The following is a 115,343-nucleotide window of genomic DNA, read 5'->3' on the forward strand; positions in this document are numbered from 1 at the left end:
GCCGCCGGGGCGGGGCGGGGCTTCGCCGCTCGTCCGCACCGCGCCGGCCGGCCGCGCGCTGCGCATCTGGCGGCCGCTGGTCGCCGACGCCCCCGACGAGGCCCCGAGGATCGCCGCCTCCGCGGATACCCGGTCGCTCCCGAACCGGTCGCGCGACCTTGCAGACGACGGAGGCCGTCGCGGCGGGGCTCGGTCCCTCCGCCACCGATCTCGCCGCCGTGCCGGTGCTCGACGGCTGGGGATGCGACCTCATCGCGACGATGGTTCTTAGCGGTCGGGTCTCCGGACACCCGAACTTCGCCGAGATCCACGGCGTGCGGACGAGCGAGGCGTTCCTGACGGACCGCCGAACGTGGGCCCGCACGCTTTCGCGGTGGCCCGTTTCGCGCCCGCCCGCCGGCGCCCCTCCGGCCGCCCTGCAGTAGCTCCCCCGGCCGCCGGCCCCAGACCTTCCGCCCCCCCATCGAGCCGACGTCGGTGCACGGCACCGACGGCAGGAGACGTGCGCATGCGCCTCTGGATCCTCTCCGACCTCCACCGCGGGTTCGCCGTCCTCCGGACGCCGCCGGTCGTCCCCGAGGCCGACGTCGCCGTGGTGGCGGGCGACGTCGGCGAGGGCGTCGGGGCCTCGCTCGCCTGGCTGGCCGAGTTCATCCGCCCGCACATGCGGGTGGTGTTCGTCGCCGGCAACCATGAGTTCTATGGCGAATGCCACCCTGACGGGCTGGCCCGCGGCCGGGCGGCGGCAGCCGGCCTCGGCATCGACTTCCTGGAGGACGAGGTCACGTGGGTCGGCGACGTCGCCTTCGCCGGATGCACCCTCTGGACCGACTACAGGCTCGATGGCGACGAGCGCGAGGCCGCGTCCATGGCCGATGCCCGACGGATGCTCGCCGACCACCGCCTGATCGATCGGGCGCGCAAGCCTGGGCGCGAGCCCTTTCTCCCCGGGGACGCCGCCGCGATCCACCGCGCGAGCCGCATCCGGCTGGAGGCGCTCGCCCACGAGCGGGCCTGGACAGGCGCGCGGGCGCGCGTCGTCGTCACCCATCATGCCCCCAGCGCCGCCTCGCTCGACCCGGCCTTCGCGGACAAGCCGCTCAATCCCGCGTTCGGCTCGCGCCTCGACGGCCTGATCACGCGGCTCGGGGCCGAGTTGTGGGTGCACGGGCACGTCCACGCGAGCCGCGACCATCGCGTCGGCCGCACGCGCATCGTCTGCAATCCCAGGGGCTACGGCTGCGAGAACCCGCGCTTCGATCCGGGGCTCGTCATCGACCCGACCGCCTGAACGGCACCCGGAACCCGAATCCGCCCCCCGATGGAGGATCACCATGGATGCCGTGTCCCCTGCGATCGCGCGGGCGATCGTCCTGCGTCAGCTGCCGCGCGCGCTGCGCGCCGCCCTGGATCCCGACGCCGCGAACGGCGCGCTGCCCGCGCAGCTCGCCGCCGACGCCGAGGCGGCGCTGCCGGGCCTCGGGCCCCTCGTCGCCGCCTGGATCCGCGACAACGTCGGGGATTGCGCGGGGCTGACATCCTGGCTCGGCGACGGCGTGTCCGAACGGCCGGCGGCGAACGACGACCCGGCGGGCGGCGGCCTGGCCGCCCTCGACCGGGCGGCCTCCGCCCGGGACGACGACACCCTTCGCGAGATCGCGGACGCCCTCGTCCTGCTCGGGGCCTACGGACGCCTCGCGCCGCTCGCCGGGCGCGCCTCCGCCGCGACATGGCCGTATCTCGACCGGATGCCGGAGGCCTGGGAATGGCTCCACCAGCTCGGGCTCGCATCGGCCGATGCTTCGCCGGGCGACGGATTCATGCGACCGCCCTGGCCCGATCTCGACGCGTTCGGGCTTCCCGCACCGCGACCCGATATCGAGGACGCCGCAGGGTGCGCGTGGCGCACGGCCATCGACGCCGCGTTCGCCGACCTGCGCCGCGACGCCCGCCTGCTCGCCGTCGGCCTTTCGGCCATCGCCGGCGGGTGCCCGTCGCGGGCCTGGCACCTGGATACGCTCGCCCAGGCCGCGATCGCCGTCGGGCGGTCGGTCGCCGAGCCCCTGACGCTCTCCGCCGCGCGGGACGCCCGCCGGTCGGCCGAAATCGAGGTCCGGTCCGAGATCGAGGACCTGCGCGCGATCGTGCGGCGGCTCGAGGCCCCGCAGCCCGGGTCCGAGCCGGAGCCCGAGGCGGCCCCGACCCCGCCCGGCCACGTCCTCGTGTGCCCGGCTCTCCCGGCGACGGGACCAGGCAAGGGCAAGGACCTCGCCCGAGGCTACGAGCACGCGATCGGGAAGCCGCTGCCGCTCGTCCCCACCCCGGACATGGCTGAGGCCCGCCGGGTCCTGACCGCCGAGTTCCCCTACGCGGCCGGCCCGGTCGACGCGGTCCTGGGAGCGTTCTCCATACGGCCGCACATCCACTCGGAGCCTCTGATCATCGTGGGTCCGCCCGGGGCCGGGAAGTCCCGTTTCGTGCGCCGGCTCGGCGATGCGCTCGGCGTCGGCGTGTACAGGGTCGATGGCTCCAACGACGCCGGCGGCGCCTTCGGCGGGACCGAGCGGCGGTGGTACTCGTCCGAGCCGTGCCGGCCGTTCATGGCGATCGCCCGCCACCGGCAGGCCAACCCGATCGTGATGGTGGACGAGGTCGACAAGGCGGCGACCCGCACGGACCATGGGAGGCTTTGGGATTCGATGCTCCAGGCACTCGATCCGGAGAACGCCGCCCGCTTCCCGGATCCCAGCCTGCAGGTCGAGCTCGACATCTCGTGGGCGAGCGTGATCTGCACGGCCAACCAGCCCGCCGTGCTGCCCGGCGCGTTGCTGGACCGCATGCGGATCGTCCGCTTTCCCGAGCCCGGGGCCGAGCACCTCGACGCGCTCCTGCCCGGCGTCATTGCCGGGATCGCGCGCGAGTCGGGGCTCGATCCGAGGTTCCACGGGCCCCTGGACGGCATCGAGCGGGCGGCCGTGCGCCTGCGGTGGCGCGGAGGCTCCGTGCGTCGGTTGCGCCGCGCCGTGGAGGCGATCCTGCGCGTCCGCGACCGGACCCTGGCCGGGAGGTCGCAATGAACCTTCGGCTTGACCTTCCCAGGCCCGGCATCCCGCACCCGTCGGGCGCGGGACGGCGGTGGCTCGCGCCGGGCCTGCTCGCCGATGTCCTCGCGTCCGCCCAAGCCCAATCGGACGACCGCCGGCGGGCGCGCCGCGCGTTCTGGGTCCTGTCCGACCTGCGGCTGGACCTGGATCCCCGCTACGCACTGCCGGATCCGCCGCCCGACTTCGATGCGGTCCTGGTGGCCGGCAACGTCGCGCCGGGGCTGTCGGCGTCCCTCCGCGGGCTCGACGCGGTCCTCGGGGGGCGCCAAGGCGACAAACCGGTCTTCGTCGTCCCTGGCTGCGTGGAGTATCGCTCCGACGTCCCGCTGGTCGAGGCGCTCGCGAGGGGCCGCGACCTCGCGGCCGAGCTCGGCTTCGTCCTGCTGTCGGACGACGCCGTCCGGTTCGGTCCGCCCCACGGCGACGGGACGGTCGTGATCGGTGCGACGCTCTGGACCGACTGGTCGCTCGGCGCCTCGCGCGAGGTCCCGAGCGCGCGGATCCTGGCCCGCACGGCCTGGGACGAGGCGCGGCTCGTTTTCCTGCGCCGGGAACGGCCGCTGACGCCGCTCGATTCGCTGGCGATGCATGCGCGTTCCCGGGCGTACATCGAGGATGCCCTGACGAGCGTGATCATCCGGTCGCTCGATCTCGGCGGGGGCCCCAACGCCTGCGTCGACTGCGCCCTGCCCGGCGACGTGGCGGTGGTCCTGACTTGCCATGCGCCGACGCCGCGCTCCCTGCCGGCCGATTGGGAGGGTTGGGACGCGGCCCCGTGGGTGGCGGCGTCCCGCGCCTCCGAGGCTTCCGCGTCCATGGAGGCATGGGGCGCGCCCCGGCTCTGGGTGCACGGCCACGTGCCCCGCGCGGCCGACCATGTCGTCGGCCGGACCCGCGTCGTCGCCAATCCCCGGGTCGGCGAGCGCGGCTACGACGCCTTCGACCCGACCCGCGTCGTCAACGTCTGAGCGGTCGACCACCGACCGCACCTTGCCGCCATCGCCACACCCTCGAAACCTCGACCTCGGAGATCGCATGCGAACGCCCCCGATCCGCCGCGACACGCGCCGCGAGCGCACGCATCCGACGCGCCGGACCCGCGCGTGTCCCCTCCCGCTCTGGCGAACCCGGGGTCCGTCCGCCATCACCGCCGCGGAGGTGAGGGTGCTCGCGGACGCGATCTCCGCGACGGCGATCCTGCACGAGCCGCGCTGGCCCGCCGCGCGGGCGGGCGATTCCGCCGCGGCCGCCGCCGTGGCGATCGACAGGATCCACCGGCAGGGGCCGGAGGGACCGCTCGCCGACCTGGTCATGGGTAACCTGGTCGTCCTCGCGCGCCGGGACGGCGACGCCACGGCGCGCGTGATCCTGGCGCACGCCCTGAGGTCCCTCGCCCGCCGATACCCCGGGCGAACCGACCTGCATCGGATCGCGGACGGGTGGGCCGGCCGCCATGGGGGCGCGTGTCGCCGCGTCGCTTCCGGGGGACGCCGGTGACGGCGCGCGCGGGCAGGACCCGCGGCGGACCGCGCGACGGGCGAGGCGGCGTCGGGACCGGCGGCGCGGCCAGGGAATTCCTTGCGGCGCTCGCGGCGGGGTCGGACATGGATCTCGGGGACGCCGTCGATGCCATCCTGGTCGGGCCGGCCGCGTTGCGCGCGGACATCGCCGGTGCGGCCGTCGCCCTCGGCTGCGCCGCCGACGCCATAGGCGGCCCCGACGCGCTCCCGCGCTCGGGTCCGGCGATCCTGGTCATCACGGTCCCGTCGGCGAATTGGGTCGGCCCGGTCGCGGAGGTCGCGCGAGCCAGCCTGCCCCGGTCCGGCTCCAAGGGGATCCGCGGGCGCGGCGGCAGGAACAGGGCGGAGGGGGCGGTCCTCGTCGTGGAGGGCGACGGCACCACCGCGACGCGCGCGCCCGGCCGAAGCGACGAGGAGTTGGCCGAGGCCCTGCACCTCGCCCGCATCGTGGTCGGGATCTCCCAGGACCCGGGCCGTCTGCTCCCTGCCAACCTCATGCGGGCGGCCGATCTGTCGATCAGCGTCGGACCGCTCGATGCCGCCGGCATCGGGACCGTCGTGGAAGCCGTGACCGGCGTCGCCCCGATCGCCCGCCTGCCGGATGGGCTCGCCGCGCAGTGCGACCCGGACGACCTTGCGCTCGCCGTCCATGCCGCACGTGGCGCCGACCCGTCCATCGCCCATCTGGCGGCGATCCTAGCGCGGAAGGCGAGTGCGGCTAGCGACGGGCCGCGCCTGGAGGATCTCCACGGCCTCGGTGCGGCGCGGGAGTGGGGCCTGGCGCTCGTCGACGACCTGCGCGCGTGGAGGGACGGCGGTCCAGGGGCCCCGCGCTGGTCCGACCTGGAGTCGTCCATCCTCCTGTCGGGCCCCCCCGGCGTCGGCAAGACGATCTTCGCCGCGGCCCTCGCCCGCAGCGCTGGCCTGCCGTTCCTGGCCGGGTCGCTCGGCCAGTGGCAGTCGGCGCGCGACGGCCACCTCGGCCACACGCTGGGCGCGATGCGGACGTTTTTCGAGCGGGCGCGCCGCTCGCCGTGCGTCGTCCTGATCGACGAGATGGACAGCTTCGGTGACAGGACTTTATTCCCAGAAAATCACAGGAATTACAGCGTTCAGATCGTGAACGCCCTGTTGGAGCATCTCGACGGCTCCGTTTCCCGCGAGGGCGTCGTCGTCGTCGGGGCGACCAACGACCCGGATCGGATCGACCCGGCGATCCGGCGTTCCGGCAGGCTGGACCGCCACGTCCGTATCGGGATCCCGGACGCGGGGGACATCGCGCGCATCCTGCGGCACCACCTCGGGGACGACCTACCGGATGCCAGCCTCGGGCCCCTGGCAGCGCGCCTCGTGGGCATGAGCGGGGCCGATGTCGCCGCGCTGGTGCGCCGGGCCCGGGGCATCGCGCGGCGAACGGGGCGTTCCCTGACCGTCGGCGACCTGGACGCCGCGGCGGACGAGGCGCGGCCGTCTCTGCCCGACCACGCGCGTGGCCGCGTCGCGGTCCACGAGGCGGGCCACGTGCTGGCGGCGGCGTCGGCCGGCCACGCCGGCCCGATGGCCGCGTCGATCGACGCCGACGGGGGCACGGCGTGGATCTCGTTCGGCGAACGGCTCGGTCTCGCAAACGAGGAGTCGCTCGACGGTTGCCTAACGATCATGCTCGCGGGTCGGGCGGCCGAGGAGGTCGTGCTCGGCGACGTCACCGCCGGTTCGGCGGAGGACCTCGCCGCGGCCACTCGGCTGGCCGTCCTGATGGAGACCCGGCTGGGGTTCTCGCGAGCCACTCCCCTCTTGGCGTTCGGAGGGGACGGCGCACCCGACCTCGCGCGCCTACCCTGGGCGGCGGGCGCGGTGCATCGCCGCCTGTCGATCGCCTACGAGGTCGCGCTGGACCTGATGCGTGTCCATCGCGTCGCCCTCGAACGGCTGTCCGAAGCGCTTCGAGGGAAGGGCCATCTCGGCGATGCGGAGATCCGCGGGTTGCTCGCAGCGCCGAGGAAACGGAAGGAGCGTGCCAAGCGCCCGCACCGACCGCTCAGCTACCCGGATCGTCCGGGCCCCGCGCGACGGGTGCCGTGACGCCCTGGCGCAGTCGCGACGCGCGGCGAACCCGCTGAAGGGCTCCGGGACCTGTGGACAAGGGGAGAAACGACCGCCGTCCGCCGCGTCGGGTTCCGGCTTCCGTTCCTGGCGCGCCCCGGCATTTCGGATCGTCCCGACGTCCGTCGGCAGCTGCCGGAAGGCGTATCCGGCCTGGCACGCATGACTTCTTCGGGGCGCCGGCGGAACGAGCGCTCAAACCCTCCGGCGCAAGATCCGGCCTTCCTATATTTTTCTCAAGGTCGACTCAAATTTATGCTATTCCGGCTGCAAGATCTGCTCTGTCTCCTCAATATAAACCATTGGACCACAATGGATTCTAGCTTACCCGATGATGAAACCGGGATCTTATCCGCGCAATTTTAACGAGTCGCTTTCGAATTGATGCCCCTTGCCGACACGGGGCATCGGCCCTTGCGCTGAAACGGGGTGCGGGTCGCCTTTCCCGAAGCTATTATTCGGTTATTCTAGTAATATAGAACATTGGGCGGGAGACCTACGGATGGACCGGATCGCTTTCTTTTCCGATGACGGCTCGGCGGCTGTCTGTGCCCGCATGGTCTCCGACGGCCTCGCCCGGTTGGAGACACCCGTGACGCTGGCCCTCCAGCCGCATCTCGCGCAGGAGGCGGCGGGGACCGGGTTGCCGCCCGGGATCTCGATCGTCGCATTCGCCGGGCGGTCGAACGGGTTCGACGTCGAGCAGGCGCTGCGCACGGCATCTCGCTCCGGGGGCACCGTCGCGGCGGCGCTGCCGCTGAGCCGGGTGGACGACAACGTCGTGAGAGGCCAGTTCGACGCCGTCATCACCGTCGGTGCTTCCCCGGCCGCGGCCGCCCGGGCCATGCGCGCGGCTCGCTACGACGCGGGTTCCGACGGATCCGCGCGTGCCGGATCGCACGGTAGGGTGCCCGCGTGGTTCCTCGCCTGCTCCGACCAAGCCATTCTCGCGACGAAGGCGCGGCTATCGGCCATCGACGGCCCGGCGTTGCCGCTCGCGACGCGTACGCTGCCCGCCGTCCTGCCGCGAGCGCTGGTCGCCGGCCGCGGATATCGCGATGGGCAGGTTCCGGACGGCGTCGCCGGCGGAACGGCCGTGCTCCTGGCGGCGCTGTCCCTGGCCGTCGCGGCCGATCCCTGGGTCAAGCGGCTCGACGCCGCCGGCTTGGCCAGCTTGATGTCAGCCCGGACGTTGCCGGCGGAACGGGCCCTGTCCGACAGGCTCGTGGGGCTGGCGAACGCCTACGAGAGCCTCCTCGGGACCGCGGGCGCCGACTGGAGTGGGGATGACCTCGCCGTCTCGCCGTCCCGCCCGCGCGACCGTCGCGCCCCGGCCGCACGGGCCGTTCCCGTCGACCGGACCTCCGCGGCCCTCCCCGCGCGTCGCGCGTATCGGGCCTGACGGCTTGCGCCGCAGGGGCCAGCCGGGCCCTGGCGCGAGCGTGCCGACGCTGCGCCCACGGACGACGATCACGATCCGACCGATCGCGGCATGCCCGGCCGCGACGGTCGACGGATGACGCGGGCGTAGGAAACCCCCATGAGCATCAATGGATCGGCGGCCGACAGGGCGTCCGCCGCGCCTCCAAGCGGGCCGGACGCGGATGCCGGTCGGGCCGGGCGGGACCGGCGTCGCCTCGGTGCGCCGGCGCGCGCCCGGCGATCGTCCCATCGGGCATCCCGGCGCCGCGCCGTGAGCAGGCTGGGGGCGCCGGAAGAGTCCCGCGAGGCTCGGGACGAACTCGCCCCGGCATTCGAGGACGGGCTCGACACGGCCTTCGACGAGGTTGGCGAACCGTACGACCACGTCGATGGCCTATCCCGGTGGATGCGCCTCGGCCGCGCGCTTCCGGGGCACCATGACGGCTGACCGGAGGTGGTGACCGGGTCAGGCGAGTTCCAGGCGGCCGGATCGCCGCGACTTCACCGAGGCACGCCCCCGCGCGGCGGGAATCGAGCAGCGTCCGGCATCGCGGCCGGGACGACGGGAGGACCCCCTATGCAGACGCGCTTCGCCTTCACGCAGGCAGCCCCGCCCCGGATGGGGACCGTTCGCGCAGCGACGCGCCGCACTCGGGCGGCGCCGGTCGCGGGCACCGGGACACCTCGATCCCCGCATGACGCCCTCCTCGTCCTCGACGTCGAAACGGTGCCGGACGCCGCCCTCGTTCCGGCCGATTGGCCGGCGGACCGCTTCCCCAAGAACGCCTGGCACCGCATCGTCGCGGTGTCGTTCGTCACCGCCGACATCCTGCACGGCCCGGACGGACGCGAGGGGTACGTCATGACGGCCTGCCGCAGCGGCGGCGGACCCGACTGGGACGAGGGCCGCCTCCTCGGCGCGTTCTGGAGGTTCTTCGAGACCGGACGCTACCGGGTGGTCACCTGGAACGGGCGCGCCTTCGACATGCCGACGATCCTGGCGCGCTCCATGATTCACGGCGTCGATGCCTCCGCCTGGTTCTGCCGCGGAAGCAAGTGGGAAGGCTACCGGCACCGCTTCGCCATCGACTGGCACACCGATCTCATGGATGCGATGTCCGAGCATGGCGCGGCCCACCGCATGACCCTGGCGGAGGCCGCGGCGACGATCGGCCTGCCGGGCAAGCTCGGCGAACATGGGTCGAACGTCGCGGCCCTGGTGGAGGCGGGCGAGCTCGATCGCGTGCGCGGCTACTGCGAGACGGACTGCCTCAACACCTTCGTCCTGTACCTGCGGTGGGCTCACCTCACCGGGCGCTCGGACGCCGCCTCGCATGACCATGCGATCCTGAGCCTGACGGGCCACCTCGCAAGCGCGCGCGCGGAGCGCCCCCATCTCGGCCGCTTCCTGGACGCTTGGCGCGAGGCCGCCCACCGGGGGATGACGCTGCAGGCCCCGCGGACATCCGGGACGCCCGACCGCTGAGGCATCGGCGGCGAGCTGTCCGCTCGCTCGATGCCGAGGCCATCGCAAGGCCGGTTCGGGTTCCCGTACCACGATCCATGCGCCTGCCTCGTACCGTCGAACGGCCGCGACGGCGAGCGCACGGGCTCGAGGCGGCCATCCGGAGGCGCGTGCACGGATCCGAAGGATGGAGCCTCCAGGCCTCCCTTCGACGCCCGCCCCCGACCACGTCGCGATAGCCGGCATGCAACGAAATCTTCGGGTTGCCGCGCCTTCCTATGGGGGCGGCAACCCGGGATCAACCACCGTACCGCGAAGGGAATGCCATGCCGCGCCAGGCCGATCCGAGGAAGGCGTATCTCGAACTGCACGGTGCCGGCTGGCGCGTGGTCGTGTTCGTTCCGGCGGCTGTCCGCAGGACGGTCGGCGCGACGAAGCTGGTGCACAACCTGGGAACGGACAGCCTGCGTGAGGCCAACGTCCTGAAGAGGCCGCACGTGGAGCGGTTCAAGCGGCGGATCGCCGATGCCCTCGCCAACGTCGGCAAGCCCTCGCAGGACGACCTGCAACTCGCCGTCGAGTACTCCCGGATCGCGAAGGATCTCGATCGGGACGGCACGGCGGAGGAGAAGGATGATTTCGAACGTGCCGTGTACGAGCGGCACGCCGAGATCCGGTGGAAGGATGCGCGCTGGGTCCCGGTCGTCGATCCCGACATGGGGCCGACCGAGGTCGAGGAAGCCCTGCCCGAGCAGACCGAGAAGGCGAGGCTCTTCTCCGCCGTTGCCTATGGGCGGGTCACGCCGATCGACCTGAGGCATGGCGAGTACCTCAAGACCCTCGACGTCAAGGACCGCACGCTGGCCGACGACGCGCGGGCCCTGCGGATGCTCAAGGACTGGTGCAAGCGCACCGAGACGCCGCCCACGCTCCAGGCGATCGACATCGGCGCGGCCCACGCGTTCGTGGACGACCTCGTCGCGAACTCGGGCCTCGACCGCGTGACGTGCAAGAAGTACGTCGGCCGGCTCGCAGGATACTGGCAATGGATGGCCCCGCGCCTGCCGGCGGCGGCCGAGCGGAACGTCTTCGCGGGGATCGTCATCCGCAAGCGGAAGGCCAAGGCCGAGACGAAGGAGCGTCCCTTCACCGACCGGGAGGTCGTGGCCCTTCTGCGCGGGCCGGCCAAGCCGCACATGCTGGACCTGATGCTGATCGGCGCGTTGACGGGCGCGCGCCTCGACGCGATCGTCGACCTCAAGGTTTCCGACACGGAGCTCGATTGTTTCCTGTTCAAGGCGCAGAAGCGCGAGACGCACGCCCGCTACGTGCCCATCCACCCCGCCCTTCGGGAAGTCGTCGCGAACCGACGTGCCGGCAAGGACGCCACCGCCGACCTCTTCCCGGAATGGCCCCCGATCAAGAAGGTCGGCTCCATGCGGGAGCGCAGCTTCAAGACGTCGAACCATTTCACCGCCTATCGCCGCGCCGTGGGCGTCGACGAGCAGGTGGCCGGAAAGAGGCGATCGCTCGTGAATTTCCACTCGTTCCGACGCTGGTTCATCTCCCGCATGGAACAGGCCGAGGTGCCCGAGGCCATGATCGCGGCGATCGTCGGCCATAAGCGGGGATCCATCACCCTCGACGTCTACAGCGAGGGCCCGAGGATGCAGGCGGCCAGACGGGCGATCGGGCGCATCGAACTCCCGCCCCTCGACGGCCGTCCGATCGAGGAAGATCCGGTTCTCAAGGTCCGGGGGTAGCGCGCCTCGTCCGGCCGACCGACCATCCCCGCGCGGACACGTCGGAAAGGGCCCCGGTCCCGTCCCGCGAGCGGGTTCCGATGGACCGCCTCGCGTCCCGGGTTCCGGCCGATCGTGGGCCGACGTTCCCGCGTCGAGGCGCGCCGCGACGATCGCCACGCCGCATCCCGCCCGTGCGGCCTGGACGGGAGGGATCCTCTTCCGGATGCGGCTCAGGCGTTGACGACGATCTGCCAGACCGCACCGGCCAAGGTTCGTTCCGGTCTAGCGTCCCCGGACACGTCCACCCCGACGAACTCCCGCTTGGTCTGCAGCACCAGTCCGACCGGTTCGCCGTCGGACGAGAACGCTTCCCAGGCGCGCCGGACGCCCGTCGGACGGCGTTCGTCGGCGTTTAGGACCGGGTGCTTGGCCCACCGTCGGATCGGATCGAGGATAACCCGCGTCTCCGTACCGTCGGTATCGCACGCGTCGTAGTGGTCCGGTGCGACCGCGAGGACCCAAACGGCTTCGTCGCGCGGCAGGTCTGGACCGGACGGGCTCGCCGTTCCCGCAGGCACGATGCATCTGGGCGGCTTGATGCCCCTGGGGCGTCCCGCCAGGGAGCGGAGGGTGACGGAGGTTGCCGCGGCGCCGCCCTCGGGCCATGGGCCTGCGCGCTCCGGCTCCGACCGCGGCGATCCCGGGGTACGGGGCGCGGGAACCGCGGCCGCCCCGCTCGACCCGGACGTGCGGGAGAGGGCTTCGACCAGCTCAGCGAACCCGACGCCATGGGTCCGTCCGATGGCTCGCAAGGCGTCCCCGCTGCGGACGCGAGCCTTGGCCAAATCGAGTGTCTCGAAGCGATCCGGCCAAGGAGGCCCATGATCCTCTCCACAAGCCATGTTCCATCTTCCCTTCTTCGCGGCCATTCGCGGGAACGAGCGATGCTGACGATCAGGGACATGAGAATCCAGGCGAGAGCGACGTCTTGATTAACGCCGACGGGGTGCCCGTGGACCCACCCCGCAGCCCGACCTTCATCCCGTGACCCGATCCATGAAGCGCCGCGGGACAGTAAAGGCCTCGTTCCCTGGCCGGAAGGGGCCTGCCTCGCGGCACACAGGCGATCCGGCCCCGGCGCCGCCGAGATCCGTGGGGTGGGCGCGGGATGCGGCCCACGATCGCCCGAGGTCGCATGGCGCGGGCCGGTGAATGGACGACGCAAGTCGCGCCCCGCGACGCGCTCGGCACGACGGCCGGCCTCGCTTGCGGAGGATGTTTCACCGTGGCGGTGCCGATCGTATGAATGTATGGGCGCGGGCGACCCATTGCGTCGCGTCGATGGTTGTCCCCGGGGGATCGCGCGAGCCGTATGATGCCCGAGGCAGGCCGGCGACCATCGGTCAGGCATGCGGGGCAAACCGTGAAGTTCAAGGAGTTTCCGTGACGGAAATCGATGACCCGGGTCGCTTCGCTGCCCTGCCCGACCAACAACGGCGGGCGATCGTCGATTGGCTGCGTGCTAACTATCTCGCCGCCTCGCCGCCCCAGGGCCTTTCGGCCTACGAGCTGAAACATGTCTTCGAGAGGAGCCTGGACGGCTTCTACACCGACAACGGTACCTTCAAGGGTGCGATGGCCGCCGCGGGCTTCACGCGCGCCTGCCCTCCCGGCGACCGGAACTGGACCTTCCATGTCGAGCGCCGCGACTCGCGGCCGCCGCCGAGCGAGGCCTCGTTCGTGGCGTGGCTGTTCGCCCAGGGCGAGCGTGCGGATCCGGTCGGGGACGTCGCCCGCGATGCCCTGGTCGATCGAAGCTTCCCGACCCAAGCGACGGACCCAGGAGAGGTCGAGGACTATCTGGTCCGCAAAGGCGCCACGGATGATTGGAGGCGATCTCTGGCCCGCGCGATCTCCGAATGGCGCCGGGCCTGAACCTTCATCGTCCGACCCCGCGTTGGCGCCACCGATGGGGGAGGCGAAGGCGCGGCGATAGCGGTGGCGCCCGGGTGTGGGCGCCACGGCCAGGACGGCCCAGTGCGCGCCCTGGCCCGTAGCCTCCGAAACGCGCGTGCGTTCCTGCCGGTGAACGCGTCGACCTCGATCACCACCGGTGCGGGGGCGGGTGAAGACCGATCGGCCGACGCGATCGCCCACGCTCACGATGAGCGGGCTTGCGCGGCCACCCGCAGGGTTGCGTGTGGCCCAGGCTCCGACAGATCCGGCGGATCGGACGCCCCCCTCGGCGAGCGCGCGGATGGCCGCGTCCGCCTCCCCTCAGGAAACCCCGTGCCGGATGCGCTGGTCGCGGCGAGCCTCGCCGGATCGAACGTGGCTGCGCCGACGATCTGCGAACCTGACGCATCGAGCTGCACACAGCGTCGAGGAAGCCATGGCTGGCATTCTCCATCAGATGCCATCGGTCGACGACCTGGATGGCCGGCGGCAGAGCGTGAGCGACGGCCTCACCATAGGCGCCACGATCGCGGGCGACGATCTGGATTGAGGCGTTCGCCTTCAGCCAGATCCGCGCGGTGGCCTGCTCACGGTCCGGCAGGCGCGCCACGATGCGACGGCGTTCGAGATCGCAGACGAGGGTGCCGTAGCGGCGGTTGCGTTGCCACGCGATGTCGTCGATACCGACAATGCCGAGTGGATCGGACCTTGTGGTCGCCCTGCGGCGAATGACGCGCGGGCCGGTAGGTGCGCCTGTGGTTCACCTCCCAGCCCTCGCGCCGCAACGGGATGTGCAGCCGACGGTAGCCGTAACGTACCCGTGCGGCAGCGTGCTCCCTTCAGCCGCATGCGCAGCGCCACCGGCGGGTCGGCACGCTTCCTGTAACGCTGGGACGAGCGGCCGAAGCCGGCGGTTTGGCAGGCCCGACGCTCGCCGACGTCATGGGCCACCTGCAGGTGACCGGCGACCTTCGACGCGGAATATATGTCCGGCCACATGGGCACCACCATGGGCGCAAACCTGTATCACACCGACGGCGACTTTGCGCTGAGGATCTCGGAGATTCTGTTTGGAGGAGAGCGAGCCGGCCGGGTCGGCGCCACCGTCGACGAAAGGCATCTGCAAGCCGCCGACTTCGAGATCATCGATGCCAGCAACGCCGCAACCGGCTTCGTCAAACACGCCCCCCATACAAACGCATCCAAGGTCGTCTGCGACATCCGCGAGCTGCTTCGGGGAAAGCCGCCGAACAGCCGCGGGCTCAGCGCCAGTCCAATCCACAAATTCTGGATCATAGACGCAGAATAGCTCTTTGTGCGCCACCTTGTCCGGTGCGGCCGGGGATCCCTCCTGCTCTCGCGCGAGGGGGCCATGATCCCCCCGGCGATGGGATCGGTCTACCGGGTCGGGCGACGGCTGGAGGGGCCGGCGCTGAACGGGGTGGCCCGCCCGCCGCCGGTACCGATCTGAACCGCGGTTCAATCCGTCGAAGGCGTCACGGGAGATCGTCCGGCCGCTCGCGCACCTGTGCCTGCGCCAGTTCGACCAGCTCGGCCATGCTCCTACGTAGTCCGACCTCGAAGGCGTCCGACAGCTTTCTGACCGACAAGCCGACAATGAGCCTCGGCGCACCCAATCGGGTCTCGTAGAACCTGCCTCCTTTTAGAGAAGGTGACCAAGCGAGACGAGTCCAACACCTCCCTGCAACAGCCGTGAACGCGCCCTGCTCCATCAGCCGACGCCACGTAAACAGCTGGTTGGCGTTCAGCCAATGGCGGCGGGCGACGAGCGAGACGGACTGGCTGGGCAGGTAGCTCTCCTCGACGAGGCGTACCTTCTCCTGCGTCGTCCAGGGCCGCCGAGGCTGGACGGAGGTGATCACCTCGACGCGTTCGGCGCGGGGCGGGTCGTCAGAACTCACCATACGATCGGTCATAGGCACACACGTCCACAAGCGTGAGCCCCTGTCCGGTCATTTCGGGGGCTACTTCGGATCCACGCTCAAGATCGTGGTCCTGGCAGATCCGAAAGAACGTCATCTGGTCCCGCTCAAAATTCTTTAAAATTGCCAATCCATAGGATGATAGAGCGGGGCCTTGCTGCTCTCATAGTATAATATTCTTGCTGTTCCAGGTGCCTTGCATTTCTGCGAACTGATCCCTTAAGCGAGGCCGTCTTCTTCCTATGCTAGGCCGCCATGACGCTCACCAGACGCAGCACTCTGAAGGCCGGCGCGCTGGTGGGGGCCGGAACCATCCTCGGACCGGTGATGAAAGGTCGGGCAGAGGGGCGAGCCACGCCTTTGCATCTGCGGGTCGGGCTGATCCCGATCCTCGCCGCCGCCCCGATCTATGTCGCCGAACGGGAAGGGTGGCTGAAAGAGGCCGACCTCGCCCTGAGCGTTACGACCTTCGAGTCGGGTCCCCACGCGATCCAGGCACTCGCTTCCGGAACGCTGGACGTCTACGTCGCCGGCGTGGCGCCCCTCATCGTTGCCCGGGCGCGCGGCCTCGACCTCAAGATCGTTGCCGCAACCGCCGTCGAGGAGAACGTGTTCGTGGCCGGCCCTCGGCTCGCCCGCCTGGCCGAACCCGGCCTCCCAACCGCGGAAGTCTTCCGGCGCTTCCGGACAGCGGGCGGTGCGCCGGCGCGTCTGGCCACGCAGCCCCTGGGCTCGGTGCCGAACACGACCTTGCAGCATTGGCTCTGGGAGGTGGTCAAGGCAGATCCCAAAGACGTGGCGATCGTGTCGATGGGGATCGATGCGACCCAGCAGGCTATCCTCGCCGGCGCGGTCGAGGGTGGGACCTTGCGCGAGCCGGCGGTGGCGATCGTCACCGGGCGTAACCCCGAGATCCGCCTGATGGCTCTCGGCGGCGCGATGTTCCCCAACCAGCCTGGCACCGTCGTCGCCTTCACGCAGGCGTTCCTCGCTCGGGAGCCCGAGGCCGCGCAGGCGCTCGTCACCGGGATCGTGCGGGCCGTGGACCTGATCGGTCGCGATCCCGAGCGCGCCGCGCCGATCGTCGAGGGCGCTCTCGGAAGGGGGCTCGTCGACCGCGCGACCATCCTTCGCGCACTCGCCTCGCCCGCGACCCGCTTCGCCGCCGATCCGCGCTCCATCGTCGAGGCGACGGGGGCCATGCAGCGCTACCAAGTGAAGATCGGCGCCCTCGACCGCGACGTGCCCCTCGACGGCCTGTTCGAGCCGCGCCTCTACGAGCGCGCGGTGGCGAGCCGGTGAGGTCCGGTCCCGCCGCGGCCCTGCTGCCGCTCGCCGGGCTCGTCGCCTTCTTCGCGCTCTGGGAGGCGTTGCCGCTGACGGGCCTCGTCAATCCGGCTTTCCTGCCCCCGCCCTCGGCCCTGCCGACCGCCTTCCTGCGGGAACTGCGCTCCGGCCAGTGGCTCGCCGCCGTGAGCGGAAGCCTCGGCCACTACGTGCTCGGCCTCGGCCTCGGCGTCGCCTTAGGGATTGCGGCCGGCACCCTGACCGGTCTGTTCCGGACGGCCGAGGGGTTGAGCGCCTGGGTGGTTCGGGTGCTGCGCCCCGTGCCTGGCCTCGCATGGGTGCCCTTCGCCATCATCTGGTTCGGGGTGAGCCCAGCGGCCGCCGTGTTCATCATCTCGGTCGGCGTGTTCTGGATCGTCTACTTCGCGAGCCACGGGGCGATTCGCGGGGTCGACCGCGACCTCCTCGAACTGGCCGAGGCCTTCGGCTTCCGCTCGGCTCCGGAGCGCCTGATCAAAGTGGTCTGGCCAGCCGCGACACCGGGGATCCTGGTCGGCGTGCGCACCGCCCTCGGCCAAGCCTGGATGGCGGTCGTGGCGGCCGAGATCTTCGGCGTGTCAGGGCTCGGCCAGCGGATGATGCAGGCCTCGACCTTGCTCGCGACCGACATCGTCGTCGTCTACATGCTCACCATGGCGCTCCTCTACGGTCTGATCGACGCCGCCTTCACCAACCTCCAGGGACGGTTGCTGCAATGGCGGGCCTGATCGGCATCCGGGGCCTCGCGCTCACCTTCGCGCGCGACGGCATCCAGACCCGGGTGCTGGAGGATCTCGACCTCGACATCGCGTCGGGCGAGTTCCTGGCGATCGTCGGCGCTTCAGGCGTAGGAAAGTCGACGCTCCTGCGTGTCATCGCCGGCCTCGTGCGCCCGAGTACGGGCACGGTGGCGGTGAGCGCGCCGTCGCCGGGGCGCCGGTCCGTGGCGCTCGTCTTCCAGGACGCACGCCTGCTCCCCTGGCGCCGCATCCTCGACAACGTCGCCTTTGGTCTGGAGAAGCTCAAGATCCCGCGAGCGCAGCAGCAGCGGCGGGCGGCGGCCGCACTCGCGCGGGTCGGCCTCGCCAACCTCGCTAAGCGATGGCCGTTCCAGCTCTCCGGCGGCCAGCGTCAGCGGGTGGCACTGGCTCGGGCGCTGGCGGTCGAGCCGCACGTGCTCCTCATGGACGAGCCGTTCTCGGCACTCGACGCCTTGACCCGAGAGGGCCTGCAGGACGAACTCATCCGCCTGTGCCGCGCCAGCGGTCAAACCGTGCTGTTCGTGACCCACGACATCGAGGAGGCGGTCTACCTCGCCGACCGCGTCGTGGTGCTGGCCGGAGCGCCGGGCCGGATCCGAGCCACGCACGCCATCACACTCCGCCACCCGCGCGACCGTATGGCGCCGGCCCTCCAGGAGACCGCCCGGCGGATCCGCCAGGATTTGAGCATTCCGGAGCACGCCGCGGCCTGATGCCAGTTCGCTTCGTACCGGATGCTCCACCGAACGACGCCCGCCATCCATTGAGCGTCGCCGTGAAGCCGACCCAGATCACCGACACGTTATTCGCAGCTGGCCGGACGAGACTGTCCGGAATCGCGGCACCCGCCGAGAGCGGAGCGGTGATGCGGGCGGTTTCGGCAAGGAGATATCCATGACGGTGACCCTGGCGCAGCCGCCCCTGCGCGCCACGAGCCGCAGCACGGCGGAGGCCGAGGTCTGGGCGGAGCTGCGCGCCGAGGCCGAGGCGGCCCTGATCGAGGAGCCGCTCTATGCCGGGATCATCCAGGCGACGATCCTCGACCAGCGCTCGCTGGCCCAGGCCCTCGCCTACCGCCTCGCCCACCGGCTCGGGGACGGCGACCTCGCCCGCCTGTCGATGCGCGACCTGTGCCTCTCGGCCTTCGAGGCGGACCCGCAGGCCGGCGCCCACGCGGTGCGCGACCTCGTGGCGATCCGCGAGCGCGACCCGACCTGCCGCCGCTACCTCGACCCGTTCCTGTTCTACAAGGGGCTGGCGGCGCTGGAGGCCTACCGGGTCGGCCACTGGCTCTGGCACCAGGGCCGGGCGACCCTGGCGCTGCACGTCCAGAGCCGGATCTCCGAGGTGTTCGGCTGCGACATCCACCCGGCGGCCCGGATCGGCTCGGGGGTGTTCATCGACCACGCCACCGGCGTGGTGATCGGCGAGACCACGGTGATCGCCGACGACGTCTCGATCCTCCAGTCGGTGACGCTCGGCGGCAACGGCAAGGAGAGCGGTGACCGGCATCCCAAGATCGAGCGCGGGGTGCTGCTCAGCGTCGGCGCCAAGGTGCTGGGCAACATCCGCGTCGGGGCGGGCGCCAAGGTCGCCGCCGCCGCGGTGGTGCTGCAGGACGTGCCGCCCCACACGACCGTGGCGGGCGTGCCGGCCCGGGTCGTCTCGCGCCTGCCCGTCGGCGAGGAGCCGGCGCTCAGCATGGACCAGTCCTTCGGCTACGGCGACGGGATCTGAGACCCGCCGAAAAATTCTTCCCTTGAAACAAAGTCGTCCGGTCGCCGTCGCGTAGGCCGAATTGACAAAATTAAATTCTCTGATCTCGCCTTAGACAAGCATGATGTCCTATGCGTTGTGCATACTTGAGGATCGCCTTCCAAAAATGCTCGAAAAATAAGGAGATCATTTTGTTGACCAACCGCCGAATCGGACTTTATCCAGATCCTGCCGGAGCGGAAATGCATTGAGGCCGGCTGTGCGGCGGACAAAGATCGTCCGACCGCCGGGAGAGACCTGATTCATCTGGCGATGATGCGGCCTCGACAGGCTGTTGTCGTCATCAAGTCTTGATCGAGACGTTTTGTGCTCGTCCCGCACAGGCTGCGGGACGAAAAGCCGCCGCGCGGATCGATGCGGCGCGCCTGCAACCCTGACTGGAGTGAGGACGAACGATGAGCGGACCGGGTCTGAGCGTGAGCGCCACGGCGGCACGCAATCTTGCGACGGCGACCGTCACCTCGGTCCAGAACGCGGCCAACACGCCGCGCTGGCTCCTGCGGCTCCTGCCCTTCGTGGACGTGGCGGGCGGGGTCTACCGCGTCAACCGCCGTGCCGTCGTGCTGGCCAAGCCCGGCCGGATCGATCTCGCCGCCGAGGACAAGAGCCGGGTGGTCCGCCCGTCCTCCCTGCGCGCCGTGCCGCTGTTCAGCCGGCTGGGCGATGCCGAGCTCGCCACCCTCGCCGGCAAGTTCACGGAGAGCCGGCATCAGGCCGGCGAGGTGATCCACGAGGAGGGTTCCGCGGGCCGCAGCCTCACGGTCGTGGCCGACGGCACGGTCGAGCTGACCCTGTCGGGCCCCTACAAGGGCCGCCTGCGCCAGGGCCTGGCCACGAAGGGCGACTATTTCGGCGATGCCGGTCTGGCCGGTGAGAGCGCGCCCGCCCCGGCCGTGAAGGCCCTGTCGGCCGTGACCCTCCTGACCCTCGACGCCGCCGCGGTGGAGAGCGAGGAGATCCGCGCCAAGATCGCGCAGTACCGCGAGGAGCGCGACCGCCTCAAAGGCCACACCAATTCCTACGGCGAGCAGGGGATCGAGCTGCTGGCTGTCCATACCGGCGAGCCGCGCCTGCCCACGACCTTCGTCGATTACGAGGTCGATCCGCGCGAGTACCACCTCTCGACCATCCAGACGATCCTCAACACCCACACGCGGGTGACCGATCTCTATTCCAACGAGATCGACCAGCTCCGCGAGCAGATCCGCCTCACGGTCGACGCCGTGAAGGAGCGCGAGGAATGGGAGCTGCTGAACAATTCGCAGTTCGGCCTGCTCCACGAGGTCGGCCCGCGCCAGCGCATCCCCACCCGCGGCGGCCCGCCCACCCCGGACGATCTCGACGAGCTGCTGACCCTGGTCTGGAAGAAGCCCGCCTTCTTCGTGGCCCATCCCCGCGCCATCGCGGCCTTCGGCCGGGAGGCGACCCGCCGCGGCGTGCCGCCGGTCGTCGTCCACCTGTTCGGCGCCCCGTTCATCACCTGGCGCGGCGTTCCGCTGGTGCCGAGCGACAAGCTGCCGATCGACCTCGACCCGGTGACCGGGGCCGAGACCACCTCGATCCTGCTGCTGCGCGTCGGCGAGGGCGAGCAGGGCGTGGTCGGCCTGCAGAAGTCGGGCGTGACCGGCGAGATCGAGCCCGGCCTGTCGGTGCGCTACATGGGCACCAACGACCACTCGATCGCCTCGCACCTCGTGACCCGCTACTTCTCGGCCGCCGTGCTGGTCGAGGACGCGATCGCCCGCCTCGATAACGTGCTGCTGGGCAACTACCATGACTACGCCTGAGGCACGCGCCCTCGGGCTGCCCGGGGCGAGCCCGGGCGAGCTGGCCCACGCGGATCTCGTCGGGCGCCTCGCCCGGGAGATCTACGGGCAGGGGCAGGCCGCGAGCCAGCCCTCCGCCCCCGCGATCCCGGCCGGCCCCCAGGCGCCTCAGGCGCTGGACGGCCTGCCGCAGGGCTTCGGCGGCGCCCCGCTGCCGGGCGCCTCGGCGGGAACCCCCTCGGCTCCGGCCGGGGGGCTTCCCGCGGGCTTCCAGCCCGAGGTCTCAGGCCTCGGCGCGCGCTCCTTCGGGGCGCCGCCGATCGGCCTGCCGGGCCTCTCCGGCCCGACCGTGCCGAACCTCGCACCCGCAACCCCGGCCTTCGCCGATGTTGGGGCGATCCCGCCGGTCCACCCGGCGAGCCCGCGCCCCGTCCTGCCGGACTTCTCCTTCGCGGGCGCCCCGGCGCTGGCGGCCGCCCTGCCCGGCGGTCCGGAGCTGCACCGGCAGATCGCCGCGGACCATCCCCGCGCCAACGCCTTCGCGCACGCGCTCGCCCCGCACCTCGTGCCGGCCGACCCGTCGAAGGCCGGCCGCGACGAGGCGCAGGAGCGCTTCGCGCGGACCGGCCGGCTGTCCCGGGCACCCGAGGCGCCGCCTTCCGACTACTACTTCCTGAACCTCGGCCCCGGGCCGGCCCGCAGGGCGCCGGCGAGCCCCCGGGTGGAGCCGGCCCGCTACCCGGGCCCGGCGCCGCGCCTGGCGGCACAGGGATCGAGCCCGGTGGCGGCGCCCTTCGACGTGGAGCATGTCCGCCGCGATTTCCCGGCCCTGCACCAGAGCGTCAACGGCCACCCGCTGGTCTGGCTCGACAACGCCGCCACCACCCACAAGCCGCAGGCGGTGATCGACGCGACCTCGGAGTTCTACGGGCGGCACAACTCGAACATCCACCGGGCCGCCCACACCCTGGCGGCGCGCTCCACCGACCTGTTCGAGGGCGGCCGCGAGGCGGTGCGCCGCTTCCTCAACGCCCCGTCGAAGGACGACATCGTCTTCCTGCGCGGCACCACGGAGGCGATCAACCTCGTGGCGAATTCCTACGGCCGGGCCAATGTCGGCCCGGGCGACGAGATCATCGTCTCGACCATCGAGCACCACGCCAACATCGTGCCCTGGCAGCTGCTGGCGCAGCAGACCGGGGCGACGCTCCGGGTGATCCCGGTCAACGACCGGGGCGAGATCATCTTCGAGCAGTACGCGGCGCTGCTGTCGGGCCGTACGAAGATCGTCTCGGTGACGCAGGTGGCCAACGCGCTCGGCACCGTGAACCCGGTGCGGGAGATCATCCAGCTCGCCCACGCCTACGGGGTGCCGGTGCTGGTCGACGCGGCGCAATCCTCGCCGCACATGCCGCTGGACGTGCAGTCCCTCGACGCCGACTTCCTGGTCTTCTCCGGCCACAAGGTGTTCGGCCCGACGGGCATCGGCGCGCTCTACGGCAAGACCCACCTGCTGGAGGCGATGCCGCCCTGGCAGGGCGGCGGCCACATGATCGAGGACGTCACCTTCGCGAAGACCGTCTACAAGGGCGCGCCCGAGAAGTTCGAGGCGGGCACGCCCGACATCGCCGGGGCGGTCGGGCTCGGGGCGGCGCTCGACTACCTCGCGGGCATCGGCATGCAGGCGATCGCCGCCTACGAGCACGACCTCCTGGACTACGCGCAGGGCGGGCTCGCCGACGTGAAGGGCCTGCGCCTGATCGGCACCGCCCGGGAGAAGGCCAGCGTGATGTCCTTCGTGATCGAGGGGCAGACGAACGAGGCGGTCGCCCACCACCTCGATGCCCACGGCATCGCGGTGCGCTCGGGCCACCACTGCGCCCTGCCGGCCCTGCGCCGGTTCGGGGTCGACCAGTCGGTCCGGGCCTCGCTCGCCTTCTACAACACCCGCGCGGATGTCGACGCCTTCCTGAGGGCACTGCACACCCTGCCGCGACATTGAGCCGAGGGCGCCGGCCGCGAGCCGGCGCCCGCCAGCCGCACCGGCGGAAGGACGGGCTTAAAGGCCGCACGCGCAGACGTTTCGGTCAGGTCCGCGGAGGCGTCCAGACGGCGTCGCGGATCTGAATGGCGCGGGGGATGAGCCCAAGGCGGTGGAAGCGGTCCGCCGTTGCCTGCTGGCTCGACAGAATCGCGTCGGAGAGCGGACGGACCGCGAACTGCGTGCGGTCGGCCGCGACCTTCTGGATTGGGTAGGGGATACCGGTTACGGAAGCTAGCGCTTGCGCCACCTCATCGCGATGTTTGTCGGCCCAGGCCGCCGACTCGGCCAAGGCCGACAGGGTGCTCGCGATGACGCCTGGATGCCTGTCCGCGAAGGTTCTGTTGGCAAGGAAGTAGGCCGAAACGTCAAGGGTACCGCCGGAGGTGGCGAGGATGCGCGTTCTGTTTCGCGCCTGCGCTACGGCAAAGTATGGATCCCAGATCGCCCAGGCGTCGACGCTGTCGTTGGCGAAGGCCGAGCCGGCATCGGCTGGCGTCAGGTAGGCGGGCGTAATGTCCGAGAAGCCGAGGCCGGCCTTCTCCAGCGCGGCGACGAGAAGGTTGTGCGCGCTCGTACCCCTCCCGACTGCGACATTGCGGCCCTTCAGATCGGCCACCGAATGGATCGGCGAATCCTCTTTGACCAGGATCGCCTCGCCGTCGCCGGACGGCGCGGCGGCGCTGACATAGACGAGGTTTCCGCCCGCCGCCTGCGAGAAGATCGGCGGGGCGTCGCCGGTATAGCCGAAGTCGATGCTGCCCGCGTTGAGCGCTTCGAGCAGCGGCGGCCCGGCCTGGAACTCGACCCACTGGACCTTGGTGCCCTCCGCCGCCAAACGCTTCTCGATCGCTCCCTGTTGGCGCGCAACGACGATGAGGCCGATCTTCTGGTAGCCGATCCGGAACTCCTTCGGCGGAGCCTCCGCCGCGGTCGCACCGGTAACGGCGGCGAGCGCGCTCCCGAGGGCGAGAAGCAAGGCCGGGATATGGCGTCTGGTCATGGTCATGCAACGAACTCCTTCCAGGGCGTCCCGACGCGCGTCTTGGTCAGCGGTGGCGGGAAACGACCGCTCGTGCCCGTCAGCCACGAACGCTCCGAAACGTGTCGACGAAGCTTGGGTTGGTCGGGATAACCAAGCTGAAACGCACCTCTGAGCCGACCCGCCATTTCATCCCCCTGCCGAAACGCTAAGAGACGACGTAGCCGCTGACGATCCGCAGGCCGACGTCCCGACCGGCCGTCAGGCGTACGTCGTCGGGCGCCTCGATGACGACCGTCTGTTCTCCGGGCCGGTCGATCTCGATGCGTTGTCGGCCTTGGGTACGGTAGGAGGATCTCACCGTACCGTGCAGGTGAGCGGATTCGGGGTCGGCAAACTGCAATTGCCAGGGCCGCGCGTACAGCTTGACCGGCCCGGCAGCTCCCGCGGGCGCCCGTATCGGCGTGTCGCGGTCGTTCACGAGCAAGCGACCGCCGACTGCGATCGCCTCGACCTCGATCGTATCACCCAGGAACTTCAGCACCGTCGCGGAGGCGGGACGTTCCTGTACCTCGTCCGGCGTGCCGACCTGCTCCAGGCGCCCCCTGCCCAGCACGGCGACGCGGTCGGAGAGTTCCAGAGCCTCGTCCTGGTCGTGCGTCACGAAGATCGTGGTCTGCCCGGTGCGTTCATGGATCTCGCGCAGCCAACGGCGCAGTTCCTTGCGAACTTGCGCGTCGAGGGCGCCGAAGGGTTCGTCGAGCAGCAGCACCTGGGGTTCGACGGCGAGGGCGCGGGCGAGCGCGATGCGCTGGCGCTGACCGCCGGAGAGCTGCGAGGGGTAGCGGTCGGCGAAGCCCGACAGCTTGATCAGATCGAGGAGGTTGCCGACCCGCCGCTTGATCTCCGTGACGGGCGGCCGCTCGGACCGCTTCCGCGCGTTCAGGCCGTAGGCGATGTTGTCCGCGACGGTCATGTGCTTGAACAGGGCATAGTGCTGGAACACGAATCCGACGGCCCGTTGCTGCACCGGCAGGTGTGTCGCGTCGTCCTCGCCGAAGATGATGCGACCCGCATCCGGCTTGTCGAGACCGGCGATGATGCGCAGCAGCGTCGTCTTGCCCGAGCCCGAGGGCCCGAGCAGAGCCAACAGCTCACCCGCTCGGATGTCGAGCGTGAGGTCCTGCAGGACGGCGGCCGTATCGAAGGTCTTGGAGACGGCCTCGATCCGGATGGCGGCGGCCCTGCCGATCGGGTCAGTGGCGGCGTGCGCCCGCCGCGATATCGTCGGCGTAGCGCCATTCCAGGACGGACTTGACGACGAGGGTGACGAGGGCGAGTCCGGCGAGGAGAGTGGCGACGGCGAAAGAGGCAACGAAGTTGTACTCATTGTACAGGATCTCCACCTGAAGCGGGACAGTATTGGTGAGGCCGCGAATGTGTCCGGACACCACCGAGACGGCGCCGAACTCGCCCATGGCGCGCGCGTTGCAGAGCAGGACCGCGTAGAGCAGCCCCCAGCGGATGTTCGGCAGGGTCACGGTCCGAAAGGTGTGCCAGCCGGTCGCGCCGAGCGTCAGCGCCGCCTCCTCCTCGGCCGTACCCTGTTCCTGCATCAACGGGATCAGCTGTCGAGCGACGAAGGGAAAGGTGACGAAGATCGTGGCGAGGACGATGCCCGGAACCGCGAAGATAATCTGGATGTCGTGTTCGATCAGCCATGGGCCGAACACACCCCGCGAACCGAAGACGAGGACGTAGATCAAACCTGAGACGACGGGAGACACCGAGAACGGCAGATCAATCAGCGTGACGAGCAAGTCCCTGCCCCAGAACTTGAACTTCGCGATGGCCCAGGCCGCGGTCACTCCGAAAACGAGGTTGAACGGTACGGCGATCGCCGCCGTCAGCAACGTCAGTCGGATCGCGGCATGGGCGTCGGGCTCCGCGAAGGCGGCGAAGTAGGCGCCCCCACCTTTGGCGAAAGCCTGGGCGAAGACGCTGATGAGAGGGAGCAGGAGGAACAGAGCTAGGAAGACGATCGCGATCGCGATCAGCAGGCCACGCACTCCGGCGCTTTCCCCGACGACGGATTTTGGGCGGCCGATCCCCGATACGGCGATAGGCGAGAAGATCTCAGACATACCCGAACCGCCTCCGGCTCCAGCCTTGGATGAGGTTGATTGCGAGCAGCGTCAGGAACGAGATCCCGAGCATGATCGCCGCGATGGCGCAGGCTCCCGCGTAGTCGAACTCGGAGAGCTTGATGACGATCAGGAGCGGCGCGATCTCCGACACGTAGGGCAGGTTGCCGGCGATGAAGATGATCGAGCCGTACTCGCCGACGCCCCGGGCGAAGGCGAGCGCGAAGCCGGTGAGCACCGCCGGGATCAGCGGCGGCAGCACCACCTTGGTGAGCGTAGCGATGCGCCCCGCCCCGAGAATCGCGGAGGCCTCCTCGATCTCCTTGTCGATCTCGGCGATCAGCGGCTGCACGGTCCGCACCGCGAAGGGCAAGCCGATGAACACCATGGCGATGAAGATGCCGATCGGCGTGTAGGCAACCTCGATGCCGAACTTGCTCAGTTGTTCGCCGACGAGGCCGTTCGGTGCGTAGAGCGAGGCCAGCGCGATGCCGGCGACCGCGGTCGGTAGGGCGAAGGGCAGATCGACCGCGGCATCGATGATCCGCCGTCCGGGAAACTCGTAACGGGTGAGCACCCAGGCGATGACGCTGCCGAAAACCGACGATGTCAGTGCGGCGAGGAGCGATACGCCGAAGCTGACCCTCAACGCGCTCGCGACCCGCGGATCGGTTGCGACCGCCCAGATGCCGGAGGGGCCGAGCCCCGAGGCGCGTACCACGAGTGTCGCGAGCGGCAGGAGCACGATCAGGGAAAGGCAGGTCACCGCGTAGCCCAGCGTGAGGCCGAAGCCCGGGATCACGCTGGGTTGGCGCAGGGGCCGCCTCCAGAAGGGAGCGGAGCCAGTCATCGCCGTCTCAATGGCTGGCTTTGCCGAGCTGATCAAACAGCCCGCCATTGTCGAAATTCTTCTTCTGGATGTCGTCCCAGCCGCCTTGATAGTCCTCGATCTTGAAAAGCTTTATCTCGGGCAGCAGCGCGAGATCCTCTTTCTTGGCGGCTTCTCGCTTGATCGGCCGATAGTGATGCTTGGCGAAGATTGCCTGCGCCTGGTCCGTGTAGAGGAATTGGAGATAGGCCTCGGCCTGCTTGCGGTTGCCCTTCTTGTCGACGTTAGCGTCGACCAGCGCGACCGGCGGCTCGGCATAGATCGAGGTCGGAGGAACCACGATGTCGAACTTGTCCCGTCCGAACTCGTCGAAGACGAGGAAGGCCTCGTTCTCCCAGGTCGGCAGCACGTCGCCGAGGCCGCGCTGGGCGAAGGTCACCGTCGAGCCGCGAGCCCCGGTGTCGAGCACCGGCACGTTCTTGTAGACCTGGCCCACGAAAGCATTGGCCTTCGCGGCATCCTTGCCATTCTGCTCGTAGGCGTAACCCCATGCGGCGAGGAAATTCCAGCGCCCGCCGGCGGAGGTCTTCGGGTTCGGGGTGATCACCTTCACGTCGGGCTTGATCAGATCGGCCCAATCCTTGACGCCCTTCGGGTTACCCTTGCGGACGAGGAACACCACCGTTGAGGTGTAGGGTAGTGCCTCGTTCGGAAGCTTGGTCCGCCAATCCGGCGCGATCTTGTTCGAAAGCCGGGCGATGGCATCGATGTCCGACGGGATACCGAGGGTCACCACGTCGGCAGGGATGCCGTCGATGACCGTGCGCGCCTGCGCGCCGGAACCGCCATGGGCAGCGCGCACCTTGATGGCCTCGCCGGTCTTCGCCTTCCAATCGGCCGCGAAAGCGGCGTTGATGTCCTTGTAGAGCTCGCGCGTCGGGTCGTAGGAGACATTGAGTAGTTCGGTCTCGGCCGAGAACGACGGTGACGCGCACATCGCCGAAAGAGTCAGCGTGGTTAAGGCAGCACGCAAGGCACGTTGGATATATGCACGCATTTCTGCCAATTTTTCTCTCCTACCAAATAAAAATATTTTCGCCGCAGACACTAAGTCTGATGTCGTCGCAGCTTAAGGCCAGCGAGTAACAGGATTTTATTCGAGCGCGAGATTAGTCAATAGCAAATACGCATATCTGCTGTGATTTAGAAGATATCATCACCAGATCCGGAGATTCAGAATAAATCTGATCGTCGACTGAGCCAAATTTGATAAATTTATTCAATCGTTTTTATGCAGGCCAATAGAAGGATTTTCTCGCGAATTTTTAGGGTCTCGCATTGCAAAAGCGCAGGGAATAGAATCAAAAAAGGCCACACCTTGTGAGTGTGGCCCGGGTTGGCCAGTGGTCTCAGAGCCCGTCTGAACTAAGGATCTGAGGCGGGGTTGGGTGGCCGGGATGGCGATGATTCCAGGAGGGTGCTGAAGCCTGACCTGGAAGCGCCATGTGGATCCCGACCACCCGGCGGCAGCATAGCCGCGCGGGCCTTCGCTATGAAACCGACCTGACCGATGCCGAGTGGGCGGTGATCGCGCCTTTGATACCGAGGCCTGAGCCGCGCGGACGACCTTTGATCTGGATGCTCCGGGAGATTCTGAACGCCATCTTCTACGTCCTGCGCGGCGGCATCGCATGGTGGGTGATCCCCAAGGATCTGCCGCCGCGTTCGACCACGTTCGGCTACTTCAGCCGCCGTCGCGACACAGGGCTGCTCGTCGGGATTAACCACCACCTCGTCATGGCCGATCGCGAGCGTGTCGGGTGGGAAGCCTCGCCGTCTGCAGCAGCGCTCGACAGCCGGACCGTCAAAACGATGGAGAACGGCGGGCCGCGCGGCTGCGACGCTGGCAGAAAAATCAAAGGTCGCAATCGCCAAGCGTTGGTCGACACGGACGGGCGTGCGCTCGTCCTCGATCCGCAGCCTGCCGACGTGCAGGACCGGGACGGAGCCGTTCCGGTGCTACGCCTGTCGCGCCGGACCTTCCCGTTCATCACCAAGGTCTTCGCCGACGCCGGCTATGCCGGCGACAAGCCGGCGAGCGCGACGATCATCGCCGTCGGGATCGTGCGCAAGCCGCCGGATCAGGTTGGCTTTGCTGTTCATCCACGCCGGTGGATCGTTGAGAGGTTCTTCGCCTGGATCAGCCGCAACCGACGCCTCTGGAAGGATCCGGAAACGACCCTCCCCTCCGCACGAGCCTTCCTCTGCGCCGCAGCCGTCACGATCCTCGTCCGACGCCTCGCCCGATCTGCCTGTCTTGTCGAACGGACTGTTAGCAAGGAAACCTTCATCGCCGCTGACTGGGATGTCGTCGGACGCAAGGTCGCCAAGGGGCAGTTGCTCGGCGACATCCACGAGACGGCCCGCAGCTCGATCGGCCCGTCGGTGCCGCCTGATGCTCCAGCGGTAAGCATGTTCCGGCTCGTCAACGGCGAGAGGCGATCCACCGGCGTGACGCCATCGAGGCCATGGCCGACGCTCTCCTGACGGACCGCCCCGACCACAAGCTGGTGCGCCGGATCCCCGGCATCGGCCCGATCAACGCCCTGACCATCCTGGACGAGGCGGGCGACCTGCGCCGCTTCAGCCATCATCGGCAGTTCCTGAAGTTCCACGGCCTCGATCCGGCTACCCGGCAGTCCGGTGCCTTGCGCGGCCAGACCAAGCTGTCGAAGTACGGCAACGCCCAGCTCCGGCTGGAGCGACGCGGATGCGACCCATTCCACGCACCCGCGAACGCTGCGCCAAGCACCGAACACCGACGCAGGATATTGCATCCCGGCGCGAGAAGCATCAAACACACGCCAGATTTTCGGACCGTTCGGTGCGCTGCCCTCCGGCGATGCGCCCCGAAGAGTCGGCAGTTCGGCGCCGTCCGGGATCGTCCAGACAACGGGAAGACGTGATGAAGACGCGCGCCGCGGTCGCGTGGGAGGCGAAGAAGCCTCTCACGATCGAGACCATCGACATCGAAGGGCCGAAGGCCGGCGAGGTTCTCGTCGAGCTGATGGCCACCGGCATCTGCCACACCGATGCCTACACCCTCTCGGGCCTCGATTCCGAGGGTAAGTTCCCGGCGATCCTCGGCCACGAGGGCGCGGGCATCGTCCGCGAGGTCGGCGCCGGCGTCACCACCCTGAAGCCGGGCGACCACGTCATCCCGCTCTACACGCCGGAATGCCGCAACTGTAAGTCCTGCCTGTCCCAGCGCACCAACCTGTGCACCGCGATCCGCGCGACCCAGGGCCAGGGCGTGATGCCGGACGGCACGAGCCGCTTCTCCTGCGTCTCCACCGGCGGTAGCCCAGGCGGATCGAACACCGTCTTCCACTACATGGGCTGCTCGACCTTCTCGAACTTCACGGTCCTGCCGGCGATCGCGCTGGCCAAGATCCGTGAGGACGCCCCCTTCGACAAGATCTGCTACATCGGCTGCGGCGTGACCACGGGCATCGGCGCGGTGATCTACACCGCCAAGGTCTGGCCCGGCGCCAACGTGGTGGTGTTCGGTCTCGGCGGCATCGGACTCAACGTGCTCCAGGCCGCCCGGATGGTCGGCGCCGACAAGATCATCGGCGTCGACATCAACCCGGAGAAGCAGGCCATGGCCCGCAAGTTCGGGATGACCCACTTCATCAATCCGAACGAGGTCGGCATCGACAAGGTGGTCCAGGCCATCGTCGATCTGACCGGCGGCGGCGCCGATTTCTCGTTCGACTGCACCGGCAACGTCCACGTGATGCGCCAGGCCCTCGAATGCTGCCATCGCGGCTGGGGCGAGTCGATCGTGATCGGCGTGGCGGAGGCCGGCCGCGAGATCTCGACCCGTCCATTCCAGCTCGTCACCGGCCGGGTCTGGCGGGGCTCGGCGTTCGGCGGTGCCCGCGGCCGGACGGACGTGCCGAAGATCGTCGATTGGTACATGGAGGGTAAGATCAACATCGACGATCTGATCACCCACACCATGCCGCTGGACGAGATCAATCACGGTTTCGACCTGATGCACGAGGGCAAGTCGATCCGTTCGGTCGTGATCTACTAAAGCAAGTTCAATCCGGGGCTTCTCCCTTGTTTCGGGTCGGAAGCTCCGGTGGCCGAGCGAGTCGTCCCGTTTCATGTGACCCGAGAGGTCCGTACGTCCCCAGATTCCCCGAGCCCCAACCACCGAAGCCCTACCCCCAAGCTTCCAAGCCCTCAGCCTCGAAGCCCCTGCACGCCATTCGGCCCTGCATCGAGGCTTTCGCTTCCCGGACAGGAACTCACAGTCGATGGAAACCGTCTCGAAGGCCCGCGCCCACGGCGGCACGCAGGGCGTCTACAAGCACGATGCGCAGACCACGGGATGCCCGATGACCTTCGCGGTGTTCGTGCCGCCGCAGGCGGAGAACGGCCCGGTCCCGGTGCTGTGGTACCTGTCCGGGCTCACCTGCACGCACGCCAACGTCATGGACAAGGGCGAGTACCGCGCGGCCGCCGCCGATCACGGCGTGATCGTCGTGGCGCCGGATACGAGCCCGCGCGGCCCCGGCATCCCCGACGAGGAAGGCAATTGGCAGTTCGGCTCCGGCGCCGGCTTCTACCTGGACGCAACGCAGGCGCCCTACGACCGGAACTACCGGATGTGGAGCTATATCACGGAGGAGCTGCCGGCGCTCATCGCGGCGAATTTCCCGGCCGATCTGTCGCGGCAGGGCATCTTCGGCCATTCCATGGGCGGCCACGGAGCCCTGACCATCGCGCTGACCTACCCGGAGCGCTTCAAGTCGTGCTCGGCCTTCGCGCCGATCGCCCAGCCTTCCACGGCCGGCTGGTCGAAGCCCGCCTTCGAGAAGTATCTGGGGTCCGATCCAGCCGCCTGGCGCGCCCACGACGCCACCGCGCTGATCGAGGACGGCAAGCGCTTCCCTGAATTCCTGGTGGATCAGGGCACCGCCGACAGCTTCCTTCAGGACGGCCTGCGCCCCTGGCTTCTGGAAGAGGCCTGCAAGAAGGCCGGCATCGCCCTGACCCTCAACATGCGCGAGGGCTACGACCACTCCTACTTCTTCATCTCGACCTTCATGGCCGACCACATCGCCTGGGCCGCCGCGCGGCTGAAGTGACATCGTCAGAGCGCGCCGCACATAGTCGGGGGGAGTGCCTGCCCAACGCTGTGTGGATGACGCCACCGATGGCGCGCCTGCAAGCGCGATCGATTTCGCCGCCGCGATACGCCGCGCGGCGGCCACCCCGACACGCGGATGGTGCAGGGACAGCCGAGGGCATTCCCGTCCGGCAGGATACGAAGCTGTGCCACGCGTGGATGCACGGAAAATCGCAGACGCCGGCGAGGCGATCGCGCATCCGAGCTTGAGACCGATGGGGGCGCCCCCGCGAGCGCGCTCACGCATCATGGACTTTTCGCGTCCGGACATCTGCAAGGCCGAGATTGAGACGTCGCTGGGCGAGCACATGCCGTTCGCCCAGATGGCTCTCGGCATCGATGAGCTTCACCGTCGCGACCACGAGCAAACGGATGCGTCGTGAACGGGCATCGTGACGCGACGACGATGGAGACATGGCCCAGGGCCGTGACGTCGTCGCCGGGCGCATGCGTCATGGCCCCGATCGATGCACGGTGCCTGCGATATCGCTCAAACCGCCATGAGCGACATGGGCCGTACATCAATGCAGCGGTGCCGAACGCGCAGCCACTCGGCCGGATTGACGTTCGGGCTCCAGCCCGTGCGCCATGCTGAACGACGCATGTCTCTCCATCAGGTCGGCAGCGAGGCACGCGGCCGCGCGTAACCGCGGCGCCGCCCCGCCGGTGATCTTCCATGCCACCTGGGCCAGCTGCGCGGCCTCCCCAACCCGCGCCGCAGCGAGCAGGCAAACCAATTGCTCCTCCGCGGGAGTTAACCGGCAGCAGCTCGCCGGCATGAACGACCAATCCTCCGGTCGGTCGGCACGGATCGCACGCATGACGCCCGTCATTGCGGCAACGAAAACTGTCCCATCCGCGGCCCCGAGCGCGCGCTCGGCGATGTCATGGGCGGCTTCCCAGCACGTAACGTCGCCGGTCATGTAGCCAGACGCCACGAAGCGCACGAGCGAGAGCGCGAGGATCGAGATGTCGTCGATGCAGGCGTCGCGAACAAGCATAGCCCGATCTTTGAGGACTTGGCACACGGTGGACTCCGGAATGGATTGGTATGGCGAGAGGGGGCGAACGGGCGGTCGCCCCATGGCGAGGCCGATAGAAACGGGGTCTGCGACGGCCGCACCGTCCGCAAGGTCGAGCATCGGCCGCACGGAGTGATGCGTCGCGATCCGGCGGTTGATCCAGTCCGCCCCGAAGCCGAGCGACGGGTCGATGAGGAGCAGGCTCATGCAGGCCGCGCCACGAACGGTTCTTTCTCCTGTGTCGGTGTCGAGGCGGTCGGATCGGGTCGCATCACCATCATCGCGACCACCGAACGGGTCGTCGACCCGTCATCTCGCTGCCGGGGCTTGCGCGATCGCATGGACATGGTCGGAAGTCGCGGCGGTAGCCCCCCAAGTCTGCACATGGGGCGATCCCAGCTCAAGCATCCCGCGTGGCCAAGATGAACCACAAGGGCTGGAGAGCACCGCGGTCATGGTCGCGTGACCGTTCGGCCCACCTGCCTGTGACGCGAAGTCGCCCTGGCGACGCAGGTTGCGGAGCCAAATCCGATGAGGTGCTCTGGCTTGATGGACCAAAGGAAATCCGCTCGATCTCAGAACGGCATCGACGACGTCGTCCGAACACGGCCGTGGGGTCCGTGGCGGCATCGGCAGTCGAGGCTGGATCCTGCCCACCTGAATGCAAGGACGATCGTATTTGTCAATGGCCAAGCGGTCGATTTGGAAAGGATAATATGTACTACAAAGACGCCTTACAATTAGAGTAGTTGCAGTTTTCTGTTCGGTTTAACGCGGCCCGCTCTGAACCGCCGAGTATACTTTCATCATTTCGACCGGAAGGATGGCCAGCGCGCTCGCCCCGGCACACGCCGAACGCGCGGGCCGGCGACGCCGGACGCTCGCGTTTCTCCGGGCGAAGCATCCGAGCAGCTTCACGACGACCCATCCCCGACGCGACATTGGGAATCGACCATCCGTTCTCCAACGGGATCGGCACGTCACGGATGATCAGGCGAGCAGTTCGTCCGATACCAAATGGCCCATCCCGCCCGGATCACATCATACCTGCGACGTCCATCGTCCCGTGAGCGGCTGATGCCATTGCAACAGGCTCGAGGCTCCAATCCTTGTCTGTTATGCGCAGGCTCATTCCTTGCCATGAGCTCTGCGCACCAGGCACTGGGACCATGCCCTGACGGAGTGACTTCTGCCATATAGGCACTTACACTACATTAAAACCGGGGGATGCAATGGCTTATAGGATTTCGTTTCAGAATGATGGCCGCGAAGTGTACTTGAAGGCTTGGCCCATCGATCTCGTGGCGGCCATCGCCTACGCGAAAGCGCAACTTCCGATCCAACGGATCCGTCATGGGGCACGTTCCGTGTGCGTGACCTGCGACCGGACCGGGGAATTGGTATTCAGCCTGGTTGGGCGACCAGACGCGGCCAGCACCTGAATAGGCATCAAGCCGCCACATGGCAGGGGCGGTGGTCCGAAATCCGGGTGATCCTTGGGTGCGGTCGGTAAGACGCCGAAGCTATCTGTCCTTGCCCCGGAGCCGCCCGACTGAACCTGGGCCGTACGGCCCGGGGCGCAAGCCCTGAACGGGCGGCATCCATCGGACCAATACCGCGCGGTCGAACCCGGCCCTCAGCGCCGCACTCCCCGGCTCCGACAGCGCAGGAGTGATGGTCGTCACCAGCCTCTGGTCGACAGGCCAAGACTAAAGGTGGGGGACTGAAGACGCCTCGAAGTCGTCGGAAAAGGCCGCCAGAATCTCGCGCTCCACGTGACGCGCGACCTGAACTCTCGACCGCGTGCACCTCCCTTGGATTAAAAGACATGTCCACGTTTCCAGGATGGAAGCCTGTAGCCATCCGGGATCCGCCTCCGATCGCGCGCCCATCTGCAAGGCGAGATGTCGGCGGCGCATATCCGAGCTGAGACATGATTCGAGCCACGCCAGGGAAAGATCCGAACCGTCGAGTTGCCGCTGCAGGCGCAAAGCCTCGTCGCGAGCGCACACCTGCGTTGCCATCCAGCGCCGTTGACCCTCCGGGAGGCGTCGCACGGCCTTCAGGCACTCTCGAAGATACCAGCAGCGCCACCTCATCGTCAGCCACGACAACACGACGCTTCCCCCCAAATGCCCCGTCGCCGACGACGGACCCGATCCGCTCTGGCCGCGGGCGGCCCGGGACCAAGATGCCGCGATCGACCGACGTTCGACCCTTGACCCCATGCTGCAATCCCTAGGCGCCAGGCTCGATGGCTGCGAGCGAGCTTTCGATGACCTGTCGAGCCTGGGTTTCGGCCGCGTTCGAGGTACGGGTCGATTCCGATCGGGGCGCGGGAATCGACACGCCCGCTTGCGCCGGTTCGACGGCATGGCCAACGTACCATTCCTCCCGATACGCGGGCGCCGACTCGATATGAGACTGGAGCCCCAGAACGTTCAAGCCGAAGCTGAAGGCTTGGTTGATGTGATGCTCGTTTCTCGCCAGCCTGGGCGTGATCCGCCTCGGCGATGATCGTTCAGCGGGAAGGCCGCGCAAGCTCCTTTAGGTTTCACCATACCCGAACCCGCCATGAGACCTCACGCCTGGCTGTAAAGCGTCGGCCGCGTGACGTTGGGGATTTCCGCGCGCGACGAAAATCAGCGAGATGCGCGTCATGCCCCCTCCGTTCGTCCGAGCCTCGACAGCCGTCGGACAGTCCCCTTGAAGATCAGGCCGGCGACGACGATCGTCGTGGCTCCGGTAAATACTGGAACTACGAGGAAGCTCCATCCCGCGCCGGCTAGGAGCACCACGATCGGATCGGCCCCGGCCGGCGGATGCACGGTCCCCGTCAACAGCATGGCGGTGATCGCCAAACCAACGCCGACTCCGAAAGCCAGCGGCGTGGCGCCCAAGGCGGCAAACACCAGAAGACCCATGAGCGTCGAGATGAGATGGCCGCCGATGACGTTGCGCGGCTGGGCGAGCGGGCTTTGCGGCAGGCCGAACACGAGCACGCAGCTTGCCCCGAACGGAGCGATCAGCAGGACCGCCTCGAACCTCGCCGTCAGTTCGGCGAGCATGGTGACGACGCAAGTGCCGCCCAAGCCCGCAAGGAGGCTGGAGCTCAGCTTGTTTGCCGCCATCGAACCCACCGGACGCCGGTGCAAGTCCGTCGCCGGCGTTGCCGCGCCTCCGGATCGATCGTTCATGATGGCCCAGGGATCTGGTTGAGGAGTCGATGCTTGCCCGGGCGACGCTGGGTCGCCCGGGCCCCGTAGCTTCTCAGAGCTTTGCCATCCGCTCCTTGCCGTCATCGCTCACGCTGTAGGAGCGGGCGCCGACGCCGGCGAGCTTGCCGCCCTGAACGATCAGGTACTCGTCGCGGATGGGACGGCCCTCGAAGTAGCATTCGAGGATCTCGCGCGTGCCGGCCGCGTAGCGCGCCTGGGCCGAGAGCGAGGTCCCGGAGATGTGCGGCGTCATGCCGTGATGCGGCATCGTCCGCCAGGGATGGTCCTTCGGCGCCGGCTGCGGGAACCAGACGTCGCCGGCGTAGCCCGCGAGCTGGCCGGCTTCGAGGGCCCGCACGATCGCGTCGGTGACCGCGAGCTTGCCGCGGGCGGTGTTGACGAGGTAGGCGCCGCGCTTGAACAGCTTCAGCGTCTCGTCGTTGATCATGCCCTCCGTCTCCGGATGCAGCGGGCAGTTCAAGGTCACGACGTCGCAGACGCCGTACATGTCCTCGCGGCTGGCGTGCCAGGTCAGGCCAAGTTCCTCTTCAACACTTTCCGGCAGGCGGTGACGGTCGGTGTAGTGCAGGTGCATGTCGAACGGCTTGAGGCGCTTGAGCACCGCGAGGCCGATGCGGCCGGCGGCGACCGTGCCGACATGCATGCCCTCGACATCGTAGGAGCGGGCGACGCAGTCGGCGATGTTCCAGCCGCCCTTCACGACCCACTGGTAGGAGGGGATGTAGTTGCGGACCAGTCCGAGGATCATCATCACCACGTGCTCGGCGACGCTGATCGAGTTGCAGAAGGTCACCTCCGCGACCGTGATGTCGTGCGCGTTCGCGCCATCGAGGTCGGTGTGGTCGGATCCGATGCCGGCGGTGACGATGAGCTTCAGGTTCTTCGCCTTGGCGATGCGCGCCTTCGTCATGTATGCCGGCCAGAACGGCTGGGAGATCACGATCTCGGCGTCGTGCAGATGCTGATCGAGGACGGAATCCGCACCCTCCTTCGAGGACGTCACGACCAGTTCGTGGCCGAGCCCTTCGAGGTAGGGACGCAGACCGAGCTCACCCGAGACGCTGCCGAGCAAGTGGCCGGGCTGGAAGTCGATGGCCTTCGGGGTCGGCAGGGCCTGGCCGTCGGAGTAGCGCTCGATCTTCGGCAGGTCGTCGCGCGCGTAGGATTTCGGCATTCCATCGACGGGATCGTCGTAGAGGACGAGAACGATCTTGGCCATGAGGCTTCCCTTTGTTCGCTGACAAAGGGGACGACGACCGGCAATGCAGCTGGCGGGCTGACTTAAGAATACTTTTATGCCAGACGTTTCCCCGTGCGCCTTCCAAGAACTGTCCATGTCTCGGTCGAAGCGGCACGGCGACAACCTCCATCCCAGGGCTGAATAGGGCAAATTGATTTTCTAAATGGCCTGATCGACGGCATCGATCAAAGATCGCCCCCGTGGATCGAGATCGATCGCCTTCTCGCGAATCCCGAGCGATTCACATGCGAAACCCGAGCGATTGACATGGGTCGGAAGACGGCGCCCGCGAGTAGCCCGGCGCGCCGGGACGTGCCACATGAACTTCGAGCGTTCATGACGAACGGACGTGTGGCCTACCGCGGTGCGTTTCGGCAGGGTCAAAATCGGGCTGGATCGGTGGTGTGCGCGCTACCGTTAGGGACGCGGCGGCGCGGCGGGGCGACCGCTCGGGAGCGGGGCTCCGGCAATGCCCCGACTTCGGCCCGGTTCTTCCCTCGTCGTGCGCCGAGACCTCGCGGCGGCGGTGCCGGAAGAGTTGGCGTCTCTCAGCTCCAACCCAGTGGACGAGGGCTATAAATGCCCTCGTGAGAAATGCTCGATCGCCCTGCCAAGGCGGCGCGACTTCATCGGCGACCCGGATAATCCGTGGGGGTGGCTGGCACATCGGCGTCTTGGCACCATAAATGCCTGTGCACCACGCATCCTGGGCTCCACCGCCACGTTGCCGTGAGCACCGGTCGCGGACGTCGCAGCCCTCCGAGGGGAGCCGAGCGACTGGGCCCAATCCGGCTGCTTCCGGACCTTACATCTCGGTCGATCGCCACACCTGATCCGCTTCGAGGCCGACAACGACGAAGGGCATTCTTGAACTGGCGTGCCCGCTATACGGCTGACCGAAACTTGCCGACCTACCAGGGCAGCAGACGACCCCGAGAGGCGATCGTGCCTACGCAGGCGATCCTTTCCCGTATGGTCTCGGCCATAGGTCACTCGCCGCGTTATCTTGATAAATGCGGTGGTTCGTCGAGAGTTGACGCAAACCGCCAGCACCGCGATCACCTTCGCCGCCGTACGCGGCCCGCGACCGGCCGGCATGCCTATTGACTTACGGCGCGGCCGAGTTCGCCGGCCTATCGAGCAGGCGGGGTGGTTGCGAGCTGGATGCCGACGAACTTCGGGTGGAACGATCGACGGCGGCCGGCGCTCCGAATGACGCCTGAACTCGAGGACGCGTGTTCGGATATACAGAGACGCCTGTCAGTTCGCCTCGTACCGCCGGGGATACCGAACCAACCCGGCGCCCGAAGCAGCGGCAGTCCGCGGACGATCGGAATCTTGAGGCGATCAGACGCGAACGGCGAGCATGGCGCCGGGCGTCGGCATTCTCCGGGGTGGCCGTCGGATCGTCGGCTGTCCTTCGCCCCTGAGTTGGGAGCGTACCGACCTATTAGGATGGCAGACCGTATCGGTGTATCTCGCGGCTCGGCCAACAGGACGGCCGTGGCTCGGGAGTTCGGACTATGTCGGAGATGCAGTTCGGGGATCCGGCCGATGCGCTCGCCCCCGACAAGAACGAAGCTCGTCCGGTACGATCGGATACTCCTTCGAAAGATCGCCCCGCGGAGACGACCGAAGGACCTGACAAGCCGGCTCCCGCGGCGAGGTCGACGAACCCTTTCGAGGGGTTCGGATCGTTCTCCGGATGATCCACGCGGCGTCCGTACCCACTGCCCCGCGCCCGATCCCTTCCCGTCGCTGCGATGGCTTCACCCGCGCGGCGGGATGCCGAGCCGATTACGGGGCGGCGCCCGGGACGCAGCGCCCGGCTCGAAGCGCCCTCATGGATCCCGCGACACCAGGGAGTATCCCGGCAGCGACGTATAGTCGTCGAAATTCTCGCACAACACCTCAACCAGCTTCGCTATACGCGCGATACGGTGCTTCTGCGAAGAATATATTATGAATACTGGAACCGAGGTTGAGCGCCATTCAGGAAGCAGCGACAACAGGGCCCCGGACTCCACCTCGTATCGCACGAAGAAATCGGGCAGGTACGAGACACCCATTCCTTCCACGCAAAAATATTTTGACATCCAGTAGTCGTTCACAGAAAATTTTGCATTTGGTATACAAACCTGCTTCTTTTTATTGCGCTCCACCGACCACATCTCGGAGCAGCCGTTCCGGGTGTATATGATACCAGAATGGCGCTCGATGTCGCCGATGCCATCCACCTTCGGCGCTCCAGACAGGTATGACGGGCTGGCATACAGGCCATACGAGAATTCGCCGAGCTTCCGCCGCATCAAGGGAGAATCCGGCGGCTGGCCGACGAACAACAAGCAATCGAACTCGACCTGTCCGGTCACGATCTTGTCGACCGAACAGAGCTGGATGTCGATCTGCACGTCAGGGTGAATGCGGGAGAAATGAAGCGAGGCAGCCCCAATCACGGAAGTCCCGAATTCAGAAGTGGCCGCCAGCCTGATCGTCCCGCCCACAGCGGAATGTGCCCACTGCGCCGCATTGGCAGCGTTCTCGCAGCTATCAAAAATCGACGAGCACAGGTCGAGGTATTTCTTCCCGGCATCCGTAAGCTCCAAACCTTTTGTCTTACGGATAAATAGCTGCACGCGTAGGGCGTCTTCCAATTTCCTCAGATGGTGACTGAGGCTCGCCTTTGGAACATTGTACATGTTCGAGGCACGCGATAGGCTTCCCGCTCGCGCGACGCGCACGAATGAGCTGATGTCCTTCAACTCGTAATCGTAGTTCATGGTCGTTCCAAATTGGAGACACCCAGTTCCGTCTCGTTGCCTAGCGCCGTGACGGGGGCGACCATACGGTCGGCGTATGCGCAATCGTGGCTAGATCCGCTCGAAAGAAGTTTAGACCTGGAAAGAATCGAAATGACAGAAAAAAATTTGGGAGGATGGTCACCGGTCGGCATGAGCAACGCCTTGTCCGTGAGGGGCGTGCTTCGCGTCGTAGTTGACGGAATGGACCTGGCGGTCTGGCGGGGCGACGACGGGAAAACGAGAGCTTGGGAGAACCGATGCCCTCATCGAGGCATGCGTCTTTCCTATGGCTTCGTGCGGGGGAACCGGCTGACTTGCCTTTACCATGGGTGGGGTTACGACGGAGACGGGGCCTGCGTTTCCATACCAGCTCACCCGACCCTGACCCCGCCTAAGACGATCAAGGTCGCTCGCTATGCATGCGTAGAGGCGGCCGGCTTGGTTTGGGTGGCGGCTGAAGGTGCGAACGACCCATTGCGGGCTCCCGACGGTCGCTGGCTCCCGGCGCAGACGATCGACTTGGACCTGACGCTGGCCGACGCTCGCGCCGCGGTCGCGGCGGCGGCCGTCGAAGCCCAGGCAGCGGATTCCGCATACGCTGGATCCGGCATCGAGACGTCGGACGACAGTCCCTTGGTCACGTTCGTCGACGCGCGATCGGGCAGCCGGGTACTCTGCGCCCTGCAAGCGGTGGCCGACGATCGGACCGCTCTGCACGTCTTGGTCGACGCCTCGGCCGGGGACGTCAAAGCCATGCAGCGGGCCTATGCCGAGTGGGGGCGCAGGATCCGTCGGAACCAAGGTCGGGCATCTTTGCCGGCTTTCGTCCCCCCCGCCGGTACGGTAGCTCCCACCTCATACCTAGCCTGACGTGGGCGACAGGCACTCGCTCTACCTACGAACCTAGAAGACCAACAGGAGGAAGACGCCATGTGCGATGATCAATTCACGCGCTCATATTGGTATGCCGTCGCCCGCATAGAGGACCTACCTGAGGGCCGGCCGCGCGCGACGAAGCTCCTCGACGTCGACATCGACCTCCTCCGCACCCAGGGTCAAGCGACCGCGACGACCCGGCCTTCCGACGGTCAGGCGATCCACCTGCCCACCAAGGAGCAATACGGTCACGTCTGGACAACGCTCAGCGAGAGCCCGCGCGACCTTTACGCGATGCCCGAGTTCGAAGAACCCGGCCGCCGACTGGTGACCGCCGGGGCCATCACGGTCTCCTGTTCGGGACTTCGTGTCGTTGAGAACTTCCTCGACATGGCGCACTTCCCGTTCGTGCACACCGGCATCCTCGGCGAGGAGCCGCACACCGACGTTGCCGCCTACGACGTGGAGTTGCGTGAGGACGTCGATGAGGTCTGGGCGACGAAATGCGAGTTCTATCAACCGAAGGCCGCGGCCGCTGCCGAGGGTGGGCAGCTGACGCGGTACATGTATCGCGTCGCCCAGCCATTCAGCACAGTGCTCTACAAGACCTGCCCAATTCGGGAGGGGGCATGGGACCTCATCGGTCTGTTCATACAGCCCAAGACACAGACAGAATGCGACGTACACTCATTCGTTCTGGTATTCGATGACTCAAATTCGGACAACGCGCTTCTCCAGTTCCAGCAGATGATCTTCATGCAGGACCGGATGATCTTGGAGAATCAGGTCCCCTCGCTCCTGCCGCTCGACCCGAGGCTCGAGCTACCCACACGGGCCGACGCAAGCTCAATCGCCTATCGGCGGTGGCTGAAGGCTCACGGCCAGACCTACGGCGTCCTCCCGCAGGCGTGAAGAGTGGACGCGCACGATGAAACTGTACGACTACGTGCTGTCGAGCGACTGCTATAAGGTCAGGCTGCTCGCCGGATGCCTTGGGATCGAGTTGCAGACGATCCCCGTGAACGTCTTCCCCGGCGAGGAACATCGGTCGCCCGAATTCCTGGCCGTCAGCCCCCTCGGCAAGATTCCTGTCCTATCCGATGGAGGGGTCGTGCTTCAGGACGCCCATGCCATTCTCGTCTACCTGGCGAAACGGCAAGGCGACGCTGGTGCAGCTTGGTATCCGGATGCGGATGCCGCTTCGTGCGCTGCGGTGCAGCAATGGCTCACCTTCGCGACCGAGCTCGACGGGACGATCGGCGCGGCGCGCCAGCACAGCATGCTGGGCAAGCCGCTGGATGTCGACCGGGCCCGCTCGGGGGCCCGGGAGCAGATCACGGCCCTCGACGACCACCTGACCGATCGCGAGTTCGACGGATCCGCCTGGATCGTCGGGAACTCGCCAACCATCGCCGACGTGGCGGTCTTCGCGCAGGTGGCGGTTGCAGGGGACGGTGCCATCGACCTGACCCCCTACAAGGCGGTCGGACGTTGGCTGAAGACGATGGTGTCGGTGCCAGGCTTCTCTCCCATGCCTGGCATCAGCGCCATTAGGTAGCCAATCGAACGCGGGCGGATACCGTTACGGTCGCCGCCCGCGTCCCCATTTTCGCTCAGCCGGGGCTGGCTAGAACGTGGGGGTAGGGCCAGTCGTCGACGTTTCCCAAACGACGGACGATCTCGCTGCGAACAGCGGGCCGAGGAACCTTTGATGCCGGACATGATGAATATCCTGACCACCCGCCAGGGCCACCCGGTCCGCGACAACCAGAGCACCCGCACGGTCGGTGAGCGCGGTCCCGCGACGCTCGAGAACTACCAGTTCATCGAGAAGATCACCCACTTCGACCGCGAGCGCATCCCGGAGCGCGTCGTCCACGCCCGCGGCGCCGGCGCCCACGGCTGGTTCGAGGCCTACGGCAAGATCGGCGACGAGCCGGCCTCCAAGTACACCCGCGCCCGCGTGCTGAACGAGACCGGCGTGAAGACGCCGATGTTCGTGCGCTTCTCGACGGTCGCCGGCGCCAAGGAGAGCCCGGAGACGGAGCGGGACCCGCGCGGCTTCGCGGTCAAGTTCAAGACCGTCGACGGCAACTGGGACCTCGTGGGCAACAACCTCAAGGTCTTCTTCATCCGCGACGCGATCAAGTTCCCCGACATGATCCACGCGTTCAAGCCGGATCCGGTGACGAACCGCCAGGAGGCGTGGCGCTTCTTCGACTTCGTGGCCCAGCACCCCGAAGCCATCCACATGGTGACGCACCTGAAGTCGCCGTGGGGCATCCCGGCCAACTACCGCGAGATGGAAGGCTCGGGCGTCAACACCTACAAGCTGGTCAACGACCAGGGTGAGGCCGTGCTCTGCAAGTTCCACTGGGAGCCGAAGCAGGGCGTGCGCAACCTGACCTCGGCGCAGGCGGCCGAGATCCAGGGCAAGGATGTCGGCCACGCGACCCGCGACCTGTACGACAACATCAAGGCTGGCAATTTCCCCGAGTGGGAGTTCTGCGTCCAGATCATGCCGGACGGCCCGAACGACCACCTGTCGTTCGACCCGCTGGACGACACGAAGCTGTGGCCGGTGGACCGGTTCCCGCTGCTGCCGGTGGGTCGCATGGTACTCGACCGCGTGCCGGACAACTTCTTCGCCGAGGTCGAGCAGTCGGCCTTCGGCACGGGTGTGCTGGTCGACGGCATCGACTTCTCGGACGACAAGATGCTCCAGGGTCGGACGCTGTCCTACTCGGACACGCAGCGCTACCGCGTCGGCGCCAACTACCTCCAGCTGCCGATCAACGCGCCGCAGCCCGGCGTGAAGGTCTACTCGAACCAGCGGGACGGCCAGATGACCTACGGTGTCGACGGCACCGGACCGAACAAGCACATCAACTACGAGCCCTCGACCCTGGCCGAGGGGCTCCGCGAGGCGCCCAAGCCCGCCAAGGACTACCACCAGCCGGTGGAGGGCCGTCTCGGCCGCTACCAGACCTCGCGCACCGAGGACGACTACACCCAGGCCGGCGTCCGGTACCGCTCGTTCCAGGATTGGGAGCGCGACGACCTGATCGCCAACCTCGTGGGCGACATGAAGCAGTGCCCGGAGCCGATCCAGCTGCGGATGGTCTGGCACTTCTGGCACGCCGACGAGGATTACGGCCGTCGCGTCGCCGAGGGTGCGGGCATCGATCTGGAGAAGGCCAAGGCCCTGCCGCCGCTGCCGGGTCGCGCCGGGCCGGGCAAGCGCCTGCAGGCCGAAACCTATTCGGCGGGTACGCCCATGATCAACGCGAACCTCGAAGGCTTGCCACCCTTGGACGGCGATCGACTCGAGGCGTGAAGCGTTTCGGGCGCGGAACAGCGGTGCGCCCGGTCCCCGATCCACGCGTCGCCGACGCGGTGTCGTTCCAACCGCGTGGTGTTACCGTAGCAGTCGAAGCCGGGGGCCGACGCACGACGCGGCCTCGCGATCCGCGAATCCGTACGTGGACTCAAGACGTTGATCTCCCTCGACAGCATCCGCACCTTCATGCGGGCGGCGGACGCCGGCAGCTTCTCCGCCGCGGGGCGGAACATGCGGCTCTCGGCGTCCGTCGTGAGCTACCGGGTCCAAAGCCTCGAGCAGCATCTCGGATGTCTGCTCCTGACGCGGACCACCCGGCGCATGAACCTCACGGACGCCGGACGCCAGTTCTACGAAAGCTGCGTCGATGTCATGGCCGCGGTTGAGGCCGCCGAGAAGAGCGTGGAGACGTCCGGGGCGAGCCCCCGCGGCGTCCTCAGGGTGGCGTCGCCGAGCCTGATCGGAAGCCGCGTCGTCGCGCCCTTGATACCGCGGTTCCGCCAGCGCCATTCGGAAACGACGGTGCATCTACGGATGTCGGATCGCTTCGTCGACCTCGTCGAAGAGGCGATCGACATCGCCATCCGGCTGTCCGTGATGCCGGATTCGAGCTTCACCCTCAGGAAGATCGCGCATGTGGAGCGCGTGCTGTGCGCCGCGCCGGACTACCTCGCGGCAGGTCCGCTCCTCGAGAAGCCGGCCGACTTGCTCCATCACTCGTGCCTCCTGCTCCGCTTCCCGGGAGCCGAGCAGTTCCGATGGACCCTTCGAAGCGCTGACGAGACCATGACGCTGCCCGTCTCGGGCCCGTTGGATACCGACGACGGAGCCGTCCTCACGGAATGGGCCCTGGCCGGCCAAGGCATCGTCGTGAAGCCGCTGTTCGAGGTCGCCTCTCACCTGGCTTCGGGCAGGCTGGTCGAGATCCTCCCGGGAGTGCAACCCGAGTCGGTGACCCTGGGAATCCTCTACCGATCGAGGAAGCTCCTTCCCAACCGGGCCAAGACGTTCATCTCCATGGCCACCGAGGAGATCCGGAATTATGTCGAAGGGGAACTCGACCTGATCGGTCGACGATCTTCCTGACGTGTCGTCGAACCGAGACGAGGCGCCGCTTGGGAAGCATCCGCGTCGGTGATCTCCGACGCTCGACCGGACGACACTACGTCCGTCGCCGGGCGCCGGGGCGCCGTCTCGCTAAAATTTCGGAAGGTGATGGCGAAACGCATCGGCGCGCGCCGGCGCGCCGGGAGCTAAGTTCGCGGCATGCACATCGATCGCCAGTCTTGGGGACCCACATGATCGACTTTCTCTGGGAGTGCGGCAGCCTGCTGCTGCGATGGCTTCACATCGTGGCGGCGATGGCATGGATAGGCTCGTCGTTCTTCTTCATGCATCTCGACGCGTCGCTGCGGAAGACGGCGGAGATCCCGGCCTCGGAGGGCGCGGCGGCTTGGCAAGTCCACGGCGGCGGATTCTACGAGATGCGGAAGTATTTCGTAGCGCCGGGACACTTGGACCCCCACTTAACGTGGCACAAATGGCAGTCTTATTCCACGTGGCTGTCCGGTTTCGTCCTCATCGCGTGGATCTACTATGCGCAGGCGAGCCTATACCTGATCGACCCCGCGGTGCGCGACATATCCCCGGCCGTGGCGAGCGGCATCGGCGTCGGCGCCCTGGCGGCGGGCTGGCTGGTCTACGACCTGACCTGCCGATCCCCCCTCGGGCGCAACGAAGGCACCCTCGCGATCGTGGGCTTGGCGTTCGTGACGCTCGCCGCTTACGGTTTCGCGAACGTCTTCAGCGCGCGCGGCGCGCTGATCCACACCGGCGCGCTGATGGCCACCTGGATGGCCGGCAACGTCTTCCTGGTGATCATCCCTAACCAACGGAAGGTGGTGGCCGCGCTGTTGGACCATCGCCCGCCGGACCCGGCGCTCGGCAAGCAGGCCAAGCAGCGTTCGGCGCAGAACAACTACCTGACGCTGCCTGTCATCCTGCTGATGATCTCGAACCACTACCCGTTCCTGTTCGCCGGGAAGGAGACCCTGCCGCTCATCGTGGCGCTGGCGACGGTGGCCGGGGCCCTCGTCCGCTATTTCTACAACGTCAGGCACGCCGACCACGAGCGCTCCCCCTGGTGGGCCTGGGGCGCGGCCGCGGCCGTGCTGGCCGGTGCCTTCGCGCTCGCCCTCTCGACCTCCCCGCTCGGTCGCCGCATCCTGGATACGGCGTCGGCCGGAACCCATCCGCGGCTGGAGCTCGCTTCCGCCTCCCCCCCGGAGGAGGTCGTCGGCATCGTCCTCTCGCGGTGCTCGATGTGCCATGCTTCGGAGCCCCTGTGGGACGGGATCGCCATCGCCCCGAAGGGCGTGCATCTCGACGACGCCGCCGCGATCGCGCGGCAGGTCGCGGCGATCCGGTACCAAGCGGTCGACACGCACAACATGCCTCCCAACAACCTGACCGGCATCACGGACGAGGAACGCGACGTCCTGGCCGCCTGGGCGCGCACGGACCGGCGATGAGCGCCGCCGTCCGTACGCTCGGCCCGAAACCGTCGATCGTCCAACAAGGAGGTAGAGCTCGATGACAGACCGGTATCACGGACCCGCCGGGGGGCTCCCGGATCAATCCGTCCTGCATACGGGCCGGGCGGTCTTCACGGAGGCCTACGCCTTCATCCCGAAGGGGGTGATGACCGACATCGTGGCCAGTCCCCTGCCCTTTTGGGACGGCACCAGGGCCTGGATCCTCGCGAGGCCGATGACCGGGTTTTCCGAGACGTTCTCCCAGTACCTGATGGAGACCACGCCCGGCGGCGGCAGCGACCGGCCGGAGCCCCGCGCCGACGTCGAGGGGGTCCTGTTCGTCGTGGCGGGGGAGTTGGCGGTCACGCTCGAGGGGACGGACCACCACTTGCAGGTCGGGGGATACGCCTACCTCCCGCCGGGGGCCGGGTGGACGATTCGCAACCCCGGGGACGCGCCCGCACGCTACCACTGGATCCGCAAGCGCTACGAACGGCTCGAGGGATTGGCGGTCCCGGACGCGATCTTCACCTCGGACGCCGCGGTGGCTCCGAACGAGATGCGCGGGACGGACGGCCGTTGGGCAACCACGCGTTTCGTCGATCCTGACGACCTGCGACATGACATGCACGTCAACATCGTCACGTTCCAGGCCGGCGCCTCCATACCCTTCGAGGAGACGCACGTCATGGAGCACGGATTGTTCGTGCTGGAGGGCAAGGGCGTGTACCGCCTCAACCGCGATTGGGTCGAGGTCGAGGCGGGCGACTTCATGTGGCTCCGGGCGTTCTGCCCGCAGGCCTGCTACGCCGGCGGTCCCGGCCCGTTCCGGTACCTCCTCTACAAGGACATGAACCGTCACGCCTCGTTCGAGGCGTTCGGGATCGAACGCCGATGAGCGGCGATCGAATCCTCGTGGCGTCCGCCCTCACGCGAGAGGCGTTCGCCCCGTTCGGGGAAGTGCTGGACGTCGGGGGACGGGACGCCAGGCCCATGAACGGGGACCGGGCGGTCCGGCACCACGCCCTCGCCGCAGCCGAAGCGAGCGGTCCGGACGCGAGGATCATCCTCAGCATCGCCGTCTCCAAGCCCGTCGCCCACCCCGTCCGGGTGACGATGGTCGAACGTCACCCCCTCGGGTCGCAGGCCTTCATGCCGCTGGGCGACGGCACGCTCCTGGTTGTCGTCTGCCCCGACGAGTGTGGCGAGCCGGGCCGACCGCAGGCTTTCGTGACCGCGCCGGGCCAAGGCGTGAGCTATCGGGCGGGGGTTTGGCATGGGATCCTCGCCCCCATCGGCGAGCGGCAAGGATACCTCGTGGTCGACAGGGACGGGCCGGCCATCAACCTGGAGGAGCGTTTCTTCGCCGAGCCCTGGACGGTCCGGATGCCTCCTTCGGACTCCTGAAGCGAAGGCCGGCCCATGGCTTCGTCCGGACCCGGTATCCCGACCCGAGGCGACGCGGACCGACGCGCCGCCTCGACGACACGTCCGATCGGATCGGGTGGGGTGAGCGTGGCCCGGGCCTCCCGTGAAGGCCGGACGCCTCGCGATTCGGCACGTCCGGCGCCAGGACGTCGCCCGTTGCCAGCCGCCGGCCCCCCGCATCCCGACGGGAGCCGGCGATCCGGGACTTCCTCCTAGCCTGCCCGGTCGGGGGAGGCATCCGCCGCGGGGGGGAGCAAGTCCCTCAGCCGCAGGAGCGCGATGCGCTCGATCTGCCGCTGCGCCTCCTCCAACTCCTGCTCCTTGTCGTTCCGAAGGCGGGTCTCGAAGGACGCCAGGATCTCCTCGCGACCCAACCCCCTGATCGCCAGGATGAAGGGCATGTCGAAGCGTTGGCGGTAGGCGTCGTTCAGTTCACCGAACCTAGCGATGTCCGCCGGCGACAGGGCACCGAGCCCAGCGCCGCCCTGTTCCGAAGTGGAGGCGACGGAGAGCTTGCCGGCCTGTGCGAGCCGGCCGGCAAGCTCCGGGTGGGCGTTCACGAGGGCGAGGCGACGACCGCGCGGAAGCGCGCGCATCACCCGCACCAACGCCGCGTGCATGCCGTCCACGGTATCCTCGCGGGACGTCAACCCGTTCTGCCAAGCCCGGGCAGCGATCTCCGGCGTGTCCTCGAATACGTCGCCGAACCGCGCGACGAATTGGTCCTTGCCCATACGGCTGGGAACGACCGGGGTGACGGAATGGTGCGCGCGCCAATGGCGCGCGATGTCGATCCGCCGCGTCGTCCACACGCCCTCGTGAGCGGCTACGTGGTCCAGGAATCGGGCGAGCGCCGCGATACGCCCCGGTCTACCGGCAAGCCGGCAATGCAGCCCGACCGACATCATCTTCGGGGCGGTCGTGCCTTCGGCGTAGAGGATGTCGAAGGTGTCGCGCAGGTAAGCGAAGAACTGGTCGCCACAGTTGAAGCCCTGGATCGTGGCGAAGCGCATGTCGTTGGCGTCGAGGGTATAGGGGACGACGAGACCCGTGCCCGCGGCGCCGTGCAGCCAGTAAGGCAGGTCGTCCGCATAGGAATCCGACAGGTATTCGAATCCCCGCTCGATCGCGAGTTCCAGGGTGTTGACCGACGATCGTCCCGTGTACCAGCCCGCCGGGGGGAGCCCCGTGACCTCGGCATGCATGCGCACGGCCTCATCCATCTGTTCGGCCTCGGCTTGGCGGGTATGGTCCCGATAGTCGATCCACTTGAGTCCGTGGCAGGCAATCTCCCAATCGGCTTCCTTCATGGCCGCGACCGCCTCCGGGTTGCGACGCAGGGCCGTGGCCACGCCGAAGACGGTGACGGGGATCCCACGCCCGGTGAACAGCCGCCAGAGGCGCCAGAACCCGGCGCGCGATCCGTACTCGTAGATCGACTCCATGCTCATGTGACGCTGGCCCGGCCAGGGCTGGGCCCCTACGATCTCCGACAGGAACGCCTCGGATGCATCGTCGCCGTGAAGGATGCAGTTCTCGCCTCCTTCTTCGTAGTTGAGGACGATCTGCAAGGCCAAGCGCGCACCGCCCGGCCATCCGGCCTGCGGCGGAGTGCGCCCGTAGCCGATCATGTCGCGGGAGGTGTGCATGGCGGACCTTCTACGAGGATTGAAGCCCCACCATAGCGTTCGGAACGACGCGGCGGTTGACGACCTCGTCCGAAGCACCTCCCGAAAACGGCGTATGGCTCCCGGGTGGGAACCGCGAGCATGAAGGGGACCGCCGACCACGTCGGCAAGGAGCGGCGGCGAGTACCGGAGGCCAAGCGTGACACAATCGGCGATCGAGACTGCGGCGATGCGGCGCCTGACCACCCACGTCCTCGACCTGAGCGACGGCCGGCCCGCCGCCGGCGTCGGGTTACGTGTGTGCCGGTTGGACGGCGGGCGGTCCGAGGTGGTCGCGACGGCCGTCACCAATGCCGACGGCCGCTGCGACCGCCCCCTGCTGTCCGGCGAGGAGTTCACGGCGGGCCCCTACGAGATCCAGTTCGATATCGGGGCCTACTTCGCTCGACGCCCGACCAAGCACGGGGGATTCCTAGATATCGTCCCGATCAGGTTCGTCGCGACGGCCGAGGTGACCCATCTCCACGTCCCCCTTCTGGTCGCTCCCTTCGGCTACAGCACGTACCGCGGAAGCTGAGGCCTCGCGCCCGATCCCCTGGCGTAGCGCGTCCGGCCGCGCGCCGGCGACCCCTGCAACCGTTCGACCCCGGAGCCGGCCCAATGTGCGACGACGCGGTGGATCCCGTACGACCGCCGTCGGCAGGTGTCCGGAGTCGAGCTTCCGGCGGGGCGCCCTTGGCGCTGCCCGCCTTGGGCTGCGGCCTAGCCGCCGCCAACATCTACTACAGCCAACCACTGGTAGAGCCCATTCGCGCCTCCCTGGATCTTCCGGCGGAGTCGGCGGGGTTGATCGCGATGGCGCCGCAGATCGGCTACGCGCTCGGGTTGGTCCTGCTGTTGCCGCTGTGCGACCTGGTCGAGAACCGACGGCTCGCCGGCGCCCTGTTCTGCGCCTGCGCGCTCTCGGCCGCAATGGCCACCCTAGGGGGGGCGGGGCTGTTCCTCGGGGCCGCCCTTGGCCTGGGGCTGGCGTCGGTGGTCGTCCAGGTGCTGCTCCTCATCGCGGTGAGCACGAGTTCGGAGGGGCGGCGCGGGCAGGTCGTCGGCACGCTAACCAGCGCGCTCCTGGTCGGAGTGATGCTCTCGCGCGCCTTCGCGGGCGCGGTCGCCGAGGCTTTGGGATGGCGGGCCGTCTTCCTCCTGGCCGCCGCCGCGATGCTCGCGCTCGCCCTGCTGATGGTCCGGACGCTGCCCATCCGCCGCCCCGGCGCCGGCGACGACTACCTCTCGACGGTCGGCGCCATGGGCCGCCTCCTGGTCGCGGATCCCGTGCTGCGACGCCGCTCGCTCCACCACGCGAGCGCGTTCGCGGCCTTCAGCCTCTTTTGGACTATCGTGCCGCTGCACCTGACCGATCGCTTCCACATGTCTCAGATCGGCGTTGCCGCGTTCTCGCTGACCGGCACGGCGAGCGTCGTTGCCGCCTTCCTGTCCGGGCGCGTCCCGGATCGTGACCTGCGCGGACCGATCACGGCGGGCGCGCTCGCGGCCGTCGTCGCCGCGCTCCTGTTCGCGGGAGCGCCCGTCCCAGCGTTCGCCGATTCCGTTGCGGCGCTCACTTGCTCCTCGTTGGTCCTTTGCATCGGCCTGACGATTCACGCGGTGCTCGCGCAGAGGGATGTCCTGTCGTCGCGGGAGGACGCACACGGTCGCGTCAACGGCGCCTTCATGGCGGCCTATTTCACTGGCGGCGCGTTGGGCTCGGCCCTGGGGGCTTGGCTGTATGCGACCGGGGGATGGCACTTCGCCGCCCTCGTCGGCGGGCTCATCCCGATGCCGGCGTTTCTCCACGCTGCGTGGCGCGCGCGCAGCCACTGATGCATCCCGGCGCTCCGGGAGCAGGTGTCCAATACCTCGTACGGCGAGTACAGATTTCGGGATGGGACACGCCGTGGAACGATGCTAAATTGACGGATGGTCAGGCGCGACCGGATCGGCGCCGCGGGACCTCCCGGACGGCCGCCCCAAACACGCCGGGCCTGGGAGCGGTCGTTCAGGAGCACGGGGACAGGCCCGGACCCAGGCGACGCCGCGGGCTCGATCGGCGTCCTGAAGCCGGCCGCAGCCTCAGGAGTCCGTCCCGATGCCAGTGACGTCACCCATTCGTTTCTACCATGACGGTCGGATCGTAGAGGTGCAGGATGCGGAGCCGACGGCGACCGTCCTGGACTGGCTCCGAGAGAAGGCCCGGCGGAAAGGCACCAAGGAAGGTTGCGCCGAGGGCGATTGCGGCGCCTGCACGGTGCTGGTCGCCGAGCTTGCGCCCCCGGATCTCCCGTCGGGCGCCGGGAAAAGCGGGGCCGTGCTGGTGGGCGGCCTGTCGATCAGACCGGTCAACGCCTGCATCCGGTTCCTCCCGACTCTCGACGGCTGCGCCCTGCTGACAGTCGAGGACTTGGCGCTCGCTGGCACCGACGCCCCTCACCCGGTTCAGCAGGCGATGATCGATTGCCATGGCTCGCAATGCGGGTTCTGCACCCCCGGATTCATCATGACGCTCGCCGCGACCTACGAGCGGCATTGCGAGGCAGGTACCCGGCCGACCCGCGCCGAGTTGTCCGACGACCTCGCGGGCAACCTTTGCCGGTGCACGGGGTATCGGCCCATACTCGAGGCCGGAAGCCGGATGTTCGACTTGCCCGAATGCCGGATCGACACTTTGCCGATCGAGCGTGCCCTTCGTTCGCTCGCGGGCGAGACGGTCCGCTACGAGGGGCGCGGCGCCCGTTTTTGGGCGCCCCGCACCCTCGAGGAATTCGCCGAGAGAAGGGCAGCGGAGCCGGAGGCGCGCCTGCTAGCCGGCGCGACCGACATCGGCCTGTGGGTGAACAAGCAGATGCGCGAGATCGGGGATGTTCTCTACATCGGCGCGGTCCCCGAGTTGAGGCGCGTCGAGGAAGTGGATGGAGTTCTGCGGATCGGGGCGGCCACGCCCCTCGAGGACGCCTTCAAGGCGCTCGTGTCGCATTGGCCGAGCTTGAGCGAGGTCCACCTTCGGTTCGCCTCGCCACCAGTCCGGCACGCCGGCACGATAGGTGGGAACGTCGCGAACGGATCTCCCATCGGGGACGGGCCGCCGACGCTGATGGCGCTCGGAGCCGAACTCGTGCTTCGCCGTGGCCCCGAACGCCGGCGGATAGCCCTCGACCGTTTCTACCTCGACTACATGAAGAACGAGCTGCGCCCGGGCGAGTTCGTCGAACGGATCGACGTCCCGCTGCCGGTCCCCGGCCAGGAGGTTCGGGTCTACAAGGTCTCGAAGCGGTATGACTCAGACATTTCGGCGGTCTGCGCCGCCCTGGCGATCGAGCGTGGGCCCGACGGCAAGGTCGAGGGCGCCCGCTTCGCCTACGGCGGCATGGCCGCGACGGTGCGGCGGGCATCGGCCGCCGAGGCCGCCGCGGTGGACGGGGATTGGTCCGAGGACGCACTGCGGGCCGCCCAAGAGGCGCTTCGGTCGGAGTTCAAGCCGATGACTGACCTGCGGGCGAGCGCCGACTACAGGAAGCTCGTCGCATCCAACCTCTTGGAGCGGTTCTGGCTCGAGACACGCAGTGGGGCGTTATCGCCCCTTCCGGCTGCGCGGACGAGCGTTTTCGCGACGCTGCGCGGTTAAGGCGGACAGGGGGAGGCGACGATGAACAAGCATGTCGGAACCGAGGACTTCGCGAAGGCGGCCACAGGTCAGGTCGGAGTGTCGCGGGCTCACGAGTCCGCCCACCTGCATGTCGCCGGCCGCGCCTATTACACGGACGACATCCCGGAGATCGATCGGACCCTTCACGTGGCCCTCGGCCTCTCGCCCGTCGCCCACGGCACCATCAAGGCGCTGGACATCGAGGCGCTCCGGGACATGCCGGGCGTCGTATCAGTGCTCACGGCGGCCGACATCCCCGGCGTGAACGATTGCGGGCCCGTGGTCCACGACGATCCCATCCTCGCGCGGGACACAGTCCAGTACCTCGGACAGCCGGTCTTCGCGGTCGTGGCCAGCGATCGCCGCCTGGCACGGAAGGCCGCGGCGACCGCCTCCCGGGTCTTGACCATCGAACCGCTCGAGGCGGTCGTCACCGCGCGAGACGCCCACGCGCGGGAGCAGTACATCCTGCCGCCGATGCACCTCACCCGCGGGGAGCCGGCGGAGGCGATGGCCGCCGCTCGTCACCGGCTGAAGGGCTCCATGGTCCTTGGAGGGCAGGAGCAGTTCTACCTCGAGGGTCAGATCGCTTACGCCATCCCGCAGGACGACGGCGGGATGAAGATCCATTGCTCCACCCAGCATCCCTCGGAGATGCAACTCATGGCCTCCCACGCCCTTGGTGTGGCGGCTAACCTTGTCCAAGTCGAATGCCGCCGCATGGGCGGAGGGTTCGGCGGCAAGGAATCGCAGTCCGGACTTCACGTGTGCGTGGCGGCGGTGGCGGCCTCCAAGCTGGGACGACCGGTCAAGCTCAGGCTCGATCGCGACGACGACTTCATGATAACCGGTCGCAGGCATGGGTTCGAGTACGACTACGAAGTCGGGTTCGACGACGCCGGGCGCATATTGGCAGCCGAGATCACGATGATCGCGAACTGCGGCTTCTCGACCGACCTGTCGGGACCTGTCATGACCCGCGCCATCTGTCACTTCGACAATGCGTACTGGCTTCCCAACGTGGCGATCCACGGCTTCTGCGCGCGGACCAACACCCAGAGCAACACCGCGTTCCGCGGCTTCGGCGGGCCGCAGGGGGCCTTCGCGATCGAGGTCGTCATGGATCGGGTCGCCCGTCATCTCGGATTGGAGCCGCTCGCGGTCCGGCAGGCCAACTTCTACGGTTTCGAAGGCGACACGACGCCGTACGGGCAACGGATCGAGGACAACGTGATCCATGGCCTGACGGACGAGCTCATCGCGTCCAGCGATTACCGGGAGCGGCGGGAACGGATCGCGGCGTTCAATGCTGCGAGCCCCGTCATCAAGAAGGGACTGGCGCTCAGCCCTTGCAAGTTCGGGATCTCCTTCAACCTGACTCACCTGAACCAGGCCGGCGCCCTCGTCCATGTCTACACGGACGGTTCCATCATCGTGAACCACGGCGGGACGGAGATGGGCCAGGGCCTAAATACCAAGATCGCCCAGGTGGTCGCGGAGGAGCTTGGCGTACGCTTCGAACGCGTCCGCTCCACCGCGACCGATACGCAGAAGATCGCCAACACCTCGGCCACGGCCGCCTCGACCGGAGCCGACCTGAACGGTAAGGCTGCCCAGGCTGCGGCCCGCCAGATCAGGGCGCGCCTCGCGGCCCTCGCAGCGGAAACGTACGGAGGGCGCGCTGAGGACGTCGCTTTCGTAGACGGCACGGTGAGCGCCAACGGGACGCTCGTGCGGTTCGAGGAGATCGTGGCCAAGGCCTACGTCGCCCGCATCCAGTTATGGTCGGACGGCTTCTACGCGACGCCGGGGCTCAGCTGGGACCGCGTCACGATGACGGGCAATCCTTTCTACTACTATGCTTACGGCGCGGCCGTAAGCGAGGTCCTCGTGGATACCCTTACGGGCGAGTGGCGCTTGGTCCGTGCCGATATCCTCCACGACGCGGGACGCTCCTTGAACCCGGCCCTGGACGTCGGCCAGGTCGAGGGCGGCTTCGTGCAGAGCATGGGCTGGGTGACGAGCGAGGAACTCGTCTGGCATCCGGGAAGCGGGAAGCTCCTTACCCACGCCCCGAGCACCTACAAGATTCCCACGGCGAACGACGTGCCCGCGGAGTTCAGGACGCGGTTGTTCCTGAACGACAACGTCAAGGACAGCATCTTCCGCTCGAAGGCGGTGGGCGAACCACCGATGCTGCTCGGGTTCTCCGTCTGGCTGGCGATACGCGACGCCGTGTGCGCGGCCGGCGGCCTGGGAGCCGATCCGGAACTGCGCGCTCCGGCGACGCCGGAGGCCATCCTGGCGGGGGTCCAGTCCGTGCGGGCCTCCGGCACGCGCGACCGCTAACGGTACGGCCCGGACGGACGCGAGAGGTCGTCGACCGGCAAGCCCCGACGAACCATTCCTGGACCTGCCGTGGATCCGTCCGGGTGACGCCAGCGACGTCCTCGTCAAGCGGGGTCTTGCGTCCGCGAGCGACCTACCCGTCCGCTCGGCGACACTGCCCGTCCCGATCCGGAGGATGAGCGACGCGGATCCCTGGCCGGGCCGCGTCCCGAACGGGGCGTCGTTGCCGTCGAGGGCAAGCCCCTAATCGGGCGGGTGACCGAACGCCCGTTCGTTCAGGGCTTGCTCGACCCGGCGGAGGGCGATCGTGGCCGCCCGCGACAGTTGTCGCGAGGGCAGGACCCAGAGGGCGAGGTGCATCTCGCGCATCGGTCTGTCGACGATCGGGGTGAACGCCAGTTCGCCCGTCCTCACCTCGGCCATGACGTCGAGATACGTCAAGATGCCGACGCCGACGCCGGAAGCTATCAGGGACTTCAGCATCTGTATGTTGTCCGAAGCCGCGGTCGCCGCGAACCTGACCCCCGTCGAAACCTGCAGGAAATCAACTTCCTTCGACAGCGCCAACGGTGGGGTCGGCGCGACGATCGGGTACTCGATGCAACTGCTGAACCTCGCCCCCGCCCGCCGGCTCAAGGGATGTCGCGGCGGGGTCACGAAACCGAGATCGATGGGGCGTTGGGCGCGGATACCTGTGTCACGCGTCGGGCGTGGGTTAATCATGAGACCGAAGTCTGCCCTCGCATCCTCGATACAGGTCTGAACGTTGTCGTTCTCGAGGATCGAGACCTCCACCAAAAGGTCGGGATGGTCGGCCTTGATGTCGCGCACGACGTCGGGAAGGAAGCCCCGGCTCAAGGCGTCGATCGTGGCAATCCTGACATGGCCGGCCCTGAGGCCCACAAGATCCGAGATCTGGCCGTTGAGCCGATCGAAATCCTTGGCCCAGCGTCGTCCCGAGCCCAACATCAATTCCCCGGCCGCGGTCATGCGCAGCCCGCCCGGGAGCCTTTCGAAAAGCGGGACGCCGAGTTCCTCCTCCACGAGGAGGATCTGTCGGTTGATCGCCGACGCGGACACGTTGAGCGTCTCCGAGGCCCTGCGGATGGAGCCTTGTTCGGCGACCTCGACGAAATACCGCATGAAACGCGAAAAAGCGTACATCGAAGTGTCCGTTTTTTTCGAACGCGTTATGCGAAATTTGCAGTTTGAGATCAACGCCGGGAGGCGTCAGGTTCCCCATCGAGCTGGATCTCAGCGAGCGAACCTGATCGATGACCATCCACACCCCAGTCCCGATGCCGCCGAGCGACCTACGGCTGCCGCGCCACTGCTCTTTCGAAGCCGACGACTGGCATATCCTGGCACGACACTGGTACCCGGTCGCCCGGTGCGAGGACGTGCACGAGAAAGGCCTGGTAGCCGCGCGACTGCTCGACGAGCCACTCGTCGTCTACCGCTCCGGCCACGAGATCGTAGTCGCGAAGGACATTTGCCCGCATCGGGGGGTCCCCCTCACGAAAGGAAGCAATGAGGACGGGAGCGGCGTCGCCTGTTCCTATCACGGCCTGCGGTTCGGGGGCGCCGGGAAGTGCGTGCACGTGCCCGCGCATCCAGACAACAAGATTCCGGCCAAGTTCAACTTGGCGACCTACCCGGTCGCCCTCCGGTATGGCTTGGTGTGGACCTGCCTCCGTCCGTCGGCATCGAGCGACGGCCCGACGATCCCGGAGATGGCGGGCTGGGACGAGCAGGGATTCCAACGCATCGTCTGCCCCTGGATCGACGTTCTCGGCTTCGCCGGACGGCAGATCGAGGGCTTTCTAGACGTCGCACATTTCGGTTTCGTCCACGCCGACACGTTCGGCGATCCCGACAACGTGGTCGTTCCACCATACGACGTCTGCACCACCCTATCCGGGTTTGATGCCATCTACGACAGCACGGTCGCGAACTATCCGATCGGGAACGTGGGCCGGGATCGCCCCGGCTTTCTCTGGCGCCGCCACTTCAAGGTGCACCTCCCCTTCGTCGCGACCCTCGAGGTGCGCTATCCGGAGGATGGCCGCTTGGTGATCATGAACGCGGCGTCCCCCGCCTCGGCCCGCGTCACGCGCTTGTTCTGCCCGATGGCCCGGAACTTCGACACGGACCTGCCCGTACAGGACGTCTACGACTTCAACCGGAGGGTGTTCGAGGAGGACAAGCACATCGTCGAGAGCCAGATGCCCGAACACCTCCCGTTGGATCCCACCCTCGAGGCGCACATCCCCGCCGATAGGAGCTCGATCGCTTACCGCAGGGGCCTGAAGGGAATGGGGTTGGGACAGTTCTTCGTGGCGTGACGTCCGCATGACGCGAGCGCGGCGCGGCCGGGCGAGGTCCTCGCCCCAACCCGGCGTTGACGGCCGACGAAGGAGGCAACCTGATGAAGTCGATCCTGGCCCTGACCGGAGGCACGAGTCTCGCGATCCAGGCGCTCCTGTCGGACAGCGCCCGACGTTGGCGCGATGCCGGGCTTCGCGTCGTCGGCGCCGTGGAGGTTCCGTCCCCCGATGGATCCGGTCATCGGCTCGTCGATGTCGCGACCGGGGGCAGCTACGAGATCCACCAGCGGCTGGGGTCTGGCTCCACCTCCTGCAGTCTTTGCGCCTCAGGCATCGTCGAGGCCTGCGAAGATATCAACCGGCAGATCCTCGCGGGGTGCGACGTGGTCGTGCTGAGCAAGTTCGGCAAATTGGAGGCGGCCCGGTCCGGCTTGGTGCAGGCTTTCTCGGCGGCGGTCTCGGAAGACATACCGATCTTGACCGCGGTTGCGCCGACCTTCGCCGATGCGTGGGAGACGTTCTCCGGCAACCTTTCCGCCTTCGCCGCCCCGGATCCGGATGCGATCGAGGCCTGGCGGCTCGCGTTGCGTGGCTCGCTCGCAGGCACCCCGACCCCGGACCTACGGCGGATCGCCGGGGGTCTCCGGTGAGCCGCGCCGGAGCCGCTCTCCGCGAGGATATCCCCGACCGCCTTCGGCCGACCCTCGTTCACCGGCCGGCGGCGGCGGGATGCGGATCTCGGGCCGGCCTTCGCACGTCGTGGCGTCCCGGACGTCGCGACGTTTCAGGATCGGGGAGCGGCATCGACGATCTCCGGCCACAGGCAGGGCGGCTTCCGGCGACGCGGGCAACGGCGGGGGGGCGAACCTCGGACCTTGGTTCGATCGGAGGCTTGCCTCGTTCCCGTCGGGGCGACCCCGATGCCTAGACGCGTCGGGACCGCCGCCGTGCTCGTGATCGGTGACGAGATCCTGTCCGGTCGGACGCGTGAGGCAAACGCGGCCACGATCGCCTGCAGGTTGGCCGAGCACGGCATCGCCGTGCGCGAGGTCCGCATCGTACCGGACGACGCAGCCGAGATCGCCGCGGCGGTGAATGAACTTCGGCGACGCTACACCCACCTGCTCACGACCGGCGGCATCGGTCCCACGCACGACGACGTGACGGCGGACGGCGTGGCCCGGGCATTCGGCGTCGGGATCGATATCGATGAGCGGGCGCTCGCCATCCTTCGCGCGCGCGTCCAGCCGAGCCGCCTGAGCGAAGCACGCATGCGGACGGCGCGATTGCCGTTCGGCGCGGACCTCGTCGTCAGCCCGATGACGAAGGCCCCGGGCTTCCGCATCGGCAACGTCTTCGTCATGGCCGGCGTGCCGGAGATCCTCCAGGCCATGTTGGCGGCCGCCTGTGGCATGCTCGCCTCCGAGGGCTGGCCCCGGCGCGACGCCGAAGACTGACGCGCGCATGCCGGCGCGACCATCCTCGACAACGCGTCGGGGCTTCGCCTGGCATGCGCGGCCGGCGGGAGCGGCCGATCGAATCGACGGATGCGCCCGAGGTTTCGGATGCCGGATCCGCGCCCGCCGGATGCGTGCGGCGACCGTCCCGCGGTCAGGCGGCCCGCACCGTCGCCAGGAAGCGATGCACCTCCGCGCTTAGGTGTACCGATTGACGAGAGAGTTCCGAGGCGGCGTCAAGGACCTGGCTCGCCGCCGACCCGGTACCCTTCGAGGCATGGGCGACGCCCGTGATGTTGCTGGTGACCTCGCCCGTCCCGGCGGCCGCCTGGGCGACGTTCCGGACGATCTCCTGCGTGGCGGCTCCCTGTTCCTCGACGGCCGCGGCGATCGAATTTGCGACCCCGCTGATCTCGCGGATTCGATTGGCGATATCCCCGATCGCGCCGACGGCCGCGCCTGTCGATCCCTGGATGCGGGCGACCTGACTGGAGATCTCCCCCGTCGCACGCACGGTTTGCTCGGCCAAGGCCTTCACTTCAGCGGCGACGACCGCGAAGCCCCGTCCGGCCTCGCCGGCCCGGGCCGCCTCGATCGTGGCATTCAGCGCCAGTAGGTTGGTCTGGCCGGCGATCGTCGAGATCACCGACACGACGTCCTCGATCCGGGTGGCCGCTTGGTTCAAATCATCGACGAGGCCCACGGTCCGGGCTGCCTCCGTGACCGCACCCCGGGCCAGTTCCGCCGATCCGGCGACCTGCCGCCCGATCTCCTGGACGGAGCTGCCGAGTTCCTCGGCCGCGGCGGCCACGGTGTTGACGTTGACCGTGGCTTCCTCCGCGGCGGCCGCGACGGCGGTCGAACGCTCTGCCGTCTGGCTCGCGGTGCCTGCGAGTCCCTCGGCCGTCGATTGCAACTGGGTGGCCGAATCGCCGATGGTCGTCACGACGCCAGTGATCGTGCCCTCGAAGCTTCGGATCAGGTCGGCCAGGCGTTCCGATCGCCGCATTTGGATCGACCGATCCGCGTCATGCGACTGTTGCAGCCGCTCTCGCTCCAGAGCGTTATCGCGGAATACCGCGACCGCCCGAGCCATTCCGCCGACCTCGTCGTGTCGCTCGGTCTCCGACAAGGTGATGTCGGTGCGGCCTTCCGCGAGGCAGCCCATCTTGGCGCGCAGTCCGTCCATCGGGCCGACGATCGAGCGTATGATGAGCCAGGATGCCGCCGCGAGGACGAGAAGGATGCCGAAGGCGACGGTGGCGATCCGCAGGGCTTGCTCCAGAACGGTCGCCCTGAGATCGTCGATATATGTCGCGGTCGCGACGTAGATCCCCCAGGGCTTGTGCATGCGCAGCACGGAAACCTGGTGAGCGGCCTCGGAGTTAGCCGTGCGTTTCCAGGTGTATTCGACGCTGGCGACCCCGTCTCTGGTCGCCCGCGGCATCACGTCGACGTTGTAGGCGAACCCCTCGGTGTCCTTGGCCGCGCTGAAGTCTTGTCCGAGGAAGGAAGGGTCCGGATGGGCGACGACCACGGTATTCCGATCGTAGACGAAGAAGACGCCGTCGACGCCGTACCGCATCGCCGATACATCGGCGAACGCGGCGGCCATCGCCTCCTTTTCGGGCATCTGGCGGCGTTCCGCGAGCTTCCAATAACGATCGATGACGCTGACCGCCGCCTCCGTCATGGAAGACAGCTGATTCACGCGCTCATTGTACATCGCATCGTATTGATACTTTAACGCGACCACGCCGGTCGCCATCAGGCAGAGAGCAGCCAGCGCGACTAACGAGTAAAGCTTCCTTGGGATATCGAAGGTGGGCATGTGCATGGCAAGGACTCTGGATCATGGCTGTCGCCGAACATCTCGACAGTAAATCATTTATGTTAATAAAGCTTAGCATTAGGGCGAAAGGCTGGATCATCGGCTTAGCTTAGACACGCGGAGACCTAAGATGAGTTTTTGGAACGGCGCCGCGCGCTCGGTCGAAGTTCGCCACGGGGCGAGCCGCCAAGACCCGTACGGAACACTCGAGCGCAGCGACCCTCGACCCCAAGCCGCGACGAAGATCCCATCGCCGGCTTCGAGGCCCGGCGAACGATCGCGTGGGTCGGTCGCCTGAGGAAAAATGGCGCGTCCCGTCAGTCTCCGCCGCCGAGGAATGTCGCGACGATCTCGGCCGCGACCAGCGCAGCGATCACCGCGGGGCGCTTGTCGCGTACGGCCGTTCCGCCGATCGGGCAAACCAAGCGCGCGATCCGCTCCTCGGATATGTCCAAGTCCCGGAACGCACGAACGAACGTCGCTCGCTTTGTCGCCGACCCGATGAGCCCGAGATACATAAAGTCGCCACGCTCCAACAGCGACGCGCAGACCAAGCTATCCAAGGCGTGGCTATGGGTCAGGACGACATGCCCCCCGCCCGGCTCGGCGCTCTCCGCCACCGCGGTGCATGAACCGACGATGCGGTCGACCCGGCTCGCCGTCACGGCGTCGATCTCGGTGCCGCGCGCATCGACGATGCGCGTTCGGAAGGGCAGCGGATCCAGTGCGCGCGCGAGCGCACGTCCGACGTGGCCGGCGCCGTAGATCGTGATCGGCCGGAGGCGTGACCGCTCCTCGTCCTCCCTGGCGACCAGCATGGTCAGGGACTCGGCCGTCGCGCGTTCGACGACGATCGTCACGTGACCGCCGCAGCATTGTCCGAGATCGGGTCCGAGGGCGCGCCGCACCACTTCCCGGTCGACCACCCCGGCCAGCATCCCCCGGGCGATGGCGATGGCGTCCCACTCGATGGTGCCGCCGCCTATCGTGCCAGTGACGGAGCGTTCCGACACAACCATGGCGGCCCCGGCTTCCCGGGGCGTCGATCCCTTGACCTCCGCAAGGGTGACTAGCGCGGCCGCCTCGTCGGCGGCGAACGCCGTTCGAAGGGCTTCCGACAGCGATCCGTTCACGTCGCTCAGCCTTATCCGGGATCGGCTTTCCCCACCCATGGCCTGACACATGGCCTGCGGTCGCACCTCCCCGGCGGATCGCACCCGCTCAGTAGCTATCCGGATCCCGGGTTTTGCCGGGCGTAGTCTCGCCTGGTCGTCTCCGGACCTGAATGTCGTTGACCAGGGAGCGGGCGGGACCGAGCGAGCAGGCGGTCGCGAGCATCTCGACCAGGGCACGGCGCCCCTTCACCGTGATGGTCAGCGTGTCGGCATCGGCCATCCGGCAGCCACCGTCGAGGTCGAGCCGGCGCGAGTAGTGACTCACGAACTCGGCGAACGACGCGGCGTCGATCCGTCCCTTGATGCGGATCTCCACGGTCTCGACCGCCGTATCGTCGGCGACCGGATCTTCCCCCGCGGTCATAGGTCGAGCACCAGGCGGGGACCCTTGCATCGGGAGACGCAGGGCAGCATCGTCTTACCGGCCGAGCGCTCGCTCGGGCTGAGGTAGACGTCTCTATGGTCGGGCTCTCCCTCCAAGACAGTCGTCAGGCACGTACCGCATACGCCCTGTTCGCACGAGGTCAGGATCTCGACGCCCTCGGCGAGCATGGCGTCCGTGATCGTCTGTCCCGGCGCGACGATGATCGACTTGCCGGACCGAGCGAGCACCACCTCCAATGCGGCGTCGTCCGCGGATGCCGCCGGTACGTCGGCGCTAAAGTATTCGAGATGTACCCGGTCGGCGTCCCAACCCGAGTTGGCGGCGGTATCCACCACCAAGGTCATGAAGGGTTTCGGACCGCACGTGTAGAGGTGTGCACCGCCGTCCTTCCCGTCGCCGAGGATCCGGGCCACCACCGCATCTCGCTCAGCCCCTTCCAAACCGGCATGAACGGTGGCGCCGTCGAGGCGCGCCAGCACGTCCTTGAACGGCGTGTGGTCCTCGTTCCGGGAGAACAGGTGGAGTTCGTACGGCTTGTCGGACGCCGCCAAGTGACGCGCCATCGATAGCAGGGGCGTTATCCCGATACCGCCCGCCATCAGGATGTCCTTGGGGGTTCCCTCGACGAGCGGGAAGTGGTTTCGCGGGCCGTCGATGGTGATCACGCGGCCGGGCGACAGACCGTGCATGCCGACCGAGCCGCCGCGAGAGGCAGCCTCTTTCTTGACGCCGATGAGGTACCTTCCTCCGTCATCGGGCCCGTTCCACAGAGAGTACTGCCGAATGAGGCCGCCGCCGACGTGGACGTCGATATGGGCGCCGGGCTCGGCCACGGCCAGGGCCGCACCGTTCTCGGGGACGAGCTCGAAGCATTTGATCTCGCTCGTCTCGTCCCAAACCCGTGATATGTTGACTTGCTGGACCATTTCGATTGCCCCGAATTTATCTTCGAGCACCCCGGGCCACCAGGGGCTCCTCGACCCGGCGAGCCGGGGAACCCGTTCCCGGCCGTTCGCCTCGAGGAGCCGCCCGGTACTACCCCGTGCCCAATGCGCCGGGACTGATCCCGTCGATCCATGTCCGGTAGGCCCGGATCGCGTCCGTTTCGAAGGGTGGCGGCGCGTCGCCCTGCGCGATCGGGCGGCCCGAGCGGATTCGGTCGACCTCCCCCGCCGGCAGGTCCACGATCGCCGCCAGACGATGCACCACCGTCAAGCCCGCCTCCAGGGGCTGGCAGAAGATCGCGAAGAGATCTTGGCGATGCTCCTGTCCGGGAGGCCGCGACGGGTGCCTGAAGGCGAACACAGCGGAGTACGGTGTCACGATGCGCGCCTCGCATGCGAGTTCCGCCCCGAGCGTTCCGAGATTCGCTCGATCGCTGACGATCCGGAGGGCACCGTGCTCGTCCCGGTCGATCCCCAAGCCGCCGACGGCAACCTGTCGGGAGCCGGCGCCGTCCGATTGACCGGAACCATCGAGTAGCCCGACCGCACCCTCCAGCACCTTCGGGCCGGCCAACCCGACCGGCGCCGAGGATACGTTCACGGTCGTACGGTCTACCTCATAGTACTCGATCAATTGCTGAGGCGGACCGTTCGGCCGACCCAGCGTGGTCCAGACGAGTCCCAACCTTTCCGTCACCGGCAGCGCCTGCCCGTCCACGCTGGGTGATATCCAGGTCCGATGGACCTCCAGATCTATCTGGCGGCCCATCAGACGTGTGTGCTCGATCCCGTGACGCCGGATGTCGACCGGCGATCCGAGCGGGTACCAGGCGTTCTCGACGATGCCGTCCGCGAACGTGGTCACGACGCCTCAGACGCTCTCGTAGGTATTCGTGAGGAGCGCCTTCCGGAAGCCTTCACGACCCTCCATCGCGCCCATCGCCAGCTCCCGAAGCCACTTCCGGTACTGGTTGGATACCTTGTCGGTCGGCAGCGACACCTCCTCGAGCGACAGATCCCCCGGTTGCGTCTCGATCACCGGCTGATCCTCCGCCAGGACGAGCTTCTGGAAATCCAGCGGCGTCGAGTCCGGCATGTCAGGATCGGTGTGCGCGATGATCATGAAGTTGCGGCAGTTCTCGTCGTCGATCGGGCTCGACGTGGTCCACAACAGGAACGGCTGGTCGTTCTTATAGAGCCGGATATCGAGGTTCACCGTGAAAGGCATGGCGGCACGATACGTCCACGAGCCGAGCGGGCTGTCCGGCGGCAACGTGTCCAGCATGTCCTTGCCGGGCTCCATGAAGAAGCGAAGTTCGCCATCGACCCTATCCATCGGGACGATCGCCGGCTCGGAATAGGCCGGGTCGTACAGCGTGCCCGGGTGGACGTAGGCGAAATGCGAGAAGTCCGTGAAGTTTTCCCAACGACGCTCCGCGGAGCTCGCCCAGTTGTAGGGCTGCGCCACGATGACCTTCTTGTACTCGTCGTTATCCCACGCTCCGCAATGCGGGATCGTCGTCGCATCCCAAGACGAATCGAGTCTCACCCAGACGATGTCGTACTTCACCTCGCACTCGTAGCTCGGGACGAACGCCTTCCTCGGGATCGCATCGCTCGGGGCGGCCGGGATCTTACCGCATCGGCCGTCCGCGTTGTATTGCCAACCGTGATAGGGGCATTGTAGCCGGTTCTCGACGATCTTGCCGCCCGAGAGCTTGGCGAAGCGATGGGCGCAACGGTCGCGCATGGCGCGCATGCGTCCGTCGAGCTTGACGATGACCAGGGGCTCGCCGAGAAGCTTGGCACCGATGGGACCGGCCCCGTCCGGTCCAGCCGCCTCCAACTCGGCGAGCGTGCACACCGGATGCCAGAAATGCCTGAGATAGGTCCGATCCTCAACCAGCGAGCGAGGATTGAGCATCACGTTCATAGGCGTTCCTTCCGTTTGAATTTCGTAGGCTTCCTTAGAGTCTATCCATTCACGCGTAGCCACGGAAGTTCGGTCTAGGCATATGCAGCGTTCAAGATCTTAGACGGTGCGGCTGCCTGGCGCGCGAGCCTTGCGGCGTGGGCGAGACCCGGCGCTTCGTGTGGCCGGCCGCGCAGCTGCAGATCAAGTCTCACGAGCATCGGTCGACATCCGCTGCCCTCGGGGAGCCGACCAGTAACGGGCGGTGAGGCGCCCCCCCCCCCTGCTTGTTGCGTCGCGCCCGTCTATCCGCCACCTGCCCATGGTTGGTAGCCATGGCACGCGGTGGCTGGTCGCGGCATACGTCATGCCACTTGCCCAGCGTCCGCCGTCGACGCTACGCGCCCCTTAGCCGCGCTTCGATGCTGAGGTACGCGACATCCGGCGGCATCGCGACGGGTCCAGTCGGGCTTACGTCGGCGCGCCCGGGCGAAACCGACGGCGAGCCTTGGCCGCTTCCAAGCAGTCTTGATAGTCGAGATCCGGCGACTGGCCTCCCAGCACGCCGTCGCACCGGATCGGCACTGGGACGACATACGGATCAGGCCGGCGCGGCCCCAAGGACGCAAGCTCCGATCGTTCAATTCGCCCGCAATCGAACAAAAAGTAGCCCGCCACAGGGGGGACTGAGGCGGGCTGGAGTAGGGAGGAACGCGCCCGAGAACGCCTGGACGGGCATTCAGCCGAACGTGAGCGGAAACAAGATCCATCCGCCTCGGGGTTTTGAGAACCTCAGGATTTCGGAAACACCTTCCGGTCCAATCGTCGTTTGAGCGCCGCACGTTCGGCACTGTGCGTTCGCGTACGGGGCCCCTGTGTGTCCATAGGGTATCGATCGTCGCACGATGGCGATCATCCGAGGGGGGCGACACGCGCCCGTCGAGCCCAACCCTGTTCGTCGAAACGTCATTCAATCGTAGCGCCGCCCCCTCGCTCGGCGATGTGCTCGACCGATGACGACAATGCCGACGCAAACCGGCAAAGACATTCCAGGCGGAGCCGAGGCATTTACCTGCAGGAGGACATGCCAGGCCCGGCCGAAGTTTCCCTGATGCCAATCGGCGATGATCATGACCGATAGGCCTGCGCGCGAACCGAGGGACATGATCCCCCAAAGGTCGGCCGATGAGGCAATTTCAAGCGTGGCAGCACTGTTGGACGATGTCGACGCCGGAAGCGGAGATCCGACCGCCGAGCTAATCGTCACGCACGTATTTCCAGACGTTATCCACCCTATTCAGTTTGAGGGCTCAGGGCCGGGGCGTGATCCGGGGGATTTTGTCTGGCACGATGACGTCGTGAGCGGGGGCTCGACGCCGCAGTCGAGCTCGGCCAAGTGCAGGCTCATCGCCCCGTTACAGCAGCGAGGTAGGACCAATCCTGCACCCTCTCCCTCCTCCGGGCAGATTGCCCCGAAGATGTAGACATACGCCGTAGGTTGACCTCGGGAGACGTGGACCCCGTCCCGCTGCGCGCCCAACGCCGCAGCCGGCTTTCTCCTGGCCGACGCGGGCCTCCCTGCCAACACAGCTCGATGGCCTCACAGGGACCAAGCTTGCATGAATCGCCTTTACGGTGGCGGGGAGGTTTTTCGAGCGCGATGAGCGCAGCCCGATCCTGCTCATGTTGGCGCCGACGGACCGTCAGCTCATGGAAGCCAGTCCGCGCGACCAAGCGGCGAGCGTGCTCTCGTCCAGGCTGACACCGAAGCTCGCGTCGACGCGGGCGGCCAGATCCTTCCGTCGCCAGCGCACCACGCCGTGCCGACCTCGATCCGGCCCGTCCGCGACGATGCGTGGCAGCGCCCGTCGCTGTGCCACATTTTGCTTGGGCCGATTGCATGGCGACTTGCGGTCGATCAGCCTGCCCCGACCGTCTGCATTGAGCACCGCACCCGGTCGCGCACCGTCTGCTGGCTCGCCGTCCGCCCCGCCTCCGTGCGGCGGCCACCGTCATAGACCGCGGCCAATGCCAGAAGCCGGCGGCTCTGGCCGGCGTCCCGGCCCATATTGGGTCGCCGCCGAATATCATCGCCAGCGAAATCCTGACGGACGGACACGACAGCCGACGCGGCGGACTCCCCTGGTTCGCCCCATCGAAGCACAACTGCCCCGGTGAAAACCTCGCGAATCATTAAAGCTGTCGATTGGCATAATTGGGGAACAGAGTGATATGGGGTGGGTGGATCGCTGACGCCTTCCCCCAAACGACGACGGTCGGTACATCCCTGGCCGTGGGCTGCGACGGGAAACGAATGAGAATCCTGGCCCCGCCTCCGGGCCGGCCACGGCGCCGATTCCTTATTGCATTTAGGCTGCATCAGTCGGCACCGCGTTGACCGGTCGCACCGTGATCTGCGAATAGGGGCCTATTACCGACCAGAGGCGACTTGAAAGGTTTCAAGGTCGATCCAGATCAAAATTCGCTCGAAACTTGGATCGGGAGTTTGACCCATGCGCGCGAAGACAGCATTATCCGTGGCGTCGCTGAGTTTTCTGCTGACGTCCGGTATACACGTCGGTGCCCAGACCGCGCCGGGCGGGACGTCGCCGGCGACCGCACCTGGTGGAATGGACGGCTTAGCGGGTGCTTCGAACGAGCGGGAGGCGATCCGGTCCGGCGAGGTGGTGGATGGTCCTGCCCTACCTAATCCGCCGATGGACGTGCAGCCCCCCGGTAGTTCTCGCCCTGTGGAGTTGGATCCACCGGTCGCACGCTAGCTTGGGCGTTTGATCTGGCCGGCGTTAGACGTCTTACAGCTGCGCTTACGCTGTCTGGCATGACACAACAAGTGCACCCGAAGCTGCGAGCGACGCCCGGCGTTCGATCCCCGCGGCCAGGTGCTGGCACTCCACGTCGCACCGGCCAACGCCACTCATGGCGACGCCATGGTCGCGTCGGCTGATGCCGTGCAGCAAGCAACCGGTGACTGCGTGGTCCTCGCCTACGTCGATCAAGCATACGTAGGTGATCGCGAAAGCGTCAGCCGATCACGGCATCGCCCTGAGGTCATGAAGTTGCCCGAGGCCTATCGCGGCTTCGCGCCTTTGCCGGGATGACTGCTTTAGTTGCCTTCCCGCGGCTACGAACGCCTGCCCCTCACCCTGCGCGGCTACGTCGCCTTCATCGTCCTGTAGCGTTCCGCTTCTACGCAGGGCCGCCGATTTCGTGGCAATCCGTGACGGACACTAGTTTGAACGCCAATGATGTTTCAGCGATGACGCCCGAATAGTTGATTCCGATATATTTTTTTGGAGACGATACGGCTACTGGGTCTACCGGACGCCTTGCGTCCTTGCTTGCGACAGCATAGGCCCAAGTGGAGGGTTGGACCCGCGACGCGTCTCGGCCTCGCTCCATGAAGGCTGCTTCCTTTCCGATTTGACTTGCAGATGATGAGGTACTTGCATCGTCGCATGACTGTCGCGATGCCGGGCTTGTTGAGAGCTGAAATGGCAGCAGCCCGGTTCGATATCTTGGAGGAAACTTCGCGTCCGGTGATCTTTCGGATGTAGATTTGATGCGCTGATCCAAGGAAAGGGCACCTTCCGTTCGCCGCTGCTCGATCCGCCCGCCTATTGGCGCGCCACGAAGCGTCTCGGGCGACCAGGCACGATCCGCGCGGTCTCGACGGCCTGCGTCGACGGCGCGATTTATCCGGTGTCGCGGTCGTGGACCTTCGACATGGTTGGGTCCCGCGAACCTCGGCACCCGGAGGGACCTGTAATTAATCGTTCCAGGCTCAACCGGGGCCGATGCTTTCGTCGAGTCGATTTACCTCCATGTCGGGTGCACCCAAACGCCGGACCTGAACGTAGCTCCCGTGGCGCCACGAAGGCGCGTGGACTCAGGGGACGTCGGTTGGCTTTGACGCGAAGCCGAGAAGCCGACGACGAAGGGTATGATGATTGGCCTGGCCCTCGGCACGGCCGTCAGGCAGGCGATGCCCAAGGCTGCCTAAACGCTTCTACCTTCGCGACACGAGCGTCGTGTCGTCCTTCGGGATGCACCACTATCAGCAAGGCGACACCGGCACTGTAAGTCCCGTCCGACCAGCGGCGCCTCAATGGGTTCCGGCCCTTGGACGTCGGCGTCCCAGTCACCTCGCGACAGGATGGTTTCGAACTTCGGCCGCACGCCGAGGTCGAAACCAGCACACCGGGGGGCGTCAACGCGAGGACGCGCTCGACCGGGCAACGTGGAGATCTGGCATCGACTTGCCTTGCGGGCACAGCGGTCGGGAGCCTGGTGCACACGCCTTGTGCGGCAGCGCACAAACTTCGGGCGGCGATGCACCAATATGGGCATCACACGCTGTTGGAGGTTTCCACCATGACACGTTCCATTCCATTAATCGTCGCGGCCGTCATCGGCGCTTCGCTCCCGTCCGTTGCTGGTGCCCAGTCGCCTCCCGGAGGCTTCGTCGCCGCGACCGTCCCGGGCGGCACGCAGGGCATCGCTGGTCCGGCCAATGTAGCCCAGGCCATCCGCGGCGGGAACGCGTTGTTCTCGACGCCTAGGTACGAGGTCGATGTCGGACCGATGGTCACCGGCTCGGTTGCCCGGTCCACGAATTGGTCGGCAGGCGGTGCCCGGCCGGCGATCCGGTGACCCCATGGTGCGCCGCGGCAGGTTCCGTGGCACACGAGGCTCTCGATCGTGCCGTTTTACGGCGCGGTCGGGCAGAAACCGTTTCGGGTTTCCGAGAGGCTCCAGATCCTGTGAGGTAGGGGCCATGAGAAAGCGAACAGCCTGGTCCTTCCCGAGATCCGCGAACGTGCGGTGCGCATGGCGATGGAGCGGTAGGGTGGGCACGATTCGCGGCTGGAAACGATCCGCTCGATCGCGACCAAGGGAGGTTGTTGATCCTGATAGCTACCGGATCACGGTATGCCTGTCTCGCGCCGATGCGAATCATGTGAAGCATGACCTGTGCTCTCTCGGAATCGGTCTGGCCCCAACCATTGTGCAGTGCCTTGCGGGTGCGGGCGAGCGCCGTGACGAGATCAGGTACCGAGAAGCCGGTCTCGAGGACGCGCCAGGCGATCGGATGATGGTAGTTGTCGGCCGCCTCGAAGACACAGGTCACCGACCGGTCGAAATCCGACAGGAGCGCGATCAGGCGCCTGTGTTGGACCGGGTTTTGAGGACGCTCAGCCGGCGACGGCAACTAGCGCCGGTCACCTCAATCAGGATCTAGTCGCGGACTTTAGCGACATTGATGGTCACGAGGATGCTGCCGGGTGGAATAAACTGCGGTTTGGTCATGGTGGACCCATCTTCGGAATGAGGCTTCGAGCACCGTCGCACTAGAGGCCTGTCGATCGGCCATGACCGCCCAAGGTGCAGCGTTGTCCTCCGCCCCACGGTTGCTTGAGACACCCCGTTAGCGGACGGTCTCCGCTCAGGGGTGAGAACGATGACGACGAATATCAGGAGCGGTTGCCGGTGCGGTCGGACCTGGCCGGGGTGGGCGCATGTCCCGGCAGCGCAAGCGGGACGCGGTGTTGCGGCTACTGCGTGGTGAGAACCTGGACCTTCTCGCGCGCCCTGGGCGTGACGGCGGCGACCTTGTCGGGCTGGCGCGATGCTTTCCTGACGGCGGGCGAGGCCAGCCTGTCCACCCGGCCCCTCGATGCGGACGCGCTGGAGAGCGGGCGTCTTAAGGCCAAGCTCGGCGAGATGCTGCTGGAGCGCGAGTTGCTGGAGGCCAAGGTCGCCGCCCTGGAGGCGCGTGGCTCCGGCCCTTTGGCCCGCAGGCGGTCGCGGCCATGAGCCGGACCGTCTCGCCGGCCAGCGGCAGCGTCTACGGGCTGGCTCGGGTGTGCCGGATCTGGCGCGTGTCGCGCGCCACAGTCCACCGGCATCTCTCACCGCCCCGCTCGGGGCTCGGATCGGAGGCCGCGTCCGATCCCGCGCGGCGGCCCGGCCCGGTCGGGGCGATGCCAGATGCTGCACTGCTCATGCGGATCCGCGCCATCCTGACCGACAGCCCCTTCCACGGCGAAGGCCATCGCAAGGTCTGGGCACGGCTGCGCATGAAGGGCGTGCGCACCTCCAAGCGCCGGATGCTGCGCCTGATGCGCGCCCACGACCTGTTGGCCCCCACGCGGGTCGGCACGCCGCGCGGTCCGCGCAACCACGACGGCACCATCATCCCGGAGCGGGTCGACACGATGTGGGACACCGACCTGGCCACCACCTGGACGGCCGAGGGGCAGGTCGCGGTGTTCGTGGCCATCGATCACTGCTCGGCCGAGTGCGTGGGCATCCATGCGGCGCGCCGGGCCACGCGCTTCGAGGCGCTGGAGCCGATCCGCCAAGGGGTGCGGCAGCGCTTCGGCGGCTTCGCGGCCGAGATCGCCCCCGGCCTGAGCGTCCGGCACGATCACGGAAGCCAGTACATGGCGGACGCCTTCCAGGCGGAGCTCGCGTTCCTGGGCATCGCGAGCTCGCCCGCCTTCGTGCGCGCCCCGGAGGGGAATGGCTGCGCCGAGCGCTTCATCCGCACCCTCAAGGAGAACCTGTTGTGGGTCGATCACTTCGACACGGTCGAGGATCTGCGCCAAGCCCTGCTGGCGTTCCGGGATCTCTACAATGAGACGTGGCTGATCGAGCGACACGGGTTCCGGCCACCGGCCGAAATCCGCGCCGCGCAGCTACCACCCGCGGCCATCGCCGCCTAAGCTTCAGATCGGTGTCTCACAATCCGCAGGCGGTACAGTTGCGCTCAGACCGGCTTCGCACCCCGCCCCAGAACCGTCGGGTTATTCCCCGATGTGCTACGTCATTCAGCTCGCTTCACGCCAGCAAGACATCTGCAATAATCAACACATCTTCGATCGTATTTTCGTCGAGCATTGCATCGACCAACGGCCGACCAAGATGAACCACCCTTGGACAAACGGGCAGGTCGAGCGCATGAACCGCACGACCAAGGACGCGACGGTCAAGCGCCACCATCGCGACGGTCATACTCAGCTGCAAACGTATCTGCATCAGTTCGTCGATGCACACTACCATGAGCGCAGGCTCAAAATACTGTTCGGCTCGAACCTTCCGGGTTTTTCCTGAACGCCTGGACAAAGGGCTTGAACGCTCCGGGCTCGACCCGTCACGCAACATCCAGGGATCATCAACTTAGGTTTGAGCCGTGTGAGGGAAGGCTGTCACGCTGGGTTACTGGGGGCGAGGACGCAGCAACGCGTCTCCGCCCCCGGCCGGAAGCATCAGATCAGTTCGGCTTCCTTCGCCGCGGCGGCGAGCTCCCCCGCCGCGACGGAGGAGCTGCCGGTGCCATTGAAGAAAACGTTCAGGATGATGGCGGAGATGGCGGTCAGCAGCACCGGGCTCTCCAGGATGGGGGCGAGATCGTGAGGCAGCCTGGAGAAGAACTTGGGGGTTACCACGGGCACCATGCCCAACCCGAGGCTGATCGCCACGACGTACAGGTTGCCCACGAGCTTGAAGTCGACCCTGGACAATACCTTGATGCCGCTCGCGGTTACCACTCCGAACATGACGATGCCGGCTCCGCCGAGGACGAAGGGTGGTATGGAGGCGACCACGACCGCGACCTTCGGGAAGAGGCCGAGCACCATCAGCAATACGCCGGCGACGGCGCAGACCCAGCGGCTCTTGACCCCGGTGACGCCGACGAGGCCGACGTTCTGCGCATAAGACGTGTATGGGAAGGTATTGAACACGCCGCCCAGCAGGGTGCCGAGCCCGTCGGCCCGGAACCCTCTGACCAGATCCTTTTCCGAGACAGGCTTTTCGACGATCTCGCCAAGCGCGAGGAACATGCCCGTCGATTCGATGAACGTGACGAACATGACGATGCACATGGCCGCGACCGCCCATACGTTGAAGGTCGGCATGCCGAAGCGGAATGGCACCACCACGCCGAACCAAGGCGCCGCCTCGAGTTCGTTCATGGTGACCAGGCCGAGCGCAGCCGAGACTCCGAACCCCAACAGGAGGCCGAGGAGTACGGCGATGTTATTCACGAAACCCGTCGCATACCTCAACATCATGACTATGGATACTAGGACGAGCGCCGCGATCGTGAGGTAAAGCGGATTTCCGAAGTCAGGACTGCCGAAGCCCCCGGCGGACCAAGTCGCCGCAACGCTCATCAACGAGAGACCGACCGCCATGATTTCCGTCCCGGTGACGACCGGCGGGAAGAACCTGAGCAGCTTGCCGACGCCCGGGGCGACGAGGATTCCGACTATGCCGGCGGCGATCGTCGAGCCGAAAACCCCGAGCAAACCCAGGGCCGGATCCGATCCGATCGCGATCATCGGCCCCATGGCTGTGAACGTGACGCCCATCATGACCGGCAGACGGATGCCGAACGGGCCGACGCCGATCGCCTGGATGATCGTTGCCAAGCCGCATGCGAACAAGTCGGCGTTGATGAGGAAGGCGACCTGTTCCTTCGGCAGTTGCAATGCCGCCCCCAACACGAGTGGGATCGCCACCGCGCCGGCATACATCACCAGCACGTGTTGGCAGCCCAGGACCAAGAGCGACGTGGCCCCGGGTCTCAGTTTACCGGCGGCGTGCTGCATCGAGTTTTCCTATTATATTGGCGCGTTGGATGACGGAGAGATGCGCTCGCCCGGGATGTGCGATCCCGAGAACTCGTTCCGGAGCGTGTCGAGCGCATCAGGCCTTCGACCAATTTGATGCGGCGATGTAGCGCCAATACGACGCCGGGCACTCCGCGCCGGGCCGGAGAGGGCCTTCGGCCCGAGCGTTTGCATTACAATGGCGCGGACGTACGCTCTTTTCGCCACGCGTGCGTCGCGGGTCTCCGGATTCGCCTTCGTCCCCGGCATCGTCGCGATTTGGATACCTCGTCCCGGTCAGACGGGAGTGGCCGGATATGGCGGCGTGGTCGATACCCCGGACAAGTCTTCCGCCGGGGAGATCGATCGACCATCAACTTTCGGGCGAAGCCTGACCACGACTTGGACGTCGACCACGTGGAGTCCCTCCGGAACGCCCTCGATGGGCCCGAGCTGGATCCCGGCGGCTGGCACGTCCATGATCGAGCCATCGACCTGCGAAACGAAATGGCAATGATCGCTCGTGTTGGTGTCATAGTAGGTCGTCGTCGGATCGACGAACAGCTCTCTAATCAACCTCCGCTTCGCGAACGTATGGAGACAATTGTAGATCGTCGCGAGAGATATCGGTATTTTTATTCTCTGCGCTTCCTCGAACAAGACTTCGGCCGTCACGTGACGGTCGCCCCCGCCGAACAGGAGCGAACAGATCGCCACGCGTTGGCGGGTCGGCCGGATGCCGGCCGCGCGCAAGCGCCTCGCCACGCCATCGGCCGTGGGTGCCCCCACCCCTCGAAGACGATGTGCCGGCTCGGCATGTCGCAGGGCGTGATGCTGCTCGGAAAGGGCCATCATCGGGGACCTCGTTCGTCGGAGCTGAAGCGCCGAGGCAGCGCTCAGACGCGCCGGCCTGGATGGTTCAGTCGAAAGGGATTGCCTTCCGGATCCCGCAGGACCGCTTGGTACCACCCATAGTAAGTCTCGAAGGGCTCCTTCACCACTTCGGCGCCCAACCCTTTGGCTGCCTCCACCAGACGTTCGACCTCGGTCGGGCTCTCGACATCGAAGGTGACGATATTGCGTTCGCCCTCGCCCGTGGGCTGGCGCAACCCGAGGAGCTCATACGCGTCCGATGCGCTGATGCCCAAGGACGCGTCGCCACATCTGAAGCCTCGGAAGATCGAGCTCCGGCTGTCCACGATCTCCTCAAGACCCAGCAAGCCCGAATAGAAGGCGGCGAGCGGCTCCAGTTGCCGGGCGAATATGTTGACGTAGGACAAGGTCGTCATGGGCGATGGCTCTCATGGATGGCGCCGCCGGCGGGATCCGGCGTCCGACAGCCGAGGCGCGTCGAACGTCGCCCGCGCGTATTGAGGCGAAAGGCTTTGAACCCGGAACGATCGCGGCCTTGCCGCTCGGCATCGATAAATCGAGAATCCCGCAGGACGCGCGAAGCGTCGCCGGAAGGCTTTGCCCACACAGAGCGACGAGCCCTACGCATCCAGAAACTCCCTAGACATCCGCGGGACGCTATTTTTGCGATCTCTGTTGTCGCCGCGCCCGTGATCCCGCATCGGCACACCGATTGGGACGTCACAATTAGATTTTGCCGACCATGGATTTGATAGTCCGAAAATTTAGACGGTTCGTTCTGTTTGGTAGACAGCTGGGCTATCGAGGCTCAATGACGTCCATCGGCGGCCGTTTCCGCGAAGCGATCGAGCGCGATCCCAGATCGTGTAGCCCGACAACCAGCGGCACGCACGGATCGGCCAATCGGCATGTGGCCCCTAGCCTGCCATAGCCACCGGAACGATGCAGAGTGGATGAGCGGTCGCTGCTTCCGGAGACGGTCACTTCCGGGGAAGGTTCGGCCCGGAAGTCCCGTTCAAGGTCCCTGCCGGTCGATGGTCACTATGTGGCGGTCGAAGGCAGGACGTGCCCGAAGCCTGAGCTATGCGGGAGATTGGGTGACGAGGGTGTGTTGAAGGCGGCGTATCGAGGCGGGTGTCGAAGCCTGCCAGAACCTCTCAGCGAGAGCGATACGCCATGGAGACACCTACCAACATCGTCCGGCTTCGTCAGCCCGAGGAGATCGACGATCCCCTGACCGAGGTGCTGCGCAGCGGCGCCCGCCGCCTGCTCGCCCAAGCTGTCGAGATTGAGGCGGACGCGTTCCTGAGTGCGATGCAGGACCTGCGGCTGCAGGATGGACGGGCCCGGCTGGTGCGGCACGGTCACGGGCCAGAGCGGGCGATCCAAACCGGCATCGGCCCGGTGCCGGTCGCGCGCGTCCGTGTGCGGGATCGCGGTGCGAGCGGGTCTGAGGACCGGGTCCGATTCACCTCGACCATCCTGCCGAAGTGGGCGCGGCGCACCCGCAGCCTGGATGCGCTGCTGCCGGTTCTGTACCTACGCGGTGTCTCGACCGGCGACTTCCAGGACGCGCTGGCAACCCTGCTGGGTCGTGAACGCCCCGAACCTCTCGCCGGCCGTCATCGCCCGGCTGACCGCGGCTTGGGCGGACGAGTATGCCCGCTGGCAGGGCTGCGATCTCTCCGCACGCCGCTATGCCTACGTCTGGGCCGACGGCGTCTATCTGCAGGCCCGGATGGAGGAGCAGGCCGAGTGCATGCTCGTGCTGATTGGGTCGACGCCCGAGGGTCGCAAGGAGCTCGTCGGCTTCCAGGTGGGCGTGCGCGAGAGTGCCCAGAGCTGGCGGGAGCTGCTCGTCGACGTGAAGCGGCGCGGGCTGTCGATCGCGCCCGAGATCGCGGTCGGCGATGGCGCGCTCGGCTTCTGGCGGGCGCTGGACGAGGTCTTCCCCGGCACCGCTCACCAGCGGTGTTGGGTCCACAAGACGGCCAACGTCCTCGACAAGGTGCCGAAGTCCATCCAGCCGGCGATGAAGGCGGACCTGCGCGAGATCCACGGCGCGCCGACCCGGGCGGCGGCCGAAGCAGCGATGGTCGTCTTCGTCGAGAAATACGGGACCAAGTACCCCCGCGCCGCTGCCTGCTTGACCAAGGATCGGGAGGCGCTGCTGACGTTCTACGACTTCCCGGCCGAGCACTGGGACCACCTGCGCAGCTCGAACCCGATCGAGAGCGTGTTCGCTACAGTGCGGCATCGGACAGTGCGGACCAAAGGGGCGCTCTCGGCCACGACCGCCAAGCTGATGGTGTTCAAGCTGGTGATGGCAGCCGCGAAAACCTGGCGCCGGCTGAAGGGCGAAAACCAGTTGCCGAAGGTCGTGGCCGGCGTCATCTTCCGCGACGGGACCGAGGTCACCGCGAGCCCAGATCACCGCGCCGCCTGACCGCCGCCGTACCTAAAATCCTGCATAGCTCCCGAAGCCTCGTCGTCGCTTCGAGTGCCGGCGCCCGGGACCGATGCCCCCCCCCCCCCAATGTCGAAGGTCCATCGTCTCCATCAAGGAAGGCTTGCAAGCCGGTGGCGACAAGTCAGAGAGCCCGACGAGACGCGGACGCCGGCCCGGACACGGGGCTCAATACCCGAGGCGACCGTCGGTCTCGCGCGGCCCCGATGTTCGGGACCGCCGATCGGTGTTCGTAGGGCCGATCACATCGCTCGGAACGGGCAGGGCAATCATCATGTCGAGGAGCGACGCAGGTTCAGCTCATGCATGGCTTGCCGCTTGACGTGATCCGTCGTCGCCGGACTGAGTATCTTCCGTCGGAGGCTATCGACCGTATGGCCAAGGAACGGACGGGCGGATCGCCACCGTTCGCGAAGGAGGCGTCGTATCGCGCCCTCGGACGCCGAGGTCCCCTTGACTGCCTTCACGGCTTTCCTGGTCCGCGGCGTCTTTCCGTGCGGAACCCGCGGGCGACTTGCGATCGGCGCCTTGGGGGAGGGTTTTCTGGTCGTACGTGCACGCTGGGTCAACGAACGCTCCGAGGTGACGGGTCAACATCCGCGAGATCGCGGTTCCATGCCCTATGCCCCCGAAACCCGGTCGTTGTTGCGATGCGGGAAGACGGAATTTCGGTAGGGTAATTCATCGATCACGGGACCGCGTCGGAGGACCGGTCAGGCGGCACGTCGAAGTGGCCTCGATCGGATCACCCAAGTGTGAGCGATGCCAAGCGGACCTTTTGCCGGCCAAGACTTGCCGGGCGATCGTGTCCGTTCCTGCCGGACGTGTCCGCCGGGAGGAATCTTCGGTCACGGTCGACCTCGCTCGATCGGCGACGAACGTCGCCACCTGTTATGAGCTCGCTTCCCCGATCCGGCGTGTTCGGCCAAGCCACGCGACACCAGTTCCTGGCACGCCGCGCTGATCGCAGCGATCGTGATCGTGCTCGGATGCCCCGACCTGATCTTCAGCACGGAGGGGCTCATGAATTCCTCGCTGAGCGCGGCCAGGACCGAGAGTTCGCAGCCATTGAGCGGGCGCGCAGCGTCGCGAGGGTGTACCGTCTCCACATCGATTGCGTCCGACGGGCATCGACCCGCCCGACCCGCAGTCAGTGCGTTGCCCGGACCCAGGTCCACAGAGACCGAAGTCCTTTCAATCGAGGTCCTCGCGATCATACCTGGACCAAGCGGATGTTGTTGGTGTTGCCGGCCGTGTGGAACGGGATCCCGGCGGTGACCACGATGATGTCGTGCGGCGCGGCAAAGCCCTCATCCTGTGCGTGGTGGCAGGCTTTCGAGGTCATCTCCTCGTAGCTGTCGACATCCTCCGTCAGCACGCTGTGCGCCCCCCAGAGCAGGCTCAGCCGGCGCGATGTCCCGATATTCGGGGTCAGGGCCAGAATCGGGGAGGCCGGACGCTTGCGGGCCACGCGGGCCGCCGTCGTCCCGCTCGCCGTGTAGGCGACGATCGCGGCGGCGTGCACGGCCTCGGCGAGATCGGCCGTGGCGGTCGCCACCGCGTGGGGCGGCGTCTCCTCCTCGCCGGGCTCCAGAGCGGCCACGATCGAGTGGTAGAGCTTGTGCCCCTCCACGCTCCGAATGATCCGGTCCATCATGTTGACCGCCTCCACCGGATAGCGGCCCGTGGCCGATTCCGCCGAGAGCATCACGGCGTCGGCGCCGTCGTAGATGGCGGTGGCGACGTCCGAGGCCTCGGCCCGGGTCGGCGCCGGGGCGTTGACCATGGAGTCGAGCATCTGGGTCGCCACCACCACCGGTTTCACGGCGAGCCGGCAGGCCCGGATCAGCTCCTTCTGTCGCGCCGGGACGTCCTCGTGGGGGATCTCCACGCCGAGATCGCCGCGGGCGACCATGACGGCGTCGGAGAGCCGGATGATGTCGTCGATCCGCTCCAGCGCCTGCGGCTTCTCAATCTTCGACATGACCCCGGCGCGGTCGCCGATGATGCCGCGCGCCTCGATGACGTCGGAGGGCTTCTGGACGAAGGACAGCGCCACCCAGTCGACCCCGAGGTCGAGCCCGAAGGCGAGGTCGGCACGGTCCTTCTCGGTGAGCGGCGAGAGGTCCAGCAGCGTGCCGGGGAGGTTGACGCCTTTGCGGTTCGAGATCGTGCCGCCGGTGACGACCTCGGCGGTGATGGCGGTCCGCTCCGGCCCGGTGACCCGCACGCGCACGCGGCCGTCGTCGATCAGGAGTTCCTGGCCCGGCACGACGGCGTCGAAGATCTCCGGGTGGTGAAGGGGGATCGACTGCCGGTCGCCGTCGGTGCCCTCGAGGACGAACCGCACCATCTCGCCGGCCTCGAGCTCCAAGCGGCCGCCCTGCAGCGTGCCGATCCGGATCTTCGGCCCCTGCAGGTCCTGGAGGATGCCGATCGGCCGGTCGACCTCCCTCTCGAGGCTGCGGATCGCCGCGTGGACCTTGGCGTGATCGTCCTGGGTGCCGTGGCTGAAGTTCAGCCGGAAGGTGTCGACGCCGGCGAGGAACAGGGCGCGGAGCTGGTCCGGGGCGGAGCTGGCGGGACCGACGGTGGCGACGATCTTGGCGTGGCGGTGACGGCGCACAGGACGGTGGGACAAGCTGCTATTCCTCCGGACTCGGTTAGTGAATTTGAGGACTCGCAGGGAACGCCGCGGCCGTGACATGATCCCGCCTTGGGCTGGAAGACGCGGAACTTGTCTTGCGACCGGCAGGGATCGCCCAAGGCGCAGGCGAACCGGGCCGCGGGTCGTCGCCGGGGAGAGTACCGTCGCCGTCTACCGGCGTCCGCGACGGATGCGGATCCGGAAATACCCGGAACGCACGGGGCGGCACTAGGCCGCCCTCAACGGGATCGCCGGAGACGACCACGGAACCGTCCCCGAGCAACGAGGTGCTTAGATCGGCTCCGCTCAACTCGGGGAGCCGGCAAGGCCTGCTGCGCCCGCCGCCGCCGCGGCGGTGCGCGGCCGTGCTTGCCCTCCGGCCCGTTGGCGCAACACGCCGACATGCCAGGCCGGCGCTTGGAAACCCCAGCTTCCAGGGCGCCGTTCGCGGCTTACCGATGCCGGTTCGCGAGCCGTAGGCGAAGGCTTACGATCGGCCGTGACGCCCACGATGGCATCGATCATCAACGTCGCGGGCATCCGCGTTCCCCGACCTCACCTCATAGGGACGGTATCGCCCGGCTCCGCCGGTGGGGATCCCAAAGGATCGATATCATCTATTCCTTCCGGGAATAGGCGATCTTGGTGGAGGCCGCATGAACGCCACCAGCAGCCCTTGAGATGCGGGACGAGGTAGCGGATCAGCGCGTCCGCCTTGCGTGGCACCAGCTTGGGCGAAGGGAACACGGCATAGAGTTCCTGGTCGGGGAGTGCGTAATCCGCCATCACCGCGCGAAGTTCGCTAATGCGCAGCGCCGTTTCCGCGACGTAGCGCGGCAGTATCGCGATGCCCAAACCGGCACGGGCAGCCGACAGGAGGGTCGGCAGGTTGTTCGAGCGCAGGACGCCGTGCACCTGCGTCGCCTCGACGATTCCAACGTCGGCACGCAACGGCCAAACCGCGTCGCCCTGCACGCTGCTGTAGACGATGCAGTCATGGTCGCGGAGGTCTGCCGGGACCCGCGGGCACCCGCGTCTCGCCAGATAGCTCGGAGCCGCCGCCATCACCCAGGGATTCGCGCCCAGGTAGCGGCTGCCCAGAGAAGAATCGGCGAGCCTACCCATCCGCAGGGCCACGTCGACGCCGCGAGATATGAGGTCGACGTAGGCGTCCTCGCACGTCAGCTCGATGCGAAGACTTGGGTTGGCATTGAGGAACGGAACGAGCAACGGTCCGATCACCGCCTCGCCGAAGGCGACGGAGGTCGAAACCCGCAACGTGCCGCTCAGCTCCGCTTGGCGGCCCCGTACGAGCCCATCAGCCTCGTCGAGCTGAGCCAACACCGCCTTGCAGCGCTCGTAATAGGCCAGACCCAGCTCGCTCGGGCCGCCGCCGCGGGTGTTCCTGTTCAGCAGCCGCGCCCCGACATGGGTTTCGAGCCAAGCCACGTTCTTGGTGATGGTGGATTGGGACAAGCGCAAGTCCTCGGCGGCCTTGGAGAAGCTGCCGAGTTCGACGACGCGTACGAAGATGCGTAGGCTCGCGAGCTGATCCATGACGACCTAGAGCCGAAGCCGCTTCCCGCCTGGGACACCGGCGCGGCAATCCCATCGCGCGGAGATCGACCCGTGGTCCCAGAGCAGGGAAAGGACGCCGTTCGAGCGAGGCCGCGCTGCGTACCGCGTCGGTCGAGGACGCACTCTTCCACCGCCATCTGCGGAAAAAGGCCGCGATCGGAAGATCGGGACCGGACACTCGTCATGGCGCCGCACGGCCACGGTCCGACGCCGCGCTCCGGCCAGACCCCGACGGGACCGCATGCACCGCACCCGTATCGCCGTCCGACTCAAGCTCGGTTTCCATCGCTCGAAGGGGCGAGCCCCGTCGGCGCGTCGGAACTGTCGGGGCGAGGCGACTTTGCGACGACCGGGCTGCGGCCGACGATCGAGCCCGGAAGACCTTGCTCGATGGCGACGTCTTCGGGGATGTTCGCGGTATCTTGGATCGAGGCCCGTACGATGCGGAGCGGTGAACGATCACCCTCGGCGGCTTGGTAGACCAACCGCCCGCACTCGATCCCGGACGCGCGCAGCAGGCCGACATTCGAGAGCGCGTGGATGCACCCGTAGATGGTCGCTGGCGAGATTGACGATCCCGCTCTCCGCACCTCGGCATGAAGGTCGTCCACGGAGACGTGACGTTGACCTCCGCCGAGCAACAAGGTGCCGAGTGCCATGCGGTCGACCGTCGGATACAGTTCGAGCCGATCAAACATTTCCCGAAGCGCCTCCGACGGATCCGCTGATTCAGGCCCTTGCCTCGTCCAGGGATGCAAGCGTGGCGTGTTCGAGGAGGGATGCACGTCGGGTCCAGGCATCGTCCGGTCATGACCTTTTCGGCTCGACCGGATGTCGGGACCCCGCACCTCCGACCCCGTCGATGCGGCGCGACATGTTTCCCGCGGCTCGCATCCTTCCGAACGAAGGTTAGATCCGCGAACATCGAGACGGCCGCCGCTACCTCCCACGAGCTTGACCCCGCGGAGCGTGCGTCATCGGCAAAGAACCAAATGCCCCCATTCGATATACACGCCTTCACCATCGTCGGCCCGTAGACGAGGGTTCGGGTGCCGCCGCTCGTCCGCCGACGAGGACGCGACGGAAACCACTGCCGTCTCCGCCCAAGTGACCCGGCAAGATCCTGGAACCAAGCCGGCTCGAATTGAAAGGCCGCTAATTTGGACGCCGCGTTCTGTGAATTGAACGCGTCGGACGGTAGAGTCCAACCGATTCCCCAGGAATGCTCCGGGCGCCTCCAGAGGGTGATCGCGAGCAGCGTGACGGAAGGATTGGCAAGACGGTCGGGACCACTACGCACTCCCGGCGGACCCAAGAGCGCGCGGGCCGAATCGCCGCCGCATGATTCGAGAAATCGGCTTGCGTCGACCACGGTAACATTGGCGTCCGTGAGGCGGGTCAGTCGGCGGGTCTACGGGCGATCCTCGGTCGCACCGAAGCGCTACAGCTCGCCCTCCCCGGTCGGCCTCCCTCCATGAGGCGGCTGGTCGACACCGCTTGCGCCCGGGGCGATCGTCGAACGCCTCGAGACGAAGTCCGAAGTCGCACGGCGATCCGTATGAGCCTCGCCGGTGGTCAGTTGCCGGCGGACTCCGATCCGTGCGCTCCCTCGGATTCCTCTCGCAACTCGTCTTCGAGGTATGCGACGAAGGCCTTCACCTTCGGACTGATCGGACGCCGGGAGGTGTGGAGCGCCCATAGCTCCGTCGGCGGCCCTTCCAGGGCTCCCCAACAGGCGAGCCGGCCGGTCGCGACGTCGATGCCGACCAGGGAGCGTGGGAGCAAGGCCGCCCCGGCTCCTGCGATGGCTGCGTCCCGCTGCATCGGCAGCGACGACAGGCGCAGGACCGGTACGGGTTCGTAGGAACGGCGCGAGCAGCCGTCATGTATGTGCCAACACTCGCCCGGGCGAGGCGGCGACCGCATCACGCTCGGCAGCGGCGTCGACGGGTTGCCGACCAAAGGTTCGGGGCGAGTGGCATCGTGCGCCGCCACGAGCCAGAGGACATCGCGTAAGACGCATCGCCCGACCAAGCGTTCGTCCGGCTTAGGGTTCATCCGGACGACCACGTCGAAATCCTCCTCGACCGGGTCGACGGGGCGGTCCTCCGCGCGTATCTCGAGATCCACTTCGGGGAAAGCCCGGATGAAGCCGGCAGCCGCGTTCCCCAATCGCACGTCGGAGAAAAAGAGCGGCGCGCTCACCCGCAATCGGCCGCGGGGTCGGTCGAGGCCGCCGCCCAGCGCATTGCCGACCTCCGCGATCTCGCAGAGCAACGGGCCCGTGCGGGCGTTCAGTAGCGCTCCCGCTTCCGTAAGCTGCAGGTTTCGCACTCCGCGCTCGATCAACCTCGTCCCGAGGCTAGCCTCGAGATCGGCCACGTGCCGCGATAGCGTAGCCTTGGGTCGGCCGCTGGCCCGGGCCGCCCGGCCGTAGCCGCCGTATCCGGCGACGAGGTTGAAGTCGGAAAGCGCCGTGAGGTCCATTCACCGTCCTGATTTCAAGGTACCCGTCCGCGATCTCGCCGCATCTGATGCGAGAACCGGAGCGGGGGTTTCGAGATCGACGGCGGCGCTGCGCGGGATACCGCTTGCCTCGCGCGCCACTCGAACGCAGAGGCTGCGCGCGTGGCTCGGCCATTCCGGCGAAGACCATGGAATTGAACGCACGCGCACGCCCGATCATACCATCGGCTGCGCCCCCTGGCGAACGGGTCGAGGTCCGGCCCCCGTCTCGTACCGTACCGACTGCACTTCCTCGAATAGGACCGGACGACGCCGCAAACGGCCCATAGGCCGCCGGACCGGGAGCGATGTGCGTCTCCGGCCGATCGTCCGGCGACAGCGGATCCAGCCTTCGGGCATGCGGTCGCCGACGGGCGCCCGGCCGACGCTTGAGGTTGGCGGGATCGGGGCCCGAACTTCCATCGACCGCGAAATCAGGGCGGAACGCCGAGGTCCTGGAGCGCCATGTCCAAGTCCACGTCCAGGACGATGCGGGACAACGCGGCGCCCATCGGAGGCAGCGGGTCGCGCTCGGACAGGACGAGGCCGACGGACTGGCGATGCGCGGGCTCGACGAGGTCGCGCATGGCAAGGTCCGCCGTCCCGCCGAACAGGTGTCGGAAGGTATGCGGGACGATGCTGGCGAAGCCGCCCTGGCGCAGGTGCGCGCAGACCCCGAGGAACGAGTTGCTGGTAACGGCCGGCGTCAGCCGAAGGCCGAGGGAGGCGGCCAAGCCGTCGAGGATGCGTCGGTTCTGCATGTCGTCGCTCAGCAGGCAGAGCGTGCACCGGGCCGCGTCCGCCCACGTCACGGATTGCCTTGCCGCCAAGGGATGGTCGGCGCGCATGGCCAAGACGTAGCCCTCGCGGTAGAGCGGAACGCGCCGCACACGTTCCAGGGGCTCGTTCTCCAGATAGGTCAGCCCGGCCTCGATCTCGAAATTGTCGAGCGCCCGCTGGATCTCGCGGGACGAGAGCGAACGAACCTCGACACCGGCTTCCGGATGGGATCGTCGAAACCGGACCGTGAGGAGGCCGACCGCCCCCATAGCCGCCGGCACGACGCCGAGGCGGAGCACGCCGCGCAATCCGGCCCGCAGGCCGGAGAGGTCCTCGCGCAGGCTGTCGTAGTCGACCAGGATCTGCCGGGCCCAGGCGAGGAGGTGCTCGCCCTCGACCGTCAGGCCGAGGTAGCGCTGACTGCGAACGACGAGCGAGACTTGGAGATCCTCCTCCAGCTTCCGGATCGCGGCCGACAGGGTCGATTGCGTGATGTTGCACGCCTGGGCGGCGCGGGCGAAATGCTTCTCGCGGGCGAGGGCCACGAAGAAATGGAGATGTCGCGCCAACATCGAATGCCGCTTCCCACGCGTGCTGAACTAGTTGGCCAACCCCGTCGTCCGTGCGCTGGCCGTCAGAAGCATGCGCCCGAGGTCGGCAAGCCGATCGTGAGCGAAGCCGAAAGCCAAAGCCGTCGCCCCGACGCCGAAGATCAGCATAGGCTCTCCACGCTCGTCATCGTCCAGGGTGATGAGGTCGACGGGGAAGGGCCGGGCCGGCGCGTCGGATGGCTTCCGCGCCGATCCGCTGCGGCCGAGGGCCTGGCCGCCGAGGGCGATCAACAACGCAACCACGGATTATACGTCGTCGCGGCAAAGGACGATCTCGTTCACCTCGCCATCGTCAACGATGATCTGCAGGCGGATGCGGCTGCCGTCGCTGCTCGTATCGCCCGATACCCGCGTCACGACCGGCATGTGGCCATCCTTTCCCACCGATAAGGCTCACGGAGTCGACACTCCGTTCTCTGCGTGGGCGGCAAGCCCACCCAAGCGAATTCGCGCCGACCGTTATATTCGATGAAATACATCGATCAACCAGGTGGCCGCTGTGGACCGCCGGAGGGCGAGGGTTGCGGATCACGTTAGATCCGGCCGACGCCCCCCTCCCCCGCAACCGTTGCGCTTTAACCATCGGCGGTCGTCCATCGTGCCGGGACGAGACAGTTCGTTCCGTAGCCGAGCATGATGCATCTCATTCACGGGGATCGACGGCCGCACCGATTGACCTTCATCGACGAAGCCCGCTCGATCGACCGGAAGGACAGGGCCGTACGGCGCCGGGACATCGCCGACGGCTCGCCGTCAGCGATGTGAACGCCCACGAGGTATCGGCGAGCCTTTGAGAACGCTCCATCCTCCGTTCGGGACGAACTCGTCTGCGCCACCCGCTTTGACCTCGCCCGGCCGCTCCGTACCAGGGTGGCGATGCCGGGCCGGATCAGCGCCCGCTCGCCGGGACTGGGGCCTTGTGGGGCCCTCGACGACAGGTCGAACGAGGATGGCCGCAGATGGGGAAGATACGCCCGGCGTGGGCATCCTGGCGCCACTTCCAGCTGTCATTGGAGAACCGGGATGCCCATCACGAAGGGTCGGCACCCTGTCGTGGTCGACCGACCTTCGTCGAGACCAGACCGGAGGTCGCAGCAGGCATCCTGTGCCGAGCGCGTCGTGGTCAAGCTCGGAGCGTCGAGCCTGACCGACGCCTCGGGAAGCGGGCCGGCGCGCCGTCGCGGCACCGGAATGTCGAGGGATGAAGTCGCGGATCGGCGACACAACCCTTAGGTCACCTCGACGCGACACGATTCTCCAAGGCGGCCCCCTGTCGCTCGCAGATCGCAAGGCGGCCCACTGTCACGACGGTCGCGGCCATGCGTCTCCCCACAGACCGATCATGCGGCGGCGAAGGCCGCGACATGCTCATCGACCCGGTCCAACCCCGTAGCGCCAAGCCCGCCGTGGATCGCCTACGTGCTGTTCCCCCCAGCGGCGTACGTCCGAGTTTCCGGGCTTTCGCGGACCGATGACCCACCGTAGTTCTCGCGGGCTTGTTCGAACTGTTCGGGGCCCATACCTCGCCGCCGGGTGTGGACTCGATCAGCACCGGACGGCGACGATGGCCGGAGCGAAGGCCGAGGCGTCGTAGCGGGTAAGATTGTCTTATAACGTCGCGAGGTGTCGGAACTCCGTCCGGGCGGCGCAGAACTGCGCAACCCGGAGGGCCGCTCAGCTCGGGACATCGATACCGCACGGTTCGCAAACCACCCAAGCCGCCGCGCCGCGAAGCGCAGTGCTCATCGGTCGCCCGAAGACCCTGCCAGGGACCTCGGCGCAAGTCTGACAGCAAGCGATCGGAGTGATACGACGCTCCGACCGAAGGCGGCTTCGATCACCGCACCGTGATCCCGGTGCGGGGTGATCCTGCCGGCGTACGCCAGCGCCGCCGGATCGCGCGATCCGGATCGACGACAATCGCCGTCCGGCCGCCGTCGGCGGGTGCTGGCCCCGCCGATGCGTTCGCGCCGCGACGGACAGGACCGAGCACATCGGCAGCCCCTCGGAAGAGAGAACGTCGCTCCCGCCATCCGTATCGACTGCCCGGCGTCACTCTAGGCCCAAATGTCGCCGTCGGCGCATCGGGGCGTCGAGGAGACCAATTCGAACATGAGATCCAGTTGTCGAAGAAACGCTTCGACGATCTCCCCATGGTAATATGAATAGACGGCCGCCGATGCCGGGCTGTCGATGGGCTTGAAGATGTTGAAGGCAAGCTTATCCGAATCGATTCGCGGCTTGAGCCATGCTTTGTCGACCCAACCATCCGCCACGTGAGTGAAGGCGGTGCCGTCCTCACTCTTGGCCCAGGTATATATCCGCTTCCACTCGTCGCGGTGTATCAGACGAGCATTGAATTCATCCAGCAAGGCCGCGGGGCGAGCCGTGTAGAAGTAGACAGCCATGATGTCACCTTAGGCATTGAGCTTGGCGGCAAACCGGACGGCCGCTCGCGGATTGAGCACGTCGCGCGATCCCGCATGGCGATCGGCACTAAGGACCGCCGTCGAATTCGCGTTAAGAGCGCACGCGGCACCATTGTCCAGCCCTTCGAAACCGAATCTGGGCCGCGCCCGAAGAACAGTGCCGAGCGCGGCATCGCCCGCGCGCGCAGGCGGATCGCCGCCTGGACCTTAAGGAACAAGGCTTCCGCCCGCTCCGGCTCCGCATCAAGGATGAACCTAGACAACGGTGGTACCGGATCGAGCGCAGGGTTTCAGTGCCCGTTCGATCGGACGAGCACTGGAGCGTTGCACCTCCACGCACTGACGACCGTCAGTTTAGGTGCAGCGCTACGCCTGCCAGGAAAGACTTCTGGTTGGCGCCGGGAATGAAGCGCTGATCAGCGCCGAATTTATTTTGATAGTAGTAGAACCCGACAAAGGCGTTCAACCGATTCGGCTGATTATAGATCAATTTTCCGATATCGAGAACCAAGTCCGTCCTGGACTGGAATTGGAGCCGCGTAGCGTTTCCGAAATCATCGTTTCCGCGCGGCCAAATCATCACGATGTATCCGTTCAAGCTGAGCGGGACGCTCTCGAACGGCAAGGGGATTCCGTAGGTCAACTCCAGCTCCGGGGCCCAGTCATAGACCGTCGTTCGCCTAGCCGGAATGAGCGCGTTGTGATTGTAGCTCTTGTAGGCCTGTGCCGCCAAGCTTACATATCCGGCCGGCACATCGAATGCCAAATTGATGCCGCCCAGCAGGTCGAGCTGATCGTTCCGAAACGATCGACTGTCCTTATCGTTGTTGAACCCGTAGGCTATCGAGACTTCCTTGATCAAGCCGGGTATGGCGAACGCTTTCGTCCCGGTCATGGCATTGAGGCCCAGCGTGCCGCGATAGACCGCGAAGTACTCTAGGGCGCCTTCGCCCGTAGGGATCGTATTAAACGGAAATTTATAGCCGGACGGGTCCTGGGATCCAGATTTGATAAAATCGATGTTGAAGAAATTCGTCCCGTATTCCCAGGCATTGGTGTTGGCGAACGTGATGATGTTCTTTGGTGCGCTGCGTCCGTCGATCGCACGTCCGGCCCCACCGGCGTTGCCGGGCTGCTTGGTGTCGGATTCGTACCGATAAGAGATCACGGAGTCCGAGAATGTGAAGAATGACGGGCTCGCCGGCGTCGCCGCCGCGTTTGTCGAAGGTTGAGCGCCGGGCTGGGTCGATGAGTAAGGATCGAATGCCGGCTCGATCGCGTACGCTTTCGGCGGAAGGACGACTCCTCCGAGGCAGATGGCAGTTGCGAGTACCGCCGAGCTGTGTTTTGACCGCCCCACCGTCATCTCCTGTCGCGTTCGTGGATCGTAAGGACCGGGATCGTCTTCGATCGCGGAGGACATGGATCGGGCGCAGCGCGGCTTCGATCAAATAGCCAAAAGGCTACGATCTTGGGCCTGGCCTGTGCTCGTTCAACGGAGGCCAGTGGGAGGCCAGGGCTGCGCATCGCGCACGAGACGATATGGCAGCCGCGAAGCCGGTTTGTCTTGTACAGACCTTCCGAGTCACGGAGGCCCGGAACCGCGGCTCCCTGTCCTTGCGTTCATCGACCGCGGAGCAAAACGAGCTTATACGTATTCGCGGGGCGATGACCGCTCGCCCTAGTCCGCGCCATCGCGACGGGTGCCCAGGTGAGCGTTGAGGGTTCAGGCGCCCTTGCCTGGATAGTTCAGACGGAATGCGTTGCCTTCCGGGTCGCGAAGCACGCTCTGGTACCAGCCGTAGTAGGTTTCGAACGGCTCCTTCACCAATGTAGCACCGTCGGTCTGCGCGGCCGCGACGAGCCTGCGCACCTCGTCCTGGCTCTCGAGGTCGAACGTGACGAGGTTTTTTTCGCCCTGTCCGCCGGGGCGTTCGAGCGACAGCATCTCGTAGGCGTCCAATGCGCTGAACCCGAGAGACGCTCCACCGCAAACGTAGCCGCGATACAACGGCGTGCGGCTCGCTGTGATCTCCTCGAAGCCGAATAACTTCGAGTAGAATTCGGCCAATCTATCGATATCGTGCGCAAATATGTTGACGTACGAAAGTGTGGCCATGAGTACTCCCCCGTTTTTTATTTAACCGCTTGTTGGTGGCGACGCGGAAATCGGCCCTGTCCACTGTCTCGATCGCACGGTCGCGGATCTCGTCCGGATGGCGAGCCGGCGCGCGGTCCAGCTTAATGCGACACGAAGGCGGACAGTCCGGCGCACGTGGGTGGTTCGACTTGGTGGCGCCACGGCGGAGGAATAGGCAGCACTGGACGCACGCCGATCCTCTCCTCAGATCCCAGACATCACACGATCGCCCGCACCTATAAATCCGATGCGGGCGATCCGAAGTCTTACTCCGCTGCCACCATCATGTCGGGATAAGTCCGGTCGCTTTCGATGACGCTGTTATACAACGCTTTTTTGAAGGCATCCTTACCCTGCTCAGAGGCCAGCTCGAGCTCTTTCATCCACTTACGGTACTGCATAGAGACCTTATCAGTCACAACTGAAATCTCGTCTTCCATGATTTCCTCAGGCCATTGAGATTCAATGACGGGCTGATCTTCCGCGAAGACGAGATTGTTGAAGGCTATATGCGGGTAATCCGGATCGCCGATGCTCGCATCACGAGCGAAGATCAAGAAGTTCTTAGTCCTCTTCGAGCTCACCGGGCATGAAACGTTGAAGAGTACGTGCAGAGTATTTCCAACATACTTCTGAACGGCCAGATTGATGGCGAACGGCATGCTGCAGTGGTACGTGAACGAACCGATTGGCGCCTCGTCGGGGACGTCCATGCCAGCGGGGGTATCGTAGATGAAACGGAACTGTCCGTTCACGCGATCCATCGGCACGATCGGCGGCTCGGCATTGTTGGGATCGAACAGCGTGCCCGGGTGAACGAAAGCGAAGTGGGAGAAATCGGTGAAGTTTTCCCAGCGGCGCGGCGCACTCGCCTCCCACCAATACGGCTCCTGCACCACGATCCTCATGTTGGGGTTGTCGGCGACGCTGAAATACGGGATTTCCGTGACGCCATACGAGCTGTCCAAGCGGACCCACACCAGTCCATACTTGATCTCGCAGTCGTAGTTATCGACCTTGGCGCGAGAAGAGATCTTTTGGGTGGGGCAGGCTGGCATGTGCGTACACTTGCCTTCCGCATTGAACATCCAGCCGTGATAAGGGCACTGGAGCTGATCGCCCTTGACCTTGCCACCCGAAAGCTTGGCGCAGCGATGCACACACTGATCTTTCATGGCGACGATCTTCCCGCCGAGGCGGGCCAGGACGACCTTCTGCTCCAGAAGTTCCACCGGCATCGGACCGTTGCCCGACGCGTTGGCGCTCTCGAACTCGTCGAGCGTGGCGACGGGATGCCAAAAGTGGCGGAGAAAGGACTCGTCTTTGAAGAGAGGGCGGGGTTCGGGCATCGAGGCGTTCCCTGTGCCTATCATTGCGCTCTGACGCTAACCCAATCTCAGTTCGTGGCGTTTCAGCCATCGGATTGTTGATCGCGCCTACCACCCAATTAGATTTTGGACAGTTCCAATTTGATAGGCCGAAATCTTAGACACACTGTCCTGATTCGTGAACACGCGATCGCTGCGTAATCTTCGGGCACGACATGCTTGATTGCAGCGCAAAAAACAAGACCGATGCTTTGCCGCGGTGCCAAAAAATATAGCATCCCGCCGCTTCCTGCATGCCCCCACCGGATTTGAATGCGAGCGGCCTTCGATGCTAGACTTCGTCCTCCGCGCTGCGGCGAGGCCGAGAGCTACTTTAAATGAGTTCCAAGCGCACGGCAGCCGCGTACATGAGCCATCGTCGGGCGGCTTATTGTCAAGCAAATACTTGAACAGAACGTAGCGCCCGGCTGGTGCCCTTTGCCATCAACCCCATCGTTGGTCGACTGACGCCGGATACCATCTCCCTACCGGGCACGCTCAGCGATCTTGGATCCGGCGACCAGAGCGGCCGCTCGTTCACCCCCCACGATCGCTTAGGTTCGATCACCGTCGATAATCGGGTCGGAACGATTGGTCGGGGAAAAGCCGCGATGCGAGGCGTCAACATCCGCGGTCCGTGCTCGTCCCACCCCAACTGCCCAGCTTGGCTGCCGCCCCCGCATCCGGCTTGCCGCGGTCAACGGCATGAATCCGATGCCAAGCGATACGGATTGCCCTCCGGCGATCGAGAAATGAAGGCATCCCGGTGTACGCGGGAGCGATCCGTATCGTGTGAAACGCGGTCGCAGAACGTCGAGCACTCACCTCGAAGCATGCCGAGAGACTGCAGCGGCGATTCCGTAGCGTGGTTTGAGACCGCCGAATAGCGGCTCGGCGCTGACCGTCCGCGTCCCGCCGCCGAGCCCACGTCGACAATGTAGCCCAAGCAGCGGCATGGACGCCGCACGATGGCGTCCCTCTATCCTGCGAGCGGCCGGAACCACCGCCTTGCATCGGGCCGCAAGCATCGACAATCGCCTTTTCGATGCCGTCCGCCTATGCCGACGAGCCCATCGACGTGCGAAACCTTTCGCGTCCGTCCCGGCCGCCGACCATCGATGATCCGCGCGGTCGAAAGTTCAAGCCATGGCGGCTTGACCCTCGCCAATCGCCGCAACGAGAGCCGGCGATTTGTCCGCGGCCGAGTCGCTCGACGCGAGCCCTCGACCGCAAATGGGCCAAGCCCACGACCATCCACTTTGAAGTCCAAGGCGGATTTACGGACCCAGCGGACGCCGGTGCGCCGCAGGAGTCAGGCCGGATAGATCAGGTCACGCAGTAAGACCTCGATCCACGATCGGGGACATCCGGCCATGTTCCTAAGTGGCCGTCCGCGCCATGCCGACGTTGGATCGGCGCTGCTTAGGGTCAGCACTATGCCCAAACATCTCCATCCGTGCACCGCGGCGTCACGTTCACCAGCTCGAAATTCAGGTCGAGATGATTCGTAAACGTCTCTATCAGTTCACCAAAATAATGAGCATAAGCTTTGACGGATACGTATCGATCCTCAGGCCTCACGATGTTGAAAATCAACTTCCCGTCTTCGATGCGTGGCTTCAGCCAAGCTTTGTTGACCCATTCCTCACCGACGTGCGTGTACGAAATACCATCCTCGCCTTTGGTCCATCTATCGATGCGACCAATCGACTCGCTTTGTCGCACGCGCGCGTCGAACGCATCCATCAATGCGCGTGGCTGATCGGTGAAAAAATAAGCTGCCATGTCGAAACCTTCAATGAAAATGTTGAACAGATGCGAGCAAGCAACGGGATGGCGCAATGTGAGCCGCACGTTCCACCGACACCGGGCGCGGGGTGTTGTCAAGGTCAGACCCGTGGACGCCATGTGAGGATTGGATCCGCGGCTCAAGTCGGCGTCTCGCACGCGGCGCTGGCCGGTACGGGGGCAACACTCGTCCCATTGAAATGCACGGCTGGTCCGGGACGGAAGGGGAACCGGGCACCCCGCGCCTGCGGAGCGCGGTCAGGAGCGTTCGTGACCGCAGAACCGTCCTCCGACACCTGGCTCACGGGACTGATCGCTGTCTCCCGATGCACGCCGCCGCGGTCCTGCGCCGGGTCGTCTCCGCCCGATCGCTCTCCCTTCGAGGCCGAGCGGGCGGCACCGGTCCCCTATGCGGGTCGCGTCGACGGCTTCCACGCCGTGCCGGCGGCCGTGTACTCGACGCGCTTGGTCCGCATCGACAACAGCCGGCACTCGGTCACGGCCTCCGCCCTCGGCCGGCCAGTCGAGGTGCGCGCCTATGCCGAGCGGGTCGAGACTCGCCGGGACCGGCGCATCGTCGGCGAGCATGCCCGCGTCTCCGGCCGCAACCAGACGGTTTTCGATCCCTGGCACTACGTCCCCGTGCTCGCCAGCAAGCCCGATGCGCTCAACGCCTACCTGACGCGGCGGCTCTGCGCGATCACACGGACGTCTTACGGGTCCGACGAAGCTCACCCGTGGCCTATCTACCCTGGCCCGATGCCCAGCGAGGTGCTGGCGGCCGCCGCTTGACCGAGCACCGGCACAAGGCGAGGGCGCAGGGCTTCCGGGGATCTCCACGCATGGTAGGGGACGGGCGACGTGATGTCGGCTTACCCAGCAGGCCACTACATCGTGGCGTGTCAGCTGCGCACGACGAAGCAGGCCAACCACGTCACGGCCACGCTAGACTTGGCGCTGACCGCCTCCATGCTCGACCAGATGGAGGCGGTGCACCGCCCACGCGTGCTGACCGACAGCGGGTCGAGCTACGTCGCGGGCGACCCGGCCGATCGACTCGGCAGCCACTGCATGCCCCCATCCGCGGTGCGTCGCGGCATCCTCAGACCCAGAGTAGGAACAAGCGCAGTGAACCGCACCCCGTTTTGACCGGACAGGCGGCATAGCTCACGAAGGCATAGGCGTTGGCCTATGGGTAAGGCTATGTCATCCGATCCGACCGCCCCGCCGGTGCACGGCGAGATCCTGACCGGCGTTCAGCGCCGACGGCGCTGGTCCACCACCGAGAAGATCCGCCTCGTCGAGGAGAGCCAGCAGCCTGGCTCGTCCGTGTCGTTCGTCGCTCGCCGCTACGGCCTCTCGCCCAGCCTGCTGTTCTCGTGGAAGCGGCGCATGCTGGAGGGCGGCCATCAGGCCGTGCACGCCGACGAGGAGGTCGTTGGAACCAGCCGGGTTCGCGAGCTGGAGCGGCGCGTGCGCGACCTCGAACGCCTGCTCGGGCGCAAGACCATGGAGGTCGAGATCCTGAAGGAGGCGCTCGACCTCGCGCGCGCAAAAAAACCGACCTCGCCGCTCAGCTCCTGGAGCGGTTCGACGGGCGGTTCGCGGTGAAAGCGGTCGCCGACACGCTCGGTGTAGCCCGCTCCCACTTGGCCGAGCGCCTGAATCGACCTGCTCGGCCGCGCGGCCTCTACCACAAGCCCGAGGATGCGCAGCTGCTGCCGACGATCCGCGCGATCGTCGATGCCCGCCCGAGCTACGGCTATCGCCGCGTCACCGCACTGGTGAACCGGGCCCTGCGCTCGCGCGGCGAAGCGAGCGTCAATGCCAAGCGGGTGCTGCGCATCCTGCGGGCGAACGGGCTCACCCTCGCGCCGCACACCGCCCGTCGTCCCGGCCGCACCCACGACGGCATCGTGGTGGCGTTGCGTTCGAACGTGCGCTGGTGCTCGGATCATCTCGAACTGCGCTGCCGGGACGGTGCGGTCGTCCGCGTGCTGTTTGCCGTCGACGCTTGCGACCGTGAAATCATGGCGTGGTCGGCGACCACGGCAGGCGTCTCGGCCGAGATGGTCTGCAACCTGATGATCGCCTGCTGCGAGCGCCGGTTCGGCGCGACGAAGACCCCGCACCCGGTCGAGTGGCTGTCCGACAACGGCTCCGCCTACATCGCCAAGGAGACTGCTCAGACGGCCGCCGCGCTCGGCCTACGGCTGCTGTTCACCCCGGTGCGTTCGCCGCAGAGCAACGGCATCGCGGAGGCGTTCGTGAAGACGCTCAAGCGCGACTATGCCCGCCTCGCCATCTTGACCGACGCCGAGACCGTGATGCGGCTTCTGCCGACATGGTTTGAGGACTACAACACGATCCACCCGCACTCCGGCTTGCGCATGCTCTCGCCTCGAGAGTACCTCAGCCGGACTGCCTAAACCCGCCCCGCTGCCTGTCCGGTCAAACAGGGTGCACTCCACGCAGGAAACACACTCCCAAGAATCACAGTCTGCTCGAAAACGCCTACCTGCACGGAGGGGCGGAGGGACGGATCGAAGCCATTGTCGAGAACTGCAACCACGTCCGCGCCCATGAGGGCTCGGGCAACCTCGCCCCGGCCGACGTCGCTGCCGGCCGAGGCGAGGACATCCTGTGCAATGGGGCTTGGATCGAGCGTCGGACCCAGAGCGATCGCCGTTTGCGCCATCAGGTGCAGGACGCACAAGCACCCACCCAGGGTGGAGCGCAGCCTCCGCTCCTGAACGTCACGAACCGGCTCGGATCAACTGACGGCGGACATACCGCGACAGGCCGGAAGTGATCGCGGCCGCCCTGCTCATTGGAGGCGAGGAGCGGACCTGCCTTTCTCGCAATCCGCTCGTCCACCGATTAGGCCCCGCCCCGATCCACGCTCGGCTCCCCGTCGTTTCAGCTCGTCGATATTTGTCCGGACGCATGTCGACGGGAGTCGCCCGAGGCCGCAGATGATCGTCCGCGTTCACCGCGATTGCGCACAGCCGATGCGACGAGAACGTAGAAGAGAGGTGTCGCGAAGATCGCGAGGAGTGTCGCGGCGATCATGCCTCCGAAGACACCGGTGCCAATCGCACGCTGGCTGTTCATGCTCGCACCAGTCGCTATCGCCAAGGGCACGACGCCGAGAATGAAGGCGAAGGAAGTCATGATGATAGGCCGGAAACGCAGTTCGCAGGCCTCGAGCGCGGCTTCTTGGACGGAGCGTCCTTGAGCCACCAGATCCTTCGCCACCTCGATGATCAGGATAGCATTCTTGGCAGTCAGGCCGATGACAGTGATAAGCCCCACCTTGAAGTAGACATCGTTCGGCATTTCACGAAAGAGCACCGCGAGTACCGATCCGAAAACACCGGTCGGGACGACGAGCAAGACAGCTAATGGGATCGACCAACTTTCGTAGAGGGCTGCAAGACACAGGAAGACGCAGAACAAAGACAACGCCAAAAGATAGATGGCTTGGCTGCCGGAAAGCTTTTCCTGCAGGGATTGTCCCGACCAGGCAAAGTCGAAGCCCTGCGGCAACTGAGTGGCCAGTCGTTCCATCTCGGCCATGGCATCACCGCTGGCGTGCCCCGGGGCCGCGCTGCCCGAAAACTTGATGCTTGGATAGCCGTTGAAGCCCACAACCTGGGCCGGTCCCATGGTCCAGCGGATCTGCGCGAACGATTGAAGAGGCACCATCTGTCCTTGTCGGTTCCGTACGTACAGGTCGAGGAGGTCTTCCGCCTTCATGCGACGGGCTGCTTCGGCCTGCACGATGACGCGTTGCATCCGGGCTTGGTTGGGGAAGTCGTTGACATAGGCGGAGCCGAGGCTTGTCGAAAGTGTGCCGTTGATGTCCGCGAATGTAACCCCTAGCGCGTTGGCCTTCTGTCGATCGATGACGAGCTCGACCTGCGGCGCCGTAGGGAGGCCTTCGACGTAGACCCCGGCGAGAACCGGGCTCTGGCCGGCGGCTTTCAGCAACTGGTCTCGGGCTGCGGCGAGGGCGGCATATCCCCGTTGCGCCTTGTCCTGGAGCCTGAAGCTGAAACCGCTCGAGTTGCCGAGCGCCTCGATCGGAGGCGGAGCCAGTGACATCGCGGCGGCATCGGGCATTTCGACGAACGCCGCATTCGCACGCGCGGTGATCGATGCCGCGCTGTCCTCCTTCCCACGCTCCTTCCAGTCCTTCAGCGTCACGAAGGCGAGACCGACATTCTGGCCTTGTCCGGAAAAGCCATATCCGAGGATCGTCGTCCTGCTTCTGACGGCTTGCTCCCCGGCAAAGTGCTTCTCGATGCGCTTCACCGCATCGAGGGTCCGATCCATCGAGGACTCCGGCGGCGTCTGAAGATCGACGATGGCGTAACCCTGATCTTCGATCGGCAGGAAGCTCGATGGCAGACGCTGGAGTCCGAGAACAAGGCCGCAGACCAGCGCGGCATAGACCAGGAGTCCTCTCAGCGGGCGTTTGAGCACGCCGCCGACGCCTAAGCGGTAGGCCTGCGTGCCGGTTCGAAAGGTTCGGTTGAACCAGCCGAAGAATCCGCTTTTGGAATGCCCATGGCCCGCCTCGATCGGCTTGAGCAACGTGGCACAGAGGGCAGGCGTCAAGGACAGCGCGAGGAAGGCCGAGAAGGCGATCGAAGTCGCCATGCTGACCGCGAACTGGCGGTAGATGATGCCGACCGACCCGGGGAAGAATGCCATGGGGATGAAGACCGCGATCAGCACCAGCGTGATGCCGACGATCGCGCCCGTGATTTGTCCCATCGCCTTCTGCGTCGCGATGCGGGGCGGCAGGCCCTCCTCGGACATGATGCGCTCGACATTCTCGACCACGACGATGGCATCGTCCACCAGGATGCCGATCGCGAGCACCATTCCGAACATCGTCAGGACGTTGATCGAGAATCCCGCTAGCAGCAGCGCACCGCATGTGCCGAGCAATGCGACGGGAACGACGATAGTCGGGATCAGCGTGTAGCGAAGGTTCTGCAGGAACAGGAACATAACCACGAAGACCAGCACCATCGCCTCGACCAGGGTGTGCAGGACCTTCTCGATCGAGATCTCAACGAATGGCGTGGTGTCGTAGGGTACCCGGATCCGGACGTCGGGCGGCAGCGTCCGCTGGAGTTGAGCGATCTTGGCATGAACGCCCCGGGCGGTCGCCAAGGCGTTCCCTCCGGGGGCCAATTGAATACCGATGCCGGCGGCCGGATGCCCATCAAGCCGCGTCTGGAACTGATAGGCCTGGCCCGCAAGTTCCACTTCGGCGACATCGCGCAGGCGGACGATCGAGCCGTCGGCGTTTGCCCGAAGGACGATCTCCTCGAATTCGCGAACCGAGCCGAGTTGCCCTCTCACTTGGACGGTGGCGGCAATCCGCTGCCCGTCCTTGGCCGGCATCGCGCCGACGCTGCCCGACGCGATCTGCGCATTCTGAGCCTCGATCGCGGCCGTGACGTCGCCGGCCGTAAGGTTGAGGCCGACGAGTTTTGACGGATCGATCCAGACGCGGAGGGCCTTCTCGGCCGAGAACAGCGTCGCGCGCCCCACTCCGGGCACGCGCCGGAGTTCGCCCAGGACGCGGCGAGCGGAGAGGTCGCCGAGATCCACCTCGCTCATGGATCCGTCGGCGGATCCTACCGTCACGAATTGCAGGAAGGCCGTGCTGGCCTCCTCGATGAGAACGCCTTGCTGCGTCACGGCCTTCGGGAGGCGCGCTTCGATCCGCTTGATGCGGTTCTGGACCGCGACGGTGGCTTTCGACGCATCGGTGCCCGGCGTGAAGGACGCCGTGATCAGGGCTTGTCCCGACGTGTCGCTCGTGGACTCGAAGTACATGAGGCCCGGAATGCCGTTCAGCTCCTCCTCGATGACGCGCGTGACACCGTCGTAGAGACGCTCGGGAGGCGCACCGGGGTAGGTCGCCGTGACCTGGATCGTCACGGGGGCGACGTCAGGATATTGGGAGATCGGCAGGAAGACGATCGAGATGGCTCCGACCAGCATGATGAAGATCGAGATTGCCCATGCGAAAATGGGGCGGCCTATGAAGAAGGTTGTCATAATCAACAGCTCAAGCGAACAATGCGGGGTTATGACCGATTAGGGGTGCGCCGGTGCCTCCGCCCGAACCGGGGCGACCTCGGCGACAGGTTTTACGGTGACGCCCGACTGAAGCTTCTGGAAACCTTCGACGACGACGGTTTCGCCAGGCTTGAGCCCTTCCTCGACGACCCACCCGGCCTCGGTGAGGGCACCGGTTCGAATCGGCCTGAGCATCGCCTTGTTGTCGGGACCGACCACGAACGCCTGCGCTTCCCCGGCACTGCTCCGTTGAATCGCCTGGGGCGGTATGATTGTCGCTTCCGCCTTCATCCCGCGTTCGGCGCGCACACGCACGTAGGTACCCGGCAACAGGGCGGCCTGAGGGTTGGGAAACGTCGCGCGCAGGCTGACCTGCCCCGTGCCTGGATCGACGCTGATGTCCGAGAACAGGAGCTTGCCGGCGCCCGCGTGAAGGGAACCGTTCCTCTCGACGAGCCGAACTTCGATCGCTCCCCGGGCGACACGTGCCGTGATCGGGGAGGGATCGTCCGCCGACTGGGTGAAATCTGCGTAGATGGGATCGATCTGCTGGACGACGGCCAGCTTCGTGGCGTCGCCCTGCCCGACGAGCGTGCCTTCCGTCACAAGGGCGCGACCGATTCGGCCCGCGATCGGCGCTCGTACCGTGGCATGGTCGAGATCGATCTTTGCTCTCGTGAGCTGCGCCCTGGCACTGGCAACGTCGGCGTCCGCTTGATGCAGATTGGCTTGGGCGATGTCGTATTGCGCGGTGCTTGCCGCCTGTCGTTCCAGAAGCGTATCGGTTCTTTCGGCCTGACGTTTCGCCTGGATGCGTGTCGCGTCGGCCCGGGCAAGCGCGGCAGCCTTGGCGTCGACCTCTGCCTTGTAGACAGACGGGTCGATCAGAAACAGGACGTCGCCTTTCTGGACGATGCTCCCTTCCTCGAACGTGCGTTCCTGGATGATTCCGGACACCTGCGCACGAACTTCAGCGACGCGGGTGGATGCGAGCCGTCCAGGCATGTCGATAGAGAGCGGCATCGCGATGGAGCCCACCGTCGCGGTGGCGACCGGAGGGGGGGCCGTCGTATCGGACCTCGAGGAAGCACCTTTCTCGTTCGGCTGGCACCCTATCCCGCCTAGCAGGATCATCGTGGCGAGTACGGTCGGTGCGGTGGCATAGCGGTGTAAGAGCATCGTCCATCCAAGCGGCTGGCGGATCGCCGTGACAAGCGCCTTGCTAACAGCGCGCGCTTTAATAATACATACGTATGGAATTGAAAGGGGAAAAGCGGTGGGACGCTCGCGAACAATCGATCGGGAGAAGGTGCTCGACGTAGCGGAGGAGATCGTTCGCCGAGGCGGCGCGACCGCTCTGACGTTCGAAAATGTAGCCGGAGCGGCCGGCATCACCAAGGGGGGGGTTCAATATTGCTTCGGCGACAAGGACGGCTTGGTGGCAGCGATGATTGATCGATGGGTCGCGGCCTTCGATGCGGAAGTCGAACGCAATTCGACAGCCGGTGGGGGAACGCTGGACATGACCCGAGGCTACGTCATCGCATCGGGCCGTTTCGACGCCACTACGCAAGCGAAGATGGTGGGTATGCTTGTGACGCTTCTTCAGACGAACAAGCATCTGCCGAATATCCGTAAATGGTATGCCGGCTGGATTGGAAAATTTAATACAATTTCTGAATTAGATCGCAGAGCAAGAACAGCTTTTTTCGCGGCAGAAGGCGCGTTTTTTGTGAGAAGTCTTGGGCTCATTGAAATGGATCAGACAGCTTGGGAGGCAATTTTCGATGATATACTAGAGATAATAAGTTCGGAATAATAATTGAGGATCGGATGGAATATGGACGATCGTGCGCGGTCGATGCCGTGGGAATAATCGTTCATGCACGATACGGCCCGCAAAATGAAGCCATACTCGGTCACGCCTACCGCTCGGCCGTCACCCTGATATGACCTCCGTCTATTCGAGCCTGACTACGGGACGCTTGAGAAATTGCTCGGCGTCCCACTCCATCGGAAGGCGCGTGTCCGATCCGTCGTCCCTGCGCTCGCCCTCGACGTGTGGCCGAGCTACGAACTCTCCCGCGCGGGCTTCAAGGCCGATCGCGTTCGGCCGAGGCCGAGCCCCCCGCATCCTCCCCGCGGCGGTCGGGGCCCCGATCAAATGGCTGCCGAGCCCCTTCCGGAAGCTGGTCATGGACCGGCCGGAGAAAGACTCGTCGATTGCCGGCGTTACGCCATCTTGGAGGAGAACCATCTCAAGCAAGTGGACGTGCTCATAACTATCTGTTTACCGGACCCGAACTCCTTGCCTCGACCAATCGGCCGGGCTCCTCGTACTGCAACAACGCGCAGAACAAGGTCGAAGAATGGTATGGCGACGCCGAGAGCCTCAGGCTGCGGCATCCGCGCGGCCTTCGAGTTCGCCTTCGGGTTTCGCTTCGCCATCGTGCAAAAAGAACCGAAGACGGCGGAATGGCTGTTCGACCTGCTCGTCAAACTTCGGCACGAAGATGACGCATACCATGCGACTTGCCTCGTCCTGATGGAATACGCCGACGAGGCCGCAATGCCGGACACCGGCGCCGGCCGACCAAAGCCGGCATATTGGAACCCGGAACCGAGCCCGAAGCCGAAGGCCGGGACGTTCAGGCCGCGATCCCCGCCGCCACAATCGGTCAGGTCATCATCCGCCTCCCGAAGGTGGCCATACGTCTAGATCTCATGCCGGCGGAACTCTCGGGCCCGGCCGGTTCCCTGCCTCCCTCGTGACGAGGGTTCTCGACGCCACACCCGTCAAAACGCATGCAGAAGCGCGTCGTGGCCGGATCGCGCCGAAATCCACCCTCCGCCCCACGCCGTGGCAGGTTTGGCTCGACATCCCGGATCGGCTAGGATTCGGAGGCGTGCTTGTGTGCCCGGGATGGGATCACGGCGGCGCGGTCGAGGATGCTCCTCTCGGCGCGACTTCCACTACGTAGGGAGGGACGGATGACATTGGCTGAGCGTGTCGCCCGCCTGGAGGATGAGCTTGCGTACCTGCGCGCCATCGTGGACGGTGGGGAGGCCGAGGCCCGCGAGGCGATCATGGTCGTCATCGGCCTCCTGGCGAGTTTCGCCGCGAATTCCGGCGTGCTCGACTACGATCGATTGATTGCGTTACTGACCGAGGAAGTGGACCCGCAACCGGCCGTGGACGACCGGACGGGTATGTACGTCCGCGGCATCCGCCTCATCCTCGCCTACTACCGCGACTTTGAGAGGGACGCCCGCGAGCCTTCTGCGCTCGACCTCGACGACTTGAACGCAGACGAGACCAGAGCCTTTCTCCGGCGTGCCGCCGCAACGGTCGAGCTCGAGCGCGGGGCCCGTTCGGCGGAACAAAGAACAGCGCCCTGATAAACAGCGACCGGTGTCGGACGGATCCACGCACTATGGACATGCGGTCCCTCAATCATGCCTGGATATCCCCTCCCCGGGCGAAGTCCGAACGCGGGACAGCGCCCCGGTGGGGCTCGTGCGACCGGTCCGGCAAGGCAGTCCGATGATGTTCGCGGATCCGGCATGGCGATGATGCAGGCCGGAAGCGTCGCGCCAAAGGGCATCACCGTCTCGCGCCGCATCCGGCGTCGCAGAACGACCCGACCAGCAGCATCCTGCCCGACGAGGCTGCAGCTATTCTTGCCCAGATCGATCCCAACTATCGCAATAGCCATCGGTCCGCTCCATTCTTGGTGTGAGCCAAACTGCAAACCTAGCAGTGAAGGCCAGTGAAGAGTGGGCCATCCATAAAGGGGGAACAGAATCAAGCCATCAGCCGCTCGCGGGGCCGGCGCACGACGAAGATCCACACGCTCACCGACCGCTTCTGCAGCCCGTTCGCTTTCCTGCTGACCGACGGTCAGGTCGCCGATTGCGGGGCCGGCGCGCCGCTGCTCGAACGTCTACCCGCCTGCCGCATCGTACGTCAGACATGGGCTATGATAGTGACGTCAACCGTAGGCAGATCGAGTCGACTGCGGCTGTACCGAACATCCCGCTCAAGATCACCGCCGGTGGAAGCCGTGCTTCTCGCCCGTGCTGTATCGCGGGCGAAACGCCATCGAGGGCACGTTCGGCCGCCTCAAGGAATTCCGCCGCATCGCCAACCCACTACGATTGGCTCGCCCGCAACCACCTCGCTGCCGTCTGCATCGCCGCAACCGTCAGCTACTGTTTATGGGTCCTGACCGTAAGATGCGTGCAGCAAGGCGCGTGATCGCCAAGATCAAGCTGCCCCGGTTGGATTGTGGGCCGGACGTCGAGGAGATGGGCCCGAAAGCTGGTGACACCATACCGGAATCCGGCTCCCGCGCCACCGGACGGGCCAGACCTCGTGAGCCGGCCGCAAGATAAAACCACGAGGTTCGGGCTGAACGCCAAGTATGGCAGCACCCCGATTCGCGGGGCGGGGCACGCCGTTGCGCGAGATTAGTCCCCTTGATAAACAGGCGATCGGGCGATGGCCCCGGAGGTGCGTCCGCGGTGTCGGCCCCAAAGCCGCTCATGCACCGCACCGCCGGCGGCCCGGGAGCCACCGCGCATTACATCCGACGCCGGCTCCCGCACGGCGGTGGCGACCGTGGTGGGTTGACCCAGCGGAGCGATCGGTATCCGAGTCGGCGGAATCGCGGCCCAGTCACCCGCGCCGCCCCGCCTGCGGCGGCGCCTGCATCGCAGCAGCTACCGCAAGCTGTGAGTCGCGCCCGCAGAATGGAAGCCCAGGTCCCGAAATCAGTTGTCGCGCGGGGCCTCGGCCATGGACCAAACTTGCCCGATCTCGTGAGCTCGGAGCGCAGCCAACTGCTCGTCAGTCGCACGATGAAATTTTCCATCGCCTTCATGGAATAGCTCTATCGAGACAAAATCATCCTTGGGAATGAGAGGGCGATAGAAGTAGTAATTTGCGACATTGACTTTCCCTCCAGAGAACTCGATTTCAAAGTCATACAGCGCCTGACCGACACGACCCTTTGCCCAGACCACCCAATGCTTAAGCTCTCGGTCCGTCGAAGGGATCTTGACGGTGATGCGTACCACCCGCTTGTTGATGGTCTCGCGCCAACGCGAGCCGCTGCTCCGCGCCGCTAATTCCGCCGGCAGTACCGCCAAGCCGCCGGTCGTCACGCCGCGACAACGCGTCGGATCCGGGTCGGTGGTGAGCCATGTTGCGGTGAGCGTCTGCTCGCCTTGTTCCCCAATGATGACGTCGCCCTTTTGAAGGCCTCCGTGCTCCAGAATCATCGGAAGATGACCGAACGAAGTGAAGTGATAAAGTATCATGATTGCAGGCCAACATTTGTCTCACTTGATAGCAGATTATCGGCGATTATTTTAAGTTATATGAACCTGACCGCCAAATTTGGTCCGAATATCTTTCACTATTACTTTGTATTGGCGAGATATAAACAAATTTGCATTCAAATTGAAGAGGTTTTTTTAGCCTTAACGATCGCTCTTTTAGCCAATGCCATCGAACGCTCTGGCGGGGCGGATCTCTCGAATGGATCGCCGAAGCCCGCCGACACCTCCGTAGTGGGCGAGTTTCAGCTTTGGAATCGGCGGTTTGCATTGCGTCGGCGCATGCACAGGAGCGGGCTGGCGTTTGCGTCCATGACTGCGCCCGCCATCGCCGTGACCTATGCCTTTTTCCCAGACAAGCCCCCCGATCGCCGGATCAAGCGCCCGCCATGGAAGGCCTCCGGTCCTTATCGAGAGGGCACGGGCCGGACGACCTCCATCGGACCGGACACCCGACTACTAGGGCGGCTCTGCAAAGGGTTCACAGGCCGCGGGATCGGCCCCATGTGGGCCTGATGCGACGCTTTGAACTGACTGACGCGCAGTGGGAGCAGATCGCCCCGCTGCTGCCTCCGCAGAAGCCGCGCACGGGCTGGCCCGCCGAGGATCACCGCCAAGTGCTCAACGGCATGCTCTGGATCCTGCGTACCGGTGCTCCCTGGGAGGACCTGCCGGCCCGCTACGGGGCGGTCGGAACCGTGTCGAGCCGGTTCTACCGCTGGCGCAAGGCCGGCGTGTTCGACCGGGTGCTGCAGCGCCTGCAGGCGCAGGCGGACGCCCGCGGCGCCCTGGACTGGGATCTGCACTTCGTGGACGCCACGGTGGTGCGCGCCCACCAGCACGCCGCCGGGGCACGCCGGTCCGGCGCCATCGGGGGGTGAGGCGACCGTCGAGGGCGTGGGCGAAGCGCTCGGGCGCAGCCAGGGCGGGTTCTCCACCAAGCTGCATCTGCGCGCCGAGGGCGGCGGCAAGCCGATCGCGGCGGTGCTGACGGCCGGCGAAAGGCACGAGCAGTTCGCACTGGACGCCTTGATGGACAAGGGCGCGGTGCCGCGCTCAGGGCGAGGCCGCCCGCGCCTACGGCCCCGTAGGACGGCAGGGGACCGGGGTTACTCCAGTCCGCCGGCGCGTTGTCGCCTCAGGCAGCGTCGGATCGAGCCGGTCATCCCGACCCGCAAGGACCAGCCGCGTCAGCCCGACTTTGACAAGGCCGCGTACCGCGAGCGCAACAAGGTCGAGCGGCTGATCAACCGCCTCAAGCAGTATCGCCGCATCGCCACCCGCTACGAGAAGCGGGCTGCCAACTACCTCGCCATGGTCACCCTCGGCATGACCATACTCTGGCTCACATGAGTTTGCAGAGACGCCCTAGGCCCAAACGGGGTGAGCGGGAGCCGTCGCGCGTAGCGGCGATTCAGATGGGATGAATGCCATTCCCGGGCTGCTCGTGCTCCAGCGCCTGCGTCCCCTCATTCCAGCCTCGTTGCGCGTCATCTCGGTTGCGTCCGAGCCCGTGCACGTGACCGTGATGGCCGTGCCGCGGTAGGCGGCGTCGTGCTGCCCGGTTTGCCCAAGACATTCGGATCGAACCCACGGCTCCTATCAGCGCCGCCTCGACGACCTGCCCTGGCAGGGGCGGTCGGTCGTGTCCCTTGGCGTGGTGTAGCTCGTTGAGAGCCATCGCGATCGCCGGCTTGGGCCGGATTGATCAGGCTGCCAGGGTGGGCAGGCTGACGAGGGGATCATCGCCGATCGGGGCGATGCCTTCCAGGGTGATGTAGCGCGAGCGCTGGACGGCCCGCTCGTCGTTCTGTTCCAGCAGGATCGCGCCGACGAGGCGTGTGATGGCCGCCTCGTTGGGGAAGATGCCGACCACCTCGGTCCAGCGCTTGATCTCGCCGTTGAGGCGTTCCAGCGGGTTCGTGGAGTGCAGCTTGACCCGATGCTGGGTGGGGAAGCCCATGTAGGCCAGCACGTCCGGCTCAGCCTCGTCCATCAGGGCGGCGAGCTTGGGGACCTTCAACCGGAGCTGATCAGCCACGCGCCGCCACTGCTGACGGGCCGCCTCGGCATCGTCCTGGGCAAATGCCGTGGCGATGGAGGCGGAGACGACACGCCGCCCGCTGCGTCCGGCATGGGCGAGCACGTTGCGCATGAAGTGGACGCGGCAACGCTGCCAGGTCGCGTTCATCACCTTGGCCACCGACGCCTTGATGCCCTCGTGGGCGTCCGAGATCACCAGCTTGACCCCGCGCAGGCCGCGGCGCGCCAGCTTGCGGAGAAAGTCCGTCCAGAACGTCTCGGCCTCGGACGGGCCGACATCCATGCCAAGCACCTCGCGACGGCCGTCACCGTTGACGCCCACCGCCACGATTACGGCGACAGAGACGATACGGCCGTCCTGGCGCACCTTCACGTAGGTCGCGTCGATCCAGAGGTAGGGCCACTCGCCCTCGATGGGCCGGGCGAGGAACGCGCCCACGCGCTCGTCGATTTCCTGGCAGAGCCGGCTGACCTGGCTCTTCCCTGGCTCTTCGACACGCCTGTGCCGCCCATCGCTTGGACGAGGTCATCAACCGAGCGGGTCGAGATGCCCTGGATGTAGGCCTCCTGGATCACAGCCGTGAGCGCCTTCTCGGCCATGCGTCGCGGCTCCAGGAAGCCCGGAAAGTAGCTGCCCTTGCGCAGCTTCGGAATGCGCAGCTCGACCGTGCCGGCCCGCGTCTGCCAATCCCGGTCACGGTAGCCGTTGCGCTGGACCAGCCGCTCGGCGCTCTTCTCGCCGTGGGCCGCGACGGTCAGGCCACCGACCTCCAGCTCCATTAGCCGCTCGGCCGCAAAGCCGATCATCTCGCGCAGCAGATCGGCGTCGGCGCTCTTCTCCATCAGCCCGCGCAGGGCCATCATCTCGTCGGTCATCGGGGGTCTCTCGGGTTCGAGGTTGGTGCTCGCAACCCGACCCTACCCGGCATCCGCCGATGACCACCCCGCGAGAGATCCCGCCTGCTACAGCGCGGTGAAGGGCGCGCAGGCGGGCTCTCCCGCTACCGGCGAGCTACACCACCTCCAGGGACACGACCCCGTCATCGGCTGCGCCACGTTGAACCCTTGCATACCCGGGCTTCTCCACCCCGAAGATCTTCCTGCCTACATGACGGGATTGAGCGACCGTCACAGCCTGGCCTGTCGCGCCTCGGCAACGCGAGCGCAAAGTTTCGGGGTCGTATCCGAACGGTCGGCAGCCCATACGTCCAACCACTCGCGCGCCTCCCAAGATGCTCGGACGTGTTCTACAAAGGATATTTTAGTTGCATTTTGCACCGCAACACAGCATGTTCTGCACATAGATTTACCAGCCGCTGAAGTGTCCAATAATTTAGACATGGCGTCTAATTTCTCGGCCTACTCGGCAGTTTGATGTAAATATAATCTAATCTTCAGACACACACATGCGTCTAAATCTCGGCATTGAACCGTATTCATACCGAGCATTGAGAAATTAATTGGAATTCGACAAACAAAGCGCTTCAAACGAGCCAATGATCCCAGCCGACGTTCTGCGTCGGTTCGATCGATGTGGTCCGGAGGCATGGATCCTCTGGGCAGGTTCGAGCGAGGCGCGCTCGTCCTGGGGACACGGCTCCGGAACATCAGAACCGGTCATGCCATCGGGGACGGACTCTCGAAACCATCGAGGTCCCGATCGATGCCGGGGCCGACGCGCCAACCAGGACCGTACGGGCCTTCGGGGTCCGACCGTTCCGAACCACCCAGGTCTGACGAGGCGAAATCGATGCTGATGGCTCACGGGCTGGCCGAGCTGGAACGCGGCGCAAGGTCAGAACTGCCCCTGTTGGAGCTGGTCGGGGTAACAAAGCGCTATCAGGGGACGACCGCCAACGACGGCATCGACCTGAGGATTTCGGAAGGCGAGATCCACGCCGTTCTCGGCGAGAACGGCGCCGGCAAGTCAACTCTGATGAAGCTCATCTTTGGGGTCGTGAGACCGGACGAGGGCACGATACGCTGGAAGGGGACGGACGTATCCATCCGGAATCCCGAGCATGCCCGATCTCTTGGCATCAGCATGGTGTTCCAGCACTTCACGCTCTTCGAGACCGTGACAGTGGCGGAGAACATCGCCCTTACGGTGCCCGGGAGCGTCGCCGAGATCTCGAACAGGATCCGGCAGGCGAGCATCGAGTTCGGCCTGCCGATCGAGCCGGATGCGCTCGTTCATTCGCTCTCGATCGGCGAGAGGCAGAGGGTCGAGATCATACGCTGCCTGCTCCAGAATCCCGAGCTTCTCATCTTGGACGAGCCAACATCCGTCCTACCGCCCCCGAGCGTCGAGCAACTGTTCAAAACGCTACGGGCACTGTCGGAACGCGGCATCTCGATCCTGTACATCAGCCACAAGCTGGAGGAGATCCGTTCACTCTGCCATTCCGCCACCATCCTGCGCCAGGGCCGGGTCACCGGGACGGTTGTCCCGGCCGCCAAGACCGCCGGCGAACTGGCGCGCCTCATGATCGGGAAGGACCTGCCCCGGACCAAGCATCCGCCGGCGAAGGCGGGGGGCGCCGTCCGCCTGCGGGTCGACCGGCTGTCCACGACGGACCCGGACCCGTTCGCGGTCAACCTCGACGACGTATCACTCGAGGTCCGGTCGGGCGAGATCCTTGGGATCGCCGGCGTATCGGGAAACGGTCAGTCGCTCCTCATGAAGCTCCTTTCCGGGGAGCGGACCCTACCGGCCTCCCGACGGGACGCCGTCGAGATGATGGGCGAGTCCATCGGGCATCTCCACGCGGCGGAAAGGCGCAACAAGGGCTTGGCCTTCGTCCCGGAGGAAAGGTTGGGACGCGGCGCCGCCCCGTCGCTATCCCTGTCCGACAACGCCTTTCTGACCGGTCACCGTCGCGGGATGGTGGGCATGGGGCTCGTGCGCAACGCCAAGCGCGACAGTTTCACCGACGCGTGCATCTCCGACCTCGACGTCCGCTGCTCGGGGCGGGTGGCCCCGGCCGCCAGCCTGTCGGGGGGCAACCTGCAGAAGTTCATCGTGGGGCGCGAGATATATACGTCCCCGAAGGTCCTGGTCGTCTCGCAGCCGACCTGGGGCATCGACGTGAACGCCGCGGCGATGGTGCGTCAGAGGCTGATCGACCTTCGCGAGGACGGCGTGGCCATCCTCGTCGTGTCGGAGGAACTCGAGGAGCTCTTCGAAATATCCGACCGCCTCGCGGTCATGTCCAAGGGCAGGCTGTCCCAGGCCATGGACGGCCGTTCCGTGGACGCCGAGATCGTCGGAAGGATGATGATGGGCATGTTCGACCAGCGACCGCAGGATACGCATCGATGATACCTTTGACAGTCGAGGTCACCCGGAGGAAAAGCCCGTCGCGGTGGGGCATGGTCATCGTCCCACTCCTGACCGTCGTGCTGGCGGTCGCCTCCGCGGCGGTGATGTTCTCCGCGTACGGGGCATCCCCGGGAGCCGTCCTGTTCGGCTTCTTCGTCGAGCCCCTGTCGTCCGCCTACAACCTTGGGGAAGTCGCCATCAAGGCGGGACCGCTGATCCTGATCGCCCAGGGATTGGCAATCGGCTTCAGGGCCAAGGTCTGGAACGTCGGCGCAGAGGGACAGCTGATCGTAGGCGCGGTCGCCGCCACCGTGGTGCCCGTCTACCTGCCGGACAGCGACTCGGCGCTGCTCCTGCCCGCGATGATCGTGCTGGCCGCGGCCGCGGGCATGTTGTGGGCGGCAATCGCCGCGCTTTTGCGCACGCGGTTCAACGCGAGCGAAATCATAGTCACGCTGATGCTCACGGAGATCGCGAGGCAGCTGCTGTACTACGCCGTCATGGGGCCGCTGCGCGATCCGGGCGGTTTCAGCTTCCCGCAATCCGTGCCCTTCCAGGATGCGGCCCTGTTCCCCACGTTCGGCGAGACCCGCGCAAACGTCTCGATCCTGATCTGTGTCGCGGCCACGGTCTCGGCCTGGATCTTCGTGACGCGCAGCTTCGCAGGCTTCAGACTCCTGATCGGGGGAGTGTCGCCCGACGCCGCGCGCTATGCAGGATTCTCGCAAACGCAGGCGGTGTGGGTTTCGCTGCTCCTCGGCGGGGCGGCCGCCGGGCTGGCGGGGGTCGGTGAAATCGCTGGCCCTCTCGGCAAGCTGCAGCCGATCCTCACGCCAGGCTACGGGTACGCCGCGATCATCGTGGCCTTCCTCGGCGCGCTCAATCCGATCGCGATCGTGCTCGCCGGGCTCTTCATGGCCGTCATCTACGTGGGCGGCGACAACGCCCTCGCCACCGGCCAGATACCAGCCTCGGCGCCTGCGGTCCTGCAGAGCCTGCTCCTGGTGTACTACCTGGCGTGCGCCTTTTTCGTCAACAACGACATCCGGGTTGGGTTCGTCAGGCGTGTGGGGGCCCAGGCATGAGCGACGCACTCGTTTTCGTGCTGGCGGGCGCGTTCGCGACCGCCACCCCGCTGTTCCTCGCAGCCTTGGGGGAGCTGATCTGCGAGAGATCGGGAGTGTTCAACCTCAGCGTCGAAGGCATGATGTCGATCGGGGCCGTGGTCGCCTTCATAACTGTGACGCACACCGGTTCGCACGCGCTCGGTATGGCCGCGGGCATGCTCGCAGCTACGGCGCTCTCGACTGTCTTCGCCCTCCTGACGCTGCGCCTGCTGGCCAATCAAGTCGTGTCCGGCCTTGCGGTCGGGCTACTTGGCCTGGGCATCTCCGCGATGGTCGGGATGCCGTACGAAGGGGCCGTCACCACTCCGATTCAGCGGCTGCACGTGCCAATCCTGGCGGACGTGCCGATCGTCGGCCCAATCCTGTTCAGCCAGGACGCGGTCGTCTACATGTCCGTCGTCCTCGGTGCGTCGGCCGCTTGGTTCCTGCGCAGGACAAGGGCGGGGCTGACGCTCCGCGTGGTGGGCGAGAACCCACGCTCCGCCCATTCCCTCGGCCTCCGTCCGACCCGCGTCAGGTTTCTCGCCGTCCTTTTCGGGGGCGCGATGGCCGGCCTGGCAGGAGCCTACGCCTCCACCGTCCTGACGCCGCTGTGGTCACAGGGGATGATCGCCGGCCGAGGATGGATCGCCGTCGCTCTGGTCGTGTTCGCGACCTGGAGGCCGACGCGCCTGATGGTGGGGGCGTATTTCTTCGGCGCCGTCTCCCTACTCGATCTCGCCGTTCAGGCGATCGGACTCGGGATCCCGTCCCAACTGATGGCATGCGTCCCGTACGTGTCCACCATCGCCATCCTCGCGATCGTGTCGAGCGACATCGCGCGGATCCGCCTGAACGCCCCGATGTCCCTGGGCGAGAGCTACAGTCCCGCGGCCTGATCCCCTAGGAGCGAAACAAACATGAGAAGCAAGCTCATCCTCGCCGCCGCAGCGCTTCATCTCGCGGCGGCGCCGGCCCTGTCCGATCCGCTGAAGGTCGGCCTGCTCATCCCGAACGCCATCGCGGAGGTCGGGTGGGACCACGAGATCGACAGAGGCGGCAAGGCGCTCGTCCAGACGTTCGGCGATAAAATCCAACTCAATTCGGTCACGGGCGTGCTCGAGGGCCCCGACGCGACCCGTGTCATGAACAAGATGGCTGCCGACGGCAGCAGGATGGTGATCCTAGGTGGGTTCGGCCAGATGAACGACGGCCTCCGCCTCGCCCGCAAGGATCCAAAGCTCAGCCTGCTTCACCTGGGCGGCTACATGAACGAGCCTAACTTCGCCACCCTCGCCATACGGCACTACGAAGGATCCTATCTCTGTGGGATGGCAGCCGGGTTCGCCACCAAGTCCAAGCAGCTGGGCATCGTGGCCGCGTTCCCGCTCCCGGAGGTACTGAACATCCTGAACGCCTGGGTGCTCGGCGCCCAGAGTGTCAATCCCGAACTGAAGCCCGTGAAGGTGGTCTGGTTGAATTCCTGGTTCGACCCGACCAAGGAGAAGTCGGCCGCCGAATCGCTCGTCACGCAGGGCTCGGATGTCGTGTACTCGCTGTTCCCGGGCACGGCGTCGACGGTGTCGACGGCCGAGCAGCTCGGCGTCTACGTCACGGTGACCATGTCCGACGCCAGCAAATTCGCACCAAAGAAGCACCTGTGCGCGGCGCAGGCGGATTTCGCGCCCGGTTTCGTGCGGAAGGTGCAACAGGTCCTCGACGGCAAGTTCCAAGGCGATGACACGTTCCTCGGGGTCAAGGATGCGTCCATGGCCGTAGCGGGCCTAAACAAGGATCTGGGCGAGGACCACAAGAAGGCGATCCTGGCCAGGCAAGAGGAGATCCGCACCGGCGGCTTCCAACCCTTCCAGGGGCCGATCATGGCCAACGATGGCAGCCAAGCCGTCGCTGCCGGCGCCGCCCTGTCGGATAAGGAGATCAAAGGGATGAACTTCCTCGTGAAGGGCGTGGACGCGAAGATCCCGGCCAGGAAGTGACGGACCGGGGAGCGGTCGACGAGGCGATCGACCCTCGATCCCGTTCCCCGCGCCTCGGCTACGCCGAACTGCTGACGACGTAGGCGCGAATCGTCCGGATCGCAGTGTCGGGGAAGGATCGACCAAAGCTGGACGAACGGGCGTTCCGGCCAGCCGCAAGGTGACCTTCCCGGAGCCGCGGGCGGGAGCCGGCTCGGGTACGCGACCGGGACCACCCATCGAGGGGCGGAGCTCGTCGCTTCGACGGAGGCGTGGGTCGTCGCCCGCTCGAATTCCCTTCCACCCCGCATCCCGCACGTCGACGTAGAGTGGCACAACGCCCCTGCCGACGTCCGGGCTGCGGGCGAAGTGGTCGGCGCGACGGAAATCGCCCATGCGGGCGCTAAGTCCGCATGGGCGTCGACACGGCGGCGTCCGATGGTGATAACCCCGGTCGCCGCGGACATCCACGCGATGCTTCCTGCGGTCCGGGTCCGGCGCGACCGCCGCGGTCGTCGCCGTCGGGATCGCGCGTAAGTCGCTCAATCAGGTTGGCTTCGTCATGCATCCATGCCGGCTGCCATAGAGCGATCCTTGCCCGGGATCGGCGGCGCCGCCCGACCGTTGGGCGAGCGCCGCCTGAGCCGGCAATCGGACTGCCATGGTCCTCGTCGGGCCTCTTGCTCGGCCCGACTGTCCGGATGCGCGGATCGAGAAAGGGTGGGTCAGAAGGCGACTTCCACGGCGAGCCCCTTGGACACCGCCAGATCGACCGCCGCCGAAGCCACGGCGAGATCCTGCAAGCCCACGCCCGTCCCATCGAAGAGGGTGATCTCCCCCGCGGAGGTCCGTCCTGGGTGATCGCCGTTGATCACGGTCCCGATCTCGACGATGGCGTCCGCCGCGAGGAGTCCGCTAGCCACCGCGTGTTGCGCCTCGCCGATACTCGTCGATTGCGCGACCTCGTCAGTGAACACCGTCGCGGCGGCGAGAAGCTCCGCTTCCACCTCCTGCTTGCCGCGCGTGTCCGTCCCCATGCAGGCGAGGTGCGTGCCCGGCCGGACCTGCGCGGCCTTCAGGATCGGCGCGAACGAGGACGTGATCGTGACGATGACGTCGGCCTCAGCCCCGAGCTGGTCGAGATCGACGACCTCGAACGTCACGCCGTGCTCCCCCGCTACCGTCGCCAGGCGGCCGAACATGCCGGGGTGCAGGTTCCAGGCGAGGACCCGCTCGAACGTCCTCTGTCCCAGGGCTGCACGGAGCTGGAAGGCAGACTGGTGCCCGGCGCCGATCATGCCGAGCACCCGGGAGTCCGGTCGCGCGAGGTGGCGGATGGAGATCGCGCTGGCCGCGGCC

The 115,343-nt window shown here is 66.5% G+C and carries 82 protein-coding genes and 14 pseudogenes (1 of these 96 running past the window's edge); 54 read left to right on the top strand and 42 right to left on the bottom strand.

The window, feature by feature from the left end; genetic code table 11:
- Positions 1-158 precede the first annotated feature (158 nt).
- The 9 genes from MOTC310_RS32890 to MOTC310_RS23800 all read left to right on the top strand — a co-directional run bounded on the left by MOTC310_RS32890 (position 159) and on the right by MOTC310_RS23800 (position 11,377).
- The gene (locus MOTC310_RS32890; RefSeq protein ID WP_419539948.1) at positions 159-425 is read left to right on the top strand and encodes a DUF6634 family protein; all 267 of its coding nucleotides are present in this window, start codon (positions 159-161) and stop codon (positions 423-425) included.
- Between the two features lie 83 nt (positions 426-508).
- A complete protein-coding gene (locus MOTC310_RS23765) occupies positions 509-1,291 on the top strand; it encodes a metallophosphoesterase (protein ID WP_331303534.1) in 783 nt (260 codons plus the stop codon).
- A 43-nt stretch (positions 1,292-1,334) separates the two neighbouring features.
- Positions 1,335-3,077 (top strand): AAA family ATPase, encoded by a 1,743-nt coding sequence (locus MOTC310_RS23770; protein WP_331303535.1) that lies wholly within the window; start codon positions 1,335-1,337, stop codon positions 3,075-3,077.
- The gene (locus tag MOTC310_RS23775; RefSeq protein WP_331303536.1) at positions 3,074-4,072 is read left to right on the top strand and encodes a metallophosphoesterase family protein; all 999 of its coding nucleotides are present in this window, start codon (positions 3,074-3,076) and stop codon (positions 4,070-4,072) included. The genes MOTC310_RS23770 and MOTC310_RS23775 overlap by 4 nt, the downstream gene beginning before the upstream one ends.
- Positions 4,073-4,139: 67 nt before the next feature.
- Entirely contained in the window at positions 4,140-4,601 is a 462-nt protein-coding gene (locus MOTC310_RS23780) for a hypothetical protein (RefSeq protein WP_331303537.1), read from the top strand.
- A gap of 107 nt (positions 4,602-4,708) precedes the next feature.
- Complete coding sequence (locus tag MOTC310_RS23785; RefSeq protein ID WP_331303538.1) at positions 4,709-6,706, top strand: AAA family ATPase; 1,998 nt, start codon at positions 4,709-4,711, stop codon at positions 6,704-6,706.
- A 523-nt stretch (positions 6,707-7,229) separates the two neighbouring features.
- Positions 7,230-8,129 (top strand): hypothetical protein, encoded by a 900-nt coding sequence (locus tag MOTC310_RS23790; RefSeq protein WP_331303539.1) that lies wholly within the window; start codon positions 7,230-7,232, stop codon positions 8,127-8,129.
- 597 nt (positions 8,130-8,726) lie between these two features.
- On the top strand, positions 8,727-9,635 hold the full coding sequence (locus MOTC310_RS23795) for a 3'-5' exonuclease (RefSeq protein ID WP_331303540.1): 909 nt from the start codon (positions 8,727-8,729) through the stop codon (positions 9,633-9,635).
- A gap of 305 nt (positions 9,636-9,940) precedes the next feature.
- Positions 9,941-11,377, top strand: coding sequence for a tyrosine-type recombinase/integrase (locus tag MOTC310_RS23800; protein ID WP_331303541.1), 1,437 nt, complete (start codon positions 9,941-9,943; stop codon positions 11,375-11,377).
- 212 nt (positions 11,378-11,589) lie between these two features.
- On the opposite strand, the gene MOTC310_RS23805 is transcribed toward MOTC310_RS23800, so the two are convergent.
- On the bottom strand, positions 11,590-11,937 hold the full coding sequence (locus tag MOTC310_RS23805) for a hypothetical protein (RefSeq protein ID WP_331303542.1): 348 nt from the start codon (positions 11,935-11,937) through the stop codon (positions 11,590-11,592).
- Positions 11,938-12,802: 865 nt separating this feature from the next.
- Here MOTC310_RS23805 and MOTC310_RS23810 point away from each other — a divergent pair.
- Positions 12,803-13,294, top strand: a complete 492-nt coding sequence (locus MOTC310_RS23810; RefSeq protein WP_331303543.1) for a YozE family protein — start codon at positions 12,803-12,805, stop codon at positions 13,292-13,294.
- Positions 13,295-13,553: 259 nt separating this feature from the next.
- Here MOTC310_RS23810 and MOTC310_RS23815 read toward each other — a convergent pair.
- A pseudogene (locus MOTC310_RS23815) lies at positions 13,554-14,051 on the bottom strand (transposase); the annotation flags it as partial.
- A pseudogene (locus MOTC310_RS23820) lies at positions 13,966-14,287 on the bottom strand (IS3 family transposase); the annotation flags it as partial. The pseudogenes MOTC310_RS23820 and MOTC310_RS23815, both read right to left, overlap by 86 nt.
- Positions 14,288-14,312: 25 nt before the next feature.
- Here MOTC310_RS23820 and MOTC310_RS23825 point away from each other — a divergent pair.
- A complete protein-coding gene (locus tag MOTC310_RS23825) occupies positions 14,313-14,624 on the top strand; it encodes an alpha/beta hydrolase (RefSeq protein ID WP_331303544.1) in 312 nt (103 codons plus the stop codon).
- Positions 14,625-14,811: 187 nt separating this feature from the next.
- Here MOTC310_RS23825 and MOTC310_RS23830 read toward each other — a convergent pair whose 3' ends face one another.
- Entirely contained in the window at positions 14,812-15,252 is a 441-nt protein-coding gene (locus MOTC310_RS23830) for a transposase (RefSeq protein WP_331303545.1), read from the bottom strand.
- A 261-nt stretch (positions 15,253-15,513) separates the two neighbouring features.
- On the opposite strand from MOTC310_RS23830, the gene MOTC310_RS23835 reads away from it, so the two are divergent.
- The 6 genes from MOTC310_RS23835 to MOTC310_RS23860 all read left to right on the top strand — a co-directional run bounded on the left by MOTC310_RS23835 (position 15,514) and on the right by MOTC310_RS23860 (position 22,889).
- Entirely contained in the window at positions 15,514-16,560 is a 1,047-nt protein-coding gene (locus MOTC310_RS23835; protein ID WP_331303546.1) for an ABC transporter substrate-binding protein, read from the top strand.
- On the top strand, positions 16,557-17,312 hold the full coding sequence (locus tag MOTC310_RS23840) for an ABC transporter permease (RefSeq protein WP_331303547.1): 756 nt from the start codon (positions 16,557-16,559) through the stop codon (positions 17,310-17,312). Before MOTC310_RS23835 ends, MOTC310_RS23840 begins: the two co-directional genes overlap by 4 nt.
- Positions 17,300-18,058, top strand: coding sequence for an ABC transporter ATP-binding protein (locus tag MOTC310_RS23845; protein WP_331303548.1), 759 nt, complete (start codon positions 17,300-17,302; stop codon positions 18,056-18,058). Before MOTC310_RS23840 ends, MOTC310_RS23845 begins: the two co-directional genes overlap by 13 nt.
- 181 nt (positions 18,059-18,239) lie before the next feature.
- Positions 18,240-19,082: a serine O-acetyltransferase gene (gene cysE / locus MOTC310_RS23850; protein WP_331303549.1), complete on the top strand. Its 843-nt coding sequence runs from the start codon at positions 18,240-18,242 to the stop codon at positions 19,080-19,082.
- Positions 19,083-19,516: 434 nt separating this feature from the next.
- Complete coding sequence (locus MOTC310_RS23855; RefSeq protein ID WP_331303550.1) at positions 19,517-20,908, top strand: family 2B encapsulin nanocompartment shell protein; 1,392 nt, start codon at positions 19,517-19,519, stop codon at positions 20,906-20,908.
- Positions 20,895-22,889 (top strand): family 2A encapsulin nanocompartment cargo protein cysteine desulfurase, encoded by a 1,995-nt coding sequence (locus MOTC310_RS23860; protein WP_331303551.1) that lies wholly within the window; start codon positions 20,895-20,897, stop codon positions 22,887-22,889. The genes MOTC310_RS23855 and MOTC310_RS23860 overlap by 14 nt, the downstream gene beginning before the upstream one ends.
- A gap of 85 nt (positions 22,890-22,974) precedes the next feature.
- Here MOTC310_RS23860 and MOTC310_RS23865 read toward each other — a convergent pair whose 3' ends face one another.
- The 5 genes from MOTC310_RS23865 to MOTC310_RS23885 form a co-directional block, all read right to left on the bottom strand.
- Entirely contained in the window at positions 22,975-23,937 is a 963-nt protein-coding gene (locus tag MOTC310_RS23865; RefSeq protein ID WP_331303552.1) for a sulfonate ABC transporter substrate-binding protein, read from the bottom strand.
- 181 nt (positions 23,938-24,118) lie between these two features.
- Positions 24,119-25,162 carry a sulfate/molybdate ABC transporter ATP-binding protein gene (locus tag MOTC310_RS23870; protein WP_331304098.1) on the bottom strand — a complete coding sequence of 348 codons (1,044 nt, stop codon included), beginning with the start codon at positions 25,160-25,162 and terminating at the stop codon, positions 24,119-24,121.
- A 4-nt stretch (positions 25,163-25,166) separates the two neighbouring features.
- Positions 25,167-26,054 (bottom strand): sulfate ABC transporter permease subunit CysW, encoded by an 888-nt coding sequence (cysW, locus tag MOTC310_RS23875; protein ID WP_331303553.1) that lies wholly within the window; start codon positions 26,052-26,054, stop codon positions 25,167-25,169.
- Complete coding sequence (gene cysT, locus MOTC310_RS23880) at positions 26,047-26,904, bottom strand: sulfate ABC transporter permease subunit CysT (RefSeq protein ID WP_331303554.1); 858 nt, start codon at positions 26,902-26,904, stop codon at positions 26,047-26,049. Before cysT ends, cysW begins: the two co-directional genes overlap by 8 nt.
- Positions 26,905-26,911: 7 nt before the next feature.
- The gene (locus MOTC310_RS23885) at positions 26,912-27,940 is read right to left on the bottom strand and encodes a sulfate ABC transporter substrate-binding protein (protein WP_331304099.1); all 1,029 of its coding nucleotides are present in this window, start codon (positions 27,938-27,940) and stop codon (positions 26,912-26,914) included.
- 446 nt (positions 27,941-28,386) lie between these two features.
- Between MOTC310_RS23885 and MOTC310_RS23890 the strand changes: the two are divergent.
- The 5 genes and pseudogenes from MOTC310_RS23890 to MOTC310_RS23910 all read left to right on the top strand — a co-directional run.
- Positions 28,387-29,196: pseudogene (locus tag MOTC310_RS23890) on the top strand (IS5 family transposase); the annotation flags it as partial.
- 18 nt (positions 29,197-29,214) lie between these two features.
- A pseudogene (locus tag MOTC310_RS23895) lies at positions 29,215-29,639 on the top strand (IS110 family transposase); the annotation flags it as partial.
- A 209-nt stretch (positions 29,640-29,848) separates the two neighbouring features.
- Positions 29,849-30,985 carry an S-(hydroxymethyl)glutathione dehydrogenase/class III alcohol dehydrogenase gene (locus MOTC310_RS23900; RefSeq protein ID WP_331303555.1) on the top strand — a complete coding sequence of 379 codons (1,137 nt, stop codon included), beginning with the start codon at positions 29,849-29,851 and terminating at the stop codon, positions 30,983-30,985.
- A gap of 226 nt (positions 30,986-31,211) precedes the next feature.
- Positions 31,212-32,045: an S-formylglutathione hydrolase gene (gene fghA, locus MOTC310_RS23905; RefSeq protein ID WP_331303556.1), complete on the top strand. Its 834-nt coding sequence runs from the start codon at positions 31,212-31,214 to the stop codon at positions 32,043-32,045.
- 187 nt (positions 32,046-32,232) lie between these two features.
- Positions 32,233-32,469 (top strand): hypothetical protein, encoded by a 237-nt coding sequence (locus MOTC310_RS23910; protein ID WP_331303557.1) that lies wholly within the window; start codon positions 32,233-32,235, stop codon positions 32,467-32,469.
- Between the two features lie 138 nt (positions 32,470-32,607).
- Here the strand turns inward: MOTC310_RS23910 and MOTC310_RS23915 are convergent, their stop codons facing one another.
- From MOTC310_RS23915 to MOTC310_RS23930, 4 genes are all read right to left on the bottom strand, one after another.
- On the bottom strand, positions 32,608-33,315 hold the full coding sequence (locus MOTC310_RS23915; RefSeq protein WP_331303558.1) for a hypothetical protein: 708 nt from the start codon (positions 33,313-33,315) through the stop codon (positions 32,608-32,610).
- A gap of 2,450 nt (positions 33,316-35,765) precedes the next feature.
- Complete coding sequence (locus tag MOTC310_RS23920; RefSeq protein ID WP_331303559.1) at positions 35,766-36,239, bottom strand: HPP family protein; 474 nt, start codon at positions 36,237-36,239, stop codon at positions 35,766-35,768.
- 139 nt (positions 36,240-36,378) lie between these two features.
- Complete coding sequence (locus MOTC310_RS23925) at positions 36,379-37,566, bottom strand: NAD-dependent formate dehydrogenase (protein ID WP_331303560.1); 1,188 nt, start codon at positions 37,564-37,566, stop codon at positions 36,379-36,381.
- A gap of 1,862 nt (positions 37,567-39,428) precedes the next feature.
- Complete coding sequence (locus MOTC310_RS23930; protein WP_331303561.1) at positions 39,429-40,367, bottom strand: LysR family transcriptional regulator; 939 nt, start codon at positions 40,365-40,367, stop codon at positions 39,429-39,431.
- Positions 40,368-40,499: 132 nt separating this feature from the next.
- On the opposite strand from MOTC310_RS23930, the gene MOTC310_RS32895 reads away from it, so the two are divergent.
- From MOTC310_RS32895 to MOTC310_RS23965, 8 genes are all read left to right on the top strand, one after another.
- The gene (locus MOTC310_RS32895) at positions 40,500-41,258 is read left to right on the top strand and encodes a Rieske 2Fe-2S domain-containing protein (protein WP_419539949.1); all 759 of its coding nucleotides are present in this window, start codon (positions 40,500-40,502) and stop codon (positions 41,256-41,258) included.
- 60 nt (positions 41,259-41,318) lie between these two features.
- The gene (locus tag MOTC310_RS23935; RefSeq protein ID WP_331303562.1) at positions 41,319-42,176 is read left to right on the top strand and encodes an aromatic ring-hydroxylating dioxygenase subunit alpha; all 858 of its coding nucleotides are present in this window, start codon (positions 41,319-41,321) and stop codon (positions 42,174-42,176) included.
- A 16-nt stretch (positions 42,177-42,192) separates the two neighbouring features.
- A complete protein-coding gene (locus tag MOTC310_RS23940) occupies positions 42,193-42,822 on the top strand; it encodes a glutathione S-transferase family protein (RefSeq protein ID WP_331303563.1) in 630 nt (209 codons plus the stop codon).
- A gap of 153 nt (positions 42,823-42,975) precedes the next feature.
- Positions 42,976-44,601, top strand: a complete 1,626-nt coding sequence (locus MOTC310_RS23945; RefSeq protein ID WP_331303564.1) for a catalase — start codon at positions 42,976-42,978, stop codon at positions 44,599-44,601.
- A gap of 159 nt (positions 44,602-44,760) precedes the next feature.
- On the top strand, positions 44,761-45,690 hold the full coding sequence (locus MOTC310_RS23950; RefSeq protein WP_331303565.1) for a LysR family transcriptional regulator: 930 nt from the start codon (positions 44,761-44,763) through the stop codon (positions 45,688-45,690).
- 212 nt (positions 45,691-45,902) lie between these two features.
- Positions 45,903-47,135: a urate hydroxylase PuuD gene (locus MOTC310_RS23955; protein ID WP_331303566.1), complete on the top strand. Its 1,233-nt coding sequence runs from the start codon at positions 45,903-45,905 to the stop codon at positions 47,133-47,135.
- 61 nt (positions 47,136-47,196) lie between these two features.
- Positions 47,197-48,036 (top strand): bifunctional allantoicase/(S)-ureidoglycine aminohydrolase, encoded by an 840-nt coding sequence (locus MOTC310_RS23960; RefSeq protein ID WP_331303567.1) that lies wholly within the window; start codon positions 47,197-47,199, stop codon positions 48,034-48,036.
- A complete protein-coding gene (locus MOTC310_RS23965) occupies positions 48,033-48,545 on the top strand; it encodes an ureidoglycolate lyase (protein WP_331303568.1) in 513 nt (170 codons plus the stop codon). Before MOTC310_RS23960 ends, MOTC310_RS23965 begins: the two co-directional genes overlap by 4 nt.
- Before the next feature lie 233 nt (positions 48,546-48,778).
- Here MOTC310_RS23965 and puuE read toward each other — a convergent pair whose 3' ends face one another.
- Complete coding sequence (gene puuE, locus MOTC310_RS23970) at positions 48,779-50,215, bottom strand: allantoinase PuuE (protein ID WP_331303569.1); 1,437 nt, start codon at positions 50,213-50,215, stop codon at positions 48,779-48,781.
- A 208-nt stretch (positions 50,216-50,423) separates the two neighbouring features.
- Between puuE and uraH the strand changes: the two genes are divergently transcribed.
- The 4 genes from uraH to xdhB all read left to right on the top strand — a co-directional run bounded on the left by uraH (position 50,424) and on the right by xdhB (position 56,240).
- Positions 50,424-50,771 carry a hydroxyisourate hydrolase gene (uraH, locus tag MOTC310_RS23975; protein ID WP_331304100.1) on the top strand — a complete coding sequence of 116 codons (348 nt, stop codon included), beginning with the start codon at positions 50,424-50,426 and terminating at the stop codon, positions 50,769-50,771.
- Between the two features lie 158 nt (positions 50,772-50,929).
- Positions 50,930-52,072, top strand: coding sequence for an MFS transporter (locus MOTC310_RS23980; RefSeq protein ID WP_331303570.1), 1,143 nt, complete (start codon positions 50,930-50,932; stop codon positions 52,070-52,072).
- A 265-nt stretch (positions 52,073-52,337) separates the two neighbouring features.
- Complete coding sequence (gene xdhA / locus MOTC310_RS23985) at positions 52,338-53,870, top strand: xanthine dehydrogenase small subunit (protein WP_331303571.1); 1,533 nt, start codon at positions 52,338-52,340, stop codon at positions 53,868-53,870.
- Between the two features lie 21 nt (positions 53,871-53,891).
- Positions 53,892-56,240 (top strand): xanthine dehydrogenase molybdopterin binding subunit, encoded by a 2,349-nt coding sequence (gene xdhB / locus MOTC310_RS23990; RefSeq protein ID WP_331303572.1) that lies wholly within the window; start codon positions 53,892-53,894, stop codon positions 56,238-56,240.
- Positions 56,241-56,483: 243 nt separating this feature from the next.
- Here the strand turns inward: xdhB and MOTC310_RS23995 are convergent, their stop codons facing one another.
- Positions 56,484-57,404, bottom strand: a complete 921-nt coding sequence (locus MOTC310_RS23995) for a LysR family transcriptional regulator (protein ID WP_331303573.1) — start codon at positions 57,402-57,404, stop codon at positions 56,484-56,486.
- A 110-nt stretch (positions 57,405-57,514) separates the two neighbouring features.
- On the opposite strand from MOTC310_RS23995, the gene MOTC310_RS24000 reads away from it, so the two are divergent.
- The 3 genes and pseudogenes from MOTC310_RS24000 to MOTC310_RS24010 all read left to right on the top strand — a co-directional run.
- Positions 57,515-58,585, top strand: coding sequence for an aromatic ring-hydroxylating dioxygenase subunit alpha (locus MOTC310_RS24000; protein WP_331303574.1), 1,071 nt, complete (start codon positions 57,515-57,517; stop codon positions 58,583-58,585).
- An 83-nt stretch (positions 58,586-58,668) separates the two neighbouring features.
- Complete coding sequence (locus tag MOTC310_RS24005; protein WP_331303575.1) at positions 58,669-59,217, top strand: DUF2478 domain-containing protein; 549 nt, start codon at positions 58,669-58,671, stop codon at positions 59,215-59,217.
- A 270-nt stretch (positions 59,218-59,487) separates the two neighbouring features.
- Positions 59,488-59,964: pseudogene (locus tag MOTC310_RS24010) on the top strand (competence/damage-inducible protein A); the annotation flags it as partial.
- A gap of 214 nt (positions 59,965-60,178) precedes the next feature.
- On the opposite strand, the gene MOTC310_RS24015 reads toward MOTC310_RS24010, so the two are convergent.
- From MOTC310_RS24015 to MOTC310_RS24045, 7 genes and pseudogenes are all read right to left on the bottom strand, one after another.
- Positions 60,179-61,861 carry a methyl-accepting chemotaxis protein gene (locus MOTC310_RS24015; RefSeq protein ID WP_331303576.1) on the bottom strand — a complete coding sequence of 561 codons (1,683 nt, stop codon included), beginning with the start codon at positions 61,859-61,861 and terminating at the stop codon, positions 60,179-60,181.
- Positions 61,862-62,172: 311 nt separating this feature from the next.
- Entirely contained in the window at positions 62,173-62,988 is an 816-nt protein-coding gene (gene xdhC / locus MOTC310_RS24020; RefSeq protein WP_331303577.1) for a xanthine dehydrogenase accessory protein XdhC, read from the bottom strand.
- A gap of 88 nt (positions 62,989-63,076) precedes the next feature.
- Positions 63,077-63,394: an acylphosphatase gene (locus tag MOTC310_RS24025; RefSeq protein WP_331303578.1), complete on the bottom strand. Its 318-nt coding sequence runs from the start codon at positions 63,392-63,394 to the stop codon at positions 63,077-63,079.
- Positions 63,391-64,371 carry a PDR/VanB family oxidoreductase gene (locus MOTC310_RS24030; RefSeq protein WP_331303579.1) on the bottom strand — a complete coding sequence of 327 codons (981 nt, stop codon included), beginning with the start codon at positions 64,369-64,371 and terminating at the stop codon, positions 63,391-63,393. Before MOTC310_RS24030 ends, MOTC310_RS24025 begins: the two co-directional genes overlap by 4 nt.
- Before the next feature lie 79 nt (positions 64,372-64,450).
- Positions 64,451-65,224 carry a hypothetical protein gene (locus tag MOTC310_RS24035; protein ID WP_331303580.1) on the bottom strand — a complete coding sequence of 258 codons (774 nt, stop codon included), beginning with the start codon at positions 65,222-65,224 and terminating at the stop codon, positions 64,451-64,453.
- A gap of 6 nt (positions 65,225-65,230) precedes the next feature.
- Complete coding sequence (locus MOTC310_RS24040) at positions 65,231-66,292, bottom strand: aromatic ring-hydroxylating dioxygenase subunit alpha (RefSeq protein ID WP_331303581.1); 1,062 nt, start codon at positions 66,290-66,292, stop codon at positions 65,231-65,233.
- Positions 66,293-67,470: 1,178 nt separating this feature from the next.
- Positions 67,471-68,435 (bottom strand): annotated as a pseudogene (locus tag MOTC310_RS24045) (winged helix-turn-helix domain-containing protein); the annotation flags it as partial.
- Positions 68,436-69,171: 736 nt separating this feature from the next.
- Between MOTC310_RS24045 and MOTC310_RS24050 the strand changes: the two are divergent.
- From MOTC310_RS24050 to MOTC310_RS24060, 3 genes and pseudogenes are all read left to right on the top strand, one after another.
- The gene (locus tag MOTC310_RS24050) at positions 69,172-69,390 is read left to right on the top strand and encodes a hypothetical protein (protein ID WP_331303582.1); all 219 of its coding nucleotides are present in this window, start codon (positions 69,172-69,174) and stop codon (positions 69,388-69,390) included.
- A gap of 2,360 nt (positions 69,391-71,750) precedes the next feature.
- Positions 71,751-73,017, top strand: a pseudogene (locus MOTC310_RS24055) (IS3 family transposase).
- Positions 73,018-73,162: 145 nt separating this feature from the next.
- Positions 73,163-73,475 (top strand): annotated as a pseudogene (locus MOTC310_RS24060) (integrase core domain-containing protein); the annotation flags it as partial.
- A gap of 85 nt (positions 73,476-73,560) precedes the next feature.
- Here the strand turns inward: MOTC310_RS24060 and MOTC310_RS24065 are convergent.
- The 3 genes from MOTC310_RS24065 to MOTC310_RS24075 form a co-directional block, all read right to left on the bottom strand.
- Positions 73,561-74,907: a nucleobase:cation symporter-2 family protein gene (locus MOTC310_RS24065; protein WP_331303583.1), complete on the bottom strand. Its 1,347-nt coding sequence runs from the start codon at positions 74,905-74,907 to the stop codon at positions 73,561-73,563.
- Between the two features lie 297 nt (positions 74,908-75,204).
- Positions 75,205-75,762, bottom strand: coding sequence for an iron response transcriptional regulator IrrA (irrA, locus tag MOTC310_RS24070; protein ID WP_331303584.1), 558 nt, complete (start codon positions 75,760-75,762; stop codon positions 75,205-75,207).
- 41 nt (positions 75,763-75,803) lie between these two features.
- On the bottom strand, positions 75,804-76,196 hold the full coding sequence (locus MOTC310_RS24075) for a VOC family protein (RefSeq protein ID WP_331303585.1): 393 nt from the start codon (positions 76,194-76,196) through the stop codon (positions 75,804-75,806).
- Positions 76,197-76,956: 760 nt separating this feature from the next.
- Here MOTC310_RS24075 and MOTC310_RS24080 point away from each other — a divergent pair.
- A pseudogene (locus tag MOTC310_RS24080) lies at positions 76,957-78,226 on the top strand (IS256 family transposase).
- 1,234 nt (positions 78,227-79,460) lie between these two features.
- Here MOTC310_RS24080 and pyk read toward each other — a convergent pair.
- From pyk to MOTC310_RS24105, 5 genes are all read right to left on the bottom strand, one after another.
- Positions 79,461-80,873, bottom strand: coding sequence for a pyruvate kinase (gene pyk / locus MOTC310_RS24085; RefSeq protein WP_331304101.1), 1,413 nt, complete (start codon positions 80,871-80,873; stop codon positions 79,461-79,463).
- Positions 80,874-81,449: 576 nt separating this feature from the next.
- Positions 81,450-82,451: a LysR family transcriptional regulator gene (locus tag MOTC310_RS24090; RefSeq protein WP_331303586.1), complete on the bottom strand. Its 1,002-nt coding sequence runs from the start codon at positions 82,449-82,451 to the stop codon at positions 81,450-81,452.
- A gap of 290 nt (positions 82,452-82,741) precedes the next feature.
- Positions 82,742-83,170, bottom strand: a complete 429-nt coding sequence (locus MOTC310_RS24095; protein WP_331303587.1) for a transcriptional repressor — start codon at positions 83,168-83,170, stop codon at positions 82,742-82,744.
- Positions 83,171-84,047: 877 nt separating this feature from the next.
- Positions 84,048-84,959, bottom strand: coding sequence for a LysR family transcriptional regulator (locus MOTC310_RS24100; RefSeq protein WP_331303588.1), 912 nt, complete (start codon positions 84,957-84,959; stop codon positions 84,048-84,050).
- A 452-nt stretch (positions 84,960-85,411) separates the two neighbouring features.
- Positions 85,412-86,329 carry a LysR family transcriptional regulator gene (locus MOTC310_RS24105; protein ID WP_331303589.1) on the bottom strand — a complete coding sequence of 306 codons (918 nt, stop codon included), beginning with the start codon at positions 86,327-86,329 and terminating at the stop codon, positions 85,412-85,414.
- Between the two features lie 96 nt (positions 86,330-86,425).
- Between MOTC310_RS24105 and MOTC310_RS24110 the strand changes: the two genes are divergently transcribed.
- Entirely contained in the window at positions 86,426-86,758 is a 333-nt protein-coding gene (locus tag MOTC310_RS24110) for a hypothetical protein (protein ID WP_331303590.1), read from the top strand.
- A gap of 1,667 nt (positions 86,759-88,425) precedes the next feature.
- Here the strand turns inward: MOTC310_RS24110 and MOTC310_RS24115 are convergent.
- The 5 genes from MOTC310_RS24115 to MOTC310_RS24135 form a co-directional block, all read right to left on the bottom strand.
- Positions 88,426-88,776 carry a hypothetical protein gene (locus MOTC310_RS24115; protein WP_331303591.1) on the bottom strand — a complete coding sequence of 117 codons (351 nt, stop codon included), beginning with the start codon at positions 88,774-88,776 and terminating at the stop codon, positions 88,426-88,428.
- A gap of 370 nt (positions 88,777-89,146) precedes the next feature.
- Entirely contained in the window at positions 89,147-90,220 is a 1,074-nt protein-coding gene (locus MOTC310_RS24120; RefSeq protein WP_331303592.1) for a hypothetical protein, read from the bottom strand.
- Positions 90,221-90,523: 303 nt separating this feature from the next.
- Positions 90,524-90,916 carry a VOC family protein gene (locus MOTC310_RS24125; RefSeq protein WP_331303593.1) on the bottom strand — a complete coding sequence of 131 codons (393 nt, stop codon included), beginning with the start codon at positions 90,914-90,916 and terminating at the stop codon, positions 90,524-90,526.
- Between the two features lie 287 nt (positions 90,917-91,203).
- Complete coding sequence (locus MOTC310_RS24130) at positions 91,204-92,286, bottom strand: aromatic ring-hydroxylating dioxygenase subunit alpha (RefSeq protein ID WP_331303594.1); 1,083 nt, start codon at positions 92,284-92,286, stop codon at positions 91,204-91,206.
- 1,452 nt (positions 92,287-93,738) lie between these two features.
- A complete protein-coding gene (locus MOTC310_RS24135; protein ID WP_331303595.1) occupies positions 93,739-94,212 on the bottom strand; it encodes a hypothetical protein in 474 nt (157 codons plus the stop codon).
- Between the two features lie 258 nt (positions 94,213-94,470).
- Here MOTC310_RS24135 and MOTC310_RS24140 point away from each other — a divergent pair.
- The 3 genes and pseudogenes from MOTC310_RS24140 to MOTC310_RS24150 form a co-directional block, all read left to right on the top strand.
- A pseudogene (locus MOTC310_RS24140) lies at positions 94,471-94,761 on the top strand (Mu transposase domain-containing protein); the annotation flags it as partial.
- A gap of 219 nt (positions 94,762-94,980) precedes the next feature.
- A pseudogene (locus MOTC310_RS24145) lies at positions 94,981-95,219 on the top strand (IS3 family transposase); the annotation flags it as partial.
- 64 nt (positions 95,220-95,283) lie between these two features.
- A protein-coding gene (locus MOTC310_RS24150) for an IS3 family transposase (RefSeq protein ID WP_331303596.1) occupies positions 95,284-96,521 on the top strand; the annotation gives its coding sequence in 2 pieces (ribosomal slippage) (positions 95,284-95,644 and positions 95,644-96,521; 1,239 coding nt in all).
- Positions 96,522-97,011: 490 nt separating this feature from the next.
- On the opposite strand, the gene MOTC310_RS24155 is transcribed toward MOTC310_RS24150, so the two are convergent.
- Positions 97,012-100,176, bottom strand: a complete 3,165-nt coding sequence (locus MOTC310_RS24155) for an efflux RND transporter permease subunit (RefSeq protein WP_331303597.1) — start codon at positions 100,174-100,176, stop codon at positions 97,012-97,014.
- A gap of 39 nt (positions 100,177-100,215) precedes the next feature.
- Positions 100,216-101,376 carry an efflux RND transporter periplasmic adaptor subunit gene (locus MOTC310_RS24160; RefSeq protein WP_419539950.1) on the bottom strand — a complete coding sequence of 387 codons (1,161 nt, stop codon included), beginning with the start codon at positions 101,374-101,376 and terminating at the stop codon, positions 100,216-100,218.
- A gap of 130 nt (positions 101,377-101,506) precedes the next feature.
- Here MOTC310_RS24160 and MOTC310_RS24165 point away from each other — a divergent pair, with 130 nt between their 5' ends.
- Entirely contained in the window at positions 101,507-102,016 is a 510-nt protein-coding gene (locus MOTC310_RS24165) for a TetR/AcrR family transcriptional regulator (protein ID WP_331303598.1), read from the top strand.
- A gap of 573 nt (positions 102,017-102,589) precedes the next feature.
- On the opposite strand, the gene MOTC310_RS24170 is transcribed toward MOTC310_RS24165, so the two are convergent.
- The gene (locus tag MOTC310_RS24170; protein ID WP_331303599.1) at positions 102,590-102,724 is read right to left on the bottom strand and encodes a hypothetical protein; all 135 of its coding nucleotides are present in this window, start codon (positions 102,722-102,724) and stop codon (positions 102,590-102,592) included.
- A 464-nt stretch (positions 102,725-103,188) separates the two neighbouring features.
- On the opposite strand from MOTC310_RS24170, the gene MOTC310_RS24175 reads away from it, so the two are divergent.
- The gene (locus tag MOTC310_RS24175) at positions 103,189-103,596 is read left to right on the top strand and encodes a hypothetical protein (protein WP_331304134.1); all 408 of its coding nucleotides are present in this window, start codon (positions 103,189-103,191) and stop codon (positions 103,594-103,596) included.
- Positions 103,597-103,760: 164 nt separating this feature from the next.
- Here MOTC310_RS24175 and MOTC310_RS24180 read toward each other — a convergent pair.
- Positions 103,761-103,913 (bottom strand): annotated as a pseudogene (locus MOTC310_RS24180) (IS110 family transposase); the annotation flags it as partial.
- A 78-nt stretch (positions 103,914-103,991) separates the two neighbouring features.
- Between MOTC310_RS24180 and MOTC310_RS24185 the strand changes: the two are divergent.
- Positions 103,992-104,455, top strand: a pseudogene (locus tag MOTC310_RS24185) (IS5 family transposase); the annotation flags it as partial.
- A gap of 515 nt (positions 104,456-104,970) precedes the next feature.
- Here the strand turns inward: MOTC310_RS24185 and MOTC310_RS24190 are convergent.
- Positions 104,971-105,480 (bottom strand): hypothetical protein, encoded by a 510-nt coding sequence (locus tag MOTC310_RS24190; RefSeq protein ID WP_331303600.1) that lies wholly within the window; start codon positions 105,478-105,480, stop codon positions 104,971-104,973.
- A gap of 6 nt (positions 105,481-105,486) precedes the next feature.
- On the opposite strand from MOTC310_RS24190, the gene MOTC310_RS24195 reads away from it, so the two are divergent.
- Together MOTC310_RS24195 and MOTC310_RS24200 are read left to right on the top strand one after the other, a co-directional pair.
- Entirely contained in the window at positions 105,487-106,053 is a 567-nt protein-coding gene (locus MOTC310_RS24195; protein ID WP_331303601.1) for a hypothetical protein, read from the top strand.
- A protein-coding gene (locus tag MOTC310_RS24200) for an IS5-like element ISMra2 family transposase (RefSeq protein ID WP_331303602.1) occupies positions 106,053-106,890 on the top strand; the annotation gives its coding sequence in 2 pieces (ribosomal slippage) (positions 106,053-106,409 and positions 106,411-106,890; 837 coding nt in all). The genes MOTC310_RS24195 and MOTC310_RS24200 overlap by 1 nt, the downstream gene beginning before the upstream one ends.
- Before the next feature lie 355 nt (positions 106,891-107,245).
- Here the strand turns inward: MOTC310_RS24200 and MOTC310_RS24205 are convergent.
- A pseudogene (locus MOTC310_RS24205) lies at positions 107,246-108,456 on the bottom strand (IS256 family transposase).
- 880 nt (positions 108,457-109,336) lie between these two features.
- Between MOTC310_RS24205 and MOTC310_RS24210 the strand changes: the two are divergent.
- Genes MOTC310_RS24210 through MOTC310_RS24225 form a run of 4 tightly spaced genes read left to right on the top strand, consistent with a single transcriptional unit; the run spans position 109,337 to position 114,005 of the window.
- A complete protein-coding gene (locus MOTC310_RS24210) occupies positions 109,337-110,902 on the top strand; it encodes an ABC transporter ATP-binding protein (protein ID WP_331303603.1) in 1,566 nt (521 codons plus the stop codon).
- Positions 110,899-111,987: an ABC transporter permease gene (locus MOTC310_RS24215; RefSeq protein WP_331303604.1), complete on the top strand. Its 1,089-nt coding sequence runs from the start codon at positions 110,899-110,901 to the stop codon at positions 111,985-111,987. Before MOTC310_RS24210 ends, MOTC310_RS24215 begins: the two co-directional genes overlap by 4 nt.
- The gene (locus MOTC310_RS24220; RefSeq protein WP_331303605.1) at positions 111,984-112,907 is read left to right on the top strand and encodes an ABC transporter permease; all 924 of its coding nucleotides are present in this window, start codon (positions 111,984-111,986) and stop codon (positions 112,905-112,907) included. The genes MOTC310_RS24215 and MOTC310_RS24220 overlap by 4 nt, the downstream gene beginning before the upstream one ends.
- A gap of 21 nt (positions 112,908-112,928) precedes the next feature.
- Positions 112,929-114,005, top strand: a complete 1,077-nt coding sequence (locus MOTC310_RS24225) for a BMP family ABC transporter substrate-binding protein (RefSeq protein ID WP_331303606.1) — start codon at positions 112,929-112,931, stop codon at positions 114,003-114,005.
- Positions 114,006-114,709: 704 nt separating this feature from the next.
- Here the strand turns inward: MOTC310_RS24225 and bhcD are convergent.
- On the bottom strand, positions 114,710-115,343 hold the 3' portion of the coding sequence (bhcD, locus tag MOTC310_RS24230) for an iminosuccinate reductase BhcD (RefSeq protein ID WP_331303607.1). The gene runs 332 nt beyond the window's last position; the window shows 634 of its 966 coding nt (coding positions 333-966); its start codon lies beyond the right edge, outside the window; the stop codon is at positions 114,710-114,712.

The organism is Methylobacterium oryzae (assembly GCF_036441375.1).
In the GTDB taxonomy this organism is placed as follows: Bacteria; Pseudomonadota; Alphaproteobacteria; order Rhizobiales; family Beijerinckiaceae; genus Methylobacterium; species Methylobacterium oryzae_A.

Coding starts and splice junctions, on each gene's coding strand:
- MOTC310_RS23925 (WP_331303560.1), bottom strand. CDS start 37,566: ATGGCCAAGATCGTTCTCGTCCTCTACGACGATCCCGTCGATGGAATG.
- MOTC310_RS24015 (WP_331303576.1), bottom strand. CDS start 61,861: ATGCACATGCCCACCTTCGATATCCCAAGGAAGCTTTACTCGTTAGTC.
- MOTC310_RS23915 (WP_331303558.1), bottom strand. CDS start 33,315: ATGAGCCTGCTCCTCATCGACCCGTCGCTCGGCTTCGGGGCGGACTGG.
- fghA (WP_331303556.1), top strand. CDS start 31,212: ATGGAAACCGTCTCGAAGGCCCGCGCCCACGGCGGCACGCAGGGCGTC.
- MOTC310_RS24160 (WP_419539950.1), bottom strand. CDS start 101,376: ATGCTCTTACACCGCTATGCCACCGCACCGACCGTACTCGCCACGATG.
- MOTC310_RS24040 (WP_331303581.1), bottom strand. CDS start 66,292: ATGAACGTGATGCTCAATCCTCGCTCGCTGGTTGAGGATCGGACCTAT.
- MOTC310_RS23940 (WP_331303563.1), top strand. CDS start 42,193: ATGAAACTGTACGACTACGTGCTGTCGAGCGACTGCTATAAGGTCAGG.
- MOTC310_RS23830 (WP_331303545.1), bottom strand. CDS start 15,252: ATGACCGATCGTATGGTGAGTTCTGACGACCCGCCCCGCGCCGAACGC.
- MOTC310_RS23865 (WP_331303552.1), bottom strand. CDS start 23,937: ATGACCATGACCAGACGCCATATCCCGGCCTTGCTTCTCGCCCTCGGG.
- MOTC310_RS24100 (WP_331303588.1), bottom strand. CDS start 84,959: ATGGACCTCACGGCGCTTTCCGACTTCAACCTCGTCGCCGGATACGGC.
- MOTC310_RS24130 (WP_331303594.1), bottom strand. CDS start 92,286: ATGCCCGAACCCCGCCCTCTCTTCAAAGACGAGTCCTTTCTCCGCCAC.
- MOTC310_RS24135 (WP_331303595.1), bottom strand. CDS start 94,212: ATGGCGTCCACGGGTCTGACCTTGACAACACCCCGCGCCCGGTGTCGG.
- MOTC310_RS23790 (WP_331303539.1), top strand. CDS start 7,230: ATGGACCGGATCGCTTTCTTTTCCGATGACGGCTCGGCGGCTGTCTGT.
- MOTC310_RS24125 (WP_331303593.1), bottom strand. CDS start 90,916: ATGGCCACACTTTCGTACGTCAACATATTTGCGCACGATATCGATAGA.
- MOTC310_RS23885 (WP_331304099.1), bottom strand. CDS start 27,940: ATGCGTGCATATATCCAACGTGCCTTGCGTGCTGCCTTAACCACGCTG.
- MOTC310_RS23900 (WP_331303555.1), top strand. CDS start 29,849: ATGAAGACGCGCGCCGCGGTCGCGTGGGAGGCGAAGAAGCCTCTCACG.
- MOTC310_RS24190 (WP_331303600.1), bottom strand. CDS start 105,480: ATGATTCTGGAGCACGGAGGCCTTCAAAAGGGCGACGTCATCATTGGG.
- MOTC310_RS23775 (WP_331303536.1), top strand. CDS start 3,074: ATGAACCTTCGGCTTGACCTTCCCAGGCCCGGCATCCCGCACCCGTCG.
- MOTC310_RS23920 (WP_331303559.1), bottom strand. CDS start 36,239: ATGGCGGCAAACAAGCTGAGCTCCAGCCTCCTTGCGGGCTTGGGCGGC.
- MOTC310_RS23800 (WP_331303541.1), top strand. CDS start 9,941: ATGCCGCGCCAGGCCGATCCGAGGAAGGCGTATCTCGAACTGCACGGT.
- MOTC310_RS24120 (WP_331303592.1), bottom strand. CDS start 90,220: ATGTCCTCCGCGATCGAAGACGATCCCGGTCCTTACGATCCACGAACG.
- xdhB (WP_331303572.1), top strand. CDS start 53,892: ATGAACAAGCATGTCGGAACCGAGGACTTCGCGAAGGCGGCCACAGGT.
- MOTC310_RS24155 (WP_331303597.1), bottom strand. CDS start 100,176: ATGACAACCTTCTTCATAGGCCGCCCCATTTTCGCATGGGCAATCTCG.
- MOTC310_RS23845 (WP_331303548.1), top strand. CDS start 17,300: ATGGCGGGCCTGATCGGCATCCGGGGCCTCGCGCTCACCTTCGCGCGC.
- MOTC310_RS24065 (WP_331303583.1), bottom strand. CDS start 74,907: ATGCAGCACGCCGCCGGTAAACTGAGACCCGGGGCCACGTCGCTCTTG.
- MOTC310_RS23785 (WP_331303538.1), top strand. CDS start 4,709: ATGGATCTCGGGGACGCCGTCGATGCCATCCTGGTCGGGCCGGCCGCG.
- MOTC310_RS23780 (WP_331303537.1), top strand. CDS start 4,140: ATGCGAACGCCCCCGATCCGCCGCGACACGCGCCGCGAGCGCACGCAT.
- irrA (WP_331303584.1), bottom strand. CDS start 75,762: ATGATGGCCCTTTCCGAGCAGCATCACGCCCTGCGACATGCCGAGCCG.
- MOTC310_RS23995 (WP_331303573.1), bottom strand. CDS start 57,404: ATGTACGCTTTTTCGCGTTTCATGCGGTATTTCGTCGAGGTCGCCGAA.
- MOTC310_RS24170 (WP_331303599.1), bottom strand. CDS start 102,724: ATGGTATGCGTCATCTTCGTGCCGAAGTTTGACGAGCAGGTCGAACAG.
- MOTC310_RS24025 (WP_331303578.1), bottom strand. CDS start 63,394: ATGACCGCGGGGGAAGATCCGGTCGCCGACGATACGGCGGTCGAGACC.
- MOTC310_RS23965 (WP_331303568.1), top strand. CDS start 48,033: ATGAGCGGCGATCGAATCCTCGTGGCGTCCGCCCTCACGCGAGAGGCG.
- MOTC310_RS24095 (WP_331303587.1), bottom strand. CDS start 83,170: ATGTTTGATCGGCTCGAACTGTATCCGACGGTCGACCGCATGGCACTC.
- puuE (WP_331303569.1), bottom strand. CDS start 50,215: ATGCACACCTCCCGCGACATGATCGGCTACGGGCGCACTCCGCCGCAG.
- MOTC310_RS24195 (WP_331303601.1), top strand. CDS start 105,487: ATGACCGAACGAAGTGAAGTGATAAAGTATCATGATTGCAGGCCAACA.
- MOTC310_RS23835 (WP_331303546.1), top strand. CDS start 15,514: ATGACGCTCACCAGACGCAGCACTCTGAAGGCCGGCGCGCTGGTGGGG.
- MOTC310_RS24000 (WP_331303574.1), top strand. CDS start 57,515: ATGACCATCCACACCCCAGTCCCGATGCCGCCGAGCGACCTACGGCTG.
- MOTC310_RS23935 (WP_331303562.1), top strand. CDS start 41,319: ATGTGCGATGATCAATTCACGCGCTCATATTGGTATGCCGTCGCCCGC.
- MOTC310_RS24175 (WP_331304134.1), top strand. CDS start 103,189: ATGACATTGGCTGAGCGTGTCGCCCGCCTGGAGGATGAGCTTGCGTAC.
- MOTC310_RS24215 (WP_331303604.1), top strand. CDS start 110,899: ATGATACCTTTGACAGTCGAGGTCACCCGGAGGAAAAGCCCGTCGCGG.
- MOTC310_RS23765 (WP_331303534.1), top strand. CDS start 509: ATGCGCCTCTGGATCCTCTCCGACCTCCACCGCGGGTTCGCCGTCCTC.
- MOTC310_RS23825 (WP_331303544.1), top strand. CDS start 14,313: ATGGGCACCACCATGGGCGCAAACCTGTATCACACCGACGGCGACTTT.
- MOTC310_RS23770 (WP_331303535.1), top strand. CDS start 1,335: ATGGATGCCGTGTCCCCTGCGATCGCGCGGGCGATCGTCCTGCGTCAG.
- MOTC310_RS24105 (WP_331303589.1), bottom strand. CDS start 86,329: ATGTTGGCGCGACATCTCCATTTCTTCGTGGCCCTCGCCCGCGAGAAG.
- MOTC310_RS24005 (WP_331303575.1), top strand. CDS start 58,669: ATGAAGTCGATCCTGGCCCTGACCGGAGGCACGAGTCTCGCGATCCAG.
- MOTC310_RS24210 (WP_331303603.1), top strand. CDS start 109,337: ATGGCTCACGGGCTGGCCGAGCTGGAACGCGGCGCAAGGTCAGAACTG.
- uraH (WP_331304100.1), top strand. CDS start 50,424: ATGCGGCGCCTGACCACCCACGTCCTCGACCTGAGCGACGGCCGGCCC.
- MOTC310_RS23855 (WP_331303550.1), top strand. CDS start 19,517: ATGAGCGGACCGGGTCTGAGCGTGAGCGCCACGGCGGCACGCAATCTT.
- xdhA (WP_331303571.1), top strand. CDS start 52,338: ATGCCAGTGACGTCACCCATTCGTTTCTACCATGACGGTCGGATCGTA.
- MOTC310_RS24115 (WP_331303591.1), bottom strand. CDS start 88,776: ATGGCTGTCTACTTCTACACGGCTCGCCCCGCGGCCTTGCTGGATGAA.
- MOTC310_RS23960 (WP_331303567.1), top strand. CDS start 47,197: ATGACAGACCGGTATCACGGACCCGCCGGGGGGCTCCCGGATCAATCC.
- MOTC310_RS24220 (WP_331303605.1), top strand. CDS start 111,984: ATGAGCGACGCACTCGTTTTCGTGCTGGCGGGCGCGTTCGCGACCGCC.
- MOTC310_RS23945 (WP_331303564.1), top strand. CDS start 42,976: ATGCCGGACATGATGAATATCCTGACCACCCGCCAGGGCCACCCGGTC.
- cysT (WP_331303554.1), bottom strand. CDS start 26,904: ATGACTGGCTCCGCTCCCTTCTGGAGGCGGCCCCTGCGCCAACCCAGC.
- MOTC310_RS24225 (WP_331303606.1), top strand. CDS start 112,929: ATGAGAAGCAAGCTCATCCTCGCCGCCGCAGCGCTTCATCTCGCGGCG.
- MOTC310_RS24075 (WP_331303585.1), bottom strand. CDS start 76,196: ATGACGACCTTGTCCTACGTCAACATATTCGCCCGGCAACTGGAGCCG.
- cysW (WP_331303553.1), bottom strand. CDS start 26,054: ATGTCTGAGATCTTCTCGCCTATCGCCGTATCGGGGATCGGCCGCCCA.
- MOTC310_RS23860 (WP_331303551.1), top strand. CDS start 20,895: ATGACTACGCCTGAGGCACGCGCCCTCGGGCTGCCCGGGGCGAGCCCG.
- MOTC310_RS23955 (WP_331303566.1), top strand. CDS start 45,903: ATGATCGACTTTCTCTGGGAGTGCGGCAGCCTGCTGCTGCGATGGCTT.
- cysE (WP_331303549.1), top strand. CDS start 18,240: ATGACGGTGACCCTGGCGCAGCCGCCCCTGCGCGCCACGAGCCGCAGC.
- MOTC310_RS23930 (WP_331303561.1), bottom strand. CDS start 40,367: ATGAACTACGATTACGAGTTGAAGGACATCAGCTCATTCGTGCGCGTC.
- MOTC310_RS24090 (WP_331303586.1), bottom strand. CDS start 82,451: ATGGATCAGCTCGCGAGCCTACGCATCTTCGTACGCGTCGTCGAACTC.
- MOTC310_RS23795 (WP_331303540.1), top strand. CDS start 8,727: ATGCAGACGCGCTTCGCCTTCACGCAGGCAGCCCCGCCCCGGATGGGG.
- MOTC310_RS32895 (WP_419539949.1), top strand. CDS start 40,500: ATGACAGAAAAAAATTTGGGAGGATGGTCACCGGTCGGCATGAGCAAC.